General features: G+C 73.0%; 104 protein-coding genes, 1 pseudogene and 1 riboswitch (2 of these 106 cut by a window edge). Of the genes and pseudogenes, 49 read left to right on the forward strand and 56 right to left on the reverse strand.

What is annotated here, in order from left to right:
• Positions 1-583 carry the 3' portion of a spermidine synthase gene (locus ACIP84_RS07680; RefSeq protein WP_401795842.1) on the forward strand. It extends 263 nt beyond the left edge of the window, so the window shows 583 of its 846 coding nt (coding positions 264-846); its start codon lies beyond the left edge, outside the window; the stop codon is at positions 581-583.
• Here ACIP84_RS07680 and ACIP84_RS07685 read toward each other — a convergent pair.
• Entirely contained in the window at positions 545-1,993 is a 1,449-nt protein-coding gene (locus ACIP84_RS07685) for an MFS transporter (protein ID WP_401795845.1), read from the reverse strand. The genes ACIP84_RS07680 and ACIP84_RS07685 overlap by 39 nt on opposite strands.
• Before the next feature lie 216 nt (positions 1,994-2,209).
• Positions 2,210-3,379, reverse strand: a complete 1,170-nt coding sequence (locus ACIP84_RS07690) for a hypothetical protein (RefSeq protein WP_401795848.1) — start codon at positions 3,377-3,379, stop codon at positions 2,210-2,212.
• 106 nt (positions 3,380-3,485) lie between these two features.
• Here ACIP84_RS07690 and ACIP84_RS07695 point away from each other — a divergent pair, with 106 nt between their 5' ends.
• The gene (locus tag ACIP84_RS07695) at positions 3,486-3,938 is read left to right on the forward strand and encodes a DUF4442 domain-containing protein (protein WP_355958273.1); all 453 of its coding nucleotides are present in this window, start codon (positions 3,486-3,488) and stop codon (positions 3,936-3,938) included.
• A gap of 196 nt (positions 3,939-4,134) precedes the next feature.
• The gene (locus ACIP84_RS07700; RefSeq protein ID WP_355958275.1) at positions 4,135-4,788 is read left to right on the forward strand and encodes a DedA family protein; all 654 of its coding nucleotides are present in this window, start codon (positions 4,135-4,137) and stop codon (positions 4,786-4,788) included.
• A gap of 113 nt (positions 4,789-4,901) precedes the next feature.
• Here the strand turns inward: ACIP84_RS07700 and ACIP84_RS07705 are convergent, their stop codons facing one another.
• Entirely contained in the window at positions 4,902-5,429 is a 528-nt protein-coding gene (locus tag ACIP84_RS07705; RefSeq protein WP_355958277.1) for a gamma carbonic anhydrase family protein, read from the reverse strand.
• 131 nt (positions 5,430-5,560) lie between these two features.
• On the opposite strand from ACIP84_RS07705, the gene ACIP84_RS07710 reads away from it, so the two are divergent.
• The gene (locus tag ACIP84_RS07710) at positions 5,561-6,307 is read left to right on the forward strand and encodes an acyltransferase (RefSeq protein ID WP_383583789.1); all 747 of its coding nucleotides are present in this window, start codon (positions 5,561-5,563) and stop codon (positions 6,305-6,307) included.
• 109 nt (positions 6,308-6,416) lie between these two features.
• Here the strand turns inward: ACIP84_RS07710 and ACIP84_RS07715 are convergent, their stop codons facing one another.
• Positions 6,417-7,280, reverse strand: coding sequence for an EamA family transporter (locus ACIP84_RS07715; protein WP_401795854.1), 864 nt, complete (start codon positions 7,278-7,280; stop codon positions 6,417-6,419).
• Positions 7,281-7,384: 104 nt separating this feature from the next.
• Between ACIP84_RS07715 and ACIP84_RS07720 the strand changes: the two genes are divergently transcribed.
• Together ACIP84_RS07720 and ACIP84_RS07725 are read left to right on the forward strand one after the other, a co-directional pair.
• Entirely contained in the window at positions 7,385-7,957 is a 573-nt protein-coding gene (locus ACIP84_RS07720; RefSeq protein WP_401795857.1) for a helix-turn-helix domain-containing protein, read from the forward strand.
• Between the two features lie 44 nt (positions 7,958-8,001).
• The gene (locus ACIP84_RS07725; RefSeq protein WP_355958282.1) at positions 8,002-8,565 is read left to right on the forward strand and encodes a YbaK/EbsC family protein; all 564 of its coding nucleotides are present in this window, start codon (positions 8,002-8,004) and stop codon (positions 8,563-8,565) included.
• Between the two features lie 30 nt (positions 8,566-8,595).
• Here ACIP84_RS07725 and ACIP84_RS07730 read toward each other — a convergent pair whose 3' ends face one another.
• From ACIP84_RS07730 to ACIP84_RS07740, 3 genes are all read right to left on the reverse strand, one after another.
• A complete protein-coding gene (locus tag ACIP84_RS07730) occupies positions 8,596-9,036 on the reverse strand; it encodes a CoA-binding protein (protein ID WP_401795860.1) in 441 nt (146 codons plus the stop codon).
• A 79-nt stretch (positions 9,037-9,115) separates the two neighbouring features.
• Complete coding sequence (locus ACIP84_RS07735; RefSeq protein ID WP_401795863.1) at positions 9,116-10,609, reverse strand: carboxylesterase/lipase family protein; 1,494 nt, start codon at positions 10,607-10,609, stop codon at positions 9,116-9,118.
• 67 nt (positions 10,610-10,676) lie between these two features.
• Complete coding sequence (locus ACIP84_RS07740; protein WP_401795866.1) at positions 10,677-12,164, reverse strand: long-chain fatty acid--CoA ligase; 1,488 nt, start codon at positions 12,162-12,164, stop codon at positions 10,677-10,679.
• Positions 12,165-12,350: 186 nt separating this feature from the next.
• Between ACIP84_RS07740 and ACIP84_RS07745 the strand changes: the two genes are divergently transcribed.
• From ACIP84_RS07745 to ACIP84_RS07760, 4 genes are all read left to right on the forward strand, one after another.
• Positions 12,351-13,787 (forward strand): PucR family transcriptional regulator, encoded by a 1,437-nt coding sequence (locus ACIP84_RS07745; RefSeq protein WP_401795869.1) that lies wholly within the window; start codon positions 12,351-12,353, stop codon positions 13,785-13,787.
• A 113-nt stretch (positions 13,788-13,900) separates the two neighbouring features.
• Entirely contained in the window at positions 13,901-14,527 is a 627-nt protein-coding gene (locus ACIP84_RS07750) for a YigZ family protein (RefSeq protein ID WP_401795872.1), read from the forward strand.
• A gap of 137 nt (positions 14,528-14,664) precedes the next feature.
• Positions 14,665-15,843, forward strand: a complete 1,179-nt coding sequence (locus ACIP84_RS07755) for an exonuclease SbcCD subunit D (protein WP_401795875.1) — start codon at positions 14,665-14,667, stop codon at positions 15,841-15,843.
• Entirely contained in the window at positions 15,840-18,878 is a 3,039-nt protein-coding gene (locus ACIP84_RS07760; protein WP_401795878.1) for an AAA family ATPase, read from the forward strand. The genes ACIP84_RS07755 and ACIP84_RS07760 overlap by 4 nt, the downstream gene beginning before the upstream one ends.
• Here the strand turns inward: ACIP84_RS07760 and ACIP84_RS07765 are convergent.
• From ACIP84_RS07765 to ACIP84_RS07775, 3 genes are all read right to left on the reverse strand, one after another.
• Positions 18,868-19,317, reverse strand: a complete 450-nt coding sequence (locus ACIP84_RS07765; protein ID WP_355958295.1) for an Lrp/AsnC family transcriptional regulator — start codon at positions 19,315-19,317, stop codon at positions 18,868-18,870. The two genes, ACIP84_RS07760 and ACIP84_RS07765, sit on opposite strands and share 11 nt — an antisense overlap.
• Before the next feature lie 67 nt (positions 19,318-19,384).
• The gene (locus ACIP84_RS07770; RefSeq protein ID WP_401795882.1) at positions 19,385-21,088 is read right to left on the reverse strand and encodes a DUF885 domain-containing protein; all 1,704 of its coding nucleotides are present in this window, start codon (positions 21,086-21,088) and stop codon (positions 19,385-19,387) included.
• Positions 21,089-21,137: 49 nt separating this feature from the next.
• Complete coding sequence (locus ACIP84_RS07775; RefSeq protein WP_266975487.1) at positions 21,138-21,635, reverse strand: Lrp/AsnC family transcriptional regulator; 498 nt, start codon at positions 21,633-21,635, stop codon at positions 21,138-21,140.
• 59 nt (positions 21,636-21,694) lie between these two features.
• Here ACIP84_RS07775 and ACIP84_RS07780 point away from each other — a divergent pair, with 59 nt between their 5' ends.
• Positions 21,695-22,936, forward strand: a complete 1,242-nt coding sequence (locus ACIP84_RS07780; protein WP_355958297.1) for an aminotransferase class I/II-fold pyridoxal phosphate-dependent enzyme — start codon at positions 21,695-21,697, stop codon at positions 22,934-22,936.
• On the opposite strand, the gene ACIP84_RS07785 is transcribed toward ACIP84_RS07780, so the two are convergent.
• From ACIP84_RS07785 to ACIP84_RS07810, 6 genes are all read right to left on the reverse strand, one after another.
• Positions 22,833-24,299, reverse strand: coding sequence for a GNAT family N-acetyltransferase (locus ACIP84_RS07785; RefSeq protein ID WP_401795887.1), 1,467 nt, complete (start codon positions 24,297-24,299; stop codon positions 22,833-22,835). The genes ACIP84_RS07780 and ACIP84_RS07785 overlap by 104 nt on opposite strands.
• 88 nt (positions 24,300-24,387) lie before the next feature.
• Positions 24,388-27,132 (reverse strand): DUF6493 family protein, encoded by a 2,745-nt coding sequence (locus ACIP84_RS07790; RefSeq protein WP_401795890.1) that lies wholly within the window; start codon positions 27,130-27,132, stop codon positions 24,388-24,390.
• A 77-nt stretch (positions 27,133-27,209) separates the two neighbouring features.
• Entirely contained in the window at positions 27,210-28,619 is a 1,410-nt protein-coding gene (locus ACIP84_RS07795; protein WP_401795893.1) for an SWIM zinc finger family protein, read from the reverse strand.
• 104 nt (positions 28,620-28,723) lie between these two features.
• Positions 28,724-30,313 (reverse strand): alkaline phosphatase D family protein, encoded by a 1,590-nt coding sequence (locus tag ACIP84_RS07800; protein WP_401795896.1) that lies wholly within the window; start codon positions 30,311-30,313, stop codon positions 28,724-28,726.
• A gap of 144 nt (positions 30,314-30,457) precedes the next feature.
• Positions 30,458-31,951 (reverse strand): PLP-dependent aminotransferase family protein, encoded by a 1,494-nt coding sequence (locus ACIP84_RS07805; protein WP_401795899.1) that lies wholly within the window; start codon positions 31,949-31,951, stop codon positions 30,458-30,460.
• Positions 31,952-32,066: 115 nt separating this feature from the next.
• Positions 32,067-33,098: a saccharopine dehydrogenase family protein gene (locus ACIP84_RS07810; protein ID WP_401795902.1), complete on the reverse strand. Its 1,032-nt coding sequence runs from the start codon at positions 33,096-33,098 to the stop codon at positions 32,067-32,069.
• Positions 33,099-33,190: 92 nt separating this feature from the next.
• On the opposite strand from ACIP84_RS07810, the gene ACIP84_RS07815 reads away from it, so the two are divergent.
• Positions 33,191-34,258 (forward strand): helix-turn-helix domain-containing protein, encoded by a 1,068-nt coding sequence (locus ACIP84_RS07815; protein ID WP_401795904.1) that lies wholly within the window; start codon positions 33,191-33,193, stop codon positions 34,256-34,258.
• 48 nt (positions 34,259-34,306) lie between these two features.
• Positions 34,307-35,143, forward strand: a pseudogene (locus tag ACIP84_RS07820) (EamA family transporter); the annotation flags it as partial.
• Positions 35,144-35,200: 57 nt separating this feature from the next.
• Here ACIP84_RS07820 and ACIP84_RS07825 read toward each other — a convergent pair.
• Positions 35,201-36,034: an alpha/beta fold hydrolase gene (locus tag ACIP84_RS07825; RefSeq protein ID WP_401795906.1), complete on the reverse strand. Its 834-nt coding sequence runs from the start codon at positions 36,032-36,034 to the stop codon at positions 35,201-35,203.
• A 134-nt stretch (positions 36,035-36,168) separates the two neighbouring features.
• Here ACIP84_RS07825 and ACIP84_RS07830 point away from each other — a divergent pair, with 134 nt between their 5' ends.
• Positions 36,169-37,053, forward strand: a complete 885-nt coding sequence (locus ACIP84_RS07830; protein ID WP_401797066.1) for an RNA polymerase sigma-70 factor — start codon at positions 36,169-36,171, stop codon at positions 37,051-37,053.
• A gap of 291 nt (positions 37,054-37,344) precedes the next feature.
• Positions 37,345-38,085, forward strand: coding sequence for a GntR family transcriptional regulator (locus tag ACIP84_RS07835; RefSeq protein ID WP_401795908.1), 741 nt, complete (start codon positions 37,345-37,347; stop codon positions 38,083-38,085).
• A 44-nt stretch (positions 38,086-38,129) separates the two neighbouring features.
• On the opposite strand, the gene ACIP84_RS07840 is transcribed toward ACIP84_RS07835, so the two are convergent.
• Positions 38,130-39,287: an ROK family transcriptional regulator gene (locus tag ACIP84_RS07840; RefSeq protein ID WP_030316649.1), complete on the reverse strand. Its 1,158-nt coding sequence runs from the start codon at positions 39,285-39,287 to the stop codon at positions 38,130-38,132.
• 163 nt (positions 39,288-39,450) lie between these two features.
• On the opposite strand from ACIP84_RS07840, the gene ACIP84_RS07845 reads away from it, so the two are divergent.
• Entirely contained in the window at positions 39,451-39,861 is a 411-nt protein-coding gene (locus ACIP84_RS07845; protein ID WP_355958313.1) for a hypothetical protein, read from the forward strand.
• A 66-nt stretch (positions 39,862-39,927) separates the two neighbouring features.
• Here ACIP84_RS07845 and mug read toward each other — a convergent pair whose 3' ends face one another.
• From mug to bioB, 11 genes are all read right to left on the reverse strand, one after another.
• Entirely contained in the window at positions 39,928-40,425 is a 498-nt protein-coding gene (gene mug / locus ACIP84_RS07850) for a G/U mismatch-specific DNA glycosylase (protein ID WP_355958315.1), read from the reverse strand.
• 62 nt (positions 40,426-40,487) lie between these two features.
• Complete coding sequence (gene purB, locus ACIP84_RS07855) at positions 40,488-41,930, reverse strand: adenylosuccinate lyase (protein ID WP_401795913.1); 1,443 nt, start codon at positions 41,928-41,930, stop codon at positions 40,488-40,490.
• Positions 41,931-42,039: 109 nt separating this feature from the next.
• Complete coding sequence (locus tag ACIP84_RS07860; protein WP_355958316.1) at positions 42,040-42,822, reverse strand: SGNH/GDSL hydrolase family protein; 783 nt, start codon at positions 42,820-42,822, stop codon at positions 42,040-42,042.
• 116 nt (positions 42,823-42,938) lie between these two features.
• Entirely contained in the window at positions 42,939-43,958 is a 1,020-nt protein-coding gene (locus ACIP84_RS07865; protein ID WP_401795916.1) for a hemolysin family protein, read from the reverse strand.
• Entirely contained in the window at positions 43,955-45,298 is a 1,344-nt protein-coding gene (locus ACIP84_RS07870; RefSeq protein WP_355958318.1) for a hemolysin family protein, read from the reverse strand. The genes ACIP84_RS07865 and ACIP84_RS07870 overlap by 4 nt, the downstream gene beginning before the upstream one ends.
• A gap of 222 nt (positions 45,299-45,520) precedes the next feature.
• Positions 45,521-45,946 (reverse strand): GNAT family N-acetyltransferase, encoded by a 426-nt coding sequence (locus ACIP84_RS07875; protein WP_401795919.1) that lies wholly within the window; start codon positions 45,944-45,946, stop codon positions 45,521-45,523.
• Between the two features lie 63 nt (positions 45,947-46,009).
• Positions 46,010-46,675, reverse strand: a complete 666-nt coding sequence (locus ACIP84_RS07880) for a class I SAM-dependent methyltransferase (protein WP_355958321.1) — start codon at positions 46,673-46,675, stop codon at positions 46,010-46,012.
• 10 nt (positions 46,676-46,685) lie between these two features.
• Positions 46,686-47,030, reverse strand: a complete 345-nt coding sequence (locus ACIP84_RS07885; RefSeq protein WP_355958323.1) for a VOC family protein — start codon at positions 47,028-47,030, stop codon at positions 46,686-46,688.
• 186 nt (positions 47,031-47,216) lie between these two features.
• Positions 47,217-47,951: a dethiobiotin synthase gene (bioD, locus tag ACIP84_RS07890; RefSeq protein ID WP_401795923.1), complete on the reverse strand. Its 735-nt coding sequence runs from the start codon at positions 47,949-47,951 to the stop codon at positions 47,217-47,219.
• A gap of 34 nt (positions 47,952-47,985) precedes the next feature.
• Positions 47,986-49,266, reverse strand: a complete 1,281-nt coding sequence (locus tag ACIP84_RS07895) for an adenosylmethionine--8-amino-7-oxononanoate transaminase (protein WP_401795926.1) — start codon at positions 49,264-49,266, stop codon at positions 47,986-47,988.
• Positions 49,259-50,521: a biotin synthase BioB gene (gene bioB / locus ACIP84_RS07900; protein ID WP_401795929.1), complete on the reverse strand. Its 1,263-nt coding sequence runs from the start codon at positions 50,519-50,521 to the stop codon at positions 49,259-49,261. Before bioB ends, ACIP84_RS07895 begins: the two co-directional genes overlap by 8 nt.
• Positions 50,522-50,664: 143 nt before the next feature.
• On the opposite strand from bioB, the gene ACIP84_RS07905 reads away from it, so the two are divergent.
• Both ACIP84_RS07905 and ACIP84_RS07910 read left to right on the forward strand, forming a co-directional pair.
• Complete coding sequence (locus tag ACIP84_RS07905) at positions 50,665-51,846, forward strand: 8-amino-7-oxononanoate synthase (RefSeq protein WP_401795932.1); 1,182 nt, start codon at positions 50,665-50,667, stop codon at positions 51,844-51,846.
• Between the two features lie 157 nt (positions 51,847-52,003).
• Positions 52,004-52,441, forward strand: a complete 438-nt coding sequence (locus ACIP84_RS07910) for an ATP-binding protein (protein WP_355958330.1) — start codon at positions 52,004-52,006, stop codon at positions 52,439-52,441.
• Positions 52,442-52,516: 75 nt separating this feature from the next.
• Here ACIP84_RS07910 and ACIP84_RS07915 read toward each other — a convergent pair whose 3' ends face one another.
• The 3 genes from ACIP84_RS07915 to ACIP84_RS07925 form a co-directional block, all read right to left on the reverse strand.
• Positions 52,517-52,993, reverse strand: a complete 477-nt coding sequence (locus ACIP84_RS07915; protein WP_355958331.1) for a C40 family peptidase — start codon at positions 52,991-52,993, stop codon at positions 52,517-52,519.
• A 3-nt stretch (positions 52,994-52,996) separates the two neighbouring features.
• Positions 52,997-53,203: riboswitch (cyclic di-AMP (ydaO/yuaA leader) on the reverse strand.
• A 314-nt stretch (positions 53,204-53,517) separates the two neighbouring features.
• Positions 53,518-53,823 (reverse strand): hypothetical protein, encoded by a 306-nt coding sequence (locus ACIP84_RS07920; RefSeq protein ID WP_355958333.1) that lies wholly within the window; start codon positions 53,821-53,823, stop codon positions 53,518-53,520.
• A gap of 7 nt (positions 53,824-53,830) precedes the next feature.
• Positions 53,831-54,454 carry a ClpP family protease gene (locus tag ACIP84_RS07925; RefSeq protein WP_401795937.1) on the reverse strand — a complete coding sequence of 208 codons (624 nt, stop codon included), beginning with the start codon at positions 54,452-54,454 and terminating at the stop codon, positions 53,831-53,833.
• A 58-nt stretch (positions 54,455-54,512) separates the two neighbouring features.
• On the opposite strand from ACIP84_RS07925, the gene ACIP84_RS07930 reads away from it, so the two are divergent.
• On the forward strand, positions 54,513-54,791 hold the full coding sequence (locus ACIP84_RS07930) for a type II toxin-antitoxin system Phd/YefM family antitoxin (RefSeq protein ID WP_355958336.1): 279 nt from the start codon (positions 54,513-54,515) through the stop codon (positions 54,789-54,791).
• A gap of 133 nt (positions 54,792-54,924) precedes the next feature.
• On the opposite strand, the gene ACIP84_RS07935 is transcribed toward ACIP84_RS07930, so the two are convergent.
• Positions 54,925-55,932, reverse strand: coding sequence for an ABC transporter permease (locus tag ACIP84_RS07935; protein WP_401795940.1), 1,008 nt, complete (start codon positions 55,930-55,932; stop codon positions 54,925-54,927).
• 105 nt (positions 55,933-56,037) lie between these two features.
• Between ACIP84_RS07935 and ACIP84_RS07940 the strand changes: the two genes are divergently transcribed.
• The 8 genes from ACIP84_RS07940 to ACIP84_RS07975 all read left to right on the forward strand — a co-directional run bounded on the left by ACIP84_RS07940 (position 56,038) and on the right by ACIP84_RS07975 (position 63,101).
• Positions 56,038-56,658 (forward strand): TetR/AcrR family transcriptional regulator, encoded by a 621-nt coding sequence (locus ACIP84_RS07940; protein ID WP_401795943.1) that lies wholly within the window; start codon positions 56,038-56,040, stop codon positions 56,656-56,658.
• A 161-nt stretch (positions 56,659-56,819) separates the two neighbouring features.
• Positions 56,820-57,122, forward strand: coding sequence for an urease subunit gamma (locus ACIP84_RS07945; protein ID WP_030316690.1), 303 nt, complete (start codon positions 56,820-56,822; stop codon positions 57,120-57,122).
• Positions 57,123-57,135: 13 nt separating this feature from the next.
• Complete coding sequence (locus tag ACIP84_RS07950; protein WP_401795946.1) at positions 57,136-57,513, forward strand: urease subunit beta; 378 nt, start codon at positions 57,136-57,138, stop codon at positions 57,511-57,513.
• On the forward strand, positions 57,506-59,227 hold the full coding sequence (locus ACIP84_RS07955) for an urease subunit alpha (RefSeq protein WP_401795949.1): 1,722 nt from the start codon (positions 57,506-57,508) through the stop codon (positions 59,225-59,227). Before ACIP84_RS07950 ends, ACIP84_RS07955 begins: the two co-directional genes overlap by 8 nt.
• The gene (locus tag ACIP84_RS07960; protein ID WP_401795952.1) at positions 59,227-59,892 is read left to right on the forward strand and encodes an urease accessory protein UreF; all 666 of its coding nucleotides are present in this window, start codon (positions 59,227-59,229) and stop codon (positions 59,890-59,892) included. Before ACIP84_RS07955 ends, ACIP84_RS07960 begins: the two co-directional genes overlap by 1 nt.
• 19 nt (positions 59,893-59,911) lie before the next feature.
• A complete protein-coding gene (gene ureG, locus ACIP84_RS07965; protein ID WP_401795954.1) occupies positions 59,912-60,589 on the forward strand; it encodes an urease accessory protein UreG in 678 nt (225 codons plus the stop codon).
• Entirely contained in the window at positions 60,586-61,329 is a 744-nt protein-coding gene (locus ACIP84_RS07970; RefSeq protein WP_401797069.1) for an urease accessory protein UreD, read from the forward strand. Before ureG ends, ACIP84_RS07970 begins: the two co-directional genes overlap by 4 nt.
• 191 nt (positions 61,330-61,520) lie before the next feature.
• Complete coding sequence (locus ACIP84_RS07975) at positions 61,521-63,101, forward strand: alpha/beta hydrolase (protein ID WP_355958349.1); 1,581 nt, start codon at positions 61,521-61,523, stop codon at positions 63,099-63,101.
• A 52-nt stretch (positions 63,102-63,153) separates the two neighbouring features.
• Here ACIP84_RS07975 and ACIP84_RS07980 read toward each other — a convergent pair whose 3' ends face one another.
• Together ACIP84_RS07980 and ACIP84_RS07985 are read right to left on the reverse strand one after the other, a co-directional pair.
• Positions 63,154-64,191, reverse strand: a complete 1,038-nt coding sequence (locus ACIP84_RS07980; protein WP_401795958.1) for an NAD-dependent epimerase/dehydratase family protein — start codon at positions 64,189-64,191, stop codon at positions 63,154-63,156.
• Positions 64,192-64,290: 99 nt separating this feature from the next.
• Positions 64,291-64,974, reverse strand: coding sequence for a lysophospholipid acyltransferase family protein (locus ACIP84_RS07985; RefSeq protein WP_355958482.1), 684 nt, complete (start codon positions 64,972-64,974; stop codon positions 64,291-64,293).
• Between the two features lie 79 nt (positions 64,975-65,053).
• On the opposite strand from ACIP84_RS07985, the gene ACIP84_RS07990 reads away from it, so the two are divergent.
• Entirely contained in the window at positions 65,054-66,079 is a 1,026-nt protein-coding gene (locus ACIP84_RS07990; protein ID WP_401795961.1) for a DUF3048 domain-containing protein, read from the forward strand.
• A gap of 26 nt (positions 66,080-66,105) precedes the next feature.
• On the opposite strand, the gene ACIP84_RS07995 is transcribed toward ACIP84_RS07990, so the two are convergent.
• The 5 genes from ACIP84_RS07995 to ACIP84_RS08015 form a co-directional block, all read right to left on the reverse strand.
• Positions 66,106-66,318 carry a hypothetical protein gene (locus tag ACIP84_RS07995; RefSeq protein ID WP_355958493.1) on the reverse strand — a complete coding sequence of 71 codons (213 nt, stop codon included), beginning with the start codon at positions 66,316-66,318 and terminating at the stop codon, positions 66,106-66,108.
• A 184-nt stretch (positions 66,319-66,502) separates the two neighbouring features.
• Positions 66,503-67,450, reverse strand: coding sequence for a cytochrome c oxidase assembly protein (locus tag ACIP84_RS08000; RefSeq protein WP_355958355.1), 948 nt, complete (start codon positions 67,448-67,450; stop codon positions 66,503-66,505).
• 115 nt (positions 67,451-67,565) lie between these two features.
• Positions 67,566-68,591, reverse strand: a complete 1,026-nt coding sequence (locus ACIP84_RS08005; protein ID WP_073902085.1) for a 6-phosphofructokinase — start codon at positions 68,589-68,591, stop codon at positions 67,566-67,568.
• 190 nt (positions 68,592-68,781) lie between these two features.
• Positions 68,782-69,510, reverse strand: a complete 729-nt coding sequence (locus tag ACIP84_RS08010) for a glutamine amidotransferase (protein WP_355958357.1) — start codon at positions 69,508-69,510, stop codon at positions 68,782-68,784.
• A gap of 19 nt (positions 69,511-69,529) precedes the next feature.
• Positions 69,530-70,777, reverse strand: a complete 1,248-nt coding sequence (locus ACIP84_RS08015) for a MurT ligase domain-containing protein (protein WP_355958359.1) — start codon at positions 70,775-70,777, stop codon at positions 69,530-69,532.
• Positions 70,778-70,903: 126 nt separating this feature from the next.
• Here ACIP84_RS08015 and def point away from each other — a divergent pair, with 126 nt between their 5' ends.
• Entirely contained in the window at positions 70,904-71,464 is a 561-nt protein-coding gene (gene def / locus ACIP84_RS08020) for a peptide deformylase (protein WP_401795966.1), read from the forward strand.
• Between the two features lie 117 nt (positions 71,465-71,581).
• Here def and ACIP84_RS08025 read toward each other — a convergent pair whose 3' ends face one another.
• A complete protein-coding gene (locus ACIP84_RS08025; RefSeq protein ID WP_401795969.1) occupies positions 71,582-72,229 on the reverse strand; it encodes a TetR family transcriptional regulator in 648 nt (215 codons plus the stop codon).
• A 162-nt stretch (positions 72,230-72,391) separates the two neighbouring features.
• Here ACIP84_RS08025 and ACIP84_RS08030 point away from each other — a divergent pair, with 162 nt between their 5' ends.
• Positions 72,392-73,609 carry an acyl-CoA dehydrogenase family protein gene (locus ACIP84_RS08030; protein ID WP_355958364.1) on the forward strand — a complete coding sequence of 406 codons (1,218 nt, stop codon included), beginning with the start codon at positions 72,392-72,394 and terminating at the stop codon, positions 73,607-73,609.
• A gap of 227 nt (positions 73,610-73,836) precedes the next feature.
• A complete protein-coding gene (locus ACIP84_RS08035; protein WP_401795973.1) occupies positions 73,837-74,247 on the forward strand; it encodes a DUF6221 family protein in 411 nt (136 codons plus the stop codon).
• A 58-nt stretch (positions 74,248-74,305) separates the two neighbouring features.
• Here ACIP84_RS08035 and ACIP84_RS08040 read toward each other — a convergent pair whose 3' ends face one another.
• The 3 genes from ACIP84_RS08040 to ACIP84_RS08050 all read right to left on the reverse strand — a co-directional run bounded on the left by ACIP84_RS08040 (position 74,306) and on the right by ACIP84_RS08050 (position 75,836).
• Positions 74,306-74,485 carry a hypothetical protein gene (locus tag ACIP84_RS08040; RefSeq protein ID WP_355958366.1) on the reverse strand — a complete coding sequence of 60 codons (180 nt, stop codon included), beginning with the start codon at positions 74,483-74,485 and terminating at the stop codon, positions 74,306-74,308.
• A 137-nt stretch (positions 74,486-74,622) separates the two neighbouring features.
• The gene (locus tag ACIP84_RS08045) at positions 74,623-75,267 is read right to left on the reverse strand and encodes a DNA alkylation repair protein (RefSeq protein ID WP_401797072.1); all 645 of its coding nucleotides are present in this window, start codon (positions 75,265-75,267) and stop codon (positions 74,623-74,625) included.
• A 101-nt stretch (positions 75,268-75,368) separates the two neighbouring features.
• Positions 75,369-75,836 carry a VOC family protein gene (locus ACIP84_RS08050; protein WP_355958369.1) on the reverse strand — a complete coding sequence of 156 codons (468 nt, stop codon included), beginning with the start codon at positions 75,834-75,836 and terminating at the stop codon, positions 75,369-75,371.
• A 168-nt stretch (positions 75,837-76,004) separates the two neighbouring features.
• On the opposite strand from ACIP84_RS08050, the gene ACIP84_RS08055 reads away from it, so the two are divergent.
• Positions 76,005-77,378 (forward strand): cytochrome P450, encoded by a 1,374-nt coding sequence (locus ACIP84_RS08055; protein WP_401795977.1) that lies wholly within the window; start codon positions 76,005-76,007, stop codon positions 77,376-77,378.
• Between the two features lie 53 nt (positions 77,379-77,431).
• On the opposite strand, the gene ACIP84_RS08060 is transcribed toward ACIP84_RS08055, so the two are convergent.
• The 4 genes from ACIP84_RS08060 to ACIP84_RS08075 form a co-directional block, all read right to left on the reverse strand.
• Positions 77,432-78,640, reverse strand: coding sequence for a helix-turn-helix domain-containing protein (locus ACIP84_RS08060; protein ID WP_355958372.1), 1,209 nt, complete (start codon positions 78,638-78,640; stop codon positions 77,432-77,434).
• 216 nt (positions 78,641-78,856) lie between these two features.
• On the reverse strand, positions 78,857-79,801 hold the full coding sequence (locus ACIP84_RS08065) for a hypothetical protein (RefSeq protein WP_355958373.1): 945 nt from the start codon (positions 79,799-79,801) through the stop codon (positions 78,857-78,859).
• Between the two features lie 126 nt (positions 79,802-79,927).
• A complete protein-coding gene (locus ACIP84_RS08070) occupies positions 79,928-81,568 on the reverse strand; it encodes a DUF6801 domain-containing protein (protein WP_401795981.1) in 1,641 nt (546 codons plus the stop codon).
• A 129-nt stretch (positions 81,569-81,697) separates the two neighbouring features.
• Positions 81,698-82,333 (reverse strand): hypothetical protein, encoded by a 636-nt coding sequence (locus tag ACIP84_RS08075; RefSeq protein WP_355958377.1) that lies wholly within the window; start codon positions 82,331-82,333, stop codon positions 81,698-81,700.
• A 581-nt stretch (positions 82,334-82,914) separates the two neighbouring features.
• Here ACIP84_RS08075 and ACIP84_RS08080 point away from each other — a divergent pair.
• The 13 genes from ACIP84_RS08080 to ACIP84_RS08140 are packed head-to-tail and all read left to right on the forward strand — an operon-like array spanning position 82,915 to position 95,203.
• Positions 82,915-83,928 (forward strand): ABC transporter ATP-binding protein, encoded by a 1,014-nt coding sequence (locus tag ACIP84_RS08080; protein ID WP_401795986.1) that lies wholly within the window; start codon positions 82,915-82,917, stop codon positions 83,926-83,928.
• On the forward strand, positions 83,925-84,689 hold the full coding sequence (locus tag ACIP84_RS08085; protein ID WP_030316734.1) for an ABC transporter permease: 765 nt from the start codon (positions 83,925-83,927) through the stop codon (positions 84,687-84,689). Before ACIP84_RS08080 ends, ACIP84_RS08085 begins: the two co-directional genes overlap by 4 nt.
• 5 nt (positions 84,690-84,694) lie before the next feature.
• Positions 84,695-85,501, forward strand: a complete 807-nt coding sequence (locus ACIP84_RS08090; RefSeq protein ID WP_073902099.1) for an ABC transporter permease — start codon at positions 84,695-84,697, stop codon at positions 85,499-85,501.
• A 1-nt stretch (position 85,502) separates the two neighbouring features.
• Positions 85,503-86,756 carry an MCE family protein gene (locus tag ACIP84_RS08095; protein ID WP_401795990.1) on the forward strand — a complete coding sequence of 418 codons (1,254 nt, stop codon included), beginning with the start codon at positions 85,503-85,505 and terminating at the stop codon, positions 86,754-86,756.
• Positions 86,753-87,808: an MCE family protein gene (locus ACIP84_RS08100; protein ID WP_401795993.1), complete on the forward strand. Its 1,056-nt coding sequence runs from the start codon at positions 86,753-86,755 to the stop codon at positions 87,806-87,808. Before ACIP84_RS08095 ends, ACIP84_RS08100 begins: the two co-directional genes overlap by 4 nt.
• The gene (locus tag ACIP84_RS08105; RefSeq protein WP_401795996.1) at positions 87,805-88,851 is read left to right on the forward strand and encodes an MCE family protein; all 1,047 of its coding nucleotides are present in this window, start codon (positions 87,805-87,807) and stop codon (positions 88,849-88,851) included. The genes ACIP84_RS08100 and ACIP84_RS08105 overlap by 4 nt, the downstream gene beginning before the upstream one ends.
• Positions 88,851-89,948: an MCE family protein gene (locus tag ACIP84_RS08110; protein ID WP_401797075.1), complete on the forward strand. Its 1,098-nt coding sequence runs from the start codon at positions 88,851-88,853 to the stop codon at positions 89,946-89,948. The genes ACIP84_RS08105 and ACIP84_RS08110 overlap by 1 nt, the downstream gene beginning before the upstream one ends.
• Positions 89,945-91,156 (forward strand): MCE family protein, encoded by a 1,212-nt coding sequence (locus tag ACIP84_RS08115; protein WP_401795999.1) that lies wholly within the window; start codon positions 89,945-89,947, stop codon positions 91,154-91,156. Before ACIP84_RS08110 ends, ACIP84_RS08115 begins: the two co-directional genes overlap by 4 nt.
• The gene (locus tag ACIP84_RS08120) at positions 91,153-92,427 is read left to right on the forward strand and encodes an MCE family protein (protein WP_401796002.1); all 1,275 of its coding nucleotides are present in this window, start codon (positions 91,153-91,155) and stop codon (positions 92,425-92,427) included. The genes ACIP84_RS08115 and ACIP84_RS08120 overlap by 4 nt, the downstream gene beginning before the upstream one ends.
• Positions 92,424-92,939, forward strand: a complete 516-nt coding sequence (locus ACIP84_RS08125) for a hypothetical protein (RefSeq protein WP_401796005.1) — start codon at positions 92,424-92,426, stop codon at positions 92,937-92,939. Before ACIP84_RS08120 ends, ACIP84_RS08125 begins: the two co-directional genes overlap by 4 nt.
• Positions 92,936-93,778 (forward strand): hypothetical protein, encoded by an 843-nt coding sequence (locus tag ACIP84_RS08130; protein WP_401796008.1) that lies wholly within the window; start codon positions 92,936-92,938, stop codon positions 93,776-93,778. Before ACIP84_RS08125 ends, ACIP84_RS08130 begins: the two co-directional genes overlap by 4 nt.
• Positions 93,779-93,804: 26 nt before the next feature.
• Complete coding sequence (locus tag ACIP84_RS08135) at positions 93,805-94,347, forward strand: nuclear transport factor 2 family protein (RefSeq protein ID WP_355958392.1); 543 nt, start codon at positions 93,805-93,807, stop codon at positions 94,345-94,347.
• A gap of 46 nt (positions 94,348-94,393) precedes the next feature.
• A complete protein-coding gene (locus ACIP84_RS08140; protein ID WP_401796011.1) occupies positions 94,394-95,203 on the forward strand; it encodes a hypothetical protein in 810 nt (269 codons plus the stop codon).
• A gap of 37 nt (positions 95,204-95,240) precedes the next feature.
• Here ACIP84_RS08140 and ACIP84_RS08145 read toward each other — a convergent pair whose 3' ends face one another.
• Both ACIP84_RS08145 and ACIP84_RS08150 read right to left on the reverse strand, forming a co-directional pair.
• The gene (locus ACIP84_RS08145) at positions 95,241-96,023 is read right to left on the reverse strand and encodes a putative protein N(5)-glutamine methyltransferase (protein WP_355958395.1); all 783 of its coding nucleotides are present in this window, start codon (positions 96,021-96,023) and stop codon (positions 95,241-95,243) included.
• On the reverse strand, positions 96,016-96,498 hold the full coding sequence (locus ACIP84_RS08150) for a glutathione peroxidase (RefSeq protein ID WP_401796014.1): 483 nt from the start codon (positions 96,496-96,498) through the stop codon (positions 96,016-96,018). The genes ACIP84_RS08145 and ACIP84_RS08150 overlap by 8 nt, the downstream gene beginning before the upstream one ends.
• Positions 96,499-96,534: 36 nt before the next feature.
• On the opposite strand from ACIP84_RS08150, the gene ACIP84_RS08155 reads away from it, so the two are divergent.
• Positions 96,535-96,771 carry a DUF6011 domain-containing protein gene (locus ACIP84_RS08155; protein WP_355958399.1) on the forward strand — a complete coding sequence of 79 codons (237 nt, stop codon included), beginning with the start codon at positions 96,535-96,537 and terminating at the stop codon, positions 96,769-96,771.
• 116 nt (positions 96,772-96,887) lie between these two features.
• A complete protein-coding gene (locus tag ACIP84_RS08160; protein WP_401796018.1) occupies positions 96,888-97,958 on the forward strand; it encodes an RNA ligase (ATP) in 1,071 nt (356 codons plus the stop codon).
• Positions 97,959-98,025: 67 nt separating this feature from the next.
• Here the strand turns inward: ACIP84_RS08160 and ACIP84_RS08165 are convergent, their stop codons facing one another.
• Together ACIP84_RS08165 and ACIP84_RS08170 are read right to left on the reverse strand one after the other, a co-directional pair.
• Complete coding sequence (locus ACIP84_RS08165; RefSeq protein ID WP_401796021.1) at positions 98,026-98,889, reverse strand: acyl-CoA thioesterase; 864 nt, start codon at positions 98,887-98,889, stop codon at positions 98,026-98,028.
• A gap of 14 nt (positions 98,890-98,903) precedes the next feature.
• Positions 98,904-101,477: a DEAD/DEAH box helicase gene (locus ACIP84_RS08170; RefSeq protein ID WP_401796024.1), complete on the reverse strand. Its 2,574-nt coding sequence runs from the start codon at positions 101,475-101,477 to the stop codon at positions 98,904-98,906.
• A 70-nt stretch (positions 101,478-101,547) separates the two neighbouring features.
• On the opposite strand from ACIP84_RS08170, the gene ACIP84_RS08175 reads away from it, so the two are divergent.
• Positions 101,548-102,339: a metal-dependent hydrolase gene (locus ACIP84_RS08175; protein ID WP_401796027.1), complete on the forward strand. Its 792-nt coding sequence runs from the start codon at positions 101,548-101,550 to the stop codon at positions 102,337-102,339.
• A 124-nt stretch (positions 102,340-102,463) separates the two neighbouring features.
• Here ACIP84_RS08175 and ACIP84_RS08180 read toward each other — a convergent pair whose 3' ends face one another.
• Both ACIP84_RS08180 and ACIP84_RS08185 read right to left on the reverse strand, forming a co-directional pair.
• Positions 102,464-104,245: an ABC transporter ATP-binding protein gene (locus ACIP84_RS08180; RefSeq protein ID WP_401796030.1), complete on the reverse strand. Its 1,782-nt coding sequence runs from the start codon at positions 104,243-104,245 to the stop codon at positions 102,464-102,466.
• Complete coding sequence (locus tag ACIP84_RS08185; protein WP_401796033.1) at positions 104,242-106,110, reverse strand: ABC transporter transmembrane domain-containing protein; 1,869 nt, start codon at positions 106,108-106,110, stop codon at positions 104,242-104,244. The genes ACIP84_RS08180 and ACIP84_RS08185 overlap by 4 nt, the downstream gene beginning before the upstream one ends.
• 192 nt (positions 106,111-106,302) lie before the next feature.
• Here ACIP84_RS08185 and ACIP84_RS08190 point away from each other — a divergent pair, with 192 nt between their 5' ends.
• Positions 106,303-107,919 carry a peptide-N4-asparagine amidase gene (locus ACIP84_RS08190; RefSeq protein ID WP_401796036.1) on the forward strand — a complete coding sequence of 539 codons (1,617 nt, stop codon included), beginning with the start codon at positions 106,303-106,305 and terminating at the stop codon, positions 107,917-107,919.
• A 61-nt stretch (positions 107,920-107,980) separates the two neighbouring features.
• On the opposite strand, the gene ACIP84_RS08195 is transcribed toward ACIP84_RS08190, so the two are convergent.
• Together ACIP84_RS08195 and ACIP84_RS08200 are read right to left on the reverse strand one after the other, a co-directional pair.
• A complete protein-coding gene (locus tag ACIP84_RS08195; protein WP_401796039.1) occupies positions 107,981-109,399 on the reverse strand; it encodes a Gfo/Idh/MocA family protein in 1,419 nt (472 codons plus the stop codon).
• 225 nt (positions 109,400-109,624) lie between these two features.
• Positions 109,625-111,878, reverse strand: partial view of an FAD-binding and (Fe-S)-binding domain-containing protein gene (locus ACIP84_RS08200; RefSeq protein ID WP_401796042.1) — the 3' portion only. 671 nt of this gene lie beyond the right edge of the window; 2,254 of the gene's 2,925 nt are visible here — the last part of the coding sequence; its start codon lies beyond the right edge, outside the window; the stop codon is at positions 109,625-109,627.

A 111,878-nucleotide genomic window follows, 5' to 3' on the forward strand; every position in this document is an offset into this window, starting at 1 on the left:
CAGCCGGCCCGGCTCGCGCCAGGACGTGGTCGAGGCCGACCGGGGGCTGCTCGCGCTCGTCGCCGAACACCTGCCGCTGCCCGAGGGTTGCGGGATCACGGTGCACGGTGCGGACGCCCGCCGCTGGCTGGAGGAGGCCCCCGCGGCCTCGGCAGACCTCGTCGTCGGCGATGTCTTCGGCGGCTCCCGGGTGCCGGCCCACCTCACGTCCGTGGAGTACGCGCGCGAGGTCCGGCGCGTCCTGCGACCCGGCGGCGTCTACGCGGCCAACCTGGCCGACGGGGCGCCCTTCGCCTTCCTCCGCTCCCAGCTCGCCACCTTCGCGGCCGTCTTCCCCGAGCTCGCGCTGGTGGCCGAACCGTCCGTGCTGCGCGGCCGCCGCTTCGGGAACGCGGTCCTGGTGGCCTCCGGCCGGGAGATCGACATCGCCCACCTCGCCCGCCGGGCCGCGGCCGACGCCTTCCCCGCGCGCGTGGAGCACGGGGACGCGCTCGACCGGTTCACCGGCGCCGCGGCGCCGGTCCTCGACGCAGGCGCCGTCCCGTCACCCGTTCCGCCAGAGGGAGCCTTCGGCATCGGCTGAGGCATCGGCCGAGGCACGGGCCGAGTCACCCGCCGAGGGGCGGGCCGGGACATCGACCGAGACGGCGGCCGAAGCGGGGGCGGCGGCGAGAGGAGTCACGGTCGCGGCCGGTACGGAGTCCGAGGCGGCGGCAGGCGTCTTCGCGCCGACCGGCTCCTTCGTGTGCGGACGCCGGGTCAGGTTCCGTACGTCCGGCACCAGCAGGACGAGCGCGGTGACCAGCACCATCAGTCCGGCCGCGCCCCACAGCGCCGTGCTCCGGCCGAACGAGCTCTCCGCCGGGCCCGCGAGCGCCGTCGTCAGCGGCAGCAGGGCCGTCGAGCCGAACCAGTCGTAGGCCGACACCCGGGACAGCTTCTCCTCCGGGATCTCCTGGTGCATCGTCGTCATCCACGAGACCCCGAAGACCTCGATGGCCACACCGCTGACGAACATCGCCGCCGTGAGCCCCACCGCGTCGAGCGGTACGGCGAGCGCCGCCGACGGCAGCGCGATCGGGAAGACGCAGAGCGTCCCGACGAACAGCAGCCGGCGCGGTTTCCAGCGGGCCATCAGGAAGGCGCCCGCGAGCGTTCCCACCCCGTACGCGGCGAGCGCGATGCCCCAGGGGCGCGCGCCGCCCAGCTCGGCCTTGGCCACCAGCGGCCCGTACACCGACTCGACCGCGCCGATCAGCCCGACCACGACGGAGAACTGGGCGACGATCGACCACAGCCAGGGCCGGCCGATGAACTCGTGCCAGCCCTCCCGCAGATCGGCGAAGAGACCGCCGCCGGGAGCGCGCTCGGGGATGCCGCTCACGTCCAGGAACGCGCGCAGGCCGCCTGCGACCGCGAAGGCGACGGCGTCGATCAGGAGGACCCAGCCGGGTCCGACGAACGCGACGAGGGCGCCGCCGAGCGCCGCGCCGCCGATGGACGCGCCGTGCATGGCCATCCGGTAGACGGCGAAGGCGCGGCTCGCCTGCTCCCCGGTGACGCTGGACATCAGCATGCCCTCGGCGGCCGGGTTGAAGAAGGCCTGGCCGGTGCCGCAGAGCGCGGTGAGCACCATCATCTGCCAGATCTGCGGCGTACCGGCGAGCACGAGGGCGGCGAAGACGGCCTGCGAGACGCAGTTGAGGAGGTTGGCGGCGACCATCACCCGGTGCCGGGGCACCCGGTCGGCGACCGCGCCGCCGATCAGCAGGAAGAGGACGAGCGGCAGGAAGCGCGCCATCGCCACGAGTCCCACGTCGCCGGCGTCGCCGCCGGTCTCGAAAACCGCCCAGGTCGTGGCGATCAGCGCGCCGTGCGTGCCGAGGTTGGTCACGATGGTGGCGGCCGTGAGGAGGACGTAGTTGCGCCCGGCCCACTCGGGGCGGCGCGAGCCGAGAGGGGCGCGGTGGGGGGCGGCGGCGGGACTGTTCACCCCGGGACTATCCCTGGCGGGCCGCCCGTATGCCAACCCGATATCCGGACGGGGCGCCCTGGGGTGCGGACAGCGGTCGGGAGGCGCCGGTCCGGGGCCGGCAAGGAGTTCCGGACGGATCGGCCCCGGCCCGGGTCCGGCACGGAGTTCCGGACGGATCGGCCCCGGCGCGTGGACGGACCACATGCCGGGGCCGGACCTTCGAAGCCCGTCCGGTCAGGACGCCGGAGCGAGCCGGACCGTCGACAGGATCTGCTTGATGGTGGCGTCCGGCAGCTCGTCCTTGACGCCGTCGGCCCCGTAGAGCACCCAGGTCGAGAAGTCGCCCTTGGCGTTCTTGAAGGTGAAGGCGATCGACTTGCCGTCCGTCTCGCACTTGTTGCGCTTCTTGACGCCGGGTGCCGTCGCCATCGCCATATGGCCGGTGAGGCCGGACTTCGTCTTGTACGGCACCGGCTTGGTGATCTTGATGGTGCTCTGCGGCATGTGCTGGGCGTAGCCGCCCCACACCCAGGTGCCGGCTTCGCTGCGCGAGGCGTCCGCGGTGTTCTTGGCGCCCTGCCCGCCCTTGGTGCCGGCGGTGCTCAGGCCCCAGGTCTCCATGCTGCCGTTCTTGTCGGTGTCGTACGTGCACCACTCGCTCTTGAGGCGCGAAGGGGACGACATGGTGACGAGCGGGCTGCCGTCGTTCTTCTTCTCGTCCTCGAAGAAGGTGATCATGCCCGGCTTCAGCACCTCCCATTCCGGCGGTACGTCGAAGAGGGTGCCGTACTTCGGGTTGTAGACGACCTTCCAGCCGGGGATCGTCGGCTGCTGGGCGGCGCCGTCACGCGGGTTGTCGATCCCTGACGGGCTGTCGCTCGGCTCCGTGGAGGGGATCGTCGACGGATCGGCGGACGGGTCCGCGGGCGCGGAGGCCGACGGGTTCGGCTTCTGGTCGTCGGCGGTCGTCTTCTTGTCGTCGTCCTTGCCGAGGACGAGGAAGCCGGTGACACCGGCGGCGACGACCACGGCGGTCGCGGCGACGATCGCGACGAGCGTCGTCTTCTTCTTCCCGCCGTCGGGCCCGCCGGGCTGCACCGGTCCCGGCACCGCGTACTGCTGCGGAACCGTCGGCTGCTGGTACGGGTTCGGCTGGCCGTAACCGGGCTGCTGTCCGTACCCCTGCTGCGGGTAGCCCGGCGGTGCGGGCGGCTGCTGCGGGTAGCCGGGCTGCGTCGGCGGCTGCTGCGGATGGCCGGGCTGTGTCGGCGGCTGCGGATACCCGGGCTGGGTGGGCGGCTGCTGATACGGGTTCGGCTGCTGGTACCCCGACTGCTGATAGGGGTTCTGATTCTGGTCCTGCGGGTTCTGCTCGCCCCCGGGCGGCTGCTGTCCTGGCCACATGGCCAGTAACCATAGAGGTGCGGAGGCGCATCGACCACGCCCGCCCCCGCGCAGCCCGCGTGCGGGGGGATGGCCAAGGCTGCTACTCGTGGGTAACATCACGGCCATGAGCGCAGACCAGATGACCGTCGGCGAGATGCTCGCCGCCACGGTGCCCATGGCCGGAACCCTGAACCTGGAGTTCCTGGAGACCACCGCCGAGCGCGCCGTCGTGCGCCTGCCGGACCAGCCCGCCTACCACAACCACGTCGGCGGCCCGCACGCCGGAGCGATGTTCACACTCGCCGAGTCCGCCAGCGGCGCCATCGTGCTCGCCGCGTTCGGTGACCAGCTGAGCCGCGCCGTACCGCTCGCCGTCAAGGCCGAGATCGGCTACAAGAAGCTCGCGATGGGCGTCGTCACGGCCACCGCCACCCTGGGCCGCCCGGCCGCCGAGGTCGTCGCCGAACTCGACGCCGGGCAGCGGCCGGAGTTCCCGGTGAAGATCGAGATCACCCGCGAGGACGGCGCCGTGACCGGCGAGATGACCGTCGTCTGGACCCTGCGCCCCCACGCCTGAGAAGGGACGCCGTGGACCGCCCCCGTACCCCCTCCCGGGGTGCGGGGGCGGCCGCGTTCCCGGCGGCCGACGGCACGGGCCGTCCACCCCGACCGGGTAGGCTGCCCCGGCGTGCCCGCCGCGGTGCACGCCGGCGCCAAGGGCCCCCGACCAGGGGCCGGGCGCGGCAGGGCAGTCGAAACGGGAGGAAGCCGCGTTGCACGTCCAGGAGTGGCTGGAGACGATCCCCGCGGTCGCGGTCTACGTCCTCGTCGGCGTGGTGATCGGGCTGGAGAGCCTGGGCATCCCGCTGCCCGGCGAGATCGTGCTCGTGAGCTCGGCGCTGCTCGCCTCGCAGCACGGCGACATCGACCCGTACGTCCTCGGCGCCTGCGCCACCGCCGGCGCGATCATCGGCGACTCGATCGGCTACGCGATCGGGCGCAAGGGCGGACGGCCGCTGCTCGCCTGGCTGGGGAAGAAGTTCCCCAAGCACTTCAGCGAGGCCAACATCGGGCTCGCCGAGCGCTCCTTCCAGAAGTGGGGCATGTGGGCCGTCTTCTTCGGCCGCTTCATCGCCCTGCTCCGCATCTTCGCCGGACCGCTCGCGGGCGTCCTGCACATGCCGTACTGGAAGTTCCTGATCGCCAACGTCTTCGGCGGCATCCTGTGGGCCGGCGGCACGACGGCCGTCATCTACTCGGTCGGCATCGTCGCGGAGGCCTGGCTGAAGCGCTTCTCGTGGCTGGGGCTCGTCCTCGCGGTGCTGATCGGTGTCGCCTCGATGCTGATCATCAAGAACCGCGCCAAGAAGGCGGCGGCGGAGCAGGCCGAGGCCCCGGAGCCGGCACCGGTCGCGGTCGCCGACTGAGCCCGGACGCACCAGGACGTACTTGAGGAGGGCGGCACCCGTCGACGGGTGCCGCCCTCCTCAAGTACCGGACGTCGTACGGCGTACGCCCTCACCGCCGGACGCCGTGCGGCTCACGCTCCGAAGGCCTCCGCGTGGCCCTTGGCGAGGTGCAGGTACATCTCGGCGTTCAGCCGGATGCCCGCCTGCTCCTCCTCGGTCAGCGGCCGGCGGACCTTCGCGGGCACGCCCGCGACCAGCGAGCCCGGCGGGATCTCCATGCCCTGCGGGACGAGCGCCTGCGCGGCGATCAGCGAACCGGCCCCGATCCGCGCACCGTTGAGGACGGTCGCGCCCATGCCGACGAGCACGTCGTCCTCGATGACGCAGCCGTGCACGGTCGCGTTGTGGCCGACGGTCACGCGGTCACCGATCGAGACGGGGAAGCCGGGGTCGACGTGGACCGTGCAGTTGTCCTGGATGTTGGAGTCCTCGCCGATCGCGATGGGGCCGCAGTCCGCGCGCAGCACCGCGTGGTACCAGATGCTGGCGCGGGCGCCGAGCGTCACGTCGCCGAGCACCACGGAGGTCGGGGCGGTGAAGGCGGTCGGGTCGATCTGCGGCTCCTTGCCGCCCACACCCTTGATCAACGCCTCTGTCATGGTTCGCTCCTGATCGTCAGCCGTCATGTCGCGCCCGGGGGTGCCCCCGGGCGCAGCCTATGCCGCGCCCATGACGGACATCACAGCGCACTGCGGTGATCAGGTACGACGCCGCCGACTACGGTGTCCGGGTGCCCAGGAACAGAAACACGTTCTCGTCCCTCGCCGCCTGGCGGCGCCGGATGCTCAACCGTGCCGTGCAGGGCGGCTGGCGCTGGGTGCAGGAGACCGGTTCCGTCACGGCCGAGCACCCCGGGAAGCTGCGTTTCCGGCGGCTCGGCGCGGGCACCCGGCTCGCGTTCCCGCAGGGCACGGTCTTCGGTGAGCGGTGGATCGAGATCGGCGAGTGCTGCATCGTCGCCGAACAGGTCACGCTGACGGCCGGGATGCTGCCGGGCCTGGACCTCGGGACGGAGACGGTGCTGACGCTCGGCGACGGCGTCGTCCTCGGCCGGGGCAGCCACGTGATCGCCGACGCGAAGGTGACCATCGGCTCGGACACGTACTGCGGGCCGTACGTCTACATCACCTCGACCAACCACAGTTACGACGACCCGGACGAGCCGGTCGGCCGTCAGTGGCCCCGCTCGGAGCCCGTCGTGATCGGCCCCGGCTGCTGGCTCGGCACGGGCTCCGTGATCCTGCCCGGCGCGCGCCTCGGCCGGAACGTGGTCGTCGCCGCGGGCGCGGTGGTACGCGGCGAGGTGCCCGACCACTCGGTGGTCGCGGGCGCCCCGGCGAAGGTCGTCCGCAGCTGGGACGAGGAGAAGGGCTGGCAGCCCCCCCTGCGGACCCCGGCCCCGGTCCCGATCCCCGACCACGTGACCTCGGAACAGCTCGCGGCGCTCGCGGCGTGGGAGGTCGAGCAGGCGCGGTAGGAGGTGTCCTGTCTGATCGGCGAGACACCCCCGGGCACGCCTGGCCTGTCCGGCCTGTCCGGCCTGTCCGGCCTGTCTGCCCGTCCGGCCCGTCGGGCTGCCCGCCCGCCTAGCCCGTGGCCAGCAGGACCGTGCCCACCAGGGCGAGGCCCGCGCCCGCCGCCTGGATGGCGCGGAGACGTTCCTTCAGTACGCCGTAGGCCGCGAGGGCCGTGACCACCGGGTAGAGGCTGGCGAGGACGGCGGCGACGGTGACCGGGCCCTGCTGGGCGGCGATCGCGTACGTGCCGTTCGCGGCGACGTCGGCGAGGCCGACGAACGCGAGGGCCGGGAGGGCCGCGCGGATCACCTGCGGGCCGCCCTCGGGCAGGGCCCTGCCCCCGCGCTTCACCGAGGCGTAGAGCGCTCCGCCGCCCACCAGGACGTTGGTGACGCGCTGGACGAAGAGGGACAGGAAGAGTCCGGTGACCGTCGTGGAGGCCTCGGCGATCAGCGCCATCACCGAGCCGAAGCCGAAGGCCGCGACCAGGGTGAGCAGGACCGCCTGCCGCTGCACGGGCGCGCCGCGGAGCTCAGGTCCGCCGGCGAGGACCACGCCGAGGATCGCCACGCCGATCCCGGCGAACTGGACGAGCCCCGGCCGGTCGCCGACGAGCAGGCCGACCGAGACGGGGACGACGACACCGAGCGAACCGAGCGGCGAGACCACGCCCATCGGACCGAGCGCGAGCGCCTTGTAGAAGGCGAGCATGGCGGCGGGGCCGACGACGCCCGCCCCGACCGCGTACCAGAGCTGCGGTCCCGCCTCGGTCCACGCGCCGGTCGCGAGGACGACGGTGCCGAGGACGACGACCGCGAGCAGCTGGGAGACCACGACGACCGTGAGGGCGGGGATGCGGCGCGTCAGGAGCCCGCCGCCGAAGTCGGCGAGGCCCCACAGAAGGCTGGTGGCCAGGGCGAACAGGGCGGTCATGGGTCCTCGCAGTCACGGACGGCAGTACAGTGCAGTGAACAATCGGGTGCACCCCACCGTAGTTCAGTGTATTGAACTCTGTCATCCAGAATATTGGACGGAATGTGTCGGACCTCGATCAGCTCACGCAGTCGCTCGCCCGGAACCTGAAGCGCTGGCGCAAGGAGCGGGGACTCACCCTGGACGCCCTCGCCGCACGGGCAGGCGTCAGCCGCGGCATGATCATCCAGATCGAACAGGCCCGGACCAACCCCAGCGTCGGCACCACCGTGAAGCTCGCCGACGCGCTCGGCGTCTCCATCACGACGCTGCTCGACTACGAGCAGGGCCCCCAGGTCCGGATCGTCCCGCCCGACCAGGCCGTCCGCATGTGGTCCACCTCCACCGGGAGCCACACCACCCTGCTCGTCGGCACCGAGGCCCGCGGCCCCCTGGAGCTGTGGTCCTGGACCCTCATGCCGGGCGACGGCAGCGCCTCCGACCCGCACCCCGACGGGACGACCGAACTTCTCAACGTCACCGCGGGCGTCCTCACCCTGGTCGTCGACGGCGAGGAGCACCGCCTGCCGGCCGGCACCTCCGCCGTCTTCGAGGCCAACACGGGGCACGAGTACCGCAACGACGGGGACGAGCCCGCCGAGATGACGATGGCCGTCTCCATCCCGCCCGTACGCTGAGACGAGCGTCCGGGCCCCGGGCCTTCGTTGTTAGCGTGAGGCGTATGCGCGCACCCATCGGAGACTTCGACGACGCCCGGCCCGCCCCGGACTGCCTGGACCTGCTGACCGGCCCCGTCGCCGCCGCCGTCCGGGCCTGGACCGGCCCCGTACCGGCCGATCGGCTGCTGTACGTGGACACCGACCCGGCCATCGCCGACACCGCGGTCTTCGTCGAGCACTACGGGCCCGCGCTGCTCGACGAGTCCGCGAACTGCGTCGTCGTCGCGGGCAGGCGCGGCGAGACGACCACCCTGGCCGCGTGCGTCGTGAAGTCGGCGACACGCGTCGACGTCAACGGGGTCGTACGGAAGCGTCTCGGCGCCCGCAAGGCCTCGTTCGCGCCCATGGACACCGCGACGGGCGAGACCGGCATGGAGTACGGCGGCATCACCCCCATCGGCCTCCCGGCCGACTGGCCCCTCCTGGTGGACGCCGCCGTGGTGGACACCGAGTGGGTCCTGATCGGCAGCGGCCGCAGGCGCGGCAAGCTCATCCTGCCCGGGAAGGCCTTCGCCCAGCTCCCGGGCGCCGTCGTCCTGGAGGGGCTCGGCGTCCCCGTCGCCTGAGCCCCCGACCCCCCGAGTGCCCCGAGTGCCTCAGCTCAGGCGCGGGATCTCGATCGCGGGGCAGCGGTCCATGACCATGTCCAGGCCCGCCGCGCGCGTGCGGGCGAAGGCGGACTCGTCGACGACGTCCAGCTGGAACCAGATCGCCTTCGCGCCGACCGCGACCGCCTCGTCGGCGATCCCGCCCGCCTGCTCGCTGTTGACGAAGACATCGACGACGTCGACCGGGAACGGGATGTCGGCGAGGGACGCGTACCCCTGCTCGCCGTGGACGGTCTCCGCCTTCGGGTGGACCGGGACGATCCGCTTCCCGAAACGCTGGAGGACGGCCGCCACGCCGTACGCGGCCCGCCGCGTGTTCGTGGAGAGGCCGACCACCGCCCAGGTGTCGCCGGTGGACGTCAGGATCCGCCGTACGGTCTCCTCCGCGGAGTAGCCGGTCGGTCCCGCGGTGCTGTGCTCGACGCTCATCGCGCTCGCTGCCTCTCTTCGGTGTGGCCCGTCAGCCTCCACAACGGGCCATCACCTGCCCTGATTCCCGCCATCGGCCTCAGACGTACCAGGCACGCCGTTCGGCGTCGCGCGGGGCCTCGACCAGCGACGGGAGGCCCGGCCCGAAGGTCATCACCGGGCGGGCCGGATCCCACCGGCGCCAGCCCGGGTCGCCCGTCGACGCGAAGGACACCCAGGCCGCGTGCATCGCCGCCGCCAGGTCGCGGGGCGCGTCCGGGCCCGTCAGGGCGCGGGTCTCCGGCACGTCGAGCGTGTCGAAGACGAAGCCGAGTTCCAGCGCGTGACAGGCGCGGAGGTCGAGGACGGGGGTGGGCCAGCCGAACTCGTACATGTACGTCGCGGCGGCCCCGCGGGTGTTCAGCCGGGCGTCCGCGAACATGTTCAGCGGCATCCACAGCAGCTTGTCCATCGCGAGCGCGCCCAGGACCTCGCCCGGCTTCTCCTGCGGCCGCCCCGCGCGGTACACCTTCGCCACATCCGGCGATATGCGCCCCTTCCGGAGCAGGAGCCGCTGCCCCAGGGATCCCACCTTCTCGGTGTGTCCGCCCGGCACGAACCACAGCCGGTACTCGTCCGTGTTCGTGCCCATCAGCAGCTCCACGTCCGCCGAGGCGCCGTCGACGAGCAGGTCCCCCGGGTGGTCCGGCAGGACGTCGCCGTCCACGGCGACGTGGAAGGCGTGGCCGCTGAGCACCGGATTGCCCTTGCCCGTCACCGCGGTCTGCGCCGCGAGCAGCCGCTCCGGGTCCACCCCGGCGAACGCCTCCGCCGTCGCCGGCACCTTGAGCCGGGCGGCCATCGCCTCGGTGGTCCTGCGCGCGGCTTCGAGCGACCGGGCGCTCGGCGCCCCGCTCTGCATCACGGCCCGCCGGAACAGGCCCTTCGCGAGAGGGGAGGCCATCAGGGCGGCGATCGAGACCGCCCCCGCGGACTCGCCGAAGACGGTGACCCGGTCGGGGTCTCCGCCGAAGGCCGCGATGTTCTCCCGTACCCAGGTCAGTGCGGCGATCTGGTCACGCAGGCCGAGGTTGGCCGGCGCGTCGGGGAAGACCCCGAAACCCTCGATGCCGAGCCGGTAGTTGAGGGAGACGAGGACCACGCCGTCGCGGGCGAACGCGGTGCCGTCGTAGACGGGGACCGCCGAGGAGCCGTGTTTCAGCGACCCGCCGTGGATCCAGACCATAACGGGGCGCCCGCCCTCGTCGGGGCCCTCCTGGGAAGCCGGCCACGGCGCCCAGACGTTGAGGTTGAGGCAGTCGTCGCCCGCCACCTCGGGGTCGGGGAGCAGGGCGTCGAGCGGCGGGGCGTACGGGCGCTTGGGCGCCGTCGGCCCGAAGGCGGTGGCCTCCCGTACCCCCTCCCAGGCCTCCACCGGCTCCGGTGCGCGGAACCGCAGCGCCCCGACGGGGGCCTGCGCGTACGGGACTCCGAGGAAGGACGCCACGCCGTCCTTCAGAGCGCCGCGCAGAACGCCGTTCCTCGTGCGGGCCCCGGGGCCGTTCGGGACGTGTTCCGCGATGTACTCCGACATCGATCCACCTTTCCTCCGTCGACGGTGACGCACCGTCCCGATCATGCGGGCAGGGGAGGGCTCGCGGTCAACCCCCCGACGCCAAAGCCCTCTTGAGGACCTTGCCGGTCGGACCGAGCGGCAGCTCCTCGACGAATCGCACGATCCGGGGGTACTTGTGACGGCCGAGCCGCTCCCGCGACCAGTCGACCAGCTCGTCCTCGGAGAGCGGGGCGGCGTCCTCCCGTCGGACCACCACCGCGCAGACCTCCTCGCCCTTCGCGTCGTCGGGGACGCCGATCACCGCGACCTCGGAGACCGCGGGGTGGCGCACGAGCACCTCCTCGACCTCGCGCGGGTAGATGTTGAAGCCGCCGCGGATGACCAGGTCCTTCTTCCGGTCCACGATCCGCAGGAAGCCGTCCTCGTCCCGTACGCCCAGGTCACCCGTGCGGAACCAGCCGTCCACGACCGCCGCCGCGGTCGCCTCCGGGTCGTCGAGGTAGCCGGCGAAGACGTTGTGCCCGCGCACCACGACCTCTCCGATCGCGCCGTCCGCGAGCAGCAGGACCTCGCCGTCCACGGCCGCGTCCGCGATGCCCACCTCGACACCCCAGACCGGGTGCCCGACCGTGCCCGGCCGGCGGCCGATGTGCGGCTGGTTGAAGGTCGCGACCGGCGAGGTCTCCGTCAGGCCGTACCCCTCCAGGACCTGCGTACGGAAGGTCTCCTCGAAGCGCTCCAGGACGGCGACCGGCAGCGCGGCGCCGCCCGACACGGCGGCACGCAGGGCCTCCGGCCGCACCTCGGACCCGGCCGCCGCCTCCACCAGGGCGTGGTACATCGTCGGTACGCCCATGAAGACCGTCACGCCCTCGTCGGCCAGCACCCGCAGGGCGGCCGGGCCGCTGAACCGGGGCATCAGCACCAGCGTCGCGCCCTGCCGGAGCGTCCCGTTCATCGCGCAGGTCTGGCCGTAGCTGTGGAAGAGCGGCAGGCAGCCGAGGACCACGTCGCCGGCGCCGAGCCCGAGCAGGTCCTGCGAGGTCACCGAGGCGTTCATGACGATGTTGAGATGGGTGAGCAGGGCGCCCTTCGGGCGGCCCGTCGTGCCGCTCGTGTAGAGGATCACCGCGGTGTCCGAGGGCTCGGCCGGCTCGGCGGCGGCCAGCGGCCGGGCCGTCGACGGCGCGCCCTGGAAGGCGCGCACCCCGGCCGCGCGCGCCGCCTCGTCGGCGACCGCCCACAGCGGCCCGCCGCTGACGATGCCCACCGCGCCGCTGTGCTCCAGGACGTACCGCACCTCGTCGGCGACGAGCAGCGCGTGCACGGGGACGACCGTCGCGCCGGCGGCGAGCGCCCCGTAGTACACCCGCAGGAACTCGATCGTGTTCGGCAGCAGGACGGCCAGCCGGTCGCCCGGCTTCACCCCGGCCTCGCGCAGCCCGGCGGCGCAGCGCAGCGCCTCCGTCCACAGCTCGCCGTAGGTGAGCCGGACCGCGCCCTCCACGACCGCGATCCGGTCGGGGAAGTGGCGGGCGGACTCGCCGAGGACGCCGGCGACGCTCAGTGACATGGCACGCTCCAGGTACGCGGAGTCAACAGCTCTGTTGACGATCGGTGACACGGCACAGAATCCGCCGCGACCCCACCCGGGCGCCATGTGCAGGTGCCCACCATGCGGCCCGCCGAGCTGGGCAGCGGCCCCGCCGTACCGCCCGACCCGTGGCATTCGCCAAATCCCGGCGCTACGGTGCGAGCCATGACGCACAGCTCGGCCGCACCCGGAGAGCCCCCGGGACCGCGCCCCGGCGGAAGCCCCACCACGTCGGCGCGAGCGGGCAACCCCGGCGCACCCGCGACGGGCTCCGGCGCCCGTCCCGGCGGGTTCCACACGCCGCTGAGCGGCTCCGGTGGTTCCGGCGCGCTGCGGCGCGCGCTCGCCACGGCGATGCTCGCTGACATCGACCGGCTCACCGACCGCGCCGTCGACGACATCCGCGCCCACTCCGGTACGTACGCCTCCGGCGCGCCCGTCACCCGCGAGGACCTGTGGGAGATCTGCCGCGACAACCTGCTGCGCGCCCTGGAGGACTTCGGCGGGTTCGCCGCGACCGGCGGCGACTTCGAGTGGGCGGCCCGCGAGACCGGCCGCCGCCGCGCCGAACAGGGCGTCCCGCTCGACACCGTGCTCCAGGCCTACCGGCGCGGCGGCCGGGTCCTGTGGCAGGTGATGGCCGAGCACCTCCGGATCCGGGCCGGGCGGGACTCCGACAGCCGGGACGTCGAGCTCGACATGGCGAGCGGCGTCTGGGAGACCATCGACCGCTACTCGGTCGCGATGGCCGACGCGTACCGGATCGCCCAGCTGGAACTCCAGAGCCGCCAGGACACCCGGCGCGTCGCCCTCTTCGAGGCGCTGCTCGACGGGCGCGCCGACGACCCGGCCGTCGCCTCCGCCGCCGCGGCCGCGCTTGGGGTCCCCCCGGTCGACCGGTACGTCGTCGTGGTCGCCGCCCAGGACCCGGCCGCCCCGCCGCACCCCTCGCCGGTCCTGGAGGCCCAGGGCATGTGGTCGTACTGGCGGCCCCGCTCCGGCCGGTACGCCGGGATCGTCCGGCTGCCCCGGCGCGACGCGCCCGCCGGGCGGGCCGCTGCGGGCGCCCCGCCCGGCGGCACCGACCCGGCCACGCGCGCGCTGCTCGCGGCCCTGCGCGAGCGGACCGGGGCGACCGCCGGCGTCTCGCCGGAGTTCGACCGCCTCTCCCAGGCGGGGCGGGCCCTGCGACTCGCCGAACAGACCCTCCGTACCCTCCCCGCCGGCAGCGGCGAGGTCGGCGTCTTCGACGACCGGCTCGCCCAGGTGCTGCTCAGCGGGCGCACCGACATCGCCGAGCGGATCGTCACCGTCCACCTCGGCCCGGTGCTCGCCACCGGCGGCGAGCGGGCCGCGCTCCTCACCACCCTGCGCGCCTGGCTCGACCACGGCTGCTCGGCCTCGCGGGCCGCCGACCAGCTCTACTGCCACCGCAACACGGTCCTCAACCGCATCGGCCGCATCTCCGAGCTCACCGGCCGCTCCAGCGAGTCGGGCGAGGCCCGGCTCGGCTGGGCCCTCGCGCTGCGCGCCCTGCCGTACGCGGGCCTCGCGACCCCGCCCGAACCGGCCGCCGGGGAGCGCGAGCCGGAGGCGACCTAGGCCCTGTCGTCACACTCCCGTCGTCGCCCGCAGACGGGAGTTCGACGACAGGGCCTAGCGGGCCGCCGCGACCGCCGGACCGGGGCGACGGCCACGGAACGTAGGCTGGCCGGATGCCGGAGCAGTACGTCACCCTGGCCCGCGAGGGCGTGCACGAGTCCGAGATCAACCGCTCGCGCTTCCTCTGCGCGCTCGCGCCCGTCGCCGACGAGCGGGAGGCGCAGGAGTTCGTTGCGCGCATCCGCAAGGAGCACCCGACCGCCAGCCACAACTGCTTCGCGTACGTCCTCGGCGCCGACGCCTCCGTCCAGAAGGCGAGCGACGACGGCGAACCCGGCGGCACGGCAGGTGTCCCGATGCTGCAGATGCTCCTGCGCCGCGAGATGCGGTACGTCGCCGCCGTCGTCACCCGCTACTACGGCGGCGTGAAGCTCGGCGCGGGTGGGCTCATCCGCGCGTACGGCGGCGTGGTCGGCGAGGCCCTCGACGCGCTGGGCACGGTGACCCGGCAGCGCTTCCGGCTCGCCACCGTCACCGTCGACCACCAGCGCGCGGGCAAGCTGGAGAACGACCTGCGGGCGACCGGGCGCGCCGTCCGTGACGTGCGCTACACCGACGCCGTCACGATCGAGATCGGCCTCCCCGACGCGGACGTCCCCGCCTTCCGCGCCTGGCTCGCGGACGCCACGGCGGGCACGGCCACCTTCGAACCGGGCGGCGAGGCGTACGGGGACGCGTGACGGGGGGGCCCGACGGGCGCCCTGTGACGGCTGAGCCGTACGGCCCCGACCACACCCCCCGGCGGGATAGCGTGGTGGGCGCACACGGACGGGAACCAGCGGCGAGGAGCGGCGCACATGCGGGGTGGGACGGCATCGTGAGGCTCCTGCACACCTCGGACTGGCATCTCGGCCGGTCCTTCCACCGGGTCGGTCTCCTCGACGCCCAGGCTGCCTTCCTCGACCATCTGGTGGCCACCGTCCACGCGTACGACGTCGACGCCGTCCTCGTTGCCGGCGACGTGTACGACCGGGCCGTGCCCCCGCTGCCCGCCGTCGAGCTGTTCGACACCGCGCTGCACCGTCTCGCCGGGGCCGGCGTGCCCACGGTGATGATCTCCGGCAACCACGACTCGGCCCGCCGCCTCGGCGTCGGCGCCGGACTCATGGAGCGCGCCGGTATCCATCTCCGCACCGACCCCGCCGGCATCGGCACCCCCGTCGTCCTCACCGACGCCCACGGCGACGTCGCCCTCTACGGCCTGCCCTACCTCGAACCGGCCCTCGTACGGGAACGGCTCGGCGCCGAGAAGGCCGGGCACGAGGCCGTGCTCGCCGCCGCCATGGACCGGGTCCGCGCCGACCTCGCCGACCGGCCCGCCGGCACGCGTTCCGTCGTCCTCGCCCACGCCTTCGTGGCGGGCGGCGCGCCCAGCGACAGCGAGCGGGACATCACCGTCGGCGGCGTCGCGGCCGTTCCCACCGGGATCTTCGACGGCGTCGACTACGTCGCCCTCGGCCACCTCCACGGCAGCCAGACCGTCACCCCGCGCGTCCGCTACTCCGGCTCCCCCCTCGCGTACTCCTTCTCCGAGGCCGACCACCGCAAGACCATGTGGCTCGTCGACCTGGGCCCGAGCACCCCCGACGGGGCGATCACCGGCGCCGAGCGGCTCGACTGCCCCGTCCCGCGCCCCCTCGCCCGGCTCAGAGGACGGCTCGACGACCTCCTCGCCGACCCCGCGCACACCCGCCACGAGCAGTCCTGGGTCGAGGCCACGCTCACCGACCCGGTGCGCCCCGCCGAGCCGATGGCCCGGCTCACCGCCCGCTTCCCGCACACCCTGAACCTGGTCTTCGACCCCGAGCGGACGGGCGACGACCCCGGCGCCTCCTACGCCCAGCGGCTCAGGGACCGCACCGACCAGCAGATCGCGGAGGACTTCGTGGCCCATGTGCGCGGCGGCTCGGCCCTCGACGGCGCCGAGCGGACGGTCCTCCACGGCGCCTTCGACGACGTACGGGTCGACACGGCCGAGCGCGAGGTGGGCCGGTGAGGCTGCACCGTCTGGAGATCACCGCGTTCGGCCCCTTCGGCGGCACGCAGACCGTCGACTTCGACGCCCTCTCCGCCGCCGGGCTCTTCCTCCTCCACGGACCGACCGGTGCCGGCAAGACCTCCGTCCTCGACGCGGTCTGCTTCGCCCTCTACGGCAGCGTGCCCGGCGTCCGGCAGACCCCCGGGACGACGCTGCGCAGCGACCACGCCCCCGTCGGCACCTCCACCGAGGTGGTCCTCGAACTGACCGTGGGGGAGCGGCGCCTGGAGATCACCCGGCGCCCGGCCCAGCAGCGCCCCAAGAAGCGCGGCGGCGGCTTCACCACCGAGAAGGCCCAGACCTGGCTGCGCGAGTACGACCCCGCCACACGCGCGTGGAACGGTCTCAGCCGCTCCCACCAGGAGATAGGGGAGGAGATCACCCAGCTCGTCGGCATGAGCCGCGAGCAGTTCTGCCAGGTCGTGCTCCTCCCGCAGGGCGACTTCGCCCGCTTCCTGCGCGCCGACGCGGAGGCCCGCGGCAAGCTCCTCGGCCGGCTCTTCGACACCCGCCGCTTCGCCGCCGTGGAGGAGCGCCTCGCCGAACTGCGGCGCGCCGCGCAGCAGCAGGTCGAGGAGGGCGACGAGCGGCTCCTCGCCCTCGCCCACCGGATGGGCCAGGCCGCCGGGGGCCTCGCCGCAGCCCGTACCGCCGTCGAAGGACGGCCCGGCGACCCCGGAGTCGCCGACGCCGTCCTCACCTGGGCCGCCGTCGCCCGTACGGAGGCCCGTGAGGCACTCGACATCGCGCGCGTACGGCTCGACGCGGCCGAGGCACGGCAGGGCGCGGCCCGCGCCGCGCTCGACGCCGAGAACGACCTGGCCGCCCGCCAGGCCCGGCACGCCGACGCGCTGCTCCGCCAGGAGCGGCTCACCGCGCACGCCCCCGAACGGGACCGCCTCCAGGCCGCCCTCGACCGCAGCCTGAAGGCGGACCGGGTGGCCCCCGCGCTCGGCCTGCGCCAGGACGCCGAGCGCGAGCACACCACCGCCCACGCCGCCCGCGCACGCTCCCGCGCCCAGCTGCCCGCCGACCTCGCCGACGCCGGGGCCGAGCACCTCTCCGCCCTCGAACACCGGCTGCGCGAGGAGCTCGGCGGCCTGGAGGCCGCCCGCCGCGCCGAACGCCGCGCCGCCACGCTCGCCGACGAGCGCGCCGCACTCGCGCGCGAGGCACGCGCCGACGACGACATCCTCCGCGACACCGCCGACTGGCTCGCCGGCTGCGAGCCGCGCCGCGCCGCGCTCAGCGAGCACGTCGAGGCCGCCCGCGACGCCGCCGCCCGTGCCGAGCACCTGGCCGGCCGCCTCGAACCCGCCCGCCGTCGCCGCGACGCGGCCCGCCGCCGTGACACGCTCGCCGAGGACACCCGGGCGGCCGAGGCGCGTCTCGCGGACGCCCGGGAGCGCCGGAACACCGCCCACGAGACCTGGCTCGACGTCAAGTCCCGCCGTCTGGAGGGCATCGCGGCCGAACTCGCGGTCACCCTCGCCCCCGGCGATCCCTGCCAGGTCTGCGGATCCACCGTCCACCCGGCCCCCGCCCGCACCACCGCCGACCACGTCGACCGCGCCACCGAGGACGCCGCCTACGCCGCCTACACCGGCGCCGAAGAGACCCGTACGGCCGCCGAGCGCGCGCTCGCCGTCACCCACGAGTCCTGGTCCACGGCCCGCGCGGAGGTCCAGGCGGGCGCCCCGGCCGGGTCGCCCGAGCCCACGGTCGACGAACTCTCCGAGGAAGTCGAGGAGTTGACCGGCCTCCACGCCGAGGCGCACGCGCTCGCCGGACAGTCCCACAGCGCCCGGGAGACGCTCGCGCGGGCCGAGCGCGAGTACGAGGAGCGGGTCGCCGCACAGCGGGAGGCCGAGCGGCGGGTCGCCGCCCGGACCTCGCGGCGCGAGGCCCTGGACCGCGAGCAGCTCGCCCTCGACGAGGAACTCACCCGGGGACGCGGCGCGTTCGCCACCGTGGCCGAACACGCCACGCGCCTGGAGCGGCGGATCGCCCTCCTCGTCGACGCCACCGGCACCGTCCGGGCCGCCGAACTCGCCGCCCAGCGGCTCAAGGAGGCCGACGACCGCCTCGCCGACGCCGCCTACCGCGCGGGCTTCACCACCCCGGCCGAGGCCGCCGCCGCGCTCCTGCGCGAGGGCGAGCGCCGCGACCACCAGCAGCGCGTGGACGCCTGGCAGGCCGAGGCCGCCGCCGTCGCGGACCGGCTCGCCGAGCCCGGCACTGCGGCCGCCGCCGCGCTTCCGCCGGCCGACCCCGCCGCGGCGGCCGCCGCCCACACCACGGCCGAACGCGCGCTCCGCGAGGCCGACTCGGCCCTGGCCGCCGCCCGTGAACGCGCCACCGGCCTGGCCGGTCTCTCCCGGCAGGCCCTCGCCGAGGTCCGCCGCCTCGGGCCGCTCCGCGAGGAGTACGACCGGGTGGCCCGCCTCGCCGCCCTCACCGCAGGCACCTCGGCCGAGAACGAGCGCCGGATGCGCCTGGAGTCGTACGTCCTGGCCGCCCGCCTCGAACAGGTCGCGGCCGCCGCGACCGCCCGGCTCCAGCGGATGTCCTCCGGCCGCTACACCCTGGTCCACTCCGACGCGCGCTCCGGCGGCAAGCGCGCCGGTCTCGGCCTGCACGTCGTCGACGCCTGGACCGGCAACGAGCGCGACACCGCCACGCTCTCCGGCGGCGAGACCTTCTTCGCCTCCCTCGCGCTCGCCCTCGGGCTCGCGGACGTCGTCACGGACGAGGCGGGCGGCGTACGGCTCGACACCCTCTTCATCGACGAGGGCTTCGGCAGCCTCGACGAGCAGACGCTCGACGAGGTCCTCGACGTCCTCGACTCGCTGCGCGAGCGGGACCGCAGCGTCGGCATCGTCAGCCATGTCGGCGATCTGCGCCGCCGGATCCCGGCCCAACTGGAGGTCGTCAAGGCGCGGCACGGATCGGCCGTACGGCTCCGCACCGGCGGGGACGCCCTCAGCGGCTGAGTGAACGCCTCGGCAGCGGCGAGGAGTAGACCACGCTGGTGGTCACCGAGCCCAGCGTCGCGATCTTCCCGGTGATCTCCTCCAGGTGCCGCATGGACCGCGCGGCGACCTTGAGGACGAAGCAGTCGTCGCCGGTGACGTGGTGCGCCTCCAGCACCTCCGGCGTGGTGCCGAGCAGATCGTGGAACGGCTTGTAGTTGCCGTGCGGGTAGCGGAGCCGTACGAACGCCAGGATCGGCAGCCCGAGCCGGTCCTGGTCGACGATCGCCGTGTACCCGGAGATCACCCCGGCCTCCTCCAGGCGCCGCACCCGCTCGGTCACCGCGGACGGCGACATCGACACCGTGCGGGCGAGCTCGGCGAAGCTGGCGCGGCCCTCGGACTGGAGGGCTTCGAGGATGCGCCAGTCGGTGGCATCGGGGGTGTACTCAGAGGTCATGTAGGAGAGATAGCAGGGGATTCCCCGGCCGATCAAGCGATCGGCCGGGGATCTCGGTGCTCGGTCCTCACAACCGCGAGAGCTCGTCGACCAGGTCGTCGAGGCCCAGCGGGCCCTGCGAGAGGGCCGCCATGTGCCAGGCCTTCGCGTCGAACGCGTCGCCGTGCGCCGCCCGGGCGTTGGCGCGGCCGAGCAGCCAGGCGCGTTCTCCCAGCTTGTAGCCGATGGCCTGGCCCGGCATCGACAGGTAGCGGGTCAGCTCGCTCTCCACGAAGGACGGCGGACGGCTGCTGTGCCGCTGGAAGAACTCCTGGGCCAGGTCCGGCGTCCACCGCTCGCCCGGGTGGAACGGCGATTCCGCCGGGATCTCCAGACCCAGGTGCATGCCGATGTCCACGATCACCCGACACGCGCGCATCATCTGCCCGTCGAGGTACCCGAGGCGCCGCTCCGCGTCGGGCAGGAAGCCGAGTTCGTCCATCAGGCGCTCCGCGTAGAGCGCCCAGCCCTCGCAGTTGGCGCTGACCTTGCCGATGGTCGCCTGGTAGCGGGAGAGGCGGTCGGCGACGTGCACCCACTGGGCGAGCTGGAGGTGATGGCCGGGTACGCCCTCGTGGTACCAGGTCGACACCAGGTCGTACACCGGGAAGCGCGTCGTGCCGTCCACCGGGAGCCAGGTGCGGCCGGGCCGGGAGAAGTCCTCGGACGGGCCGGTGTAGTAGGGCGCGGCGGCGCCGCCCGCAGGGGCGATGCGGGACTCCACCCGCCGCACCCGCTCGGCGAGTTCGAAGTGGGTGCCGTCGAGCGCCTCGATCGCCTCGTCCATGAGTTCCTGGAGCCAGACCCGGACCTCTTCGACCCCCTCGACATGGGTGCCGTGCTCGTCGAGGTGGGCGAGCGCCTCCCAGGGGCCGGCGCCCGGCAGGATCCGCTCGGCCTCGGTCCGCATCTCCCCGAGCAGCCGGTGGTACTCGGTCCAGCCGTACGCGTACGCCTGGTCGAGGTCCAGGTCGGTGCCGTTGAAGTAGCGGGTCCAGCGCTGGTAGCGCTCGCGTCCCACCGTGTTCGGGGCGTCGGCGACGGCCGGGGCGTACACGTCCCGCATCCAGTCCCGCAGGGCCGTGACGGCCTCGGTGGCGCCCCGGCCCGCCTTCGCGAGCCCGGCGCGCAGGTCCTCCGGCAGGGTGTCGGGGGCCGCGGCGGCGAACTCCTCGAACCAGCCCGGCTTCCCGCTCTCCGCGCCCGCCCACTCGGTGAGCTGCTCGACGAAGGTGGCGGTGGGCCGCGGCCCGCCGAGGAGCTTGCGCTCCAGGCCGAGCGCGAGCGCGGCACGGTAGCCCTCCAGCGCGGCCGGGACCGCGCGCAGCCGGGCGGCGACCGCGGCCCAGTCCTCCTCGGTCTCGGTCGGCATCACGGTGAAGACGATCCGGACGCTGTGCGCGGGGGAGCGCATGTTGCTGACCGTGCAGAGGCCCTCCTCGGCCTCGAACATGGCGAGTTCCGCCGTGAGGCGCTCCCGCAGCAGACGGGCACACCGCTGCTCGGCCTCGCTGTCCGCACCCGGGACGCGCTCCGCCGCGTCGAGCCGGGCGAGCGTGCGGCGGGCGAGGTCGGCCACGGCCCGCTGGCCGGCCGGCGAGAAGTCGGGCAGCAGTCCGGCGCTCTCCTTGACTCCCAGGTACGTACCGGTGATCGGGTCGAGGGCGATGAGTGCGTCGACGTGTTCGTCGGCGACCTGGCGGGGCAGCGGGCTGCTGGAAGTCTCTGGCATGGGGGTCATCCTGACGTCTCCGGCGGGCCCGCGTCACCCTCGTCGAAGGTCAGTCGGCTGACATGGAGGGGCTCGAAACGGGCGGCAGAAGCGGGCCGCACTCCCACTCCTGGAAGATCAGCCGCGTCTCGACGCGGGCCACCTCGCGGCGTGACGTGAACTCGTCGAGAACGAGTCGTTGCAGGTCGGCGGGGTCCGCTACAGCCACGTGCACCAGGTAGTCGTCGGGTCCCGTCAGATGGAACAGCGCCCGGGACTCCGGCAGGGCCCTGATCCGGTCGACGAACGGACCGATCAGTTCCCGCCGGTGCGGCCGGACCTGGACGAGAAGGAGCGCTTCAAGCCCTCGGCCGAGTTTGGCCGGATCCAGTCGTAGCTGGTGTCCGAGGATCACGCCCGTGCGGCGAAGACGCGCCACCCGGTCCAGGCAGGTGGACGGTGCCACTCCGACCTCGGCGGCGAGTTCGCGGTAGGTGGTCCGGGCGTCGTTCTGCAGCAGGCGAAGAATGTGCAGATCGACCGCGTCCAGTACGACAGAATCGGCCATCTGGCGAACGTAGCACGGCGATTTCCCGCTACTTCCCGGTATCCGTTCACAGTGCCGCCATGGACGCCATGGACTACGGCTCCTCGGACACCCCGAGAGCCCTCGCCACCGAAGCCGTGCACGCCGGCCGCGAAGACCTCGCCTCGCTCGGTCTGCACGCCCCGCCGATCGACCTGTCCACCACCTACCCCTCGTACGACGCCCGGGCCGAGGCCGCCCGGATCGACGAGTTCGCCACCACCGGGGCCCGGCTCGACGGGCCGCCGGTCTACGCCCGGCTCGACAACCCCACGGTCGCCCGCTTCGAGGAGGCCCTCGCCCGCCTGGAGGGCGCCGAGGCAGCCGTCGCGTTCGCCAGCGGCATGGCGGCGCTCACCGCCGTCCTTCTCGCCCGGGCGAGCCAGGGCCTGCGCCATGTCGTCGCGGTCCGTCCGCTGTACGGGTGCAGCGACCACCTCCTCGACGCCGGTCTGCTCGGCACCGAGGTGACCTGGACCGACCCGGCGGGCGTGGCGGACGCGATACGGCCCGACACCGGCCTGGTCATGGTGGAGTCGCCCGCCAACCCGACCCTCGCCGAGGCGGACATCCGCGCCCTCGCCCACTCCTGCGGCTCCGTGCCGCTCCTGGTCGACAACACCTTCGCCACGCCCGTGCTCCAGCGCCCGGTCGAACAGGGCGCCCGCATCGTGCTGCACAGCGCGACCAAGTACCTCGGTGGCCACGGTGACGTCATGGGCGGCGTCGTCGCCTGTGACGAGGAGTTCGCCCGTACCCTCCGCCAGGTCCGCTTCGCCACCGGCGGAGTGCTGCACCCGCTCGCCGGCTACCTGCTGCTGCGCGGTCTCTCCACCCTGCCGGTACGGGTGCGGGCCGCGTCCGGCACGGCGGCCGAGCTCGTACGGCGCCTCGCCACCGACCCCCGGATCGCACAGGTCCACTACCCGCGGATCGGCGGCGCCATGATCGCCTTCGAGGTGTACGGCGACCCGCACGACGTCATCGCCGGCGTCCGGCTCATCACCCCCGCCGTCAGCCTCGGCAGTGTCGACACCCTCATCCAGCACCCGGCCTCCATCAGCCACCGCATCGTGGCCGAGGGCGACCGGCGCTCGGCGGGCGTCAGCGACCGCCTGCTGCGGATGTCGGTCGGTCTCGAGGACGTCGAGGACCTCTGGCGGGATCTGACCTGGGCGCTCAGCGCTCCGCCCGCCGCACCCCTTCGTGCGGCTGCCCCTGCTGGGTCTCACGGTGCTGCGGCCGGGCGGCCGGTCGCGGTGCCGAGGCCAGCCGGGCTGTGATCACCAGGGTGCCCTCCTCGATCTGGTAGTCGAGGGGGAGGTTGAGCGCCCGCATCGCGGCCACCATCCCGGTGTTGGACGACTGCGTCACCGCGTACACGCTCGCGCAGCCGGCCTCCTCGGCCATCGCCACCAGCCTGCCGAGGAGCTCGGAGCCGATGCCGCGCCGCTGCCAGTCGTCCTCCACCATCAGCGCCACCTCGGTCTCGTCGCCGTCCCAGAGCAGATGCCCGAGGGCGACGAGCCGGCCGGAGGCCGTCTGGACGGCGAGGGTACGTCCGAAGCGGGGGCTGAGCAGGTGGTCGAGGTAGCGGTCGGCGTCGCCGACGGGACCGTGGTAGCGCAGTCCGAGGGTCCGTGCCGAGCAGCGGTCGTGCATGGCGCGCGCGGCGGGCAGATCGCGCTGGTCGGCGCGGCGGACGGTGATCTCGTTGCCCTCGGGGAGGGTCAGTACGTCCTGGCTGCGCGGGACGCGGGGGCCGAGCCGGGCGTCGAGCTCCACGAGGGCGCGGGCCCGGGCGAACTCGGTCGGGGTGAAGGGGAGGTAGGGCCGCTCCACGATGAGCGTGCCGCCGTTGGGGTCGCGCAGCCGCATCACGGTCTCCTCCAGGACGCCCTCGACCGGGGCCTGTTCCCCGGTGGGGCGGCCGGTGAGGGAGACGGCGGGCACGGAGTGGAGGGTGCAGCGGCCCAGGAGCTGGCGCAGCGCGAGCGGCAGCTCGGCCGCGTCGAGCGCCGTACGGGTGGCCAGGCCGAGGACCCGGGTCGGGGTGTCCACCAGGTCGTGGGCGTCGGCCCGCTCGGTCCAGGTGTCACGGCCGCCGGCCGCCGCCGTCTCACGGGCGAGGGCGCCGGCGGAGAGGTCGGCCGGGGCCCGCAGCAGGAACTCGTCGACCGTGCCGTCGGCGAGCGGATGCGTCTGGAGGGTGAGGATGTCCACGCCCAGGCGGGCGAGGACGGTGCACAGGGCGGCGAGGCTGCCCGGCGTGTCCGCGACGGTGGTCCGCATCCGCCACAGCGCGGTCTCGACGGGCACCACGGGTCCCGTCTCCTCCCCCTCCTCCTCGGTCCTCACCGGCTCGGCCACGGGCGAGTGCCCGCCGGTGTGCCCGCCGGTGCGTCCGGCGGGCGGGGCATGGCTCGCATGACTGCGCCTCCGCGCCCACCAGGTGTGGAAGGCGGCGGTGGCGACCAGCGCGATCGCCGAGAACACCAGGAGGTAGGCGCCGTCGGGCCCCTTGGCGATGGTCTTGGCGATCGTGTCGGCCACCACCACTGCGGTGAACAGTGCGGCGAGCTCGATCAGGTCGTGCCGCCAGTGGTGCGGACGGCGGGCGCTCTTCGAAGACGTCACATCGGTCATGACCTCACTGTGACCCAGTGGTGTTGCGTGATCACGAACGCTTTGTGACTGACGGGTTAAGCGCCCATCTGGAGGCTTAAAGAACGATTCAGGCCGTTTCTGTCAGAGGCTGATCGGCGCCCCGGCCGAGTGCGCCCGACAGCCGCTTCGCCTGGACGACGAACTGCGAGGCGCTCCGCGCCGAGGCCATCGCGTCCAGCCCGGCCACCTCACCCCGGGCCCCGCACCGCTCCACACAGTCCGCCGCGACCGCGAGCACCTCGCCCAGACCGCGCAGCGGCTTCTCCGCACCGAGCAGTTCCGGCAGCAGCGGCTCCAGGACCGCCCAGACCGTGCCGTACGCGCCCGTGGCGGCCGTCGTCCGGAGCGCGTCCGCCAGCCGGTTCGGCTTCACCGAACCCTCCAGGACCAGCCACGCCAGCTCCGTGCCGAGCCGCCGGGCGTCCAGGTCGCCCCGCGACGCCAGGACGAGCAGCGCGTCCACCGCGCGCAACCGGTCGTCGGCGTCCTGACAGCCGAGACCGAACGCCACGGCGAGATGGACGGACCGGCCCGCCGGGCCGCCCGCCTCGGCGAGCGCGGTGAGCGGTTCCGTCACACCGCGCTGGTCCGTGTCGGCCCCCGAGGCGAGCGAGGACAGGACGCACGCCGCCACGAACTCACGGTCCACCGGCAACGCCGTGGCCCAGTGCGCCCGCGTGTCCAGCCAGTGGTAGCAGCGACGGGGAGTCGCCCGGAGGTCGCCCCCCAGCCACCGGAAGGCCGCCGGGAACTCCTTGCGCACCACGGGACGGTCGTCGATCTCGACGACGACCCGGTCCGTCAGCCACCACTTCTGCGAGGCCCGGTCCTTGCCCCTGTCGAGGAACCGCACCCTCGTTCCCAGGGGTTCCCCCGCCCGCAGCCACGCGGCGAGCCGATCTCCCGCCCGCGTGCCGAGCGCCACGGCCTCCTCGGCCGCCCGCGCGGCCGACGGATCCCGGCGCCCGACCCGGAGCAGCGCCTGGGCGAAGTCGGCCGGGGCCGGCTCGACGCCCGCCTCCCGGTAGCCGCGCAGGCGCTCCACCAGCACCACCGGGTCGATCTCACCGGTGTGCAGGGTCGGCGTGGCGAGCAGGAACGGCAGCGCGTCCGTGCCGATCAGGTCGGCGGCCTCCCACAGACGCGCGTCCAGGATCCCCGACAGCGCCTCGTGGTGGCAGGCCTTCCGGCCGTTGCCCTTCGCCCGCCCGGAGTCGACGCGCCGGCCCGGCAGAAGACCCAGCAGCCCCGCGAGAACCACCTCGGCCCCGTGCGTGTAGTGGGTGAAGTAGTGCTGGTGCTCCCAGTGCTCCGTGGGGAACGCCTCGCGCACCGCCGCCTCAAGACCCGCCCGGTCCCGTCGCGCGAGCCGCACCAGACCGTCGAGCGTCCGCTCGAACGCCGCCGGGTCCTGATGCCGCCCCCGCGTCAGCAGCTCCTCCACCAGCTCTTCGACCGTCGTCGCCGGGGGAGCCACCGGCTCCCGCTCCGGGACCGGCGGCAGGATCTCCTCGTACGGGACCCCGGCCTCCACCTCCAGGTCGTTCCCGAACAGCGCCACGGCCGCCGGACGGTGCACCGGGCTCAGCAGACCGGCCTGCTCGGCCAGCTCACGGCGTACGGAGGTGTCCACCGCCGCCGCATGACGGCCCACCAGCTTCAGGGCCCGCTCCTGGATCGTGGTGTCCTCGTGCCCGAAGGCCTCCGCCACGGCCGGCAGCAGCTCCTCCACCGCGCCGGGCTCCCGCGCCAGCACCTTCCCCACCAGCGTCAGCTGGGCGCGCACCAGCTTCTTCTCGGTACGGAACAGCACCCCGCCCGTCATCTCGGCCAGCGCCCCGGCCGACAGCGCGCCGTCCGCGGCGAGCCCCGCGAGGACCTCCTGCGCGTACCCCGCCACCGGGGACGGCGCGTCGGCCGTCATCCCGATCCAGTCCGGGATCCGCTCCCGACGCTCGTCCGCGCTCGGCTCGACCAGCCGCAGCACCTCCAGGGGGAACCGCAGGTCCCGGGCCCGGCCGCCGCGCAGCAGCCGGGAGACGCACAGGTCCACGACCTGGGCCCGGTCGAGCACGCCCTCCGTGACGAGCGTCGCGAGCGCGGTCGGCCAGTGCGTCGGCGCCTCGGGGCCGACCGACCAGGTCAGCCGGTCGGGCGTCTCGGCCATGGCGAGCGCGTGTGGCACGAGCACCCGGGTGTGCGAGTCCTCCCGGAGCCGCTCCAGCAGGCGCGAGTCGGTGATCTCCCGCGTCCACGCGAGGACATAGCCGTCGGTCGCGGGCACCGCGCACCCGGAGCGCTCCACGAGTCCGCGGATCAGGCCGTAACTGCTCTCCGCCACGGCCGGCCGGGCCGCGAGCCGCTGCGCCACGTCCGCCGTCCACACCGGATCCCGGTCGGCGAGCACCGAGAGCACCAGGGTGCCGTCCTCGGAGCGCCAGCTCAGCAGGTCGCGCCCGCCGAGCCAGGTCGCCGCCGCGGCCGCGCCGGTCTGGCAGCCGGCGCCCGCCACGTACAGCGCGCGCCGCACGGCGGTCGCCTCGTTCCACCGCTTCCAGTCCCAGGCGCGCACCTCGGAGCGCAGGGACTTCAACTGCCCGAGGGCGGCCTTCCGGGCGGCGGCGTCCAGCGGCTCCAGGAGCGCCGGCACCTTGTGGGCGCGCCCCGCGCGGACCACCGCCAGCAGCTGCTCGACCGGGGTGCCCCGCTCCGTACCGTCCTTGCCTTCCACGTCGGCGCTCGTGCTCGCCGCGTCGCCTGCCGTGTCGTTCCCCGCCCCGCGCACCACGGCGCTCCTCACCTTGGTCATCATGCTGTCCATCACCCTGTTCACCAGGCCGTTCCCCACCTCGGTCCCCCCACCGTCCACCCTCGCCCCGGCGCTCCCCGTCATCGCGTCGCTCCGGCGACCGTCGCGCCGTCGCCTCCGGCGCCGGCGGGCTCGGGCCGCGCGCCGCGCCGCACCATCCGGACCGCGAGCGCGTGCTTGCACGGGCCACGCCGGCCCCGGTAGTCGGCCCACCACTGGCAGGTGCAGCTCAGCACCCCGTCCGACTCCCGCACCCGGTAGCGCCGTTCGCCCGAGGCCACCGTCGCCAGCTCGCCCTCGACGGTCACCGCGCCCTCGGCGACCAGCCGTCGGGCGCTCACCAGGCGCGGGTTGTGCCGCTCGGCGCGGTCCGCGTCGTAGGGCAGCTCCCGGTGGAAGTACGCCGCGTCCGCCACGTCGTACCCCACGCGCCCGGCTGTGCCGAGCCGGGTCAGGGCCGCCCGCACCCGCTCGATCGTGAGCCCGGCCTGCGCCGCCAGGTCGGCCGGGTCGATCCGCGGCTCCCAGGCGAGCAGGACCGCGACCAGCTCGGCGTCCTGCGCGGCCTCCTCCGTCGCGAGGGCCTCAAGGACCCCGCCCTCGCCGGAGAAGCCCCGCGCGGAGTCGGGCGACAGCGTCAGCGTGAGCCGCATGCCCGGCAGGGTCACCTCCCAGGCGCTCGCCGTGGCCAGGGTGCCGTCCGGCACAGGCCCGTACACCCGGAGCCCCGTCGCGTGCCGCAGCACCCGCTCCAGGGCGACGAGCCGGTCGGGTCCCGGCAGGCACACCGCGCCCGCGCCGGGCCGGGTCGTCGGCCGCAGCGTGCGGCCGGACTGCGTGATCCACATCGGCCCGCGCCCACGGGCCTGGTTGCGCGGCAGGGACCGGAGGAAGCGGACGGCCTCCGCCCCGCTCAGCTCGGCCCGCAGATCGAACCGGGCCGAGGCCACCTGCGCCTCGGCGAAACCCCGCAGCCAGCGGTCCGGCAGCGGGACCTTCTTCTCCACGACCGCCCTCGCGAGCGTGGTCACCGCCATCTCCTCGGGGCCCACCCGGAGGTGCAGCGGATCGTCACCCGTCATCCGCGACAGCGCCTCACGCAGCGGGTTGTTGACGTCGACGTTGGTCGTCCCGTGCCCCGTCTCCGTACCGCCGAGCCCCTCGTCGAGCACGTCCAGGCGTGCGTACACCCCGCCGCAGCCGGAGAACGACTCGAACCGCAGCCGGTCCCCGTTCCCCGTCACCACCGGGTCGAGCGACCCCGGCCGTATCCGCTGGTGGTAGCGGGCCGCGGCCACGTCGGCGACCGCCAGCAGACCGCGGGCGGCGACCTGCGGCGAGGCCAGGAAGCCGGCGAAGAAACGGGGATGGGCCTCGGCCCCCCGGGGTGTGAGACCCCCCGCCGTCTCCAGGCCGAGCAGCCGGCCGGAGCCCGTGGACTCCAGCGCGGAAGGGCGGACGTAGGCGAGTGCCTGTACGGATCGCGTCATGGAAACGACGTTAGGACCCGGCACTGACAATCACCGGGGAGCCGGGGCCCGTCCGGCCGTCACGACCGGCGGGCACCAGCTGCCGCACACCTGTCCCTCAGGTCTTACTGCCCGACGCGCCCCGGCCGCAGCACCTTGGTGAACAGGACCGAGCCGCCCTCCGCCCGCAGACGGACCGTCAGTTCCCCGCTGTGGCCGTCGATGTCGACCTCCCCGAAGTACTGCTGGCTCTCCATCGGCGACAGGTTGGCCCGCTCGGGTGCCCGGACGAACACCCGCTCCGGGCCGAACGTCGCGTCCAGCGCGTTCGCCGGGAAGCCGCCCGCGGCCAGCGGACCGGACACGAACTCCCAGAACGGTGCGAAGTCCTGGAAGGCCGCCCGCTCCGGCGCGTAGTGCTGCGCCGAGGTGTGGTGCACGTCCGCCGTCAGCCACAGCGTGCCGGTGATCCGCCGGTGCTTGACGAACCGCAGCAGCTCCGCGATCTGCAGCTCGCGGCCGAGCGGCGTGCCCGGGTCGCCCTGCGCGATCGCCTCGATGTTCGTGCCGTCCGGGACGACAAGCCCGAGCGGCATGTCCGCCGCGAGCACCTTCCAGACCGCGGTGGACGCGGCCAGCTCACGCTTGAGCCAGGCGAGCTGCCCGGCACCCAGGATGCCGGTGGTGTCGTCGGCCTGCCGCCCGGGGGAGTTGGCGTTCCGGAACGAGCGCATGTCGAGCACGAATACGTCGAGCAGCGGCCCGTACCGCACCACGCGGTGCATCCGACGCTCGCGACCGCCACCGCGCGCGTGGAGGGTGGACACCGGCGTGTACTCGCCGAACGCGCGCAGGGCGCGCGAGGCGAGGACGTCCACGTCCTTCTCCGTGTAGCGCGCGTCGTCCAGGATCTGGCCCGGGTACCAGTTGTTGCGCACTTCGTGGTCGTCCCACTGCATCACCGTGGGCACCTGCGCGTTGAACGCCCGGACGTTGTGGTCGAGGAGGTTGTAGCGGAAGTTCCCCCGGTACTCGTCGAGGGTCTCCGCGACCTTCGACTTCTCGGGCGTCGTGACGTTCCGCCAGATCCGCCCGTCGGGCAGCGTCACGCTCGGCTGGAGCGGCCCGTCGGCGTAGATCGAGTCACCGCTGCAGAGGAAGAAGTCCGGGTCGAGGCGGCGCATCTCCTCGTAGGCGCGGAAGCCGCCGATGTCCGGGTTGATGCCCCAGCCCTGCCCGGCGACGTCTCCCGACCACAGGAAGCGGACCCCGTCCCGACGCCGGCCGGGGGCGGTACGGAAGGTGCCGGCGATCCGTTCGCCCGTCCGGCGCGGATCGTCCGGGTCGGCGAGCGTGACCCGGTAGTGGATCTGCTCGCCGGCGGGCAGCCCGCGCAGCGCGGTGGTGCCGGTGAAGTCCGTGCCCGCGCCGATCAGCGGCCCGTGGTGGTGGCGCACCCGCCGGAACGACTCGCTCGCCGAGGTCTCGACGAGCATGCGGGCCGGCCGGTCCGAGCGCACCCACACGAGACCCGAGGACGTCGTGACGTCGCCCGTCTGCACACCCCACTCGGCGCGGGGCCGGCCCGACAGCGCGAACGCCGGGGCGGTGAGACCGGCGCCGCCGACGGTGAGCGCGGCCGACGCGGCGAGCGAACCGCGCAGCACGCTGCGCCGGGCGGGGTCGGGAGAACTGCCGGGTAGGGACTGGGACATGGAAGGGCCTCCGAGGGGCGTCCGGGCGGGTCGGTGCGTCGCCCCATGCCTAACGGCCGGGGGCGGCGCCCACGCGAACCCCGCGTGAACACTCACGCGGGGGCCGCCGACGGCCTGCGCGGGCGGCCGGGTGAACGCATCACCTCACTCCCGGCCGACCGCCTCCGCCACCATGCGTATCCCGGCCGTCACGACGGCCGGCGCCAGGTGCGCGTACCCGATCACGAGCCGTACGTCCCCGTCCCCGGGCCGCGCCGTGCCGTACTCCTCCAGGGGCCGCAGCGCCACCCCCGCCTCCGCCGACCGCGCCAGGAACCGTTCCGTTGGCCCGTAACGCCCCGGCACGCGCGCGATGACGTGCAGTCCGGCGGCGATGCCGCTCACGCCGGTGCCCGGCAGGTGCTCCGCGAGCGCCGAGAGGAGGGCGTCCCGCCGTTCCCGGTAGGCGCGTTGGCACCGGCGCAACTGCCGGTCGTACGCGCCCCGCGTCACGAACTCGGCGAGCACCGCCTGGTCGAGCACGGGGTTGCCGAGGTCCATCGTCCGCTTGCGCTCGACGACCTCGGCGAGCAGCGCTTCGGGGACGAGCATCCAGCCGAGCCGCAGACCGGGCGCGAGCGACTTGCTGACCGAGCCGGTGTAGACGACCCGCTCCGGGTCGAGTCCCTGGAGCGCTCCGACGGGAGCCCGGTCGTACCGGAAGTCGCCGTCGTAGTCGTCCTCCAGGACGTAGCCGTCCACCGCCCGCGCCCAGTCGAGCAGCGCGGCACGGCGTTCCGCCGACCAGCTGATCCCGGACGGGAACTGGTGCGAGGGCGTCACCACCACGGCCCGTACCCCGGAGGCGGCGAGCGGCTCCGGCCGCAGCCCCTCCTCGTCGAGCGGCAGCCACACCGTGTCGAGACCGGTCGAGGCGAACAGCCGCCCGTGCTCCGGGCTGCCCGGATCCTCGATGCCGACCGCGTCGAGCCCCCGTGACCGCAGCACGAAACCGAGCAGGCTCGACGCCTGCGCCACCCCCGAGCACACCACGAGCCGCTCCGGATCGGCCACCACGCCCCGGCGCCGGGTCAGCATCCCGGCCAGCGCCTCCCGCAGTTCGGGCAGCCCGCGCGGGTCCGGATACCCGAGGGCGGGGTGGGGGAGTCGCGCGAGCACGGCCCGCTGCGCAGCGGACCAGGCCGCTCTCGGGAACAGTGACAGATCGGGTGTCCCGGGTCGGAAGTCCACGCGGACGGCGGGCGCACCCGCACCACGCGCGGGCGTGGCCGGGCGCGGTCCGAGGGCGTCGAGGGCTTTCCCCGCCCGCGTCTCACCGCCCGGATCCGGGGTCGCTCCGGGCGCGGGCGCGCCGCCGAGCCGGCTCCTCGCCGCGTCGCCCACCCACGTGCCCGCGCCCCGGTCGCTGCGCAGATAGCCCTCGGCGGTGAGCTGTTCGTACGCCTCCGTGACCAGGCCCCGTGAGACGCCCAGGTCGGCCGCGAGCGCACGGGTCGACGGCAGTCGGGTCCCGGCCGCGAGCCGGCCCGAGCGCTCCGCCTCGCGCAGGGCCTCCTGGAGCGCCCGGCCGCGCCGCCGGGCCGGGGCGGCGGCGGCCGGCAGGAGCAGCTCCCAGGCCGCCTGTCCGTGGCTCCTCATGTCCGTGCGGCCCCTCTCCCCGTTCCGCGCGCCGGCGGTCCCGGCCGAGGCCCATGATGCCGCTGATGCCGCGCCCGGATCGGTTCGGGATCGCTCCGGGCCGGCGGCGGGTCCGTCACCGCCGCAGGTCGAAGGAGATGTGCGGGGCCAGCGCGCGGAGGAAGTCCGGAGCGTCGAAGACCTCGCCGGCCGAGGCGACGCCGGTCGTCCTGGTCCGGCCGGTGAGGATCCTCCCGACGGCCTCGACGGCGAGCGGCGCGCTGACGGCGTAGATGTCCTGGCCGACGGCCACGGCCCGGCGTTCCTCGTCGCCCGAGCGGACGACGACGTCCACGAGGAAGGTCTGGTCGGACCGGCCGGCCTCGTCGACCGCGGCCGGTGCCGAGGCGTCGGGCGCCGACAGGTCCTGGGCCGCGTCGACCGCCATGTAGGTGCGCACCTCGGGCACCTTCAGGTGGCTCGGGACGGTGACCACGTCGGCCATCGTGAACTCGGCGATGACGGGACGGGGACCCAGCGGGGCCGGGAAGGGCCACTCCTGGACCGTGAACTCGTCGTCGTGGTACTCCAGTCGCCCCTGGGTGAACCGGACGTGACGGCCGTTCCGCCGTTCCCGGGAGACCTTGCCGGCGGCGAGGGTGCCCGCGGTGGGGTGCCAGCTGCTCAGCCCGTACGCGATGTGGGCCTCGTCGGCCGACGCCCAGTCGCCCATGGCGGCGGTGGCGAGCAGATCGCCGAGGCCGCCGTAGAAGGCCATCGCGGGGACGATCACCGTGCCCGCCGCGCGGGCCCGGTCCGCGAACCGCTCGAACGTGTCGACGTTGGCCTCGATCTCGGCTGCCACGTCCACGTAGGGGATCCCGGCCCGCAGGGCCGCCTCGATCACGGGGGCGCCGGTCACGGCGAAGGGCCCGGCGGTGTTGATCACGGCTGCCGCGCCTTCGAGCGCGCGGTCGAGCGACGCCGGGTCGTCGACCGACGCGGGCCGCACGTCGAGCCCCGGGTGAGACTCCGCGAGAGCCCGCAGCTTCTCGGCGTCACGGCCGACGGCCACGGGGACGAACCCGCGGGCGACCAGCTCCGCCACCACGAACCGCCCGGTGTGTCCGTAGGCGCCGAACACCGCGACCGTGAGCCCCGTTTCCATGACTTCTCCCTGCTCTCGTACGACTCGAACCGTTCTCGTGGGGCCAATCCTGGCCCCGGCGGCCCTCGCGCACGAGTGTCCGGAACGACATCATGCGTACAATTACGGACGTGGACACCGACCTGAGGACGGACCCGAGCACGGTCGCGCTGGCCGTCACCGAGGGAATGCGCCAGTTCGAACTCTCCGTGGCCTACGAGGTCTTCGGCCCGCCCCCGTCCGCGGTGACCGGCCCCTGGTACGAGGTCTCCCTCTGCGGTCCGTCCACCGTCCGGATGGGCCGGTTCCGACTGGACCCCGACGGCGGCTTCGACCGGCTGGCGCGCGCCGGCACGGTGATCGTTCCCGCCCTCGCCGAGACCGACGAGGACCCGCCCGCCGAACTGGTCGACGCGGTGCGCGCGGCGCACGAGGCGGGCGCGCGGGTGGCCTCCCTCTGCACGGGCGCGTTCGTCCTGGCCGCCGCCGGCCTGCTCGACGGACGGCGCGCGACCACCCACTGGGCCCACACCGAGGAACTCGCCGCCCGCCACCCCCGGGTGCAGGTCGACCCGGACGTGCTCTACGTGGACGACGGCCGTGTCCTCACCTCCGCGGGCAAGGCCGCCGCGATGGACCTCTGCCTGCACCTGGTCCGCCTCGACCACGGCTCGGCCGTCGCCAACACGGTCGCCCGCAGCCTGGTCGTACCCCCGCACCGCGCGGGCGGCCAGGCCCAGTTCGTCACCACTCCCGTGCCCGCGCGCGACGACCACCCGCTCGGCGATCTGCTGCCCTGGGCGATGGAGCGGCTCGACCAGCCGCTGACCGTGGACGACCTGGCCCGCAGGGCGCGGATGAGCTCCCGCAATCTGGGGCGCCACTTCCGGTCGGTGACCGGTACGACTCCGCTGCAGTGGCTGCTGACCCAGCGGATCCGCCACGCCCAGGAGTTGCTGGAGTCCACCGACGAGAGCGTCGAGGGCATCGCGACCGCCACCGGCATGGGTACCGCCACGACCCTGCGCCGGCACTTCAACCGCACCGTCGGCGTGCCCCCGGACGCCTACCGCCGCACGTTCCGCGCCCGCACCCGCCCCGGCCCGGACGGAGGCACCGCCCCGTACGAGGGCGGCGCTCCGGACGGCGGCACCGCCCCGAAGTGGTCCCCGATGGCGTGACGGAAGTGGACCTTCACCCGGGCCGCCCCCCTTCCTAGCGTCGGAGGCATGAACGCGAACGCCCTCCGCGGGGTCCTTCTCGTGACCCTCGCCTACGCCCTCGTCGGCGCCTCCTTCACCGCGAACAGCCTCCTCGGCGACTACCCGTACGTCGGCGGCCAGGCCCTGCGCTACGGCGCCGCCTGCCTGCTCCTGCTGCCCCTGCTCGGCCGCGGCGGGCTCGCCCCGCTGCGGATCCTGACCGCCCGTCACTGGCTGCGACTCGCCACCCTCGCGGGGGTCGGCATGGTCGGCTTCAACCTGGCGGTCCTCGCCGCCGAGCGGACCGCCGAGCCGGCCGTGCCGGGCGTCCTCGTCGGCTGCGCCCCGGTCGTCGTCGCCGTCCTCGTCCCGCTGACCGAGGGCCGCAGGCCCGCCCCCACCGTGCTGTACGGGGCACTGCTCGTCGCCGCCGGCGCCTTCACCGTGCAGGGCTGGGGGCGTACGGACCTGGCCGGAATCGGCTGGTCGGTGGCCGCGCTCGCGGGCGAGGTCGGCTTCACGGTGCTGGCCGTCCCCGTCCTCCGGCTGCTCGGGCCGAAGCTGCTCACGGCCGTCGTGTGCGGGGTCGGAGCGGCCGAGGCGGCGCTCGTGGGACTGGTCGTGGACGGGGCCGGTCTCGTCCGGATGCCGACGGCGGTGGAGGCGGGCGCCCTGGTCTGGCAGGCGGCGCTCGCCACCGTGGTCGGGTTCGTCCTGTTCTACATGGGTGTCCAGCGGGTCGGCATGGAGCGGGCCACCCTCTTCACCGGCGCGATCCCGGTCGCCGCCGCCCTGAGCGCCGCCGTGGTCGCGGGCGCAGCCTTCGGCCTCCCGCAGGCGGTCGGCAGCCTGCTGGTGGGGGCCGGCGCCGCCGTGGGCACCGGCCTCTTCGCGCGAAGGACCGGCAGCGTCCGGGCGGCCTCAGGCGCCGCTGCCGTCCAGGATCACGCGTGCGACGAGAGCCGGGTCGTCGTGCATGGGCACATGGCCGCAGCCGGGCAGCCGGACGAGCCGCGCGCCGGGGATGGTGTGCTTGGCGCGGACGCCCTGCCGGGGAAGGAGCAGGCGGTCGCGAGCACCCCAGGCCACCGTGACGGGCACGTCGGCGACGTCGTCGCGGAAGCGCACGCTCCCGCCGGCGGCGAGGGTCTGCCGGAACCCGGTGGCCCCGCGCAGCGCGAGCGTTTCGGCGTAGGCCGCCGCGGGTGAACGGCGCCCCGGGCGCGCGTAGATCGTGCTGGTGAGCACGGTGCGTCCGGCGGACGTCCGGGAGAGGCGGTCGATCACCGGCACGGGCAGCGACCGCGCGGCGCCCCGCATCGCCCGCAGCGTCACGAAGGCGTACCGCCGCTCGCCCTCCGACCAGAAGCCGGCGGGGGAGAGGGCGGTGACCGAGCGCACCAGCTTCTCCCGGCCCAGCGCGAGGGCGAGCAGTCCGCCGAGCGAGTTCCCCGCCACATGGGGGCGCTCGACACCGACGGCCTCGCAGAAGGCGCCGAGCACGCTCCCGACCGTGGACAGGTCGTACGGGCAGCCCTCGGGCAGCTCGTCCGAGTCGCCGAAACCGGGCAGGTCGACGGCGATCACGTCCCGCTCCGCGGCCAGGATGTCCAGCACGGGCTCCCAGGCCTGCCAGTGGTGCCCGATGCCGTGCAGGAGCAGCAGCGGTTCCCCCGCGCCCCGGCGTTCGTACGTGAGGGACGCCGTGCGGGGGCCCGCCGGGGTCTCGATCGTGAACGCGATCCGTTCGGGCATGCGGACTCCCCTGTCCTGAAGCTTTCAGACGTCCCGTCAGTGAGAATTACCGATCAGTAGCCTGAAGTTCAAGACCCCGTCCGAAACTGGACACCGCGACCGAGGTGGGCTGGGATGGACGGGTGCCCACCGACATTCCGACCGACACCCTGACCGACCGCTTCGAGGAGCACCGCCCGATGCTCCTCGGCGTCGCCTACCGGATGCTCGGCCGCGCCGCCGACGCCGAGGACGTCGTCCAGGAGGCGTGGCTGCGCTGGACCGCGGAGGACCGGGCCGAGGTCCGCGAGCCCCGCGCCTTCCTCGTACGGATCACGACGCGGCTCGCCGTCGACCGGCTCCGGCAGGCCCAGGCGCGCCGCGAGTCCTACGTCGGCCCGTGGCTGCCCGAGCCCGTCGTCACCGACTTCGGGCCGACCGCGCCCGACACCGCCGAGCGCGCCCTGCTCGCCGACTCCGTCTCGCTCGCCGTGCTCGTCGTCCTCGAATCCCTCTCCCCGCTGGAGCGGGCCGTCTTCGTGCTGCGCGAGGCCTTCGGCTTCCCGTACGCGGAGATCGCCACCGCCCTCGACCGCTCCGAGGCGGCCGTGCGCCAGCTCGCCGGGCGCGCCCGGCGCCACGTCGACGAGGGGAAGCCGCGCTACGACGTCGACCCGAGCGAGCGCAGGGACCTCACCGAGCGGTTCCTCGCCGCGGCGGCGGGCGGCGACCTCGGCGATCTCCTCGCCCTGCTCGCCCCCGACGTACGGCTCGTGGGCGACAGCGGCGGCAAGTCCAAGGCCCCGCTGCGGATCATCGAGAGCGCCGACAAGGTCGGCCGCTTCCTGCACGCCACCGCCCAGGGCGTGGCCGAGACCTTCGAGTTCCGCTTCCTCGAACTCAACGGCGCCCCCGCCCTGCTCGCCCTCGTCGACGGCAAGCCGGACTCGTTCTTCCAGATCGAGGTGCTCGACGGGCGCGTCCAGTGCGTCTACATCATCCGCAACCCCGACAAGCTCCAGGCCCTCGCCGGTCTCTGACGCGCCCGGGACGCGCTCCGCGGGACGAAACCGCGCGATCACGCCGATCGGCCGGAACCTCACCCCGTCTCCCACCCGGGAGGCGGGGTGTTTTGCTGCGCGGGGCACACGGGGGCGCGAACGTCCTGTGAACGGTCTAGGTCAGAGGGTCACATTCGGGGGCGTTCGACAGAGGATTGGTCTTGACCAAGGGGTGGGCTCGCCTTATGGTCGCAGAGTTAGTGCAGGAACCTTTAATAAACAAGGGCGCGGAAAAACGCCGCGGGACACGGCGAATTGCGGAGGATCAGGGTGGGGACCACGCAGCTGGCATCGGTACCGGAACCGAAGTACCAGCACCTCAAGACAGTCATCGGCGAAGCACTCGACTCGGACTTCGCGGTCGGGGAGATCCTCCCCAACGAGCGCGACCTCGCGGCACGCTTCGGCGTCGCCCGTGCCACGCTCCGCCAGGCCCTGGAGCAGCTGGAGCTCGAAGGCAGACTGCAGCGCCGTCGCGGCGTCGGCACCACCGTCGCCCCGCCGCGCGTGGGCGTCGACGTCTCCACCACCCAGCACACCTGGCCGGGCGTCGGTGACGAGGCCTGGCAGTCCCTCGACTCCGCCGCCGACGTGGCCCCGGCCGCCGTCGCGCGCGTCCTGGAGAGCGGCTCCGACGAGCGGGTGCACATCGTCCGCCGTATCCGCGTCAGCCAGGGCCAGCCCGTCGCCGCCGAGCTGCTCTACGTGCCCGTCGGCTCCGTGCCGGGCCTCAGCGCCATCGACGCGCCCGCCGGACCCGCCCGCGCCCGCGCGGTGCTCCGCGAACTCCAGCACCTCGCCCTCGACGGCCAGGACCGCTCCGTGGAGCTCGGCTCCGCCCGCGCCGACGACGCCAAGGAGCTCGACCGGCTGCCGGGCGCGCCGGTGCTCGTCGTGACGACCCGCTACCTCTCCGGAGGGCGCACCGCGGCCGTCTCCGTGGCCACCTACCGCGCCGACACCTGCCGCCTCACCTTCGGCGACTCGGTCGACCTGGTCATGGCCTCGTAAAGCGCGCTTCCCACGAACACCGGCCGACGGCCCGTCGCGAGGATCTAGCGGCGGGCCGTCACCGTGCCGTCGACCGCGAAGAGCTGCTCCTCGACGTGGTCGAGGGCGAGCCGCAGCGCACCCGTCCCGACCGCGGCCTCGCCGAGCAGCGACAGCACCACCCGGGGCGGCCGCAGGCAGAACCGGGCCAGCTCCTCCCGGAGCGGCTGGAGTACGCCGTCCAGGCCTGCCGCCCAGCCGCCGACGACCACCAGCTCGGGGTCGATCGCCAGGACCAGGGCCGCGACATCGTGCACGAGCCGCTGGATGAACCGCTCCACCGCCGCCTCCGCGCGCGCGTCGCCCTTGCGGGCCAGCGCGAAGACCTCGGCGACCGCCTGCTCGTCCAGCGGGTGCAGCGGCTCGTCCGTCGTCGACAGCAGGTGCTCGGGGGTGACGCCCCGGCCGAGCAGGTGCAGGGCGCCGATCTCCCCGGCCGCCCCGCCGAAACCACGGTGCAGCCGGCCGCCGATCAGCGAACCGGCGCCCGGGCTCAGCCCGGCGAGGACGAAGACGATGTCGTCGGAGTCGGTCGCGGCACCCTTCCAGTGCTCGGCGACGGCCGCCGCGTTCGCGTCGTTCTCCACGATGACCGGGCACTTGAAGGAGCGCCGCAGCCGCTCGCCGAGCGCGAGGCCCGTCCAGCCCGGCAGGGCCGTGCCGAGGCGGACCGTGCCGTCGGCCTCCACGATGCCGGGGGTGCCGACACCGACCGCCCGCAGATTGGACCGGGCGACCCCGGCCCTGCGGAGCACGTCGGCCACGACCGTACGGACCCGGTCGAGGCGTTCGTCCTCGGGGGCCGTCTCCGAGACCTCGCGCGAACCGGCGCCGATGATCCGCCCGTCAAGACCGGAGAGCAGCGCGGCCACCCGGTGCGGGCCGATCTCGATGCCGAGCAGATGACCGGCCTCCGCACGGAAGCGGAACCTCCGCGCGGGACGCCCCTGGCGCCGGGCCTCGCCCTCCTCGGGCGCCGCCTCGACGACGAGGCCGCCCTCCATGAGTCCCTCGACGACCCCTTCGACCGTGGGCCGCGAAAGGCCCGTGATCCGGGTCAGATCGGTGAGCGTCGGCGCTTCGGCGCCGCGCAGCGCATGGAGTACCACCGCGGAGTTGATCCGCCGCAGCAGAGACGGATCCCCGCCGGTCAGCCGCCCCACAGTGTGTCCTCCCAGCTCGTGCACCTCTTCGGCGGATGGTACTCAATGGGCCCGGTCGCGGCGAGTGCCGCCCCCATGACGCTTCGGATCCGCCCCCGGGCCGCCGGTCCCCTCGGCTTCTGACGCGGCGCCAACTGTCAGTGGTGGAGGCTTTACTGGAGCCATGACCACGGCAGACCACCTGGCGGCGATCGACTTACTCAGGGCCCGGGGATTCGACGGCGGCCCGGACCACCACCTGGCGGAGCTCGCGACCAGCGAGGACTTCTGGGAGGACGACGGCACGCGCCGCCCGATCGTCGAGGACCAGTACGAAGCGGAACGGGACGGGCTCGGCACCCTGCTCACCGCGCGCTGGGGCGAGCCGCGGGTGCTCGACCTCGGGCCGGTCCTGGAGCGGAGCATGGAGGGCGAGTCGATACCCGAGCCCTGGTCCACCCTCAGCTGCCACACCCCGAACGTGCGCCTGTGGCGGGCCGACGGGCTGTGGATCGGACTCGGCGTCTCCCAGTGGGACAAGGAACTGCCGTTCCAGCTGCTCGCCGTCCTCACCCCGGTCGACCCGCCGGCGTGACGGCCCGCCCGCCGCCCCGGCATCCGGCCGGAGCGCCGGTGGTCCCCCACGCGGCGCACGGCCTGCTCACACCCGGGGGTTCTCGGCGGCCTCCCGGAGGCGGGCGTACTCCGCGGCCATCGTCGCCGCCGTCCAGTGCGCGTTGAGCCCGCTCGGGTTGGGCAGCGCCCAGATCCGGGTGGATCCGATCACGCGCTCCTGCGGCCCGATGGCGGCCTTCGGCTCGCCGAAGGCCGTGCGGTACGCGGTGACACCGACGACCGCGAGCCAGCGGGGCGCGAGCAGCTCCACCTTCGCGGCCAGGATCCGGCCGCCCGCGACGTACTCCTCCCGGCTCAGCTCGTCGGCCCGGGCGGTCGGCCGCGCCGCCACGTTCGTGATCCCGAGGCCGTACGTCAGGAGCTCCTCCTGCTCGTCCGGCCGCAGCTGCCTCGGCGTGAACCCGGACAGGTGGAGCACCGGCCAGAAGCGGTTGCCGGGGCGGGCGAAGTGGTGGCCCGTCGCCGCCGACATGAGACCCGGGTTGATCCCGCAGAACAACACCGAGAGGCCGCCCGCCACCACGTCGGGAACGACGCGGTCACGGGCGGCCTCCAGCTGCTCCTGGGTGAACCGGGGGCTCCCGGTCAGAGGATCGCCCCGGGGGCGTAGGCGGCGGCCTCCGGGTGCTGCTTGAGGATCTCCTCGATACGGGAGACCACCGAGGCGACCTGGTCGGCGGCGGCGCCGGTGAAGGACAGCTTGTCCGCCATCAGCTCGTCGAGCTGCGCCCGGTCCAGCGGGATGCGCTCGTCGGCGGCCAGCTTGTCGAGGAGCTCGTTCTGCACGGTGCCCTGCTCGCGCATGGCGAGGGCGGAGGCGACGGCGTTCTCCTTGATCGCCTCGTGGGCGACCTCGCGGCCGACACCGGCGCGCACGGCGCCCATGAGCACCTTGGTGGTCGCCAGGAAGGGCAGGTAGCGGTCGAGCTCCCGGGCGACGACGGCCGGGAAGGCGCCGAACTCGTCGAGCACGGTGAGGAAGGTCTCCAGGAGACCGTCGAGCGCGAAGAACGCGTCGGGCAGCGCGACCCGGCGGACCACGGAGCAGGAGACGTCGCCCTCGTTCCACTGGTCGCCCGCGAGCTCGCCGGTCATCGAGGCGTATCCGCGCAGGATGACCATGAGGCCGTTGACGCGCTCGCAGGAGCGGGTGTTCATCTTGTGCGGCATCGCCGAGGAGCCGACCTGGCCGGGCTTGAAGCCCTCGGTGACCAGCTCGTGGCCGGCCATCAGGCGGATCGTCTTGGCGATCGACGACGGGGCGGCGGCCAGCTGCACCAGCGAGGTGACCACGTCGTAGTCGAGCGAGCGCGGGTAGACCTGGCCGACCGAGGTGAAGGCGTGGGCGAAGCCGAGGTGACCGGCGATCCGCTGCTCCAGGTCGGCCAGCTTGCCGGCGTCGCCGCCGAGCAGGTCCAGCATGTCCTGGGCGGTGCCGACCGGGCCCTTGATGCCGCGCAGCGGGTAGCGGCCGAGCAGCTCCTCCAGGCGGGCGTACGCCACGAGCAGCTCGTCCGCGGCCGTCGCGAACCGCTTGCCGAGGGTGGTCGCCTGGGCGGCCACGTTGTGCGAGCGGCCGGCCATGACCAGCTCCGCGTACTCGGCGGAGAGCTTGCCGAGACGGCCGAGGACGGCGACCGTACGGTCCCGCATCAGCTCCAGGGAGAGCCGGATCTGCAGCTGCTCGACGTTCTCGGTGAGGTCGCGCGAGGTCATGCCCTTGTGGACGTGCTCGTGGCCGGCGAGGGCGTTGAACTCCTCGATCCGGGCCTTCACGTCGTGCCGGGTGACCTTCTCGCGCTCGGCGATGGAAGCGAGGTCGACCTGGTCGAGCACGCGCTCGTAGTCGGCGAGGGCGGCGTCCGGAACCTCGATCCCGAGGTCCTTCTGCGCTCGAAGCACGGCGAGCCAGAGCTGACGCTCCAGCTTCACCTTCTGCTCGGGGGACCAGAGGACGGCGAGCTCCGCGGAGGCGTAGCGGCCGGCCAGAACGTTGGGGATGCGGGGCTTCGCAGTCACAGCAGTCACGTGGACAGAGTTTACTGGCGATTTCTGCAGGCCAGCGCCAGGGTCCAATGTGGAGCTTGCTACGAGACGCAGCTCACGGCCGCCGCTCCCGCACCGCGTCCCCGGCGCTCTACGGCTCCGTCGACGGCTCGTACGGCAGCAGCTCGGGGCGCTTGGGCGCGCGGCCGTCGCCCGACGAGCGGCCGGTGAGGCGCCGCCCTATCCACGGGCCCAGGTGCTCCCTGGCGAAGCGGGCGTCGGCCGCCCGGCGGCTCGCCCAGCCCGGCAGCGGGGTCGGGGGCGGCGGCGTCCGCCAGTCCGCCTCGGGTGCCAGACCGAGTGTCTGCCACACGGCCTCGGCGACCCGCCGGTGCCCGTCGGCGGTGAGGTGGAGCCGGTCCACGTCCCACAGCCGGGGGTCGGCGAGCGAGGGGGCGCTGTACAGGTCGACGACCAGGGCCCCGTGCCGGGCGGCGAGGTCGTCGACGTGCGCGAACAGCTCCTCCATCCGGGGGCGGAAGCGCTCCAGGACCGGCCCGTTCCGGCCGGGGCTGCGCATCAGGACCAGCTGACCGCAGGACGGGGCGAGCGTCTCGACCGCCTCGGTGAGCAGTCCGCGGACCCGCCCCATGTCGACCTTGGGCCGCAGGGTGTCGTTCAGCCCGCCGACGAGCGTCACGACGTCTGCCTTCATCGCGGCGGCCGTCTCGACCTGCTCCTCGACGATCTGGCCGATGAGCTTGCCGCGTACGGCGAGGTTGGCGTACCGGAAGCCGGGGGCGCGGGCGGCCAGCCGGTCGGCGAGGACGTCGGCCCAGCCCCGGTAGGAGCCGTCGGGCTTCAGGTCCGACATTCCCTCGGTGAAGCTGTCGCCGAGGGCGACGAAACTGTTGTACGTGGCATTGATCTCCATGGCGGGGAGATCATACCGCGCGGTATGCGCGGCCCTCCGCCGGAGCCCTTCCCCCCTCGACGGGGAGGGCCCCGGGAACGCGCGTTCCCGGGGCCCTCCTCTACCGGTGTCCGGTGCTACGGCGCCGCCGGGCGGCCCACCAGCTCCCGCAGCACGTCCTCCATCGCCACGAGGCCGGCCGGCTTGCCGTCCTCGTCGAGCACCGCCGCCAGATGCGTCCGGCTGCGGCGCATCGCCGTCAGCACGTCGTCCAGCGGCGTGGCCGCGCGGACCCGGGCGATCGGCCGCAGCGCGGACACCGGGAACGGCTCGTCGCGCGGCGAGGCGTCCAGGGCGTCCTTGACGTGCAGATAGCCCAGGATCCTGCCCTCCTCGTCCACCACGGGGAAGCGCGAGTAGCCCGTCCGGGCCGACAGCGCCTCCAGCTCGCCCGGACTCGTACCGACCCGCGCGTACACGACCTTCTCCGCCGGCATCACGACATCCCGTACGGGACGGCGGCCCAGCTCCAGGGCGTCGTGCAGCCGCTCGGCGGCCCGGTCGTCGAGCAGACCCGCGTCCCCGGCGTCGGTGACCATCCGGGCCAGCTCGTCGTCCGAGAACGTCGCCGCGACCTCGTCCTTGACGTCCACCCGCAACAGCTTGAGCAGCACGTTGGCGAAGGCGTTGATCGCGAAGATCACCGGCCGCAGTGCCCGCGCCAGCGTCACCAGCGGCGGGCCGAGCAGCAGCGCCGTACGCGTCGGCTCCGCCAGCGCGATGTTCTTCGGCACCATCTCGCCCAGCAGCATGTGCAGATACGTGGCCACGCTCAGCGCGATCACGAACGAGATCGGGTGGACCAGGCCGTGCGGCACGCCCACCGCGTCGAAGACCGGTTCGAGCAGGTGCGCGATGGCCGGCTCGGCGACGATGCCGAGCACCAGGGTGCAGAGCGTGATGCCGAGCTGGGCCGCGGCGAGCAGCGCGGAGACGTGCTCGAGGCCCCAGATGACGCTGCGCGCCCGCCGGTTCCCCTCCTCGGCCAGCGGCTCGATCTGGCTGCGGCGCACCGAGATCAGGGCGAACTCGGCGCCGACGAAGAAGGCGTTGACGACCAGGGTCAGCAGACCGATCAACAGCTGGATCACGATCATCGGCCGGCCTCCCCGGTCTCGTCCTGGTGCTCCTGGGACGCGGGCGCGTGCAGCAGCACGCGCGCGGCGCGACGGCCCGAGGCGTCCACGACGTCGAGCCGCCAGCCGTCCAGCTCCACGCTGTCCCCGACGGCGGGGATACGGCCCAGCTCGTGGGCGACGAATCCCGCGAGCGTCTCGTACGGACCGTCCGGCACCCGGAGGCCGATCACCTCCACCTGGTCGGTGCGGGCGGCTCCGTCGGCGGACCAGAGCTCACGCCCGTCCGCGTCCTCGCCGGCCCGCGCCAGGTCCGGCGTCTCGTGCGGGTCGTGCTCGTCGCGCACCTCGCCGACGACCTCCTCGACGATGTCCTCCAGGGTGGCGACCCCGGCGGTACCGCCGTACTCGTCGATGACGACGGCCATCGTCTGCTTCCCGGACAGCCGGTCGAGGAGCCGGTCCACGGTCAGCGTCTCGGGGACGAGCAGCGGCTCGCGCAGCAGCTCGCCGATCCGGCGGTGGCGCCGCTCCTCGGCGGGTATGGCCAGGACGTCCTTGATGTGCGCGATACCGACGACCGCGTCGAGGCTGCCCCGGTAGACGGGGAAGCGGGAGAGGCCGGTGGCCCGGGTCGCGTTGGCGACGTCCTCTGCGGTGGCCTGCACGTCGAGTGCGGTGACCTGCACGCGGGGCGTCATCACGTTCTCCGCGGTGAGCTCCGCCAGGTTGAGGGTACGGACGAACAGCTCGGCCGTGTCCGCCTCCAGGGCGCCCTCCTTCGCGGAGTGGCGGGCGAGCGCCACCAGCTCCTGCGGGGAGCGCGCCGAGGCCAGTTCCTCGGTCGGCTCCATGCCGAGCCGGCGCAGGATCCGGTTCGCGGTGTTGTTGAGGTGGCTGATCAGCGGCTTGAAGGCGGCGGTGAACACCCGCTGCGGGGGGGCGACCACCTTCGCGACCGCGAGCGGCGAGGAGATCGCCCAGTTCTTGGGGACCAGTTCGCCGACCACCATCAGGACGACGGTCGACAGGGCGGTGCCCAGGACCAGCGCCACCGACGAGGCGACCGAGGCGGAGAGGCCGAGGTCCTCGAGGGGACCCCGGATCAACTTGGCGATCGACGGCTCGGACAGCATGCCGACGACCAGGTTGGTGACGGTGATGCCCAGCTGGGCGCCGGAGAGCTGGAAGGTCAGTGACCTGACGGCCTTGAGCGCTCCCGCCGCACCTCGCTCACCACGCTCGGCGGCGTCCTCCAGCTCGCGGCGCTCGACCGTCGTCAGCGAGAACTCGGCCGCCACGAACGCACCGCACGCGACGGAGAGGAGGAGCGCCAGGAGGAGCAGAAGCACTTCGGTCATCGGTTCACCTCCGTCCCATGATCAGTCAGGGGGAGGGGGAATGCTCGATGTCGGCTGTCGTGGCCGGTGCTTTCGGGAGCAGTACGGAGATCAGTACTACTGGGAGGCTCGCCCATGGGCGGACGCTCACACCTTTCGGTCGTCGGGTCGTCTGAATGAGAGACCATGGTAAAGGATCGGCAAAACAGCGGGGTGACCGGCCCCGGGGCCGGTCGGTGCCACTCAGTCCGTGAGCGGCTTCACCCAGCGGCGCCAGTGGTCCTGGCGACCGTACCCGGCCGCCCTCCACAGCCGCTGCCCCGTCTCGTTCGCCTCCAGGACCATGGCGTCCGCACGCCGTCCGCCGAGCGCGAGGAACCGTTCCTCGGCCGCGCGGAGCAGCGCGGTGGAGATGCCCCGGCGACGGTACGAGGGCAGGACCGCAAGGCGGTAGAGGGAGGCGCGCCAGCCGTCCCAGCCGGCGATGACGGAACCCACGATCCGGTCGTCGGCGACCGCGAGGAGGAGCGCCTCGGGGTCGCGTTCGACGAGCCGGGTCACCCCGTGCAGGTCGTCCGAGACGGAGGTCCCCTCGGCGGACTCCTTCCAGAAGGCCAGCACGGCCTCGGCGTCGTCGGGGGTGGCGGCACGTATCTTCGGAGCGATCATGGCCGGATCCCATCACGCGGGGCCGGACCGTCGCCAGGATCTCCACTCTGCGGGACGGCGCGGCTACCGCCGGGCCGAGCCCAGGACACACGGCGAGGAGGGCAGCCGCGGCCCCTTCTCCGGCACGTCGAACGAGCGGTACGGGCCCAGGGTGAAGCCGGCCGCCTCGATCGCCGCGAGCGGGGCGCGGGACGTGTGGCAGCCGCCGAAGAGCAGCGGCCAGACCGTCTTGTCGAGACCTCGCTGCACCCGCGCGAGGCCGGGCGTGTCGGCCAGGCCGTGCTCGAAGAACCGCAGCTCGGCGCCGGGGCGCAGCACCCGGTGCAGCTCGGCCAGGGCCTGCGGGAGGTTCCGTACCGTGCACAGCACGAGGGAGGCCACCCCCGCGTCGAAGGAGGCGTCCTCCAGGGGCAGCGCCTCGGCCGTGTCCGGAAGCACGGTCACCGGGACCGGGGACCGGAGCGCGGCCTCCTGGGCCAGCCGCCGGAGCCGGGCCTCGGGTTCGAGGGCCACCACCTCGGTGACACCGGCCGGGTAGTGCGCGAAGTTCAGCCCGTTGCCCGCCCCGATCTCGATCACCCGGCCGGACAGCCCGGCGAGCAGCTCGGCCCGCAGTGCGCCGAGCCCGCCCTTGGTGTCGGCGGACACGCTGAACCGGGCGTAGAAGCGGGCGAACAGCGGATGGTGGACGCCGGGCGAGGCGGGTGACGGAGTGTTCGGCGGTGTCATCGGAGCCTCCTCAGCCCGTCACGAAGCAGAACTCGTTGCCCTCCGGGTCCTGCATGACCTGGAAGGAGCCCTGCTCGTCGGTGACGAGGCCGCCGACCCGGGACGCGCCCGCGCGCTGTGCCTCGTCGGCGGCCGGGACCGGGTCCTCGACCTCCAGGTCGAGATGGACGCGGTTCTTCACGGCCTTGCCCTCCGGCACCCGCTGGAAGGCGAGCCGGACGAAGTCCGGCGGGTCCACGTACGACCAGGCGTCGCTCCGGTCGACCGGAGCACCGCCGAGGAGCCCTGCCCAGAACCGGACCAGAGCGGCCGGATCGGCACAGTCGAAGACGATCTCCTGAACGTGAGCGCGCATGCCTCCAGCCTACGGACCGGAGGCACGCGCGTCCCTCGATACGGGGCCCCACCGCCACGAAGCCAGCGGGCTCAGCGCCGCCGTCCAGCCGCCACGGAGCCCCCGCGTCCAGCCGCCCTCCAGCCGCCACCCGGAGCCCCCGCGTCCAGCCGCCGTCCAGCCGCCACGGAGCCCCCGCTTCCCGCGCTACGAGGCTCCCGCGTACGGCTCCGCGAACCGCTCCCGGAACGCCTCCGCCTCCCACGTGCCGCCGAGCGCCGGCCCCAGCCAGCCGCCCGCCGCCGCCCGGAACTCCGCCGGGCCGAGCGACCCCGACCCCTCCGGTACGGCCCCGAGGAGCGGCGCGTCCGCCTCCCGCGGCAGGTCCGCCAGGTTGCAGCGCATCGCCAGGTCCGGCGCGTCCGGCCAGCTGCCGATCACCACGCCCAGCTGCTCGATCCCGCGCGCCCGCAGCGCCTCCGCCGTCAGGGTCGAGGAGTTGAGCGTCCCCAGACCGGCGGGGACGACCACCAGAACGGGCGCGCCGAGCAGCGCCGCCGCGTCCGCGAGGGTCCCGCCCTCCTCGTCGAAGCGGACGAGCAGCCCGCCCGCCCCCTCCACGAGCACCAGGTCGTACGCGGCGGCCAGCCGCCGCGCGGCCTCGGCGACCTCCGCGGGCCCGACCGGGGCGAGTCCCGCCCGCCGGGCCGCCGTCCCCGGGGCCAGCGGCTCGGGGAAACGGCCCAGTTCGGCGGAGCCCGCGGCGCCCGAGAGCCGTACGACCTCGTCCGCGTCACCGCGCTCGTCCGGCCCGACGCCGGTCTGCGCGGGCTTGAGGACGGCGACCGTGCGGCCGGCGGCGGTGGCGACGGCGGCGACGGCGGCGGTCACGACGGTCTTGCCGATCTCCGTGCCCGTACCGCTGACGACGATGATTCCCACAGTTCTCCCCGTTCTCCCGTTTCCCGTTCTCCGGTCAGCCCGCGACCGCCGCCGCGCGCACCGCGGCGCAGATGCGGGCCAGGTCCTCGTCGCCCGTCACGTACGGCGGCATCGTGTAGATCAGGTCGCGGAACGGGCGCAGCCACACGCCCGCCCGGACCGCCGCCTCCGTGGCCGCGGCCATGTCGACGTCGTGGTCGAGCTGGACGACGCCGATGGCACCGAGCACCCGCACCTCGCGCACACCGGGGAGTTCCGCGGCGGGGGCGAGCCCCTCGCGGAGTCCCGTCTCGATCCGCTTGACCTCCAGCGCCCAGTCCTGGGACATCAGCAGGTCGATCGAGGCGCAGGCCACCGCGGCGGCCAGCGGATTGCCCATGAAGGTCGGCCCGTGCGCCAGGACGGGAACCTCGCCGCGCGAGATGCCCTCGGCGATCTCCGTCGTGCAGAGCGTGGCCGCCATCGACAGGTATCCGCCCGTCAGCGCCTTGCCCACGCACATCACATCGGGCGAGACGCCGGCCTGGTCGGCGCCGAACAGCGTGCCCGTACGGCCGAAGCCGGTCGCGATCTCGTCGAAGATCAGGAGGACCCCGTGCTCGTCGCAGGCCTCACGGAGGACACGCAGGTACTCGGGCGGGTGGAACCGCATCCCGCCCGCGTTCTGCACCACCGGCTCCACGATCACCGCCGCGACCTCGTCCGCGTGGAGGGCGATCTGCTCCCGCAGCATCCGGGCGTACGACTCCTCGTACGTGACCGGCGGCGCGTCGACGAAGACCTGGCGCTGGAGCACGCCCGACCACAGCTCGTGCATCCCGCCCTCGGGGTCGCACAGCGACATCGGCTGCCAGGTGTCCCCGTGGTAGCCGCCGCGCCAGGTCATCAGGAGCTGCTTGCCCGGCCGGCCCACCGAGCGCCAGTACTGCAGACACATCTTGGCCGCGACCTCGACGGACACCGAGCCGGAGTCGCTGAGGAAGACGTGCTGGAGGGGCTCCGGGGTGATCTCGACCAGGCGGGTGGCGAGCCGCACGGCCGGCTCGTGGGTGAGCCCGCCGAACATGACGTGGCTCATCCGGTCCAGCTGGCCGTGCGCCGCCTCGTTGAGGACGGGGTGGTTGTAGCCGTGCAGCGCCGACCACCACGAGGACATGCCGTCGATCAACTCGCCCTGGCCGTGCACCGGTTCAGCCAGCCGGAGCCGGACACCCGACGCGGACTCGACGACCAGCGGATCGACGCGGCCCGGCATGGGCCCGTACGGATGCCAGACGTGCGCCCGATCCAGGGCGAGCAGTTCGTCGTTACGCATTCGGGGCGAGCTCCGTCCCGGCACCACGACGGCGCACGGCCACGAGGTCGGGACGGGCGCCCGGCACCTCGCTCGCGGGCTCGGCGGCGGGCTCGGCCGAGGGGGCCGCCTGCGCGTGACCGCCGCAGGGACCGCAGCCGCCACCGGCCTCGGCGTGCGAGCCGCAGCCGGCGCCCTCCGCCGCGTCGTGCGAGCCGCAGCCCGCCGACGCCTGGGAACCGCAGCCGCCGCCCGCCGCGGCGAGCGCGTCCGCGCGGTGCTTCGGGAGCGTCGTCGTGCCGGCGCCCTCCACCTCGAAGCCCGCGTCCGCGATCATGTCCAGGTCGGCCTGGCCGGCCTGGCCCTCGCTCGTCAGGTAGTCGCCGAGGAAGATCGAGTTCGCGATGTTCAGCGCGAGCGGCTGCATCGACCGCAGGTGCACCTCACGGCCGCCCGCGATCCGCACCTCGACGTCGGGGCAGACGAACCGCACCATCGCCAGGATCCGCAGACAGCGCTGCGGGGTGAGGTTCCACTCCTTGGCGAGCGGCGTCCCCTCGAAGGGGATGAGGAAGTTGACCGGCACCGAGTCGGAGTCGAGCTCGCGCAGCGCGTACACGACGTCGACGAGGTCCTCGTCGGTCTCGCCCATGCCCGCGATCAGACCCGAGCAGGCCGACAGACCGGCGGCGTGCGCCTTCTGCACGGTGTCCACCCGGTCCGCGTACGTGTGGGTCTTGGTGATCCCGGCGTACGTCGCCTCGGACGTGTTCAGGTTGTGGTTGTACGCGTCGGCGCCGGCCTCCTTCAGCCGCTCCGCCTGGCCGTCCGAGAGCAGCCCCAGACAGGCGCACACCTCGACGCCCTCGTTCTGCTCCTTGATGGCCTCGATGGTCCTGCCGACCCGCTCGACGTCCCGGTCCGTCGGACCGCGGCCGCTCGCGACCAGGCAGACCCGCTTGGCCCCGCCCGCGACACCCGCGGCGGCGGCCTGCGAGGCCTCGTCCGACTTCAGCCAGGTGTACTTGAGGATCTCGGCCTTGGAGCCGAGCCGCTGCGAGCAGTACGAGCAGTCCTCGGGGCACAGGCCCGACTTCAGGTTCACCAGGTAGTTGAGCTTCACCCGCCGCCCGAACCACTGACGGCGCACCTTGCCGGCCGCCGCCACCACATCGAGCAGTTCGTCGTCGGAGGTCGCCAGGACGGCGAGCGCTTCTTCACGGGTCGGCAGCTCGCGCCGCAGCCCCTTCTCCACCAGCGTGTTCAGCAGGTCCATAAGCGCTGATCCTTGCCTACCGCCCACCCCCGGGCCAAGGAGGATCCGAACAAACGCCCCGGATAGAGGTGTGTGGATGACCACATCCCGACCTCGGCATCCTCCGGTTAGGGTCTGTGCGCTGCCTACAAAAGGATCGCCGAATGCCACAGGCCGACGACGTACGGGCCGTGGGCCCCCGCCGTACCGCGTTCGACTGGACCGACGCCGAGGCGCGCCGCCGGGCGGACGCCGGTCTCGTCCGTACGCTGCGGCCACGGGCCGCCGAGTCGGACCTGCTCGACCTGGCGGGCAACGACTACCTGGGCCTCACCCGCCGCCCGGAGGTCACCGAGGCGGCGGCCGACGCGGCGAGGCGCTGGGGCGCCGGCTCCACCGGCTCGCGGCTGGTCACCGGCACCACCCGGCTGCACACCCGGCTCGAGCGCGAGCTCGCCGAGTTCTGCGGATTCGAGGCGGCCCTCGTCTTCTCCTCCGGCTACACCGCCAACCTGGCCGCGCTCACCGCCCTCGGCGGCCGGGACTCCCTGATCGTCTCCGACGCCTCCAACCACGCCTCGATCGTGGACGGCTGCCGGCTGGCCCGCGCCGAGACGGCCGTCGTGCCGCACACCGAACCCGAGGCCGTACGCAAGACCCTCGGCGCGCACCCGGGGCGGCGGGCCCTGGTCGTCAGCGACTCCGTCTTCTCCGTCGACGGCGACAAGGCCCCGCTGCCGGAGCTCGCGGAAGCCTGCCGCGCGCACGGCGCCGGACTCGTGGTGGACGACGCCCACGGCTTCGGCGTCCTCGGCGAAGGCGGTCGGGGCGCCCTGCACGAGGCCGGACTCGCGGGCGACGAGGACGTCGTCGCCACCCTGACCCTCTCCAAGTCCCTCGGCAGCCAGGGCGGTGCCGTCCTCGGCCCGGCCCGGGTGATCGAGCACCTGGTGAACGCGGCCCGCACGTTCATCTTCGACACCGGTCTCGCCCCGGCCGCCGCGGGCGGCGCCCTCGCGAGCCTGCGTCTGATCCGGGCCGAACCGGGCCTCGCCGGGCGGGCCCGTACGGTCGCCGGCACGCTGTACCGGCTGCTCACCGAGGCCGGTCTCACGGCGGCCCGGCCCGACGCGGCCGTCGTCTCGGTGCGCGCCCCCTCGCCCGAGGCGGCCCTGCGCTGGGCGGCGGACTGCCGCGAGCAGGGTCTGGCGGTCGGCTGCTTCCGGCCCCCGTCCGTCCCCGACGGCATCTCGCGGCTGCGGCTCACGGCCCGCGCCGATCTGACCGACGCGCAGATCGAGCACGCGGTACGGACGATCCTGCGCACCGCGCCCGAAGCCGAGTAGAACCCAAGAGCGGGCCCGCGCAGCAGAGTTCACCGCTTCGGGCGACAGATGGGGACATATCTTGGTGGAACGCCGCGCGGCGCGGCACGATCGGTGGCACTCTGACGCGAAGCGCAATCCGGGGCGGTGGCCCCGGTGGGAAAGGGACAGCGTCGCCATGGCAGATCACCAGGAAGCATCCGTCACGCTGCCGAGCGAACCCGCCTCGGTCCCCACGGCCCGGCGTTACGTCGCGGACGTCCTCATGGGCTGGGGTCTGGACGACGCCGCGGACCTCTCGGACTCGATCCGGCTCATCGTCTCCGAGCTGACCACCAACGCCGTCCTGCACACCCTCGGCCAGTCGCCCACCTTCACGGTGGACGTCCGCCTGGAGCGCGAGGAGCGGCTCCACATCGGCGTCACCGACAGCCATCCGCGCCGGCCGCGCCGCCTCCCGGCGGCCGTCCAGCAGGACAACGGGCGCGGCATGGTCATCATCCGCGTCCTCGCCGCCGAAGCCGGCGGCCGTCTGTCGGTCACGCCGACCGAGGACGGCGGCAAGACGGTCTGGATCACTCTCCCGTGGACCGTGGCGCCCGTGGCGAGCTGTTAGGTCCCGTTCCGTCGGCCAGGGGTACGGCGGCGCCACCGCACCCCCCCCCACGGACGAACCGCTACCGCCGCCTGATCAGCGGACGCGGCCGTAGTAGACCTTCGACGACCAGATCTTGTCGAGCTTCACCCAGGAACCCGTCTTGGGCGAGTGCCAGATCCTGCCGCTGCCGGCGTAGATGCCCACGTGGTAGACCCTCCCGCCGGAGTGGAAGAAGACCAGGTCCCCCTTCTGCCTCGTGGAGGCGGAGATGTGCCGGGTCTTGTTGTACTGCTGCTGCGCGGTGCGGGGCAGCGACTTGCCCGCCTTCTTGTACGCGTAGAGCGTCAGACCGGAGCAGTCGAACCTCGAGGGCCCGGTGCTCCCGTACCGGTACGGAGCTCCCTTCTTGGACGCGGCGACGCTCAGTGCCTTGTTCGCGTGCGTGGTGGCTGCCTGGGCCTCCGTTGCCGCACCGGGTGCGAACAGCGTGCCGCCGACGGCGGCGAGGGTGAGAGCCGAGACGGCTCCGGCCCGGGACAGCAGGGACGGGACGTGCATCTGCGCAGTCATGCGCAACCCTTCGTCAGCCGCCTGCGAAGGATGACCTGTCGGGTTCGGGCTGGCGAAGATGCCCGGCCGCTGACGCGGCTTCACCCCAAGGGACGGCCTCGCTGCCGGAACAGCGCGTACGCCCCGTAAAAATCGGGTCCTCCACTCCTGCCGATCCAATCCTGTCGACCAGACGTCCGGGACAGCGGCAGGACTCGGCGTCCGCCCGGACCGCCCCGCCGCGGCGGCGGGGGCTTGTCGTCGACAGGGATCTTGACCCACACCCGGGTCGAAATCCGAGCTGAAACGGCGATATGTGAGGCTCCTCACGACTGATCCATACGGGTGGACAGGGAGCCTTTGTGATCTTCGGAGGTTTGCCCTACGAGCCCCGCACCAGGGGTGGAACGTCCCATTCCGCCAAATGCGTACACCTGTTGTGCAAGTCACCCGGCACATATGTCGACTCGTCGACTACGCCGAACGGAGGAGTGATTCTGCGGTGCGCGTCGGCCGTCCGGCCCTCGACACGACACGCGGATATGTCAACTCGCGGGGGTGCGCCGGACGGTGACGCGGTCCGCTCGGCGCTCACCGTCCAACACCCTGAGCGCACGCGCCAGCGTGTCCGCGTGTACCTCGCTCTCGCCCCGCATATGCATCAGCGTCAGGGCCTGGAGCAGCGCCTCGGTCCGCCCCACCAGGGCTTGTGCCGCGCGCAGTGCGCCATAGGTATGCGAACCCCTGGATGGATTGATCTTCCCGAGGAGGTCCACCACTTCGAGGTAGGCGTCGACGAGTTCACCTTCGGCGCGGGTCAGCGCGGGCAGCGGAGGCAGCTCGGGAACCACGGCCGGCTCATCCCGCCGTACCGCCGGCGCCCGCGCGCCGGTTCGTGATCACGTGGTCCACCAGGCCGTACGCGACCGCCGCCGGCGCGTCCAGGACCGTGAGGCGGTCGAGGTCGGCGTCGACGCGCTCCCGGTCCCGCCCCGTGTGCTCGGTGAGCATCCCCGCCATCAGCGCGCGGAGGCGGAGCAGTTCACGGGCGTGGAGGTCGAGGTCGCTCGGCTGACCCTGGAGCGGCTCGTCCATGGCGGGCTGACGCAGTGTGATCCGGGCGCCCGGGAGCATCATGCGCTTGCCCGGGGTGCCGGCGGAGAGCAGTACGGCGGCGGTGGAGACGGCCTGGCCCAGGCAGGTGGTCTCCACGTCGCAGTGGAGCGAGCGCATCGTGTCGTAGATCGCGGTCATGGCGCTGATCGAGCCGCCGGGGGAGTTGATGTAGAGCGAGATGTCCTGTTCGGGGCCCGCGTGGTCCAGATACAGGAACTGGGCGATGACGTCGTTGGCCGACGTCTCGTCGATCGGCGTCCCGAGGAAGACGATCCGGTTCGAGAGGAGCTTCGAGTAGGGGTCGAGGGTCCGGGTCCCGTAGCTGGTGCGCTCCGTGAACTCGGGCAGGACGTGGCGAGCATCCATGGCGGGTACCTCCATCTGTAAAAAATGTACAGGACGTACAACCCGTAAGATGGGGAGCATGACCTACGAGATCCCGGTGACGCAAGCGCGAGCCGAGCTCGCCGACCTGATCAACCGCGTCGTCTACGGTGGCGAGCGCGTCGTCGTCACCCGCCACGGGAAGCCGCTGGTCGCCCTGGTCTCCGCCGCTGACCTGGAGGAACTCGAGGCGGCCGAGAAGCCCGTCGACGAGCAGGTGGTCAGCTCGGTCTCCGGCCTCCACTCCCTGGACTCCGCTACCGGCGAACAGCGCCGCTTCGGCATCGCCGCCCACCACCGCGAGCCCGGCGTCTCCTGAACCCTCTCCGGCGGACCGCGCCGCCCGCCGCCCCTCGCCCCTCCCGCGCACACCGAAAAGCCGCGTGCCCCCGTCCGCTACAGCGGGGGCACGCGGCCGTCTTCGTTCGCGCGCAGGCCTCGGTGGGCCGGGATCAGCCCGCGCGTGCGGGGACCGGGGCCGCCGTCACGGACGCCGGCTCCACGGGTGCGGTGCGCCTCCGGGCGCCGATCAAGGTCGCCGTGAGGCCCGCCGCCGCCCAGAGGGCAAGGACCAGGACCGGTCCGCCCGCCGCCGCGCCCTCGAAGGAGGAGACGGACCGGAGGGCCGAGCCCGCGGCGCCCGGCGGCAGCCACTGACCGAGGGTGCCCACGGCGGTCGGCAGGAGTTCCGGCGCGCTCGACAGGCCCGAGAACGGGTTGCCGAGCAGGATCATCAGCAGCGCCCCGATCCCGAGGCCCGGCTTTCCCACGAGGGCCGCGAGCCCGGCGAACGTCGAACCGATCGCCAGGACGGTGAGGCCCAGGATCCCGGCCTCGGCCCACCAGTTCCCGCCCAGCGCGCCGAGCCAGCTGTGGGCGAGCGCCGCGCCGACGACGCCCGCGAGCGCCGCGGCGCCGGTGAGGGCGGCGGCCGCCCGCCCGCCGCGCAGGCCGAGGAGGGTCGTCACGACCCCTGCCGCCGCTCCGGCCAGGGCGAGCGGCAGCAGACTGGAGGCGAGCACGGCCCCGCGCGGGTCGCCCGCCGGGGCGGCGACCACATCCGTGACCTGGAGCTTCGTGCCCTCCGGGGCCTGTGCGGTCATGGCCTCGCGCAGGAGCCCGGCCACCACGGGGCTCGCCGCCGAGGCGGTCAGGAGTTCCGTGCCGCCGGGGGTCACGACCACCGCTCCGTATACATCGCGGTCCTCTATCGCGGCGCGGGCCGCGGCCTCGTCCGCGTAGCGGTGGACCTCGAAGGCCCCCTCGTGCCGGGCGATGCCCTGTTCCAGGGCGGTGACCACCGTGGCGGGTCCCGCGACGCCGATCGGCAGGTCGCGGGGGGCCGTCCGGGCCGCGGGCCACGCGAATGCCCAGAGGGTCAGGGCGACGACGACGGGGATCAGGACCATCACCGCGATGGTCCTGCGCCCCGCGCCGAGGGCGGTGGCGTTGGCGGACATGGGGTCCTCGATTCAAAGAGAAGGATCGTTCGTTTTTATATGTCCCTCACTGTCCTGCGGGGGCCGGAAGTTGTCAAGAATGAATATTCGTTTTAGGTTCGGGGCATGGCTCGTGTCTCCCAGGAACACCTCGACGCCCGGCGGCGCCAGATCCTCGACGGCGCGGCGCGCTGCTTCGCCCGCAACGGCTTCCACGCCACCTCGATGCAGGACGTGCTCGGTGAGGTCGGTCTGTCGGCCGGCGCCGTCTACCGGTACTTCCGCGGCAAGGACGAGATCATCGCGGCCATCGCGACCGAGGCCTTCGCCGGGATCAGGAGCGCCTTCGAGGAGGCGTCCAAGGCCACGCCGCCGCCCACCCCCGACGTACTGATCGGCGCGGTGCTCCGGCTCTTCCTCGAAGAGCGGATCGAGGGCGCCGACCGGCAGGCCTTCGCACGTCTGATCATCCAGGTGTGGACCGAGACCCTCCGCAACGACCAGCTCGCGCGGACCCTCGCGGAGGGCTACAACGGCATGCGGGTCGTCTGGGCGGACCTGGTCGCCCTCTACAAGAAGAGCGGCATCCTGTCCGCCGACGTTCCCGCCGACCATGTGGCCCGCACCCTGATCGCCGTCGTCCAGGGCTTCATCGCCCAGCAGGCCCTCTTCGGCGACGTCGCCGTCGACGTACTGGAGGACGGGCTCCGCGGTCTGATGTCCATGTCGGTCGACCCGATCCGATGATCATGAAAGAGCAAAGCCGCAGTTAACGAGCCGGAAAAACTTCCGCCCTAACGTGCAATGTCTGGCCGCGCGCCGCATCTCCGCAGTTCAACAAGGTGTTGACGGTCGGTAGGGTCCGCAGCTGTCCGGGTGTCCCCGGTCGACGACTGTGAGGTGGAAGAGTGCAACTGAGCCCGCACGAACAGGAACGCCTGCTCATCCATGTGGCCGCGGACGTGGCCGCCAAGCGCCTGGCCCGGGGTGTGCGCCTCAACCACCCCGAGGCCGTCGCCCTCCTCACCTCCCACATCCTCGAAGGCGCCCGGGACGGTCGCACCGTCGCCGAGCTCATGGCCTCGGGACGCAAGGTGCTCACCCGCGACGAGGTCATGGACGGCATCCCCGAGATGATCCACGACGTCCAGGTCGAGGCCACCTTCCCCGACGGCACCAAGCTCGTCACCGTCCACGACCCCATCGTCTGAACGGGCCGCGCCGATGATCCCCGGAGAGATCCTGTACGCGGACGGCCCCGTCGCCCTCAACGAGGGGCGCCCCGTCACGCGTCTGACCGTGCTCAACGCCGCCGACCGGCCCGTCCAGGTCGGCTCCCACTACCACTTCGCCGAGGTCAACCCCGGCCTGGACTTCGACCGCGCCGCCGCGCACGGGCAGCGGCTGCACATCGCCGCCGGTACCGCCGTCCGCTTCGAGCCGGGCATCCCCGTGGAGGTCGAACTCGTCCCGCTCGCCGGCCGCCGGATCGTGCCCGGCCTGCGCGGCGGCACGGCGGGCCCGCTCGACCCGACCGACCGCGCCGGCGAACCCACCGGGGCCGGCGAACCCACCGAGGCCGAGGGGGCCGACCGTGCCTGACCTGCACCGCGCCGTCTACGCCGACCTGTTCGGCCCCACCACCGGCGACCGCATCCGGCTCGCCGACACCGATCTCCTCGTCGAGATCGAGGAGGACCGCAGCGGTGGCCCCGGCCGCGCCGGCGACGAGGCCGTCTTCGGCGGCGGCAAGGTCATCCGCGAGTCCATGGGCCAGGCGCGCACCACCCGCGCCGAGGGCGCCCCCGACACCGTGATCACCGGCGCCGTGGTCATCGACCACTGGGGCGTCGTCAAGGCCGACATCGGCATCCGGGACGGCCGGATCACCGCCCTCGGCAAGGCCGGCAACCCCGACACCATGGACGGGATCCATCCCGACCTCGTGATCGGCCCCGAGACCGAGATCATCGTCGGCAACGGCCGGATCGTCACCGCCGGTGCCGTCGACGCCCACGTCCACTTCATCTCGCCGACCGTCGTCGAGCAGGCCCTCGCCACCGGCGTCACCACCCTTGTCGGCGGCGGTACGGGACCGGCGGAGGGCACCAAGGCGACCACGGTCACGCCCGGCCCCTGGCACACGGCCAGGATGTTCGAGGCCCTCGACACCTTCCCGGTCAACATCGGTCTGCTCGGCAAGGGCAACACCATGTCCCGGGAGGCCATGCACTCCCAACTGCGCGGCGGAGCACTGGGATTCAAGATCCACGAGGACTGGGGGGCCACCCCCGCCGTCATCGACGCCTGCCTGGGCGTGTGCGAGGAGACGGGCGCCCAGCTCGCCATCCACACCGACACCCTGAACGAGGCCGGCTTCGTCGGCGACACCCTCGCCGCCATCGCCGGGCGCACCGTCCACGCGTACCACACGGAGGGCGCGGGCGGCGGCCACGCCCCCGACATCATCACGGTGGTCTCGGAGCCGTACATCCTGCCCAGCTCCACCAACCCGACCCGGCCGCACACCGTCAACACCATCGAGGAACACCTCGACATGCTGATGGTCTGCCACCACCTCAACCCGGCCGTTCCCGAGGACCTCGCCTTCGCCGAGTCCCGGATCCGGCCCTCCACCATCGCCGCCGAGGACGTCCTCCACGACCTGGGCGCCATCTCGATCATCTCCTCCGACTCCCAGGCCATGGGCCGTATCGGCGAGGTGGTCATGCGCACCTGGCAGACCGCCCACGTCATGAAGAAGCGACGCGGCGCCCTGCCCGGGGACGGCCGCGCGGACAACCACCGTGCGCGCCGCTACGTCGCCAAGTACACGATCAACCCGGCGGTCGCCCAGGGCATGGACCACCTCATCGGCTCCGTCGAACCCGGCAAGCTTGCCGACCTGGTGCTGTGGGAGCCCGCCTTCTTCGGGGTGAAGCCGCTCACCGTCCTCAAGGGCGGCCAGATCGCCTACGCGCAGATGGGTGACGCCAACGCCTCCATCCCCACGCCCCAACCCGTGCTGCCCCGGCCGATGTTCGGGGCGCTCGGCAAGGCGGCGGCGGCCGGCTCGGTCAACTTCGTCGCACAGGCGGCGATCGAGGACGACATCGCGCAACGGCTCGGCGTGCACAAGGAGTTCGCCGCGATCGGCAGCACCCGCCGGGTGTCCAAGGCCGACATGCGGGAGAACGACGCGATGCCCCGGGTCGAGGTCGACGCCGACACCTTCACGGTCACGATCGACGGCGAAGCGGTCGAACCCGCCCCCGCCGCCGAACTGCCCATGGCCCAGCGCTACTTCCTCTTCTGATGACGAGCCGCTCCGCACTCCTGGTGCTCGCCGACGGGCGGTTCCCCGCCGGCGGGCACGCCCACTCCGGCGGCGCCGAGGCCGCCGTCAGAGCCGGCCGCGTCCGGGACGCGGCCGGGCTCGAAGCCTTCTGCCGGGGCCGGCTGCACACCACCGGGCTCACCGCCGCCGGGCTCGCCGCCGGGGCCGCGCACGGACTCGACCCGGGCGAGCTCGACGCGGCCGCCGACGCCCGCACCCCCTCGCCCGCCCTGCGTGCCGCCGCCCGCAAGCTCGGCCGGCAGATGATGCGGGCGGCGCGCGCCGCCTGGCCGTGTGCCGAACTCGACGCGCTCGCCGGAGCATTCCCGCGCGGCGCCCATCAGCCCGTCGTCCTCGGCGTCGCAGCCCGCGCCGCCGGGCTCGGCCCCGAGGACGCCGCGCACTGCGTCGCGTACGAGACCGTCAGCGGTCCCGCCACCGCCGTGGTCCGGCTGCTGAGCCTGGACCCCTTCCAGGCCACCGCCGTCCTCGCCCGCCTCACCCCCGCCATGGACCTGGTCGCCGAGGAGGCCGCGCGGGCCGCCCGGCAGGGCGTCGACGCCCTGCCCGCGGCCTCCGCGCCCCTCCTCGACATCACCGCCGAACAGCACGCGTCCTGGCCCGTCCGCCTCTTCGCATCCTGAGAACCACTGGAGCCGCCCCATGCACCTCGACCACGGTCACACCCACCACGGCGCCGTCTCCGCCGACGCCCACCGCCCCGACGGCACCCGACGCGCCCTGCGCATCGGGCTCGGCGGGCCGGTCGGCTCGGGCAAGACCGCCACCGTCGCCGCCCTCTGCCGGGTCCTGCGCGACACCCTCTCCCTCGCGGTCGTCACCAACGACATCTACACCCGCGAGGACGCCGAGTTCCTTCTCCGCAACGCCGTCCTGCCGCCCGAGCGGATCCAGGCGGTGGAGACCGGCGCCTGCCCGCACACCGCGATCCGCGACGACATCTCCGCCAACCTCGAAGCCGTCGAGGAGCTGGAGGACACCGTGGGTCCGCTCGACCTCATCCTGGTCGAGTCCGGCGGCGACAACCTCACCGCCACCTTCTCCAAGGGACTCGTCGACGCCCAGATCTTCGTCATCGACGTGGCCGGCGGCGACGACATCCCGCGCAAGGGCGGCCCCGGCGTCACCACCGCCGACCTCCTCGTCGTCAACAAGACCGACCTCGCCCCGTACGTGGGCTCCGACCTGGAGCGGATGGCGCGCGATGCCAAGGAGCAGCGCGGCGACCTGCCCGTCGCCTTCACCTCGCTGCGCGCCGAGCACGGCGTCGCCCCGGTCGCCGACTGGGTCCGGGCCCAGCTCGGGGCATGGACCGCGTGAGCCTGCGCGCCACCGCCCGGATCGCCGCCGACGCCGACGGGGGCCTGCCGCTGCTCGTGAGCGACGGGCCCCTCGCCCTGCGCCGGACCAGGGCGTCCGGACCGTACACCCGGGTCACCGTCGTCGGGGCGATGAGCGCGCCGCTCGGCGGTGACCGGCTCGCCGTCGAGACCGAGGTACGGGACGGGGCCAGGCTTCTGGTCGACTCGGCCGCCGCCACCCTCGCCCTGCCGGGCCGGAGCGCCGAGCCGGCCGCGTACGACGTCCGGATCACCGTGGGCGAGGGCGGGGTGCTCCGCTGGCTGCCCGAGCAGGTGGTCTCCGTGCACGGCTCCCACCTGCGGATGCGGACCGTCGTCGAACTCGCGGCCACGGCCCGGCTGGTGCTCCGCGAGGAGCAGATCCTCGGCCGGCACGGCGAACCGCCCGGCACCCTCGTCACCCGCCTCACCGTCCGGCGCGCCGGGCGTCCCCTCCTCGACCAGGAGCTGGCCTTCGGCCCCGGGTCCCCCGGTGGCTGGGACGGCGGCGCGGTCCTGGGCGGCCATCGGGCCACCGGGCAGCTCCTCGTCGTCGATCCGGCGTTCGCGGAGAAGCCGGTGGGGCCGAGGCTGCTCGGCGAGCACGCCGCCGTCACCCCGCTCGCCGGACCCGCGGCCCTCGCCACCGTCGTCGCCCCGGACGCCCTCGCGGTCCGGCGGCTGCTCGACTCCGCTCTGTCCGAACTCGCCCCGTTCTGACGAGTTCTGACCGTATCTGCGGGTACCGCCGAGAGGTCACCGCTCAGCGGTACACCGTTCACCGGTTATTGGTTCGGCAAAGAAACACGTGTTCGCCCTTTCATCGGGTGCCCCCGGGACGAAAGGATCCCCCGGACAGCCAACACACAGCGCCGCCACGGGGGGTGGTGCTCATCTTGGGGGAGTACACGTTGAGACGTACGGCAGTGCTCGGCTCGGCCGGCACCCTGATAGCGGGCACGCTCGTCGCGGGCGCGCTCGCGGCCCCGGCGGCGAACGCCGACAGCAACCGCCACCTGCGTGACGCCGAGTCGATCGGCGTCGCCGTCGCGGCGGCGCGGGCCGCCCAGGCGGGCATCGACTGGCAGGACTGTCCGGCCGACTGGGGCCTCGAGAAGCCGATCCAGTGCGGCTGGGTCACCGTCCCCGTCGACTACGCCAAGCCCAACGGCAAGAAGATCAAGATCGCGGTCGACCGGATCAACGCCACCGGCACCCCCGCCGAGCGCCAGGGCGCGCTCCTCTACAACCCGGGCGGCCCCGGCGGCTCCGGCCTGCGCTTCCCGCGCCGGGTCACCACCAAGAACGCGATCTGGGCGGGCGCCGCCAAGGCCTACGACTTCGTGGGCTTCGACCCGCGCGGCGTCGGCAAGTCGGCCCCCATCTCCTGCGTCGACCCGAGCGAGTTCGTCAAGGGCCCCAAGCTCGACCCGGTCCCCGACAGCGAGGCCGACAAGCGCGCGCAGCGCAAGCTCGCCGCCGAGTACGCCAAGGGCTGCGCCGAGAAGAGCGGCGACATGCTGCCCTTCATGAACACGCCCAACACCGCGCGTGACCTCGACGTCATCCGCGCCGCCCTCGGCGAGCGGAAGCTCAACTTCGTCGGTGTCTCCTACGGCACCTACCTCGGCGCGGTCTACGGCACCCTCTTCCCGACCCACGTCCGCCGCATGGTCCTCGACAGCGTCGTGAACCCGTCGACGCGCAAGGTCTGGTACGAGGTCAACCTCGACCAGGACATCGCCTTCGAGGGCCGGCTCAAGGACTGGATGACCTGGGTCGCCCAGAACGACGCCACCTACCACCTCGGCGACACCCTGGCGGAGGTCCAGCAGCAGTGGGTGACCCTGCGCGCCGCCGCCAAGAAGGCGCCCCTCGGCGGCAAGGTCGGCCCGGCCGAGCTCATCGGCTTCTTCCAGAACGCCCCGTACTACGACTCCATGTGGGCCCCGGTGGCCGAGGCCTGGAGCGCGTACGCCGCGGGTGACCCGCAGCCGCTCATCGACAACGCGGCCTCGGACCCGACGGACACCGCCGGCAACGCCGCCTCGGAGAACGGCAACGCCGTCTACACCGCGGTCGAGTGCGCCGACGCCCCCTGGCCGACCAGCTGGAAGAAGTGGGACCGGGACAACAGCCGGCTCCACCAGCAGTACCCCTTCATGACCTGGGCCAACGCGTGGATGAACCTGCCGTGCGCCACCTGGTCCGCGCCGCGCCAGCGCCCGACCGAGGTGAAGACCGGCAAGGGCCTGCCGCCGGTGCTCATCGCCCAGTCCGAGCGCGACGCCGCCACCCCGTACGAAGGCGCCGTCGAGCTGCACAAGCGGTTCAAGGGCTCGCGCCTCATCACGGAGAAGGACGCCGGCTCGCACGGCATCACCGGCCTGGTCAACCCGTGCCTCAACACCAAGGTCGAGGCCTACCTCCTGACCGGCAAGCTGGACGCCAGGGACCAGACCTGCGCCCCGCACGCCACCCCGAAGCCGTAACACGCTGACGGCCCGGTGAGGGGAGGGACACCCGTCCCTCCCCTCACCCGTGTCACCCCCGCGACGCCAGCCAGGCGTCCTCCGCCGCGTAGTCGAAGAAGTCCACCCCGTACTTCGCGAGACCCGGGAAGGCCTCCCGCCAGTCGCGGCCCTCCACCCGCTCGGTCAGCCACGCGACCGTCTCCGGCAGCGAGTCGGCGTACGACACCACCGGCCGGTACCCCAACTCCCGCTCCGCCGCGCCCATGTCGTAGACCACGGAACGCGGCGCCGTCCACGGGGTGGACCCCACCATGTCCCGCGGCGGTGCGCCCTCGATCAGCACCGTCTCGCTGCTGACGCCCATGACCGCGTCGACCGCCGCCCCGATCTCCGCCACCGTCGGTGCCTCCGGGTCGCCGCCGTTCAGCACCCGGCTGCCCGGGTTCGCCGCCGCGAGCCGGACCAGCTCCGCCAGGTTGTCCACGTGCACCGGGTGGAACCGCGAGGCCCCGCCGTACGCGAGTATCCGCACCGGCCGCCCGTCGAGCGCCCGCTTGACGAACCACAGCTCCCGCGGACCAGGGGAGTGCGGCCCGTGGATCGCGCCCGCCCGCAGCACCGTCGTCGGCAGGGCGTCGCCCGCCGCCAGCAACTCCCGCTCCAGCGCCACCTTCCGCGTGCCGTACGACGTGTCGCCGGGCGCCACCGTCCGCCAGTCCTCCGGGATCGGCAGCGGGTAGTCGGGGAAGCCGTCCGGCCGGTCCTGCGTGTCGAAGCCGCGTCCCTGCTCGTCCTCGTAGACGGCGCCGCTGGACACCACCACCGCCGAACCGATCCGGTCCGCGAGCCCCGTCAGCTGCCGGCCGTGCCCGGCGTCGTACGCCACGATGTCCACCAGCACATCGCACCCGTCGCCCAGACCGGCCGCCAGCGCGCCCTCCTCGGTCCGGTCGAGCGCCACCGACCGGACCTCGGCCGGCCACCTCTCGTCCCTGCCGCCGCCCCGCGAGGCGGCCGTCACCTCCCAGCCGTCCGCGGCGAGCGCCCGCACGGCCGCCCGCCCCACCTGTCCCGATCCACCCAGCACGAACGCGGTTCCCTTGGTCATGATCGAGACGCTACGACCGTCAGGCGCGGCGGCCCAGGGCATTGCGCCGAGCGCGGATCCGCTCACAGCGTTCCCGCCCGGGGAACTCGCGGCCGGGCCTCAGCCGTCGGCCTCCGCCGCCTTCACCACCGCCGCGTAGTCGTCCACGTACTCCTGCCCGGACAGCCGGAGGATCTCGTACATGATCTCGTCGGTCACCGCGCGGACCACCGCCCTCTCGCCCGCCGACCCGGCGAACCGGGAGAAGTCCAGCGGCGCCCCGAACCGGATGGTGACCCGGCGGATCCTCGGCACGACCTTCCCCGGCGGCTGGATCTCGAAGGTCCCCACCATCGCGCAGGGCACCACCGGCACCCCGGCCGTCAGCGCCATCACCGCCACGCCCACCTTCCCCTTGTAGAGCCGCCCGTCGTGCGAGCGCGTGCCCTCCGGGTAGATGCCGAGCAGCTCACCCTTCCCGAGCACCCCGAGGCCCTCCCGGATCGCCGCCTTGCCGGCCTCCTTGCCCGAGCGGTCGACCGGGATCTGCCCGGCCGCCCGGAAGAAGGCGGCCGTGAGCCGGCCCTTGATCCCCGGCCCCGTGAAGTACTCCTGCTTCGCCAGGAAGGTGATCCGCCGGTCGAGCACCACCGGCATCAGGAAGTGGTCCGAGAAGGAGAGGTGATTGCCCGCGACGATCGCCGCACCCTCCTCCGGGATGTGCTCGAGACCCTCGATGCGCGGCCGGAACAGCAGCTTCAGGAGCGGTCCCAGCAGTACGTACTTCATCAGGTGGTAGAACACCCGCGACCCCCGTTCGTCGTCCGTCAAGCCCGTTGTATCCGTGCGCGGCCCCGTGGTCCACTGGTGGGGGAGCGTCACCATGACACGCGAGCGCGGAGCCAGGCGCCCCGGCCGCGTCCTCACCGCCCTGCTGTGCGCGGTGGCGGCGGCCGGGCTGTACGGCTGCTCCGACCCGGGCTCCCCGGAACCGGCCCCCACGCCGACACCCGCGCCCACCACGCCCGCGCCCGCCACCACGGCCCCCGCCCAGACCGGCCGCTCGCCCTTCACCGGGCTCCCGGCGCGGTCCGGCCCCGTCCTCGCCGTCAAGATCGACAACGTGGCCGCGGCCCGCCCCCACACCGGGCTCGGCGCCGCCGACCTCGTCTACGTCGAACAGGTCGAGGGCGGTACGACCCGGCTCCTCGCCGTGTACTCCTCCCGCCTCCCCGAGCGCGTCGGCCCCGTCCGCAGCGCCCGGGAGTCCGACATGGAGCTGCTCGGCGCCTTCGGCCGGCCCGTCCTCGCCTACTCCGGGGCGCAGTCCGCCCTGAACCCGCTGCTGTACGCCGCGCCGCTCCACCCCGTGACCGAGACCACCCGCCCCGGCGCCTTCCTGCGCTCCCCGGACCGGGCCGCCCCGCACAACCTCTACCTGCGCCCCGCGCGGGCCCTCGCCACCGTCCCGGAGCCCCAGGACGCCCGGGACATCGGCTTCCGCTTCGGCCCCGCCCCGGCGGGCGGCACCGCGGCCGGCTCCGAGACCGTCCGCTACCCGGCGGCCCGCTACACCTTCACCTGGTCCGCCTCCGACCGGACCTGGCGGGTGGCGATGGACGGCCGCGCGGCACGCGCCACGGACACGGGGCCCCTCGCCCCGTCGACCGTGGTCGTCCAGCGCGTCGCCGTCCGGCCCTCCCGGTTCCACGACGTCACCGGCGCGGTGTCCCCGTACACCGAGACCGTCGGCAGCGGCACCGCGCTCGTCCTGCGCGACGGGCGCGCGTACGAGGCCCGCTGGTCCCGTACGGCGGCGACGTCGGGCACCACGTTCACGACCCCGGGCGGTGAGCCGCTGGCCTTCGCACCGGGGCAGGTCTGGGTGGTCCTCGCACCGCGGAACTGAGGGCGCGGCCGGACGACCGGGCCCGCTCAGGGGCTCGCCGCGCCCGGGCCGGCAGGCGGTCGGCGGCGCGGGCCCGCCGGGGTCGCGCTGTCCGACGCGGCCATGCCTATCGTCGCCACGGCGAGCACCACCGAGCCGAACCAGAGCCAGCCGCTGCTGCCGAGCGCCACCGTGTAGGCCGTCGTGAGCACCACCGCGGCGCAGGTCAGCACCGCCATCGTCTTCGTGCCACCGGACATCAGTCCGCCCTCCTCCCGACCGAGGTCGTGGAAGCCGTCCAGCCCATCGTGACCCCCTGAGAGGGGCGCGCGCTACTCCCAGGACGCTCCGGCGTGCGCCGGAGAAGGAGCCGGGCCCGGCACCGGACCCCGTCAGAGGTCCCGCGCCGGGCCCGAAGAGGGACCGCTCACCGCACGCCGGTCGTCACCGCTTGGCCTGGAGCGAGGCGAGATACGCGTTGTACGCCTCCAGCTCCTTGTCCCCGTCCCGGTCGGCGGCCCGGTCCTGGCGGACCGCCTGCCGCTGCTCGGAGTGGTACCACTGGTAGACCAGCGCGATCAGCACCAGCACCGACGGGATCTCGCTGAACGCCCACGCGATGCCGCCCGCCGCGTTCTGGTCGGTGAGCGCGTTGATCCCCAGCGAGGCCGGCGGGTTCTCGTACGCCTTGACCATCGGCTCCGAGGCCATCATCAGCGCGATGCCGAAGAAGGCGTGGAACGGCATGCCCGCGAACAGCTCCAGCATCCGCATCACGTAACCCGGCCGGTGCGGGCCGGGGTCGACGCCCATGATCGGCCAGAAGAAGACCACGCCCACCATCAGGAAGTGGACCATCATCCCGATGTGGCCCGGCTTGGAGCCCATCAGGAAGTCGAAGAGCGGCGTGAAGTACAGCCCGTACAGGCTCGCGATGAACATCGGGATCGTGAAGCCGGGGTGCGTGATCACCTTCATGTAGCGGCTGTGCAGCAGCTTCAGAAGCAGCTCGCGCGGCCCCGTCGAGCCCCGCCCCGCCACCGGCAGCGCCCGCAGGGCCAGCGTCACCGGCGCGCCGAGCAGCAGCAGGATCGGCGACAGCATGGAGATCACCATGTGCTGCACCATGTGCACGCTGAACATGACCATGCCGTAGTCGTTGAGCCTGGTGCACATGACGAGCGCGACGGTCAGCACGCCGACCGTGAAGAACACCGTCCGGCTCACCGGCCAGGCGTCCCCGCGCCGCCGCAGCCGCGCCACGCCCCAGCCGTACAGACCGAGCGCCGCGAGGCAGCCGATCAGGAAGAACAGGTCGGGAGAGAACTCCAGGCCCCGTCCCAGCGTGAACGGCGGCAGATCCGTGGTCATGCCGTGCCCGCTGTGATCCATCGTGAGTACTCCTGGAGCCCGATTCGCGCTTGATGTCCGCACCAGACTAGAACCGCCCCCGGCCGCGACTGCGACCGGGGGCGGTGTCACGCGAACGCGTCCGTACCGACGTGCGTCAGATCACGCACTCGGCCTCGGCGTAGCGGTCGGCGGGGACCGTCTTGAGGCTCTCCACGGCCTGGGCCAGCGGGACCATCGTGATGTCCGTGCCGCGCAGGGCCGTCAGCATGCCGAACTCGCCGCGGTGCGCGGCCTCGACCGCGTGCCAGCCGAAGCGGGTCGCGAGGACGCGGTCGTACGCGGTGGGGGTGCCGCCGCGCTGGACGTGACCCAGGATCACCGGGCGGGCCTCCTTGCCGAGGCGCCGCTCCAGCTCCACGGAGAGCTGGTTGGCGATCCCGGTGAAGCGCTCGTGGCCGTAGATGTCGGTACCCGCGGTCTTGAAGTCCATCGAGCCCTCACGCGGCTTCGCGCCCTCGGCGACGACCACGATCGCGAACCGCTTGCCGGCCTCGAAGCGCTCGCCGACCCGGGTGGTCAGCTCGTCGATGTCGAAGGGGCGCTCGGGGACGACCACGGCGTGCGCGCCGGCGGCCATGCCGGAGTGCAGCGCTATCCAGCCGGTGTGACGGCCCATGACCTCGACGACGAGGACGCGCTGGTGCGACTCGGCGGTGGTCTTCAGCCGGTCGAGGGCCTCGGTGGCGACGGTGACGGCCGTGTCGAAGCCGAAGGTGACGTCGGTGGAGGCGATGTCGTTGTCGATCGTCTTCGGGACGCCGACGATCGGGAGACCCGCCTCGGAGAGCAGGTTCGCCGCCTTGAGGGTGCCCTCGCCGCCGATCGGGATGATCGCGTCGAGCCCGAGGTCGGCCACATGGCCGCGGGCGCGCTCGACGCCGTCGACCAGGTGCGCGGGCTGGACCCGCGAGGAGCCGAGGATGGTGCCGCCGCGGGCCAGGATGCCGCCCACCGCCTCGAGATCGAGCTTGCGGTAGTCGCACTCCAGGAGGCCCTTCCACCCGTCGTGGAAGCCGATGACCTCGTCGCCGTGGTCGACGACGGCGCGGTGCACGACGGAACGGATGACAGCGTTCAGACCGGGGCAGTCTCCGCCGGAGGTGAGCACGCCAATGCGCATAGCCCAAAAACCTTTGCAACGTGGGCCGACTCCCGGACCACGTCGTCCGGCTGGATCCCCGCCACCCTATCGCCGCAGGGTGGCGGGGCCGAACCGGATGTCCGCACAGTGGACAACGTACGTTCGTACGAGGGACCAACAACGGCGCGCGTGTTGCCCCCGGAGCCGTCCCGGACGGGCCGTACGACCGCTACGCGGGCTGCGTGGCGGTCGCGATGCGCTCGGCGCGCAGCGCCTCGTACCAGCGGTCGTCCGTCGGCGGCAGCGCGTTCACGTCGAGGGCCAGCTTCAGGAGCAGGTCAGCGATCTGCGGGTTGCGGGCCATGACGGGGCCGTGCATGTACGTACCGAAGACGGTGTCGTTGTACGCGCCCTCGGTGCCGTCACCGGTTCCGTTGCCCTTGCCGAGGACGGTCCGGGCGAACGGCCGGGCCGTCGGGCCGAGATGGGTGATGCCCTGGTGGTTCTCGAAGCCCGTCAGCTGGGGCAGGCCGAGCCGCGGGTCGATGTCCGCGAGGACGTCGCCGACGCACCGCTCGCCCTCGCCGCGGGTCGTGGTGACGTCGAGGAGGCCGAGGCCCGGCTGCCGCTCGCCGACGTCGTTGACGAACTCGTGCCCCAGGATCTGGTAGCCGGCGCAGACCGAGAAGATGATCGCGCCGTTCGAGGCGGCCCGGGACAGGCCGCCGTCGCGGAGCAGGCGCTCGGCCGCGAGCCGCTGCGGACGGTCCTCGCCGCCGCCGATCAGATAGATGTCGCCCGAGGTCGGCACCGGCTGGTCGCTGCGGACGTCGACGCGCTCGACGTTGAGCCGGCGCTGGAGGGCGCGGCGCTCGACGACGAGGACGTTGCCCTGGTCGCCGTAGGTGCTGAGCAGGTCCGGGTAGACCCAGACCAGGCGCAGGCTGCTGTCACTCATGCTGCAAGTCCTCTACGGGTCAGTTGCCGACGCGGCGGCGGACGTCCTGGAAGGCGGTGTAGTTGGCGATCAGCTCGATCTGTCCGGGCGGGGCCATCGCGACGGCCTCGTCCAGCGTCTCGCAGACGCGGAAGTCCACACCCGCGACCTCCAGGCGGACGGCGAGGTCCAGCCGGCGGTCGCCGATCACCATGATCGGGTGTCCGGCGAGCCGGCCGTAGTCCACGTCCCACAGCCAGGAGGTGTCCGTGCCGTCGGCGCCGCGCGCGTTGACGGAGAGGATCACCGGGGCGGGCGGCCCGTCGATGAGGGAGAACGTCTCGAGCCAGCCCGCCGGGTTCTTCGCGAGCAGCAGACGCAGCTCACGGCCCTGGAAGGACACCACGTCGTAGCGTCCGGCGACGGCCTGCACCTGGTACATGCGCTCCAGGGCCACCTGCGGCGGAACTCCGAAGACGGCGGCGACGGCGGCCGAGGTCGCGGCGTTCGCCTTGTTGGCGCGGCCGGGCAGCTGGAGCCGGATCGGCCAGGCCGAGCCGTGCGGGTCGAGCACGTGGTCGCCGCTGAGCGCCCAGCTCGGTGCGGGACGGCGGAAGCCGCACTCGCCGCAGAACCAGTCGTCGCCCGGACGCTGCATCACACCGCCGCAGGAGGGGCACGACCAGGCGTCGTCCTTCCACTCCTGGCCGGCGGCGACCCACACCACGTTCGGCGAGGAGGAGGCGGCCCACACGATGAGCGGGTCGTCGGCGTTCGCGACGACGACGGCCTTCGTGCCGTTGAGGCCCTCGCGCCACTTCTCGGCGAGCATCCGGGTCTCGGCGGCGCGGTCGAGCTGGTCGCGGGAGAGGTTGAGCAGCGCGATCACCTTGGGCGTGGTGTCGCGGGCGACGCCGGCCAGGTACTTCTCGTCGACCTCGATGACGCCGTACTTGGAGTCGGAGCCACCGGCCAGAGCCGAGGTGATGCCGGCGGGCATGTTGGCGCCGAGAGCGTTCGAGACGACGGGGCCGGCGGCGCGCAGGGCCTCCGCGATCAGCCGGGTCGTCGTCGTCTTGCCGTTGGTCGCCGACACCAGGACGACGTCCAGATGCTGCGCGAGCCGGCCGAGGAGATCGGGGTCGAGCTTCAGCGCCACCTTGCCGCCGATCACCGATCCGCTGCCGCGCCCCGCCGCACGCGACACCGCGGCCGCGGCCCTGCCCGCCGTCACGGCCAGCTTGGCGCGCGGCGACAGCGGCTCTGGATTACCGGGGTGTCCTGACATCGTTCTTGTTCCTCCTTGCGTCGGTCCGGGCTCAGCCTATCGAGATCCGGCCAGCAGCCCGAACAGCGGCACCGCCGAGCGGCCGTGCGAAACAGCCAGGTCACGGCGGACCGTACCCTTACCGCCATGCGAAACCGCCCCATCCCCGGCAGTTCCGGCCACGTCCGAGCGATGACTCTGCTCGGCGACCCCGTGCTGCACACGCCCTGCGCGCCCGTCACCGACTTCGGGCCCGAACTCGCCCGCCTGGTCGAGGACATGTTCGCCACGATGTACGCGGCGAACGGCGTCGGCCTGGCGGCGAACCAGGTGGGCGTGGGCCTGCGGGTGTTCGTGTACGACTGCCCCGACGACGAGGAGACCCGCCACCTGGGACATGTCGTCAACCCGCGCCTGGTGGAGGCGGACGGCGACGTGTTCCGAGGCCCCGAGGGATGCCTCTCGCTGCCGGGCCTGGAGGCTCCGACGCCCCGTTACGACCGCGCGGTGGTCGAGGGCGTACGGCTGGACGGGACGCCGGTGCGGGTGGAGGGCACGGGGTTCTTCGCCCGCTGCCTCCAGCACGAGGCCGACCACCTGGACGGCGGGGTCTACGCGGACCACGTCACTGGGTGGCGCAAGTCACGTCTGATCCGCGCGATCCGCAAGCAGCCGTGGGGGAGCGGGGCCGGGATGCTGCAGGGCTGACGAGGCCCGGGGTCGCCGGGTCGCCGGAGGCTTGCGGTCGCCGGGGCCCGGAGGTCCCCAGGGTGCCGGGCCCCGGAGGTCCCCGGGGTGCCGGGGCCCGACGGCCCCGGCGAGAAGCTAGAACCCCGGTCCGCCGGGAAGGTCCGGTGCCTGCGCGAGGCGGCCCCACAGGAGGTCGGCAAGGCTGCGGACGAGGTCCTCGCGGGAGCAGGGGCGCTCGCCGAGCCACCAGTCGCCCGCCGCGTGCATCATGCCGACGATGCCGTGACCCCAGATCCGGGCCTGGGCCTCGGCGCCGGGGCCGAGGTCGACCCGCTCGGCGATGACCTGGCCGAGCTCCTCGCCCATCCGCCGGAGCAGGGGCGCGGAGTGGCGGCCGACGTCGAAGCCCTGCTCGGTCTGGTGCGACTCCTCCGCCGGATGCATGAGGAAGCGGTAGACCTGCGGCAGCGCCTCGATCGAGGCGAGGTAGGTGTCGAGGGTGGATTCGACGCGGCGGCGGCGGTCGGACGGCGCGTCGAGCGCGGCCCGCAGGGCGGCGAGGAGGGCGTCCGTGTGCCGGGTGGCGAGGGCGCGGTAGAGGCCGCCCTTGTCGCCGAAGTGGCGGTAGAGGATCGGCTTGGTGATGCCTGCCTCCGCCGCGATCGCGTTCATGGACGCCTTGGGGCCGTCCCGGAGCACCACCCGGTCCGCCGCCTCCAGCAGCTCGCGCCGCCGCTGTTCGGCGGGCGTCTGCTGGTCGGTGGTCCGGTGTGCGATGTCCATAAGTGTGTCTCCCCGCCCGTGCGATTCGTGAGGCTGTCGCAACGTAACACCCGGCCGGTGTCCGCTGCCGGTCGGGCCGAACCGCTCCACCGCAGGTTGACAGCCCATACCCGCCGGTAACAGACTGGTGTTACCGCAAGTAACGTACAGCTGGGAGGGACGATGGGCGAGTTCACGCTCGATCTCGACGATGACCAGAAGCAGGTGCGCGACTGGCTCCACGGCTTCGCCGCCGATGTGATGCGCCCCGCGGCCGCCGAATGGGACGAGCGTGAGGAGACTCCCTGGCCGATCATCCAGGAAGCGGCCAAGATTGGCATCTACTCGCTCGACTTCTATGCCCAGCAGTTCTTCGACCCGACCGGTCTCGGCATCCCCATGGCGATGGAGGAGCTCTTCTGGGGCGACGCCGGCATCGCGCTCTCCATCGTCGGCACGGGCCTCGCCGCCGTCGGCGTCCTCGCCAACGGCACCGAGGAGCAGATCGGCACCTGGGTCCCCCAGATGTACGGCGACGCGAACGACGTCAAGGTCGCCGCGTTCTGCTCCTCCGAGCCCGACGCCGGCTCGGACGTCGCCTCCATGCGCACCCGCGCCGTCTACGACGAGGCCACCGACGAGTGGGTGCTCAACGGCACCAAGACCTGGGCGACCAACGGCGGCATCGCCAACGTCCACGTCGTCGTCGCGGTCGTCGACCCCGAGCTCGGCTCGAAGGGCCACGCCTCCTTCATCGTGCCGCCGAACACCCCCGGTCTCTCCCAGGGCCAGAAGTTCCAGAAGCACGGCATCCGCGCCTCGCACACCGCCGAGGTCGTCCTCGAGGACGTCCGCGTCCCCGGCCACTGCCTGCTCGGCGGCAAGGAGAAGCTCGACGAGCGGCTGGCCCGAGCCCGGGAGAAGGCCAGGGCCGGTGGTGGCGAGCGCGTGAAGAACGCCGCCATGGCCACCTTCGAGGCCTCCCGCCCCGCGGTCGGCGCCATGGCCGTCGGCACCGCCCGCGCCGCGTACGAGGTCGCCCTCGACTACGCCAAGACCCGCGTCCAGTTCGGCCGCCCGATCATCGAGAACCAGGGCGTCGCCTTCCAGCTCGCCGACATGGCCACCCAGATCGACGCGGCCCGCCTCCTGGTCTGGCGCGCCTCCTGGATGGCGACGGCCGGCAAGCCCTTCACGGCGGCCGAGGGCTCCATGTCCAAGCTGTACGCGAGCGAGGTCGCCAAGAAGGTCACGGCCCAGGCCATCCAGATCCTCGGCGGCAACGGCTACACCCGCGAGTACCCGGTGGAGCGCATGCACCGCGACGCGGCCATCTACACCATCTTCGAAGGCACCAGCGAGATCCAGCGCATGGTGATCAGCCGGGCCATCGCGAAGTAGGCGGGTGCGCGGCCGGAACTCCCGGCGGGACCCGCACGCAGGAGCGCCGAGGAAGAAGGCCCGCACCGTGCGGGTGCGGGCCTTCTTCGCCGTGCCTCGTGGAACGCCCCCGAACCGTCGGCCGCTGCTCGTACAGTGCGGCCATCCATCCGCCCCCGCCGGCTGGTGCGGCACTCGGACCCGCCCCGTCGTGACGCACCGGGGCGGAACACCTTCCGGAGAGCCCCGTGGACGACCTGATCGCCTTCCTCAAGGCCCGTTACGACGAGGAGGCAGCAACCGCGGCCCGGCCCGGTGAGACCGGCGAAAGCCTCCGCCCGTGGGAGATCGCCGGCGATCCGTACCTCCGGATCGCCAGGGCGCGGGTGGTGACCGAGGTCATGTCGAAGCGGCAGCTGCTCGAAGCCTCCGCTGTCACCTGCCCGCCCGTGTGCGGCGTCGGCGGCGAGCATGCGTTCACCGGCTCGTGCGCCCTCCGCTGGATGGGGCCGGTCACGGAAGCCGACGGTGAGCGCTGGGTCCACGACGACACCGGCGCCCGGTTCACGGCTCCGCCCGTGACGCCGGAGTGGACGATCCGGGTCCTGGCCCTGCCCTACGCCGGTCACCCCGAGTACCGCACCGAGTGGCGGCCCTAGCCGGGGGTGTCTGGTCGATCAGGCCGGAGCCCGGCCCGATCGACCAGACCCCCCCGGCTCAGGCTGCGAGGCCCTGCTCGGGCTGCGTCGCCTCGGCCCACGCTGCCACGAGCACCTGGTAGATCCGCTGCTCGTCGGCCGTCAGGGAGCGCTGCTGCTCGCCGGCGCGCACCCACAACGTACGAATGGCGTCGTTCAGGGCGTCGGGGCCAGGGGTCTCTCTGTGGTGATCGGACATGCGTCCAAGGCTAGGGCCCGCGTCCGACGAAACGGGCACTGTCCGGGCGTGCGTTGCGCCACGCTCTCGGGTCCGAAGGCCGTGAGACCGGCCACCTGCCCCTCCGCCCGCCATGGGATCGGCCGGACGCGCCCCCGCTACGCCGCCTCCCTGCGGCGCACCATCTCGTTGATCCACACGGGCGCGAACGGAGACGTGCAGCCCGGGGACGTCGGGTAGTCCTTGAGGACCTCCAGCCGCTCACCGACGGCCAGCGCCCGGGCGCGCCGCTCCGGGTGCTCGATCCCGATCTGGGCCAGACAGTGGTTCATCGCCCACTGCAGGCGGTCCGGGGCGTCCTTCATCTCCGCCTCGACGACGTCGAGCAGTCCGTCGAGGTCGAGGCCGTCGGGCCTCTTCGCGACCCGCTCGGTGGTCAGGGCCCAGCCGGCGCTCGCGACCACCGGATCCGGGTCGGCCGTCCACGCCACGCGCAGCTCCTCGGCGTGGGGGCTCTTCTTCACCACGTAGTTCACGAGCCAGTCGTGCACCTTCGGCGCGCGCGCCCCGCGGAGCATGGCGTCCAGCTCGTCCCGGCCGAAGGCCTTCGGCCGGCAGATCAGCAGCGCGAGGAGCCGGGCCGCGCTGTCGTCCGTCTCCCAGAGCCGCTCCGCGAGGTCCTGCTGCGTCTTGAGCCGCTTCGCGAGCGCGCGCAGCTTCCCGAGGTTCACACCGTGGTCGTCACCGTGCCTCTCGTTCACCGCGCGCGCCTTGGGGTCCTCCAGCGCGGCCAGCTCGGCCATCACCTCGGCCACCGTCGTCTCGGCCACCTCGGTCTCCTGTTCCTCGTCGTCCGCGCGATGCGGTCTGCCACCGGCCCCGCCCCGCCCTGCCGGGCGGGACGTCACACGAGACAGAACTCGTTGCCCTCGGGGTCCTGGAGGACCACCGCGTAGTAGTCCATGCCGTTCGGCTCGTCCATCGTGTACAGAATCGTCGCGCCGAGGGCCGTGAGCCGCGTCACCTCGCCGTCCACCCGCTCGCGGCGCAGGGCGAGCGGCACCCCGCGGCCGCCGCCGACCTTCAGGTCCAGGTGGACGCGGTTCTTGACCGTCTTCGGCTCCGGGACGCGCTGGAACCAGACCCGGGGACCCCCGCCCTTCGGGTCCACGATGGACTCCGGGAGCTCCCCGGCGTCCTCCCCCAGCTCGTCCTCGGGGACGCCGATCGCCTCCCAGTAGTCCCGCCAGGTGGCGTGGCCCTCGGGCGGCGGATCGGGGACGTAGCGCAAGGCCTCGAGCCAGAACGGCACCAGCCGCTGCGGGTCCGCGCAGTCGATGGTCAGCTGCAGGGTCATCTCGGGTCGCTCCATGCGGCGAGCCTCTCAGACACCACTGACAGCCGCCCGGACCGAGCACGGCCGACAGCCGCCCGGATCGAGCCAACAGGCCAGATCCGGTCCGCTGTTCGGGCATCCCTACCCGTGAGTCACCCGCTGCGGGACAATCACCCGTCAGGCGACGATCGAGGGGAACCGTTCATGGCCATCACCACCGGTGCCGAAGCGCCGCAACTCGCGGGACGTGCGCTGCTCGGCTCCATGCTCGACCTCAAGAACGACTCCCTCGGCACCTTCCTCCGCGCCCGCCGCGACCACGGCGACGTCGTACGGATCACCGCGGGCCCGCCCGGAATCCGCGCCACCGTCTACGGCGTCTTCTCCGCCGAGGGCGCCCAGCAGGTCCTCGCCGGGGAATCGGCCAACTTCCGCAAGGACAACGCCTTCTACCAGGAGGTCCGCGAGTCCTTCGGCAACGGGCTCCTCACCAGCCAGGACGAGGACTACCTCCGCCAGCGCCGGCTCGTCCAGCCCCTCTTCACCCGCCGCCGGGTCGACGGCTACGCCGCCGCGGTCGCCGCCGAGGTCACCACCCTCACCGAGGAGTGGCGGGAGGCCGGCGCCGCCTCCGTCGACGTCCTCCAGGACATGGCCCGCCTGGCCCTGCGCGCCGTCGCCCGCATCCTCTTCGGCACCGACGTGGACGCGGCCGTCGAGATCGTCGAGAACAGCTTCCCCGACCTCGGCGCCTACGTCCTGCGCCGCGGCTACTCCCCGCTCAACGTCCCCCGCGACTGGCCCACCCCCGGCAACCGCCGCGCCGCCACCGTCCACCGGGCGCTGTACGAGGTCTGCGACCGCATCATCGCCGAGCGCCGCGACTCCGGCCGCGCCCCCGGCGACGGCCAGGACCTGCTGACCCTCCTCGTCGAGGCCGAGAGCGCCGAGGACGGCAGCTTCGACGCGATGGAGCTGCGCGAGCAGGTCCTCGTCTTCCTGCTCGCGGGCCACGAGACCACCGCCACCTCCCTCGGCTTCGCCCTCCACCTCCTCGGGATGCACCCGGAGGAGCGGAAGCGGGCCCACGAGGAGGTCGACCGGGTCCTCGCGGGCCGTACCCCCGGCGCCGCGGACCTCGACGCCCTGCCGTACGTCACCCGGGTCCTCAAGGAGGCCATGCGGCTCTTCCCCGCCGCCCCGGTCATCGGGCGCCGCGCGGTCGCCGCCACCTCGATCGGCGGCGTCGCCATCCCGGCGGGCGCGGACGTCATCGTCGCCCCCTGGGTCACCCACCGGCACCCGGACTACTGGGAGGACGCGGAGCGCTTCGACCCCGACCGCTTCACCCCCGAGGCGGAGGCCGCCCGCCCCCGTTACGCCTGGTTCCCCTTCGGCGGCGGCCCGCGCGCGTGCATCGGCCAGCACTTCTCGATGCTGGAGTCGGTGATCGCGCTGGCGATGATCCTCCAGCGGTACGACTTCGAGGCCGTCGACACGGTGGTGCCCGTGGCGCCCGCGATCACCCTGCGGGCGGCGGGCCCGGCCCGCTGCCGCCTCACGCCCAGGACGGCGTAGGCGGGCGTCCGTACGACCGGGGCCGCGACGCGCAAGCGCGTACGCGGCCCGGCTCAGTCCGTCCGCCTCCCGCCGAGGTGGAGTGCGCGCAGGGCCGCTTCGAGGGCGAACCGGTGGTCGGGGTCGAGGAGCCGGTCGCCGAAGTGGCTGTCCAGGTTCCGCAGCCGGTAGCGGACCGTCTGGGCGTGTACGCCGAGCATCTCGCCGACCTGCTCGGCGGGTGCCCGGGTGGAGATGTGGACCCGCAGGGTCTCGATCAGCCGGTCGCGCCGGGTGCCGGACAGCTCGTCGAGCGGCGCGAGTTCGCGCTGGGCGAGCTGGGCCACCAGGGCGGGGTCGGACAGCAGCCACAACGTTGTCAGGTGGTCCTCGCAGTGCACGAGCGGGGCGTCGGCGACGACGCCGTCGTCGATGAGCTGGAGGACGCGCCGGGCCCACCGGATGGAGTGGGCGGCCTGGGCCGGCGGCACGGTCAGACCGACGACGGCGGGGGTGCCGGCCAGGGCGGAGCCGAGCATCGCGAGGCGGTCGGCGGTCAGCGGGCCGGGGATGAGCAGATACGGCTGGGGAAGGGTGAGGTCGGCGAGGACGTCCCGGTCGAGCCCCGCCTGGACGAGCTCGGCGAGCGGCGGGCGGAGGGCGACCAGGGTGCACTCGGCGGGGAGCTGCCAGGAGGCGTCCCGGCACAGCTCGGCGATGGTCGCCCGGGGCAGCGGCGGCCCGGCGACGACCAGGTGGAGTAACTGTCTTCGCAGCGCGGCCACATCGGACACCGCGCGGGTCTGAACCATGACGTAGCCCTCGCGGGACAGGGCCTCCAGCTCGTCGACGTAGGCGAAGAGGGCGTCCGCGAAGGCGAGGATCAGGGTGGGGGAGAGGTTGTACGTACGTCCGATGATCTTGGCCCGGCGCAGTGCGACGCGCGCGCCCAGGCGGTAGGCGCCCAGCAGCGTGTCGAGGTCGCGCCCCTCGTAGGCCTCCACGCGGCCGAACTTGCGGAGCAGTTCGTCCCGGAGGGCCGAGTTCGTCCCGGGGTCGGCGACCCGCTCCACGAAGGCGGCGAGCGCCTGCTCCACGCCTTGGCGGATCGCGTCCGAGTGCGGCCCGTTGAAGAGATGGGCGTACACGGGATAGGTCCGCTGGACCTCCATGCCGATCTCCTTGATGAGGCCGGGGATCTCCGGCCTCATCAGGGCGGCGAACTCCCTGGGGAGAGGTTCGAGCGGTTCACCGATGTCCGGCGACTGGGCGATTGCGGGCATGAACCGATCCCTTGCTCTCCTACGCGACCGGTGGGGGAGCGACGGTGCGGAGCCCAGCCTGGCGTGGTGGGCGCCGCCGTGGTCGTCAGGTGCGTACCTACGTGGACTGCTGAAGCTAAGTGAACTGCTGTGTGCTGTACACACGTTGAGCAAGAGTTGGCGTGCCGGAGGGGTACGCGCTTACCTACTAGGCCGGGAATCGACCCTGAGTGGCCGTTACCGAACTGCCGAGTGCCAGTTCCGGGACAGGACCTTGCCCGCGTCGGGGGCGGCGAGACCGGGGGCGAAGAGGCCCGTCAGGTGGGTCTGGGTGTTGTTGAGCGTGAGGCTGTTCTTGCCGGCGGCGGAGGGCAGCCCCGTCTTGAGGTTGACCGCGGCGTCGATCAGGCCGAACCAGCCGAGGCCGCAGCCGCTGGCGCCGGGGACGGCGAAGGTCTTGTCGCTCTGGGTGGAGCCGAGGATGTTGAGGCGGCTCATGTCGCCCTCCTCGTTCGGGGAGCCGTCGCCGTTGAAGCGCTCGACGCCGAAGTCGGGCGACGTGAGGTTGCTCGGGCGCAGGATGATGGGGTTGGCCTTCGTCCCGATGTAGCAGTTGCTGCCCAGGAACGGGTTCTCGAGCCGGATGCGGACCGGGATGGACACGATCGGCTTGTCGGTGAGCACGCCCGCGATCTGGTCGAAGTCCGACGGGGTGCCGACCGACTCCATGGTGGCGGTGATCTTGTTGAGCTTGGCGTCGGTCAGCTGCCGGCAGATGTCGGAGATGAACGGGATGTCGCTGGGACACATCAGACCGAGGAGGCCGCCGGGGACGGTGGCCGGGGCGGCGATGAGCGCGCCGCCGGCCGGGGCGGTGACGGTGCTGGTGCCGTCGGGGTTCTGGACGACGCCGATCTGGAGGTTGGTGCTGCCGGTCGTCACGGTGGTGTTGCCCAGCTTGATGGAGCCGCTCGCGGAGGAGGAGACGACGCACTGGGGCGATGTGTCGAGACCGTCCGAGGCGAGCATGGCCCCGGCGTCGACGGGGCAGCGGGTCGACGGCCCCCAACTGCCGTTCAGCTGCGGGTTGCCGGCCGTCGCCGTCCCCATGGAGGCGAAGGCGCCGAGCGCCGTCAGGGCGGAGAGCGTGGCGAGGCGGGTGCGGGAGGAGACGAGGGGCATGACGATGCCTTTCGTTGACGGGGCGGGGCGGGGCGGGGGCGAGGGGGTGCGGGGCGAGCGGTGGACCGGTGGAGCGCGGGAGGGCGAGGGACCGGAGGCGGGCCGGGGCAGGCCGGGTGCGCAGGCTCAGCGCTCGGGCTTGGGGACCACGTACGGCTGGCGGTCCGCGGTGCACTGGCCCTCGGTGGGCACCTCCACGCCCACCGCGCAGGTCTGGCCCTGGATCTGCCTGATGTGGTTGCCGGGGCCGGAGATGGAAGCGGTGAGGAGGCGGTCGAGGTTCTCGCCGCCGGTGCCGCAGCCCTTGAACGCGGGGATCGTCACCTCGCCGGTGAGCGGGCCGCCACTGGTGAGGACGTAGCCGGTGGCGTCGGTGCCGTTGAGAAGCTGTCCCTTGCCGAGCAGCACCAGGTGGTCACCGGGGTACTTGGCGGGCTGAGGCTCGGGGGAACTGAGCGGTGTGACCGTGCGGCAGTCGGGGCCGACGTCCAGCGGGGTGCCGTTGACCTCCACGTCGAGAACGCGCAGGACGAGAGGGACCCGGATGTAGGTCTCCGCGATGTTGTCGGGGAAGACGAGGAGGACGTCCGACTCGACGACCAGGGGCCCCGCCTGCTCCAGTACCAGGGTCGCCTTGGTGGGCGCGAAGCCGAAGGTCAGAAAGGTGGACGTGAAGGGCGGGGACTGCTTGCGCCCCTGGTACCGGAGGGAGCCCTCCGACTTCTGGAGCAGGTGCAGGGTGCCGTCCGGACGGAAGTCGATCACCGGCTCACCCTGTTCGAGCTGGACGCAGGACACCGGGATGAGCGAGGCCCCGTCGAGCTTGTGCACGTTGGAGTAGCCGGTGATGTACGCGGAGAGCGAGGTGGAGGTCGGCTTCTCGGTGACGCAGGGCGGTGCCTTCGGGCGGCCGGCGGTGGCGGGCGCGTTCTCGGGGGCCACTCGCGGGCCCTTGCCGGCCTCCGTGGCGGCCGCCGGGCCAGGCGGTGCTCCGGTCGTTCCGCCCGTGGGCTCCCGGCCGGCCGGGGTCGACGGCCGACCGGAGGGGGTGGCCGAGGACGAGGGCGCGGAGGAGGGCGGGGACGAGGAGGGGGCGGTCGGGGGAGTGGACGGCGTGCCGGGACTCGGGGTGGCGGCGGAGCCCGGCGTGACGGGGATCGCGGCGAGCACCGTCCGGTTCTCCGCGTCCGGCCCGGGGACGCAGCTGACGGAGAGGGACGCCGGACTGGTGGGCGTACCGTCGGCCTTGCTCGGGGCGAGGCCGACAGCGAGGTTTCCGGCGGTGAGGGTCAGGTCGCCGGCGGTGCCCGTCGTGAGAGCGGGGACGTCGCCGGTTCCGGTGAGGGTGAGCGGGCCCACCGCGGGGACGGGGGCGGGCTGGGCCGTGCCGAGCCAGGTGACGTCCGTGCTCGCGCCGTTCTGGCCCACGCCGACCGTGAGCGTCGTCTCCGCCCGTACCGTGGCGGCGTCGAGGGCGGTGAGCTCGGCCGCCACCGCTGCCGGGAGTTCCAGTGTCGTGCTGACGTCGGCCGCCTCGATCGTCTCGCCGACGGTCGCCCGGTCGGGGACGGTCGCCCTGATCCGTACCGTCGCGGCCTGCGGGCCCGAAGGCAGGGTGCAGAGGTAGGGGAGCCGGGTGTCGACCTCGTGCGAGCCCAGGGCCACGGCAGCCGCGGGGAGAAGGGGGGCGAGTGCCACGAGTGCGGCGATCGCCGCACCGCGCGTCTGGGCGCGGGAGGGCCGCAGGGCGGCTCGCTGGCCTCTCATCTGGTACTCCGCTCGGATCGTGCGCGCGAGCGTCGTGTGCGCGGGCGCGAGGGGAAGGCCGTCGGGGCGCGGACGGCCCGCGTCCGCCCGGCCGGGGTCGCCGGCCGGGCGGACGCGGGTTCGCGCGCCCTACGGGTTGGAGCCGACGATCGTCGGGATGGTGCTCGTGCCGGTCACCTTGACCAGGTAGTCGCCCTTGAAGAGCGGCTTGGCGCCGACCGGGACGGCGGAGCCGCAGTTGGTCGAGGAGACGACGGTGAGCTCGCCGGTGACGCTGTTGACCGCCAGCTTGCCCGTCGAGTTGGTGTACGTGCCGGAGGCCTTGCCCGTCACGCGGAAGACGCAGGCGCCGACCGTCACCTTGGCGTCGACGTTGCCGACGTAGCCCTTGGTGACCCCGGTCGCGGCGGTGTAGTCCTGCGCCACCACGGTCCACGGGGTGGTCGCGACGGTGGTCACGTTGCCCAGGACGCTGGTGCAGGGCGCGCCGGTGGCGCCGAAGGCGATGGCGCTGATGGAGGCGACGGTCGCCGGGTTGCCGGTGGCGCTCGCCATGGTGCCCGAGGCCTTCGAGTTCGTACACGTCATGGCGATGCCGTTGACGCTCAGGACGACGTTGCCGCTGTTGGTCGCGTTGAAGCTGGCGGGCGTCGGGTTGACGGTCCAGACCGTCGAGGGCACGGCCGAGGCGGGGCCGGCGGCGAGGGCGAACGCGGCGGTGGCCGCCCCGGCGACGACGGCGAAGTTTCTGATCTGCTTCTTCATGGGTCCCGGACTCTCCTTGAGGATTGACCAGCTGAGGGTGCGACCGCGGTGGGGGGAGCGGTCGGCGGCCCGGTATTTCTCGGCCGCGAAACCTGACGTTACTTGCGAGAAACTTAGCTGAACAATGCCGCTGTCCATGATTCTTTGAAGAAGCCTAATTGCCTGTCAAGCGGGTGAGCGGTGGCCGGAATCTCCTTGGTTCCGCGGTGCGCAATGTCGACAATTATGATCGATCAGGGATGGCTGGATTCAGCATTGCTCTCCCTGGTGACAAGCTGCGAAATGGAATTGTCTCCCTGCTGATAAGGGCCCGGCCGTCCTCCCCCTGTCGCCGAAAACTCCGGATCCGGTATTGCCCGGGGAGGTTACTCGGCCGTAACGTTCCCGTGGCGACGACAGGAGTCGCAGGTCGGCCCATCCGTGTGTCTCCGCGCAGACAAAGTCGAACCCGGTCTTTGTCTCCGTGGTGACAAATACAGGAGCGGATCAAGGATTTTGCGCCACGCCTCTTGTCCCAGTGATCCGCACCGACTTAACGTGCGCCCGCGGCGCACCCCCGACGCACGCTTGCTGGAGGTGGGATGGGAATCGAAGTAGTCGTTGAGGGTCTGACCATGTCCTTCGGCAAGCAGAATATCTGGCAGGACGTGTCCCTGACCTTGCCGGCCGGAGAGGTGAGCGTGATGCTCGGCCCTTCCGGTACCGGGAAGACGGTCTTCCTGAAATCGCTCATCGGGCTGCTCAAGCCCCAAAAGGGCCGCGTTCTCATCAATGGCGTCGACATGGTGAGCAGCCCGGAACGAGACATCTACGAGACCAGGAAACTCTTCGGCCTCATGTTCCAGGACGGCGCCCTCTTCGGCTCCATGACCCTCTTCGACAACATCGCCTTCCCGCTGCGCGAGCACACCCGGAAGCGGGAGTCCGAGATCCGGCGCATCGTGATGGAGCGGATCGACCTCGTCGGCCTGCTGGGCGCGGAGGGGAAGCTGCCGGGCGAGATCAGCGGCGGCATGCGCAAACGAGCCGGCCTGGCCCGCGCCCTGGTCCTCGACCCGCAGATCGTCCTCTGCGACGAACCGGACTCCGGGCTCGACCCCGTCCGCACCGCCTATCTGTCGCAGCTGCTCATCGACCTCAACGCGCGCATCGACGCGACGATGCTGATCGTCACCCACAACCTCGACATCGCCGCCACGGTCCCCGACAACATGGGGATGTTCTTCCGGCGCAACCTCGTCACCTTCGGCCCGCGCGAGGTCCTCCTCACCAGCGACGAACCGGTCGTCACCCAGTTCCTCGCCGGCCGCCGCGAAGGCCCCATCGGCATGTCCGAGGAGAAGGACGCCGCCCTGCTCGCCGCCGAGCTGGACAACCCCGCCGACCGCCCGACCGCGCCCCGGGCCATCGTCCCGCAGCTGGAACCCTCGCCAGGCCTCCCGCCGCGCGCGGCGGTCGCACGCCGCCGCGAGCGCGTCCTCGGCATGCTCGACCGGCTGCCGCGCGCCGCCCAGGCCGCCATCCGCGACACCTACGCCAGGGACGCGGCGTACACCCTGCCCCAGCGGCAGCGGATCACCGGGAGCGGCTCGTGATCACCGGCGCGCTGCGGCAGACCGGCCGACTCTTCGCCCTCGCCGCCGAAGTGACCCGGGCCGTCTTCCGACGCCCCTTCCAGTTCCGGGAGTTCGTCGAGCAGTTCTGGTTCGTCGCCAGCGTCACCATCCTGCCGGCCGCGCTCGTCTCCATCCCGTTCGGCGCCGTGATCGCCCTCCAGGTCGGCTCGCTCACCCAGCAGTTGGGAGCCCAGTCGTTCACCGGCGGCGCCAGTGTGCTCGCCGTCATCCAGCAGGCCAGCCCCCTCATCGTCGCCCTCCTGATCGCCGGCGCCGGCGGCTCCGCCATCTGCGCCGACCTCGGCTCCCGCAAGATCCGCGAGGAGCTCGACGCGATGGAGGTCATGGGCGTCTCGCCCGTGCAGCGGCTGGTCGTCCCGCGCGTCCTCGCCACCATGGCGGTCGCCGTCCTGCTCAACGGGATGGTCTCCGTCGTCGGCACGCTCGGCGGCTACTTCTTCAACATCATCCTCCAGGGCGGCACCCCTGGTGCCTATCTCTCCAGCTTCTCCGCCCTCGCCCAGCTGCCCGACCTCTACATCAGCGAACTCAAGGCCCTGATCTTCGGGTTCATCGCCGGCATCGTCGCCGCCTACCGGGGACTCAACCCCCGGGGCGGCCCCAAGGGGGTCGGCGACGCCGTCAACCAGTCCGTCGTCATCACCTTCATGCTGCTGTTCTTCGTGAACATGGTGCTGACGGGCATCTACCTGCAGATCGTCCCGCCGAAGGGAGGCTGAGACCGATGGCCTCCCCGTTCGTCTGGCTCGACCGGTCCGGTGACCAGCTCCTCTTCTACGTCAAGGCCCTGCTCTGGGTGCCGCGGACCCTGCGCCGCTACCTCAAGGAGGTGCAGCGGCTGCTCGCCGAGGTCGCCTTCGGCTCCGGCGGTCTCGGCGTCATCGGCGGCACCATCGGCGTCATGATCGCGATGACGCTCTTCACCGGAACCGTCGTCGGCCTCCAGGGCTACGCCGCCCTGGAGCAGATCGGCACCGCGGCGTTCACCGGCTTCGTCTCCGCCTACTTCAACACCCGCGAGATCGCCCCGCTCGTCGCCGGGCTCGCCCTCTCCGCGACCGTCGGCGCCGGATTCACCGCCCAGCTCGGCGCCATGCGCATCAACGAGGAGGTCGACGCCCTCGAAGGCATGGGCATCCGCTCCATGCCGTACCTCGTCACCACCCGGATCATCGCCGGCGTCGTCGCCATCGTCCCGCTGTACGCGATCGGCCTGCTCTCCTCCTACCTGGCCTCGCGCTATGTGACCGTCCTCTTCAACGGCCAGTCCCAGGGCACGTACGACCACTACTTCAACCTCTTCCTGTCACCGACGGACGTCCTGCTCTCGGTGCTGAAAGTGCTGATCTTCAGCGTGATGGTGATCGTCGCCCACTGCTACTACGGCTTCCGCGCCTCCGGCGGCCCCGCCGGCGTCGGCATCGCGGTCGGCCGCTCCGTACGCAACGCGATCGTGCTGATCAGCGTCACCGACTTCTTCCTGTCGCTGGCCCTCTGGGGCGCGACCACGACCGTGAAGGTGGCGGGGTGAGATGAGCGACTCACGTGCCGAGACCCTGCGCCGCCGCTTCGCCGGCGTGGTCTTCCTCCTGGTGCCCGCCCTGCTCGCCTGGCTCGCGGTCGCCGTCTACGACAAGAAGTTCACCGACTCCGACCCGATCGTCGTCGAGACCGGCACCGTCGGCAACGAGATGCACCTCGGCGCCGAGGTGAAACTCCGCGGCGTCGTCATCGGCGAGGTCCGCGCCATCGACGCCACCGACGGCGGCGCCCGCCTCACCCTCGCCATGCGGCCCGGAACCCTCCGCCACGTGCCGTCCGACGTCCGCGCCCAGATGCTGCCCACGACCCTCTTCGGCGAACGGTTCGTCGCCCTCGTACCGCCCGGCGGCTCCACGGCCGACCCGCTGCACCCCGGCGCCGTCATCCCGGAGGACCGATCGAGCAACGCCGTCGAACTCCAGCAGGTCCTCGACAACGTCCTGCCCCTGCTCACCGCCGTCCAGCCGCAGAAGCTCTCGGCCACCCTGTCGGCCGTCTCCCAGGCCCTTGAGGGGCGCGGCGACAAGCTCGGCGACACCCTCACCCGGCTCGACGCCCACCTCCGGGAGTTCAACCCCCAACTGCCCGCCCTCACCCGCGACCTGAAAGAACTCGTGAAGGTCAGCCACCTCTACGCCGACGCCGCCCCCGACATCGTCACGGCGCTCACCGACTTCACCACCACCAGCGGCACCCTCGCCGAGAAGGAGGCCGACCTCGCCGGCACCCTCGGCTCCACCACCAGGACGGCCCAGGACCTGACCGCCTTCCTGCGCCAGAACAAGAACAACATCATCCGGCTCAGCGCCACCAGCCGTCCCACCGTGGAGCTGCTCGCCGAGTACGCGCCCTCCTTCCCCTGCACCCTGCGCACCCTCGCCCAGTTCGTACCGGCCATGGACAAGGCCCTCGGCAAGGGAACGAACCAGCCGGGACTGCACGTCGACGTCACCACCGTGCCCGCGCGCGGCGCGTACGTCCCCGGCCGCGACACACCGTCCTACGGCTCCGGCGGCGGCCCGCGCTGCTACCCCGTGCCCTACCTCGGCATCCCGGTCGCACCCGCCGCACGGGCCTCCGCCGCGGCCGCCCAGAACCTCGGCCCCGCCAACTCCGCGCAGGAGAACGACCTCCTCAACGAACTCCTCGCTACCGGGGCGAAGCAGCGGCCCGGCGACCTCCCGGACTGGAGCAGCACGCTCGTCGGACCGGCGTTCCGCGGCGCGGAGGTGACCCTCCGATGACGAAGCAGCCCGCCCACACCCGCCGGCGCGGACTGACCGGCACGCTCCTGAAATCCCTCGCGTTCGTGCTGGTCACGGCACTGGCCACCACCGTCCTCGGCCTCAGCATCGCCAACACCGGGGTCGGTTCCGCCACCCGCTCCTACAAGGCGCTGTTCACCGACGTCACCGGGCTCGTCAAGGGCGACTCCGTGCGCATCGCCGGGGTGAAGGTCGGCGAGGTGACCGACGTACGCGTCGTCGAACGGCGCACCGCCCAGGTCACCTTCTCGGTCCGCGAGGACCGCTCCGTGCCCCGCTCGGCGACCGCCGCCGTGAAGTACCTCAACATGGTCGGGCAGCGCTACGTCTCCCTCGGGCGGGGCAGCGGCGACCTGACCGGCACCCTGGACGACGGGGACACCATCCCGCTCGCCCGCACCACGCCCGCCCTCGACCTGACCCTGCTCTTCAACGGCTTCAAGCCGCTCTTCGAGGGCCTCTCGCCCGCCGACGTCAACGACCTCGCCGGATCACTCGTCCAGGTCCTCCAGGGCGAGAGCGGCACCGTCGACAGCCTGCTGCGCCACATCGGATCCCTCACCAGGACGGTCGCCGCCAAGGACAAGGTCATCGGCCAGGTCGTCACCCACCTCAACACCGTCCTCACCACCCTCAACAACCGCGAGGCGGCCTTCGACGACCTCGTCGTCACCCTCCAGAAACTCGTCACCGGCTTCAACACCGACCGCAAGCCCCTCGGCGAGGCGGTCCAGGCCATCGGCGACCTCACCACGACGACCGCCGGCCTCTTCCAGGAGGCGCGGGCCCCCCTCAAGAAGGACATCCGCGAACTCGGCCGCCTCTCCGGCACGCTCGGCGATCACACCCCCGCCATCGAGGCCTTCCTCGCCCGCACCCCCGCCAAGATGACCGCCCTGGCCCGGCTGTCCTCGTACGGATCCTGGTTCAACCTCTACCTCTGCGAGGCGCGCGTGACCGGCGTGGGAACCTCCGACGGCTCGAAGCCGCCGACCGGGATCGCCGTGACCGAACCGAGGTGCCGCGGATGAGCCCCCGCCCCCGGCTCACGCCGGTCAAGGAGCGCAACCCGGTCGCCGTCGCCGTCGCCGGACTGCTCCTCCTCGCCCTGGTCGCCGCCCTGGCGTTCAACGTGGAACGACTGCCCCTCGTGGGCGACGACACCACCTACAGCGCCGACTTCTCCGAGGCCGCCGGACTCGACGCCGGCGACGAGGTGCGCATCGCCGGCGTCAAGGTCGGCAAGGTCACCGACGTCGCCCTCGACGGACCCAAGGTCAAGGTGACATTCGAGGTCGGCGACGCCTGGGTCGGAGACCGCTCCACCGCCGCCATCGCCATCAAGACCCTCCTCGGCGAGAAGTACCTGGCGCTCGACCCACTGGGCTCCGACCGGCAGGACCCGGGAACCCGCATCCCGCAGTCGCGCACCACCTCCCCGTACGACGTCACCCAGGCGTTCCAGGACCTCAGCGGAACCGTCGACGCCATCGACACCAAGCAACTCGCCGAGAGCTTCGAGACGATCTCCGACACCTTCAAGAACTCACCGCCGCACGTCCGCAACGCCGCCACCGGCCTCTCCGAACTGTCGAAGTCCGTCTCCAAGCGCGACACCGAACTCGCCCGGCTCCTGGCGAACAGCAGCACCTTCACCAAGACCCTGGAGAGCAAGAAATCCAGCTTCGAGACCCTCATCGAGGACGGCGGCTCCCTGCTCGGAGAACTCCAGAAGCGCCGCGACGCCATCCGCGCCCTCCTCAAGGGCAGCAGGGCGCTCGGCACCGAACTCGGCGGCCTCGTCAGCGACAACGACCGGCAGCTCGGCCCCACCCTCAAGGCCCTCAGCCGCGTCACCGGAGTCCTGGAGAAGAACAGCGGCCGGCTCGACAGGACACTCGCGCTGATCGGCCCGTACTACCGGCTCGTCGGCAACACCCTCGGCAGCGGCCGCTGGTTCGACAGCTACCTGTGCGGCGTCGTGCCCCGTACCTACCTGCCCGAGACCTCGCAGCCCACGACCGGATGCCTGCCGCCGAAACAGAAGGCGACGGCCAAGGGGAGCGGTGAATGATGACCAGACCCGGAAAACCCCTCGTCGCCGGGCTCGCCCTCGTGCTGCTCGCCGCCTGCGGTCTCGTCGCCGTCCGCGTCCTCGACGACGACGGCACCCGGATCACCGCCTGGTTCGACCGGACGGTCGGCATCTACGCGGGCTCCGACCTTCGCGTCCTCGGCGTACGCGTCGGCGAGGTCGAGTCCGTGGAACCGCAGGGCACCCGGGTACGCGTCCGGCTCCTCCTCGACGAGGGCGTCCGCGTCCCCGCCGATGCCCGGGCCCTCGTCGTCGCCCCGAGCATCGTCGCCGACCGGTACGTGCAGCTCACCCCCGCGTACAGCACCGGCCCCACCCTCGCCGACGGCGCGGAACTGCCCGCCGCCCGCAACCGCACCCCCGTCGAGATCGACCAGCTCTACGACTCGATCACCGAACTGAGCCGGGCCCTCGGACCGAACGGCGCCAACTCCACCGGCGCCCTGTCCGAACTCCTCGACACCGGCGCGAAGAACCTCAAAGGCAACGGCACGTCCATCGGCACCTCCATCAAGGAGTTCGGCAAGGCCGCCAAGACCCTCGACGGCAGCAGCGAGGACCTCTTCACCACCCTCGGCCGGCTCCAGACCTTCACCACCATGCTCAAGGAGAAGGACGGCGACGTCCGCACCGCCCAGGAACGCCTCGACGAGGTCGTCGGCTACTTCGCGGAGAACAAGGACGACCTCGCCGGCGCCCTCAAGGAACTCGGCAGGGCCCTCGTCCAGGTCAAGGCGTTCATCAAGGACAACCGCGGCGAACTGAAGAAGAACGTCGACCGGCTCGTCCCCCTCACCCAGACCCTCGTCGACCAGCGCGCCTCCCTCGCCGAAGCCCTCGACGTCGCCCCGCTCGCCGCCTCCAACGTCGTCAACGCGTACAACAAGGACACCCGCACCCTCGACGGCCGCGCCAACCTCAACGAGATCAGCATGGGCGGACCGCTGCTCCCGCTGCCGGTGACCGGCGGATCCGCCTCGACCGGCGGATCCGCGGGAGCCGGCGGCGCGGTGGGACCCGGCGGCTCCTCACCGGCCGGTGCCCCCTCGGCGACCACCGGAGAGGGGGACCGATGAGACGCCCCACCCTGCCCACCGGGCGAGTGGCCGGAGTCGGAGCCGCCGGAGTGATCGCGCTCGGCGTCGGACTCGCCGTCGTCCTCGGCGTGACCCCGGGGAACCCCTTCCGCTTCGACGGCATCGAGGACCTGCCCCTGCCCGGCGGCGCCGACCTCGGCCCCCACCCCTACACCGTCACCGCCGAACTCGACGACGTGCTCAGCCTCGTGCCGCAGTCCGCGGTGAAGGTCAACGACGTCGCCGTCGGCCGCGTCACCGCCATCGAGCTCGGGACGACCGACACCTGGTCCGCCCGCGTCACCCTGAAGATCAACGGCGACGTCCGGCTGCCCGCCGGCGCGGGCGCCCGACTGGAACAGTCGAGCCTCCTGGGCGAGAAGTACATCCAGCTCGTCGCCCCGCCGAAGGACGACGGCGGACTGCTCACCGACGGCAGCGTCATCCCGCTCACCCGCACCAGCCGCAACACCGAGGTCGAGGAGGTGTTCGGCGCCCTGTCCCTGCTCCTCAACGGCGGCGGCGTCAACCAGCTCAAGACCATCACCCGCGAACTCAACGCGGCGCTCGACGGACGCGAACCCGAGGTCCGCTCGATGCTCCGGAGGGTCAACACCCTCGTGACGACCCTGGACGCCCACCGCGGCGACATCACCCGCGCCCTCGACGGCCTCAACCGGCTCTCCGCCACCCTCGCCGGCCGCAAGAAGGACGTCGACACGGTCCTCACCGGACTCTCGCCCGGCCTCAAGACCCTGGAGAACCAGCGGGGTTCCCTGCTGACCATGCTGCGCGCCCTGGACACCCTGTCCGGGGTCGCCGTCACCACCATCGACGCGAGCAAGAAGGACATGGTCGCCGACCTCAAGGCCCTCGCGCCCACCCTCACGGCACTCGCGGACGCCGGTGCCGACCTGCCCGAATCGCTCCAGGTGCTGCTCACGTACCCCTTCACCGACGAGGTGCTGCGGGGCGTCAAGGGCGACTACCTCAACACCTACCTGCACCTCGCCGCCGCCCCGGGCACCGAGGTGATCCCGCCGCTGATCCCCAAGGCCGAGCCCACCCCCACGCCCACCCCGACCGACCCGGGCCCCGCCGCCCGCCGGGGAACCGGGGCCGACACCGGAACCGGCATCCCGAGCCCGAACCCGCCCCTGCCGCTGCCCCCGGCCGCCCCGCCGAAGGACGGAGGCGAGACCCGGTGATCACCCGCACCGTACGGCTGAAGAACCTCGCCTTCCTCGTCATCGCCGTCCTCGTCCTCGGCTTCGTCGGCGTCCGCTACGCCGACCTCGGCCGCTACGCCGGCGTCGCCGACCACTACACCGTGCGGGTCCATCTCGCCCGCACCGGCGGCCTGTTCACCCACTCCGACGTCACCTACCGGGGCGTCTCCGTGGGACGCGTCGGCGACATCGGCCTGACCGCCGAAGGCGTCGTGGCCGAGCTGCGCATCAAGAAGTCCGCCCCCAGGATCCCCGCCGACGCGCGGGCCGTGGTCGCCGGACTCTCCGCCGTCGGCGAGCAGTACATCGACCTGCGCCCCGAGAGCGACGACGGCCCCTTCCTCGCCGACGGCGCCCGCATCGAACAGTCCGACACCCAGGTGCCGGCGCCGGTCACCGACGTCCTCGCGAGCATGAACGACCTCACCGACTCCGTGCCCCTGGAGTCCCTGCGCACGGTCGTCGACGAACTCGGCAAGGCCTTCCAGGGACACGGCGACGACCTCCAGGTCCTCCTCGACAGCGGCAGCCGCTTCGTCCAGGCCGCCGACACCTCGCTGCCGGCCACCACCCGGCTCATCAACGACGGCGAGGTCGTCCTGCGCACCCAGGCGGAGGAGAGCCGGGCCATCCGGGACTTCGCCACCGGCGCGCGCACCCTGGCCACCACCCTCAAGGGCTCCGACGGCGACCTGCGCCGACTCCTGGCCGTCACCCCCGACGCGACCGGCCAGGTCAGCGGTCTCCTGCGCGACCTCGACCCGAGCCTGAGCGTCGTCCTCGCCAACCTCCTGACCACCTCGGAGATAGCCGTCACCCGGCAGCGCGGCATGGAGGAGCTGTTCGTGAAGTACCCGGCGGCCGTCTCGGCCGGAGCCACCGCCGTCGAAGGAGGCCGCATGAACTTCGGCATGGCCGTCACCTTCTTCAAGCCCCTGCCCTGCACCTCGGGATACGGCGCCACGCGCTACCGCAACGGCCTCGACCTGGGCACCGCGCCCGCCCTCAACACCGGCGCCTCCTGCACGGGCTCCGCCGCGGCCGGGGTCAACGTGCGCGGCTCGGCCCACGCGCCGAAGGGCGGCCCCGTGCCCGTACCGGCCCGGCCCGGTTCCCTGCCCTCCGGCAGCGCCCGCGCCACGGCCGACACCCGGCAGCCCCTGCCCGGCGCGCTCGCGCTGCCCGGCCAGAACGGCGGGCCGACGGACATGGCCGGCCTCCTCGGCCTGAACACCGGGGGCACCCGATGAGGCGGGGCCGGATCCTCGGCGCCGGCGCCCTCGTCGTCGCCCTCGGCTTCTGTGGCACCGGCGTCTGGACCTACGCGCAGGCCCGCGCCGACGAGGGCCTCGCCTTCGGCCGCGAGCGGGACACGGCGCTCGCCGAGGGCCGGGCCCGCCTCACCGTCCTCAACTCCCTCGACGCCTCGACCCGCGAGCACGCCGAGGAGGGCATCCGGGCCTGGCGCGAAGCGTCGACCGGACCGCTCCGCACCGAACTGGGGCGCACCGCACCCGCGGTGGGCGCCTCGGCGCGCGCCACGGTCACCGAGGCCGCCCTCACCGCGCTCGACGCGAGGGCCGGTACGGCGAAACTCATCGCGACCGTCCGCGTCGACGTCACCCCGCGCGGGGGCGGTGCCGCTTCCACCGACCGCAAGCGCCTGGAGGCGGTCCTGACGCGCACCGGCGAGGACACCTGGAGGGTCGCGGCGCTGAGCGCGGTGCCCGTCGCCGGGGCCGAGGAGGGCGAGGACGAATGACGCGACTCGTGCGCGGGAGGACGAGCGCCCGGTCGGCCGAGCCCGTGACCGACGGGGGAGAGGCGCCGGAGCGACCGGAGGAGGCGACCGAGACCGCGGCGGACGCCACGGCCGAGACCGCGGCAGACACCACGGCCGAGACCGCGGCAGACACCACGGCCGAGACCGCGGCAGACACCACGACGGAACCCACGGCCGAGACCACGGCGGACGCCACGGCAGAGACCGCGGCCGAGGGCGAGCCGGCGGCCGCGGACGGGGACGGAGAGGTCCCCGAGGCTCCCGCGGACGACACTGCCCGCCGCTTCCCCACGACCTGGCGGAAGGCCGCCCTGGCCGCGGCCGTCGCCGTCCTCCTCCTCGCCGGGAGCGCCTTCTTCTACGGCGCCCACCAGCTCAGGTCCACCCCCTCGGCGCGCAACCACGCGCTCACGGACGCCGGGGCCACCGCCCGCGTCGGCGGTGACGTCGGCGAGGGCCTCGCCCGGATCTTCTCCTACACGCCCGCGAGCGACGACGCCGTCGAGCGCTCCGCCGGGACCGTCCTCGCCGGACGTGCCGCCCGCCAGTACGCGGACCTGTTCGCCCAGGTCCGCGCGAAGCTCGTCGAGCAGCGCATCACCCTCAGCACCCAGACGGTGCGCACCGGTGTGATCGAACTCGACGGGGACAGCGCGCGCCTCCTCGTGTTCCTCGACCAGACCTCGCGCCGGGGCACCGCGGGTCAGGACAAGGCCCGTCAGGACAAGGCGACCGCCACGTCCGCCGCGGCCCAGCTCACCGTCACCGCGACGTTCCAGGGCGACCGGTGGCTGATCGTCGACATCAAGGCCCGCTGAGCATGAGCGGGAGACGGGAGCACCCCATGACACGCCCGGTCCGCACCCCGGCGGGCATCCGCCCGGCCCTGGCCGTGGCCCTCGTGCTGACCCTCGCCGCGGGTGCCTCCGCGGCCTGGGCCGGCCGTGACTGGTACGGCGCCGCCCACGACGACTCCGCCGCGTACGCCGTGCAGCGCGACGAGGCGCTCGCGGCCGGGGAGCAGGCCGTGCAGAACCTCAACACCCTGGACCACCAGCGGGTGGAGCAGGGGCTCGACCTCTGGGAGTCCTCCACGACCGGTGAACTGCACAAGCAACTGGTCGAGGGGCGCGAGGAGTTCACCGGCCAGGTGAGGGCCGCGAGGACGGTGACGACCGCCCGGGTGCTGTCCGGGGCCGTCACGGAACTGGACGACCGGGCGGGGCGGGCCCGGTTGCTCGTGGCCCTGCGCATCACCGTCACGACGCCCGACAGCAAGAGCACGGACAAGGACAGCCGCATGCTCGGCGAACTCACCCGCACCGACGGCCACTGGAAGCTCAGTGCGCTGGGGCAGGCCCCGGTGGGCGGCACGGCGGTCGGCTGACCGGGCCGTACCGCCACAGCCGCCCGCACCCGAAAGGACACGCACGATGCCGACGCCCCGCCACCACCTCAACCGCCAGCGCCGCCGCCGGGCCGCCCTCGCCGACCAGCAGGCGCCCGCACCCGGCGGCAGGTCCCGTACGCCCGCGGGGGTGCTCACGGAACCCGCCCCGGGAACCGGGGAGCGACCGGCGGCGCAGTCCGTACGGGAGACGGCCGCGGAGCCGGAGGGAGGGACGAGGGCCCGCGAGACGACCGGCGGCCGGAAGCCCGGCAGCAGGCGCACCCGCCCTGAGAAGACGAGCGGCGACAGGTCCGGCCGCGTCCCCCTCGTCGTCCTGTGCGTCCTGACGCTCCTGCTGGGAGGCTTCGCCGGATGGGCGTACAGCAGGGCGGGCGAGCTCCGTGACGACCCCGCGCGCGGCAACACCGCGCTCACGGATCTCGCCCGCACCAGCGAGATCAAGGGCCAGACGGGCGCCGCCGTCGCCGCGCTCTTCTCGTACGACCACGCCGACACCGCCGCCTTCGAGCGGGCCGGCAGGACGCTCCTCACGGGCAAGGCCGTCGCCCAGCACCGGACGCTGCTGGGCGGGGTGCTCGCCAAGGCGGCCCAGCAGAAGACGGTGATCACCACGACCGTCACCGACAGCGCGGTGGAGCGGATCGACGGCGACCGCGCCCGTGTCCTGGTCTACGCCGACCAGAGCAGCGTGAGCACGGCCGGCCGGCCGTCGAAGGGCAAGGCGGCCGAGGCCAAGGACCAGGGTGTCTACGCGGGAGCGATGTTCGCCGTGGACGTCGTGCTCCGCGACGGCCGCTGGCTCGTCGAGAACATCGACACCTTCGGCCGCTGACCGCGGCTCTGGCCACTGACGTCGGGCGGGGCCCCGGTCAGCCGGCCCGGGTCGCGACGAGTACGGTCGCGTACCGCTCCTCGCAGTTCAGGACGTGTGCCTCCAGACCGCATGCGGTGACCGCGGCCACCGCCCGCTCCGCCTGACGCTCGCTCGTCTCGACCAGCAGTCGCCCGTCGGGCGCCAGCCACCGCGGTGCCTCGGCGGCGACCCGCCGCAGCACGTCGAGACCGTCCGGGCCGCCGTCGAGGGTGACGAGCGGCTCGTGGTCGCGGGCTTCCGGGGGCAGCAGCCCGATGTCCCCGGTGGGGACGTACGGCACGTTGGCGACCAGGATCTCGACGCGGCCCCGCAGGTCCGGGGGCAGCGGGGCGAAGAGGTCGCCCTCGTAGACCCGGCCGCCGCGCGGTTCGACGTTCCGGCGGGCGCAGCGCACCGCCGCCGGCTCGATGTCCGAGGCGTGCACCTCCGCGGCCTCGACCCGGTCGAGCAGGACCGCGGCCGCCGCGCCGGAGCCGCAGCACAGGTCGACGCAGACGGCGCCCGGCCGGGCCGAACCCACCGCGTGTTCGATCAGGAACTCCGTACGGCGCCGGGGGACGAACACCCCGCCGTCCACCTCGACGCGCAGCCCGGCGAACTCGGCCCAGCCCACGACGTGCTCCAGAGGCAGGCCGGAGGCCCGCCGCTCGACCAGCAGGTCGAGTTCGGCGGGCCCGGCCGCCGCCGCGAGCAGCATCTCCGCCTCCTCCTCGGCGAAGACACAGCCCGCGGCCCGCAGCCGCTCGACGACCCCCGTGCCGTCCACGACGTCAGACAAGCTGCGCCTCGATCGCCGAGACGATCTCGGCGGCCCCCGGCTCGGTACGCGGACGGAAGCGCGTGACCTGGCCGTCGCGGCCGATCAGGAACTTCTCGAAGTTCCACTGGACGTCTCCGGCCTCGCCCTCGGCGTCGGCGACCTTGACCAGCTCCGCGTAGAGCGGGTGGCGGGCGTCGCCGTTGACGTCGGCCTTCTCCAGGAGCGGGAAGGAGACGCCGTACGTCGTCGAGCAGAAGGTCTGGATCTCCTCGGCGCTGCCGGGCTCCTGGCCGGCGAACTGGTTGCAGGGCACACCGAGCACGGTGAAGCCGCGGTCGCCGTACTCCTTCTGCAGCTGCTCCAGGCCCTCGTACTGCGGGGTCAGGCCGCACTTGGAGGCGACGTTCACGACCAGGACCGCGCGGTCCCGGTAGTCGGCAAGGGAGACCGGCTCGCCGGTCAGGGTCTTCAGCGGGATGTCGTACAGGCTCATGGACTGCTCCTCGTCGGAATAGGGTTTGATCTCAGCATGGGAGACGAACCACTGGCAATCTCGATCGATTCCGCACCGGAGGCAGAACCGGGGCCCCGCCCGCGCCGGATCCCGTGCCGCCTCTGCGGCCGCCCCCTCACCGGCGCCGACTCCCGCCGCTCGGGGCTCGGCCCCACCTGCGACGCCAAACTCCATCCGCCGGCCGCCGACATCCGCACCCGGCGGCACGAGGTGGACCAGGACACCCTCCCGGGCATCGACCAGGCCCTGTAGGCCCCTTGGGCCGGAATCCGGCGACGCTACCAGCCCGAAAAGAGATCGCCCAGCCGTTTCCCCGTCGGCACAGTGGGCCCCGATGAGACCGAAACCCGAGCACCCGGAGTCCTGAGATGTCGACCCTGCGCGTCACCGCCGAAGTCCTGACCGTCCATCCCCATCCGAACGCCGACGCCCTGGAGCTGGCGCAGGTCGGCCTGTACCGGGCCGTCGTCGCCAAGGGCGCGTACCGGACCGGGGACGCCGCCGTCTACATCCCGGAGCAGGCCGTGCTGCCCGCCGCGCTCGTCGAGGAGCTCGGGCTCACCGGGCGGCTGGCCGGCGGGAACTCGGACCGGGTCAAGGCCGTGCGGCTGCGCGGGGAGCTGTCGCAGGGCATCGTGTGCCGGCCCGGTGCGCTCGCCGGGGCCGACCTGGTCATGGCCGCGGCCGAGGGGACCGACTTCGCGGAGACGCTGGGGATCACCAAGTGGGTACCGCCGATACCGCCGACCATGAGCGGTGACGTGGAGGTCGCCCCGGACCTGCTGCCCTGGGTCGACATCGAGAACCTCCAGCGCTACCCGGACATCTTCGAGCCCGGCGAGCCGGTCGTCCTGACGGAGAAGCTCCACGGCTCGGCCTGCCTGATGACCTTCCTCGCCGAGGAGGGACGCGTCCAGGTCTCGTCCAAGGGCTTCGGGTCGAAGGGTCTGGCCCTCCAGGAGAACCCGCGCAACCTGTACTGGCGCGCCGTCCACGGCCATGGCCTGCCCGCCGTCGCCGAGCGGCTGGCGAAACGTCTCGGCGCCCGCCGGGTCGGCTTCTTCGGCGAGGTCTACGGTTCCGGGGTGCAGGACCTGGCCTACGGCGCCGACGCCCGCTCCGAGACCGTCGGCTACGCGCTGTTCGACGTGTCGGCCGAGATCGACGGCCGGGTGGAGTGGCTGGACCCGGCCGAGGTGCTGGAGACCGGCGAGGTCCCGCTCGTACCGCGGCTGTACTCCGGCCCGTACGACCTGGACACGGTCCTCGCCCACGCGAGCGGCCGCGAGACCGTCTCGGGGCGCGAGGCGCACATGCGGGAGGGCGTCGTGATCCGGCCCGCGACCGAGCGCTACAGCCCGGTCCTCGGCGGCCGGGCCATCGCCAAGGCGGTCAGCCCGGCCTACCTGACGCGGAAGGGCGGCACCGAGTACGAGTGACCGGCGCGCGGCGGGGGCGGCGCCGGACCCTGTCCGATCCCGCCCCGAGCCCCGCCCGGCGCCCGGCTCACAGCTTTCTGAACAGGCCCTCCTGGACCACCGACACCAGGAGCCGCCCCTCGCGGTCGTAGATCCGGCCCCGCGCGAGTCCCCGGCCGCCGGTGGCGATCGGGGACTCCTGGTCGTACAGGAACCACTCGTCCGCGCGGAACGGCCGGTGGAACCACATCGCGTGGTCCAACGACGCCATGTCGAAGCCCCGCGGGCCCCAGAGCGGCTCGATCGGGATGCGCACCGCGTCGAGGAGCGTCATGTCCGAGGCGTACGTCAGCGCGCAGGTGTGGATCAGCGGGTCGTCGCCAAGCGGCCCCACGGCCCGCATCCACACCGCGCTGCGCGGATCCGCGCCCTTGACCTCGTCCTGGGTCCAGCGCAGCCGGTCCACGTACCGGATGTCGAAGGGCTGCCGACGGGCCATTCGCTCCAGGGCCTCCGGCAGCGCCCCCAGGTGCTCGCGGATCTCGTCCGCGAGGTTCGGCAGGCTCTCCGGGTCCGTCAGGTGCCTCGGCGGCAGCTGGTGCTCGAAGGCGCCCTCCTCCGGCTTGTGGAACGAGGCCGTCAGATTGAAGATCGTCCGGCCCTCCTGGATCGCCGTGACCCGGCGGGTGGTGAACGACCGCCCGTCCCGCACCCGCTCCACCTGGTAGACGATCGGCACCCCGGGCCGCCCCGGCCGCAGGAAGTAGGCGTGCAGCGAGTGCACCGGCCGGTCGCCTTCGGTGGTGCGGCCGGCCGCGACGAGGGCCTGCCCGGCGACCTGCCCGCCGAAGACCCGCTGCAGCGACTCCTGCGGGCTCCGCCCGCGGAAGATGTTGACCTCGATCTGCTCCAGGTCGAGTAGATCGACGAGCCTCTCGGCGGGATTGGTCACGTCAGGTCTCTCCTCTACAGCTGTCCGACGGACGTCACGCGGACGACCGCGCGGCCCTCCTCGTCGGAGGCCGCGAGATCCACCTCCGCGCTGATGCCCCAGTCATGGTCGTTGTTCGGGTCGGCGAAGGTCTGCCGGACGCGCCACAGGCCGTGGGCCGCGTCCTCCTCGATGGCGAGCAGCTTCGGGCCGCGCGCGTCGGGGCCCGTACCGAGGTCGTCGTACTCGTCCCAGTACGCGTCCATCGCCTCGCCCCACGCGTCCGCGTCCCAGCCCGCCTCGGCGTCCATCTCGGCGAGCGCGTCCACGTTGTCCAGGGCCGCCAGCTCCACCCGGCGGAACATCGCGTTGCGCACCAGGACCCGGAAGGCGCGGGCGTTGGCCGTGACCGGCTTGACCTGGTCGGCCTTCTCCTGGGCCTCCTCGGCCGTCTGGACCTCCGGGTTGGCGAGCTGCTCCCACTCGTCGAGCAGTGAGGAGTCCACCTGGCGCACCATCTCGCCCAGCCAGGCGATCAGGTCCTCCAGGTCCTCGGTCTTCAGGTCGTCCGGGATGGTGTGGTCGAGCGCCTTGTACGCGCTCGCGAGGTACCGCAGGACGATGCCCTCGGTCCGTGCCAGCTCGTACCAGGAGGTGAACTCCGTGAAGGTCAGGGCTCGTTCGTACATGTCGCGGATGACCGACTTCGGCGACACCGGGTGGTCGCCGACCCACGGGTGCGACGTCCGGTAGACGTTGTACGCGTGCCAGAGCAGCTCTTCGAGCGGCTTCGGGTACGAGATGTCCTGGAGCCGCTCCATCCGCTCCTCGTACTCGACACCGTCGGCCTTCATCTGCCCGACGGCCTCGCCGCGCGCCTTGTTCTGCATGGCGGCGAGGATCTGGCGCGGGTCGTCGAGCGTCGACTCGACGACGGAGACCATGTCCAGGGCGTACGAGGGGGACTCCGGGTCGAGCAGGTCGAAGGCGGCGAGCGCGAACGTCGACAGCGGCTGGTTCAGCGCGAAGTCCTGCTGGAGGTCGACCGTCAGACGGATCGTGCGGCCCTCGGCGTCGGGGGTGTCCAGCTGCTCGACGACACCGCCGTCGAGCAGGGAGCGGTAGATCGCGATGGCCCGGCGGATGTGCCGCAGCTGCGCCTTGCGCGGCTCGTGGTTGTCCTCCAGGAGCTTGCGCATCGCCTCGAAGGCGTTGCCCGGGCGGGCGATCACCGAGAGCAGCATGATGTTGGTGACCTTGAAGCGCGAGGTCAGCGGCTCGGGCTCGGCGTCGATGAGCCGGTCGAAGGTGGTGTCGCTCCAGGCGACGAAGCCCTCCGGAGCCTTCTTGCGGACAACCTTGCGACGCTTCTTCGGGTCGTCGCCGGCCTTGGCGAGCGCCTTCTCGTTCTCGATGACGTGCTCGGGCGCCTGGGCGACGACCAGACCGGCGGTGTCGAAGCCGGCCCGGCCCGCGCGGCCCGCGATCTGGTGGAACTCACGGGCGCGCAGGGTCCGCACCCGGTTGCCGTCGTACTTCGTGAGGGCGGTGAAGAGCACCGTTCGGATGGGAACGTTCACGCCCACGCCCAGCGTGTCCGTCCCGCAGATCACCTTCAGGAGACCGGCCTGCGCCAGCTTCTCGACGAGCCGCCGGTACTTCGGCAGCATGCCCGCGTGGTGCACGCCGATGCCGTGCCGGACGTAACGCGAGAGGTTCTGGCCGAACTTGGTGGTGAAGCGGAAGTTGCCGATCAGCTCGGCGATCTTGTCCTTCTCCTCGCGCGTGCACATGTTGATGCTCATCAGCGACTGCGCGCGCTCGACGGCCTGCGCCTGTGTGAAGTGCACGATGTAGACGGGCGCCTGCCTGGTCTCCAGGAGCTCCGTCAGGGTGTCCGTGATCGGGGTCAGCCGGTACTCGTACGAGAGCGGCACCGGCCGGGTCGCCGAGCGGACCACCGAGGTCGGCCTGCCCGTGCGCCGGGTCAGGTCCTCCTCGAACATCGACACGTCACCGAGCGTCGCCGACATGAGGACGAACTGCGCCTGGGGGAGTTCCAGGATCGGGATCTGCCAGGCCCAGCCGCGGTCCTGCTCGGCGTAGAAATGGAACTCGTCCATGACGACCTGGTTGATGTCCGCGTACTTGCCGTCCCGCAGCGCGATCGACGCCAGCACCTCGGCCGTACAGCAGATCACCGGCGCGTCCGCGTTCACGGAGGCGTCGCCGGTCAGCATGCCGACGTTCTCGGTGCCGAAGATCTTGCACAGGTCGAAGAACTTCTCCGACACCAGCGCCTTGATCGGCGCGGTGTAGAAGGTCACCTGGTCGTTCGCGAGCGCGGTGAAGTGGGCAGCCGCCGCGACCAGCGACTTTCCCGATCCGGTGGGCGTGGAAAGGATCACGTTGGCCCCGGAGACGACCTCGATCAGCGCCTCTTCCTGGGCCGGGTAGAGCGTGATGCCCCGGTCCTCGGCCCAGGAGGAGAAGGCCTCGAAGAGGGCGTCGGGGTCGGCGGTCGGCGGCAGCTGATCGATAAGGGTCACGCCCCCATCTTGCCTGGATTCCGCTCGAAGGAGGGAACCGGCCACCGGTTCGAAGATCACGGACGATAGGCTCGTCCGTCGACCGGTCGTCAACTGAGCGCCGGCAGGGGAGAAACGGGGCGGGCCAATCATGATGGGACCGGCGCACTCGCTGTCCGGAGCGGCGGCCTGGCTGGGTGTCGGAGCGGCCGTGGCGGCCTTCGACCGCCCGATGCCGTGGCCGGTTCTCGTCGTCGGCGCGCTCATCTGCGCGGGCGCGGCGCTCGCCCCCGACCTCGACCACAAGTCGGCGACCATCTCACGCGCCTTCGGACCGGTCTCCAAAGGCCTGTGCGAGATCGTCGACAAGCTGTCGTACGCCGTCTACAAGGCGACCCGCTCCACCGCCGACCCCCGCAGGTCGGGCGGTCACCGGACCCTCACCCACACCTGGCTCTGGGCCGTCCTGACCGGCGCCGGCGCGTCCGTCGCGGCGGTCACCGGCGGCCGGTGGGCGGTGCTCGCGATCCTCTTCGTGCACCTGGTGCTCGCCGTGGAGGGCCTGCTGTGGCGGGCCGCCCGGATGTCCAGCGACGTCCTGGTCTGGCTGCTCGGCGCGACCAGCGCGTGGATCCTGGCGGGCGTCCTCGACAAGCCGGGCAACGGCGCGGACTGGTTCTTCACCGGCCCCGGCCAGGAGTACCTGTGGCTCGGGCTGCCGATCGTGCTCGGCGCCCTCGTCCACGACATCGGCGACGCGCTCACCGTCTCCGGCTGCCCGATCCTGTGGCCCATCCCGGTCGGGCGGAAGCGCTGGTACCCGATCGGCCCGCCGAAGGGCATGCGCTTCCGGGCCGGCAGCTGGGTCGAGCTGAAGGTCCTGATGCCCGCGTTCATGGTGCTCGGCGGGGTGGGCGGCGCCTCGGCGCTCGGCTTCCTCTAGCCGGTGGCCGGCCGCCGGCCCTCGGCACCCCGAGGACCGTCACCGGCCGGATCGGCTCCGACGAGAGCGGGCCGGGGCGGGGCGTCGCACGACGTCCCGCCCCGGCCCGCCTCTTCCTCGGATGTCAGGTGTGCCACGACCTCCACAGCGCCGCGTACGCCCCGTCCGCCGCGACCAGCTCCGTATGGCTGCCGAGCTCGCTGATCCGGCCCGACTCGACCACCGCGATCAGATCGGCGTCGTGCGCGGTGTGCAGCCGGTGCGCGATGGCCACGACCGTCCGACCGTCCAGGACCCGGCCGAGGGACCGCTCCAGATGCCGGGCCGCCCGCGGGTCGAGCAGCGAGGTCGCCTCGTCCAGGACCAGGGTGTGCGGGTCGGCGAGGACGAGCCGGGCCAGGGCGATCTGCTGGGCCTGCGCCGGGGTCAGCGAACGGCCGCCCGAGCCGACCTCGGTGTCCAGACCGTCGTCGAGCCCCCGTGCCCAGACCTCCGCGTCCACCGCCGTGAGCGCCGCCCACAGCTCGGTGTCCTCGGCCCCCGCCCTGGCCAGGAGCAGATTGTCGCGGAGCGAGCCCACGAAGACGTGGTGCTCCTGGTTGACCAGGGCCACGTGCTCACGGACCCGCTCGGCGGGCATCCGCGCCAGCTCGGCCGCGCCGAGGGTGACCGAGCCGGTCCTCGGGGCGTAGACGCCCGCGAGGAGGCGGCCGAGGGTCGACTTGCCGGCGCCGGACGGGCCGACCAGGGCGAGCCGGGTGCCGGGGGCCACCTTCAAGGACACCTCGTGCAGCACGTCGGCCCCCTCGCGGTAGCCGAACCGGACGTCGTCCGCCCGGACGGCCCGGCCCTCGGGCCGTACCTCCGGGTCGCCCTCGTCCGGCTCGATGTCCCGGACGCCGACGAGCCGGGCCAGGGACACCTGCGCGACCTGGAGCTCGTCGTACCAGCGGAGCACGATGCCGATCGGGTCGACCAGCATCTGGGAGAGCAGCGCGCCCGTCGTCAGCTGTCCGACGTCGATCCAGCCCTGGAGGACGAACACCCCGCCCAGCAGGAGCACGGCCAGCAGCACGGTCGTATGGGTGAGGTTGACGGCGGGGAAGAGCACCGAGCGCAGGAAGAGCGTGTACCTCTCCCAGGCCACCCACTCCGAGATCCGCCGGTTCGACAGTGCGATCCGGCGGGCGCCGAGCCGGTGCGACTCGACCGTGCGGCCCGCGTCGACCGTCTCGGCGAGGGCGGCGGCCACCGCCGCGTACCCCGCGGACTCCGAGCGGTACGCGGCCGGCGCCCGCCGGAAGTACCACCGCGAGACCACGACGAGCAGCGGCGCGGCGAGCAGCGCGGCGAGCGCGAGCGGCGGCGCCGTGACCGCGAGGCCGCCGAGCAGCAGTCCGGCCCACACGACGCCGATGGCGAGCTGGGGCACGGCCTCGCGCATCGCGTTGGAGAGCCGGTCGACGTCCGTGGTGATCCGGGAGAGCAGGTCGCCCGTACCGGCCCGTTCCAGGACGCCCGGCGGCAGGCCGACCGCGCGGACGAGGAAGTCCTCCCGCAGGTCGGCGAGCATCTCCTCGCCGAGCATGGCCCCGCGCAGCCGGACGAGCCGGACGAAGAGGGTCTGGACGAGCAGGGCCGCCGCGAACAGGGCGATCGTCCGCTCCAGATGGAGTTCGCGCGCGCCCGTGGCCAGCCTCTCCACCACGGACCCGAGCAGGTACGGGCCGGCCATCGAGGCGACCACGGCGACCGCGTTCACCCCGACGAGCAGTGCGAACGCCCGGCGGTGGCGGCGCAGCAGCTCGCGCACATAGCCGCGGACGGTCCCGTCGGCGGCGACGGGCAGTGTCGTCGCCGTCGTCGGGGCCGCCGGGTCGTACTCCGGTGGCGCCAGGCCGATCATGCCGATTCCCCTTCCAGTGCTTCGAGTGCGCCGGTCGCGTCGCGTGCGCCGACCGGTGCGACGTCGGCGGCCCCGTCGAGCGGGCCGCCGGGCGGTGCCGTCGTGGCGAGTTCCTCGTCGGTCTCTCGGGTGACGACCGCGCGGTAGCGTGGTTCACGGGCGAGCAGTTCCCGGTGGGTGCCGACGGCGACGGCCTGGCCCTCGTCGACCAGGACGACCCGGTCGGCGCGGTCCAGGAGCAGCGGCGAGGAGGCCAGGACCACGGTGGTCCTGCCCGCGCGCAGGTCGCCGATGCCGGTGGCGACCCGCGCCTCGGTGTGCGCGTCGACCGCCGAGGTGGGCTCGTCGAGGACGAGCACCTCCGGGTCGGTCACCAGGGACCGGGCGAGAGCCAGCCGCTGGCGCTGGCCGCCGGAGAGCGACCGGCCCCGCTCGGTGATCCGGGTGCGCATCGGATCGCCGTCGGTGTCCACGGACGCCTGGGCGAGCGCGTCGAGGACGTCGTCGCACCGGGCGGCGGCGAGGGCCCGGTCGGGGAGCACCTCGCCGGAGCGTGGCACGTCCAGCAGCTCGTGGAGGGTGCCCGAGAGCAGGACCGGGTCCTTGTCCTGGACGAGGACGGCCGTACGGGCGGTGTCCAGCGGCAGTTCGTCGAGGGGGACCCCGCCGAGCAGCACCGAGGTGTGGTCGTCGCCCGGATCGGCCGGGTGGCCGCCGAGCCGGTCCGCGAGCCGTCCGGCCACGTCCGGGTCGCCGCAGACGACCGCGGTGAAGCGGCCGGCCGGTGCGAGCAGCCCGGTCAGCGGGTCGTACAGGTCTCCGGTCGCCTCGCGGTCCTCGTCCCCGTCCGCTCCGGTGGTGGTGCTGGTCGTGCGGGCCAGCGCCAGGACCCGGGCGGCCCGCTTCGCGGACGGCCGGGAGAAGGAGAAGGCCATGGCGATCTCCTCGAAGTTGCGCAGTGGGTGGTACGTCAGGGCCACCGCGCTGTAGACGGTGACCAGTTCGCCGAGCGTGATCCGCCCGTCGAGCGCGAGCCGCGCGCCGTACGCCACCACGACGATGAGCAGGATGCCGGGCAGCACGACCTGCATCGCGGAGATCAGCGCCCACATGCGGGCACTGCGCACGGCGGCCGCGCGGACCTCCTGGGAGGCGGCGCGGTAGCGGCCGAGGAACAGCTCCTCGCCGCCGATGCCGCGCAGCACACGGAGCCCGGCGACGGTGTCGGAGGCGAGCTCGGTGGCCTTGCCCGCCTTCTCGCGCTGGATGTCCGCCCGGCGTGTGGCGCGGGGGAGCAGCGGCAGCACGGCGAGGGCGAGGATCGGGACACCGACGGCCACGACGACGCCCAGGGCGGGCTGGTAGACGAGGAGGCCGACGCAGATGACGACGAGCACGACGGCGCCCGCGGCGAACCGCGACAGGGCCTCGACGAACCAGCCGATCTTCTCGACGTCGCCGGTGGACACGGCCACGACCTCGCCCGCCGCGACCCGCCGGGTCAGGACGGAGCCCAGTTCGGCGGTCTTGCGGGAGAGGAGCTGCTGGACGCGGGCGGCGGCCGTGATCCAGTTGGTGACGGCGGTGCGGTGCAGCATCACGTCACCGACCGAGATCGCGGCGCCCAGCACCGCGAGCAGCACTCCGGCGAGCCCGAGGCGCCCGCCGTCGCGGTCCACGACCGACTGCACGGCGATGCCGATGCCGAGGGGGAGGCCGGCGATGCCCAGGTGGTGCAGAAGTCCCCACAGCATGGACTTCACCTGCCCGCCGAGCTGCTGACGGCCGAGCCAGACGAGGAACCGGGTGCCCGAGCGGACATCGGGGACCCCTGGGTCGGCGAAGGGTAGATCTCGAATCTGCATGGCGTCCCAGGGTCTCCGGGTCTCGTCTGGGGGAACGCACGCCGGGGGTGTGCGACGGCGGGGAAAGCCGTGCAAGGTTCGCGTTTTCCCCCAGGTGCGGCAATCGATTTTCCACACGGGGGAACAGATCGCGCCATGTCCGCTCATCGTCCTCTGGACCGCACGGCGCCGAGCACGCTTCACTCCAGCCCCATGAGATCACTCAAGATCATGAGCATGCTCAGCGGCCTGGTCCTCGCCGCGGGCGCGCTCCTCACCGCCCACCCGGCCGCCGCCGACGGCCCGAACGGCCCGACGCCCCCGCCCGAGTTCACCTCCGACTGGCACGACCCGGTCACCGCCGCCGCGCCCGTCGAGACACCCGGCACCCGCAGCTGCGAGGTCACCCTCGCCGCCGCCCGGTTCCGCGACTTCACGCCCTACCAGGGCGGTTACACCCCGCCGAAGGAGTGCGGCACCCGCTGGAACAAGGTCGTCCTGCGCCTCGAAGGACATGTGAAGGGCCGCCAGTACGACCGCCTCGGATACCTCACCGTCGGAGGGGTGGAGATCCTCCGCACCTCCACGCCACAGCCCTCGCCCGACGGCATCACCTGGTCGGTGGAGAAGGACGTCACCCGCTACCGCGACACCCTCAGCCGCCCCGGCGCCGTCGAGATGCTCATCGGCAATGTCGTGAACGAGACCTACACCGGCGTCCTCGACGTCCGCGTCACCCTCACCTTCCACACCGCCCAGGGCCGCGTGAAACCCGCCGCCGGTACGCCCGACCGGGTGATCCCCCTCACCGGTCCCACCCTCACCACCCCGCGCAACACCGAGCGCGTCCTCGCCGAGGTGTACGCCACCGGCTCCGGCGGCGGCTGCGAGGAGTACTGGTACCTCTCCGTCCCCGACGCCGCCCCCTACTCCTGCCGGGCCACCGACGGACCGCACCGGGAGGTCCGCGTCTCCGTCGACGGGCGCCTCGCCGGCATCGCCGCGCCCTTCCCCACCGTCTGGACCGGCGGCTGGTCGAACCCCTTCCTCTGGTACGTCACCCCCGGGCCGCGCGCCTTCGACGTCCAGCCGATCCTCTACGACCTGACCCCCTTCGCCGCCGTCCTCAACGACGGCCGCGCCCACCGCGTGGAGGTCGCCGTCGCCGGGGTCCCGGCCGGTCAGTCGGGCTGGTCCACCCCCACCAACGTGCTCCTCTGGCAGGACGAGGGCAGCCGGGTCGTCACCGGCGGCCTCGACCGCCACGAGGAGACCACCCCGCGCAACTCCTCCGTCTACACGGCGGGCACCGCGGACTCCCCGCACCGGCTCGACACGGACGCCGGCCACCGGCTCACCGTCGCCGGACACCTGAACACCTCGCACGGCCGGGTCGCCACCACCGTCGACCGGACCGTCGCCCACACCTCCGCGCACCGCTGGGGCGAGGGCGAGAACCCGGACGCGTTCACCGCGCGCTGGACCGACCGTGAGACCGTGACCAGCGGCCGGACCGTCACCCGCGCCGACCGGACGTACACCATGGACGGCGAGACCACGATCGGCGCGGGCGACCGGCTGAGGACCGTCCTCACCCTCGGGGACCGCGCCGACACCGTCGTCCTGCGCGACGGACGGCGCCTGTCCTGGTCGCGGCTGGACGACACGTACACCGGCGACGCCACGTACACCACCGGCGTCCCGCGTGACCAGCGGCACGCGGTCGGCACCACGAACGAGCGCTACCGGCTCCACGGCTCCGACGGCTGCTACGACCGCAGCCTGACGACCGCTCAGGGCACGGTCACCCAGGACCTGCGCCGCTGCTGAACAGAGCGATGCCCGGCCCCCGTACGCGGAGGCCGGGCGCCGTACGTCAAGAGCCCCGCCGTCAGGCCGGCTTCACCGAGTCCATGCCCGAGCGGGCCTTGCGCCACTCGCCGCGCGTGAAGTCGGGGATCTCCTGCGGCGCGCCCTGCGCCTTGATGGAGGCGTGGCTCAGCGGCACCGGCGCCGTCCAGGTGGCGGCGTCGTAGACGTCGAAGTCGGGCGGCAGCCCGAGCCGCATGCACTGCATGAGGCGGAAGACCATGAGGTAGTCCATGCCGCCGTGTCCGCCCGGCGGGTTGGCGTGGTCCTTCCAGAGCCAGTGGTCGAACTCGCCCGCGTACGCCGAGAAGTCGGCCCACGCGTCGTCCTTGTGGTCCGGCTCCAGATAGATCCTGGCCGGGTAGTCCTCGAAGACGCCCCGGGTGCCGCCCAGGCTGTTGACCCTGCTGTACGGGTGCGGGGTGGAGACGTCGTGCTCCAGGCGGATGACCCGGCCCTGGGCCGTCTGGACCAGGCTGATCGTCCGGTCGCTCCCGATGTACGTCTCCTTCCAGCTGGGGTCGCCGGGCGGGATGTGCTCCTCGCGGTACTCGGCGAGACCCAGCGCCGGTGTGCCGAGGCTGCTGATGCTCACCGCCCGGTCGCCCCGGTTGACGTCCATGTAGTTGGCGACGGGGCCGAAGCCGTGGTTGGGGTAGAGGTCGCCCGTCAACTGCGTGTGCCAGCGTCGCCGCCAGGGGCCCTCGTAGTACGTCGGGGAGAACAGCAGACCGCGCAGGTCGTGGTTGTACGCCCCCGCTCCGTGCAGGAGCCGGCCGAACTTTCCGGCGTGCGCCATCCGCAGCACGCGCAGCTCGTTCCGGCCGTAGCAGCAGTTCTCCAGCTGCATGCAGTGGCGGCGGGTCTGCTCCGACAGGTCGACGAGGTCCCACAGTTCGTCGAGTCGCATCGCGACCGGACACTCCACGCCGACGTGCTTGCCGTTGAGCATCGCCGCCCGGGCGATCGGGAAGTGGGTCTCCCAGGGGGTGGCCACGTACACGAGGTCGATGTCGGCGCGGGCGCAGAGGTTCTCGTAGTCGTTCTCGCCGTTCGCGTAGACGGCGGGGGCGGGCTGTCCGGCGGCGACGACCGCAGCGGCGGCCCGCTCGGCCTTGTCGCGCACGGGGTCGCAGACGGCGTTCACCCGGACCCCGGGGAGTGAGAGGAAGTGGCCGATCATGCCGGCGCCCCGGTTGCCGTAGCCGACGATGCCGACCCGGACGGTGGAGCGGCCCTCGAACGGGACCCCGGCCATGGTGGGCCCGAGGCGCTTCCGCCCGGCCGCGACGGGTGACGCGGCGGCGGGAGCGGCCGCCGGGGTCGCCGCCTCCGCGGCGGGGACGCCGAGGGCGCCGATGCCGAGTCCCGTCCCGGCCGCGGCGGCGGTGGTCCTGAGGACCTGGCGGCGGCTCGGCTCGTGCGGTGACTGCTCGTTCATGGAACCTCCCGGAGCTGTGGGCACGGCTGTTTCATGAATCCCGCTCCGGCCCCTGGCCCCGGTGACCGACGGTGCGCAAGGGCGCCGAGAGGACTCTTGCGACGGGTAGTCGGACTGTACTGTTCCGGATCTCGGACCGAGCCGTACCGGGCACCCACCCTCACCCGAACGTACGAAAGGCCCCTCACCGCAGAGGGTGAGGGGCCGTCAGGAACCGGGGAGGCGTCAGGGCCGTGTCGCGTGCTCCAGGGCGAGGAGCACCGATCCGTACCTGCGGCCCGTCGCCCTGTCCATCCCGATCTCGCACATCCGGTTGGCCGAGAGATGCGCGTCAAAGGGCCGTGCCGTCACCTCGGCCGCCTCCCGGGCCGTCGCCGAGGCCGTCAGCTCCGGGTGCAGCATGCCCCGGTCGCCCGCGAAGGCGCAGCAGCCCGCGTCGGCGGGGACGACGACCTCCTCGGCGCAGGCCCGGGCCAGCTCCGTCAGCCTGTCCTCGTCGCCCAGGTGCCGCATCGAACAGGTCGGGTGGACGACGGCGGAGCCGACCCGACGCCGTACGTCGAGCCGGGGGAGCAGTTCGTCCGCCGCCCACACCAGCGAGTCCACCACCGTCAGCTCGGCGTGCAGCGCCCGGTTGTCCTCCGTCAGATACGGCACGACCTCGTGCGCGATGCCCAGCGTGCACGAGGAGGCGTCCACCACCAGCGGCAGCGTCCCGCCCGCGGTCCACCCCCAGGCCGCCTCGACGATCCGGTTCGCCATCACCTCGTTGCCCCGCTCGTACCCCTTGGAGTGCCAGATCGTCGCGCAGCACGTTCCGGCCACGTCGTCGGGGATCCACACCGGCTTCCCCGCGCGCGCCGACACCGCGACCACGGCCTCCGGGAGGGAAGGGCCCCGCCCGCCGTCCGGATTGCCGAAGATCCGGTTCACACAGGCCGGGTAGTAGACGGCGACCGCCGCGGGACGGTGGGTGCGGGGCAGCCGCCGCGCCGCCGCGCCCGGGATCTCCGGCAGCCACTCCGGTACGAGGTCGGTGCTGACCGCCCGGCGCGCCAGGCCCGTCACCGACTCCAGGACCCGGTCGCCGATCCGGTCGGCCGCGGCGACCGCGAGCCGCGCGGAGGCCTCCGCCGCGCGGAAGTTCTTCGCGGCCAGGGCGGCGATCCGCTCCTTGCGCGAGGTGTGCCGCTCGTGCCGGAACTCCTTCATCAGCGCGCCCGTGTCGATCCCGACCGGACAGGCCAGCTTGCAGGTGGAGTCGCCCGCGCAGGTGTCGACGGCGTCGTACCCGTACGACTCCAGGAGGCGGGTCTCGACCGGGGAGCCGTCCCGCTGCCGCATCGTCTCCCGGCGCAGCACGATCCGCTGGCGCGGAGTGGTCGTCAGATCGTGGCTGGGGCAGGTCGGTTCGCAGAAGCCGCACTCGATGCAGGGATCGGCGATCCGCTCCACGGTGGGGATCGTCTTGAGCCCCCGCAGGTGGGCGTGCGGGTCGCGGTCCAGGACGATCCGGGGGGCGAGCACCCCGTCGGGGTCGATGGCCTCCTTGACCCGCCACATCAGGTCGGTCGCCCGCGTCCCCCACTCCAGCTCCAGGAACGGCGCGATGTTGCGGCCGGTGGCGTGCTCCGCCTTCAGGGAGCCGTCGAAGCGCTCCACGGTCAGCTTGCAGAACTCGTCCATGAAGGCCGCGTACCGCTCGACGTCGGTGGGGTCGCCCGCGTCGAACGCGAGCAGGAAGTGGAGGTTGCCGTGCGCGGCGTGACCGGCCACGGCGGCGTCGAAGCCGTGCCGGGACTGGAGGTCGAGCAGCGCCTCGCAGGCCTCCGCGAGCCGGGCCGGGGGCACCGCGAAGTCCTCGGTGATCAGGGTCGTACCGGAGGGGCGCGAGCCGCCGACCGCCGTCACGAAGGCCTTGCGGGCCTTCCAGTAGCCGGCGATCCGCTTCGGGTCCGTGGTGAACGCGTTCTCCACGGAGGGCACCGGCGCCACCAGGCCGAGCCCGTCGACGACCTCCGCCGCCGCCCGCTCGTAGGCCTCCCTGGCGGTCGCGTCCGGCGCCCGGAACTCGACCAGGAGCGCCGCCGTCTCCCTGGGCAGCTCCGCCCAGTCCGCGGGGACGCCCGCCACGCTCACCGAGGCCCGCAGGGTGTTGCCGTCCATCAGCTCGACGGCCAGCGCTCCCGCCGCGTTGAAGAGGGGGACGGCCTCGGCCGCCGCCGGCAGCGAGGGGAAGAAGAGCAGGGCCGAGGAGACCTCGCGGTCCAGCGGCAGGGTGTCGAAGACGACCTCGGAGATGAAACCGAAGGTGCCCTCGGAGCCCACCATGAGACCCCGCAGGATGCGCACCGGGGTGTCGCCGTCGAGGAAGGCGTCGAGCCGGTAGCCGTTGGTGTTCTTGAGGGCGTACTTGGCGCGGATCCGGTCGGTGAGGGCGGTGTCCGCCTCGATCTCCGCCTTGATCTCCATCAGCTCC

The sequence above is a fragment of the Streptomyces sp. NPDC088707 genome (assembly GCF_044752725.1).
GTDB lineage: Bacteria > Actinomycetota > Actinomycetes > Streptomycetales > Streptomycetaceae > Streptomyces.

What these genes read in the sequence shown, in the direction of transcription:
- ACIP84_RS07690 (WP_401795848.1), bottom strand. Translation starts at nt 3,379, where the DNA reads ATGTGGCCAGGACAGCAGCCGCCCGGGGGCGAGCAGAACCCGCAGGAC.
- ACIP84_RS07695 (WP_355958273.1), top strand. Translation starts at nt 3,486, where the DNA reads ATGAGCGCAGACCAGATGACCGTCGGCGAGATGCTCGCCGCCACGGTG.
- ACIP84_RS07705 (WP_355958277.1), bottom strand. Translation starts at nt 5,429, where the DNA reads ATGACAGAGGCGTTGATCAAGGGTGTGGGCGGCAAGGAGCCGCAGATC.
- ACIP84_RS07715 (WP_401795854.1), bottom strand. Translation starts at nt 7,280, where the DNA reads ATGACCGCCCTGTTCGCCCTGGCCACCAGCCTTCTGTGGGGCCTCGCC.
- ACIP84_RS07725 (WP_355958282.1), top strand. Translation starts at nt 8,002, where the DNA reads ATGCGCGCACCCATCGGAGACTTCGACGACGCCCGGCCCGCCCCGGAC.
- ACIP84_RS07730 (WP_401795860.1), bottom strand. Translation starts at nt 9,036, where the DNA reads ATGAGCGTCGAGCACAGCACCGCGGGACCGACCGGCTACTCCGCGGAG.
- ACIP84_RS07735 (WP_401795863.1), bottom strand. Translation starts at nt 10,609, where the DNA reads ATGTCGGAGTACATCGCGGAACACGTCCCGAACGGCCCCGGGGCCCGC.
- ACIP84_RS07740 (WP_401795866.1), bottom strand. Translation starts at nt 12,164, where the DNA reads ATGTCACTGAGCGTCGCCGGCGTCCTCGGCGAGTCCGCCCGCCACTTC.
- ACIP84_RS07745 (WP_401795869.1), top strand. Translation starts at nt 12,351, where the DNA reads ATGACGCACAGCTCGGCCGCACCCGGAGAGCCCCCGGGACCGCGCCCC.
- ACIP84_RS07750 (WP_401795872.1), top strand. Translation starts at nt 13,901, where the DNA reads ATGCCGGAGCAGTACGTCACCCTGGCCCGCGAGGGCGTGCACGAGTCC.
- ACIP84_RS07765 (WP_355958295.1), bottom strand. Translation starts at nt 19,317, where the DNA reads ATGACCTCTGAGTACACCCCCGATGCCACCGACTGGCGCATCCTCGAA.
- ACIP84_RS07770 (WP_401795882.1), bottom strand. Translation starts at nt 21,088, where the DNA reads ATGCCAGAGACTTCCAGCAGCCCGCTGCCCCGCCAGGTCGCCGACGAA.
- ACIP84_RS07775 (WP_266975487.1), bottom strand. Translation starts at nt 21,635, where the DNA reads ATGGCCGATTCTGTCGTACTGGACGCGGTCGATCTGCACATTCTTCGC.
- ACIP84_RS07780 (WP_355958297.1), top strand. Translation starts at nt 21,695, where the DNA reads ATGGACGCCATGGACTACGGCTCCTCGGACACCCCGAGAGCCCTCGCC.
- ACIP84_RS07785 (WP_401795887.1), bottom strand. Translation starts at nt 24,299, where the DNA reads ATGACCGATGTGACGTCTTCGAAGAGCGCCCGCCGTCCGCACCACTGG.
- ACIP84_RS07790 (WP_401795890.1), bottom strand. Translation starts at nt 27,132, where the DNA reads ATGATGACCAAGGTGAGGAGCGCCGTGGTGCGCGGGGCGGGGAACGAC.
- ACIP84_RS07795 (WP_401795893.1), bottom strand. Translation starts at nt 28,619, where the DNA reads ATGACGCGATCCGTACAGGCACTCGCCTACGTCCGCCCTTCCGCGCTG.
- ACIP84_RS07800 (WP_401795896.1), bottom strand. Translation starts at nt 30,313, where the DNA reads ATGTCCCAGTCCCTACCCGGCAGTTCTCCCGACCCCGCCCGGCGCAGC.
- ACIP84_RS07805 (WP_401795899.1), bottom strand. Translation starts at nt 31,951, where the DNA reads ATGAGGAGCCACGGACAGGCGGCCTGGGAGCTGCTCCTGCCGGCCGCC.
- ACIP84_RS07810 (WP_401795902.1), bottom strand. Translation starts at nt 33,098, where the DNA reads ATGGAAACGGGGCTCACGGTCGCGGTGTTCGGCGCCTACGGACACACC.
- ACIP84_RS07815 (WP_401795904.1), top strand. Translation starts at nt 33,191, where the DNA reads ATGCGTACAATTACGGACGTGGACACCGACCTGAGGACGGACCCGAGC.
- ACIP84_RS07825 (WP_401795906.1), bottom strand. Translation starts at nt 36,034, where the DNA reads ATGCCCGAACGGATCGCGTTCACGATCGAGACCCCGGCGGGCCCCCGC.
- ACIP84_RS07845 (WP_355958313.1), top strand. Translation starts at nt 39,451, where the DNA reads ATGACCACGGCAGACCACCTGGCGGCGATCGACTTACTCAGGGCCCGG.
- ACIP84_RS07860 (WP_355958316.1), bottom strand. Translation starts at nt 42,822, where the DNA reads ATGGAGATCAATGCCACGTACAACAGTTTCGTCGCCCTCGGCGACAGC.
- ACIP84_RS07865 (WP_401795916.1), bottom strand. Translation starts at nt 43,958, where the DNA reads ATGATCGTGATCCAGCTGTTGATCGGTCTGCTGACCCTGGTCGTCAAC.
- ACIP84_RS07870 (WP_355958318.1), bottom strand. Translation starts at nt 45,298, where the DNA reads ATGACCGAAGTGCTTCTGCTCCTCCTGGCGCTCCTCCTCTCCGTCGCG.
- ACIP84_RS07875 (WP_401795919.1), bottom strand. Translation starts at nt 45,946, where the DNA reads ATGATCGCTCCGAAGATACGTGCCGCCACCCCCGACGACGCCGAGGCC.
- ACIP84_RS07880 (WP_355958321.1), bottom strand. Translation starts at nt 46,675, where the DNA reads ATGACACCGCCGAACACTCCGTCACCCGCCTCGCCCGGCGTCCACCAT.
- ACIP84_RS07885 (WP_355958323.1), bottom strand. Translation starts at nt 47,030, where the DNA reads ATGCGCGCTCACGTTCAGGAGATCGTCTTCGACTGTGCCGATCCGGCC.
- ACIP84_RS07895 (WP_401795926.1), bottom strand. Translation starts at nt 49,266, where the DNA reads ATGCGTAACGACGAACTGCTCGCCCTGGATCGGGCGCACGTCTGGCAT.
- bioB (WP_401795929.1), bottom strand. Translation starts at nt 50,521, where the DNA reads ATGGACCTGCTGAACACGCTGGTGGAGAAGGGGCTGCGGCGCGAGCTG.
- ACIP84_RS07905 (WP_401795932.1), top strand. Translation starts at nt 50,665, where the DNA reads ATGCCACAGGCCGACGACGTACGGGCCGTGGGCCCCCGCCGTACCGCG.
- ACIP84_RS07910 (WP_355958330.1), top strand. Translation starts at nt 52,004, where the DNA reads ATGGCAGATCACCAGGAAGCATCCGTCACGCTGCCGAGCGAACCCGCC.
- ACIP84_RS07915 (WP_355958331.1), bottom strand. Translation starts at nt 52,993, where the DNA reads ATGACTGCGCAGATGCACGTCCCGTCCCTGCTGTCCCGGGCCGGAGCC.
- ACIP84_RS07925 (WP_401795937.1), bottom strand. Translation starts at nt 54,454, where the DNA reads ATGGATGCTCGCCACGTCCTGCCCGAGTTCACGGAGCGCACCAGCTAC.
- ACIP84_RS07930 (WP_355958336.1), top strand. Translation starts at nt 54,513, where the DNA reads ATGACCTACGAGATCCCGGTGACGCAAGCGCGAGCCGAGCTCGCCGAC.
- ACIP84_RS07935 (WP_401795940.1), bottom strand. Translation starts at nt 55,932, where the DNA reads ATGTCCGCCAACGCCACCGCCCTCGGCGCGGGGCGCAGGACCATCGCG.
- ACIP84_RS07940 (WP_401795943.1), top strand. Translation starts at nt 56,038, where the DNA reads ATGGCTCGTGTCTCCCAGGAACACCTCGACGCCCGGCGGCGCCAGATC.
- ACIP84_RS07950 (WP_401795946.1), top strand. Translation starts at nt 57,136, where the DNA reads ATGATCCCCGGAGAGATCCTGTACGCGGACGGCCCCGTCGCCCTCAAC.
- ACIP84_RS07960 (WP_401795952.1), top strand. Translation starts at nt 59,227, where the DNA reads ATGACGAGCCGCTCCGCACTCCTGGTGCTCGCCGACGGGCGGTTCCCC.
- ureG (WP_401795954.1), top strand. Translation starts at nt 59,912, where the DNA reads ATGCACCTCGACCACGGTCACACCCACCACGGCGCCGTCTCCGCCGAC.
- ACIP84_RS07980 (WP_401795958.1), bottom strand. Translation starts at nt 64,191, where the DNA reads ATGACCAAGGGAACCGCGTTCGTGCTGGGTGGATCGGGACAGGTGGGG.
- ACIP84_RS07990 (WP_401795961.1), top strand. Translation starts at nt 65,054, where the DNA reads ATGACACGCGAGCGCGGAGCCAGGCGCCCCGGCCGCGTCCTCACCGCC.
- ACIP84_RS07995 (WP_355958493.1), bottom strand. Translation starts at nt 66,318, where the DNA reads ATGTCCGGTGGCACGAAGACGATGGCGGTGCTGACCTGCGCCGCGGTG.
- ACIP84_RS08000 (WP_355958355.1), bottom strand. Translation starts at nt 67,450, where the DNA reads ATGGATCACAGCGGGCACGGCATGACCACGGATCTGCCGCCGTTCACG.
- ACIP84_RS08005 (WP_073902085.1), bottom strand. Translation starts at nt 68,591, where the DNA reads ATGCGCATTGGCGTGCTCACCTCCGGCGGAGACTGCCCCGGTCTGAAC.
- ACIP84_RS08010 (WP_355958357.1), bottom strand. Translation starts at nt 69,510, where the DNA reads ATGAGTGACAGCAGCCTGCGCCTGGTCTGGGTCTACCCGGACCTGCTC.
- ACIP84_RS08015 (WP_355958359.1), bottom strand. Translation starts at nt 70,777, where the DNA reads ATGTCAGGACACCCCGGTAATCCAGAGCCGCTGTCGCCGCGCGCCAAG.
- def (WP_401795966.1), top strand. Translation starts at nt 70,904, where the DNA reads ATGCGAAACCGCCCCATCCCCGGCAGTTCCGGCCACGTCCGAGCGATG.
- ACIP84_RS08025 (WP_401795969.1), bottom strand. Translation starts at nt 72,229, where the DNA reads ATGGACATCGCACACCGGACCACCGACCAGCAGACGCCCGCCGAACAG.
- ACIP84_RS08030 (WP_355958364.1), top strand. Translation starts at nt 72,392, where the DNA reads ATGGGCGAGTTCACGCTCGATCTCGACGATGACCAGAAGCAGGTGCGC.
- ACIP84_RS08040 (WP_355958366.1), bottom strand. Translation starts at nt 74,485, where the DNA reads ATGTCCGATCACCACAGAGAGACCCCTGGCCCCGACGCCCTGAACGAC.
- ACIP84_RS08045 (WP_401797072.1), bottom strand. Translation starts at nt 75,267, where the DNA reads ATGGCCGAGCTGGCCGCGCTGGAGGACCCCAAGGCGCGCGCGGTGAAC.
- ACIP84_RS08050 (WP_355958369.1), bottom strand. Translation starts at nt 75,836, where the DNA reads ATGGAGCGACCCGAGATGACCCTGCAGCTGACCATCGACTGCGCGGAC.
- ACIP84_RS08055 (WP_401795977.1), top strand. Translation starts at nt 76,005, where the DNA reads ATGGCCATCACCACCGGTGCCGAAGCGCCGCAACTCGCGGGACGTGCG.
- ACIP84_RS08060 (WP_355958372.1), bottom strand. Translation starts at nt 78,640, where the DNA reads ATGCCCGCAATCGCCCAGTCGCCGGACATCGGTGAACCGCTCGAACCT.
- ACIP84_RS08065 (WP_355958373.1), bottom strand. Translation starts at nt 79,801, where the DNA reads ATGCCCCTCGTCTCCTCCCGCACCCGCCTCGCCACGCTCTCCGCCCTG.
- ACIP84_RS08070 (WP_401795981.1), bottom strand. Translation starts at nt 81,568, where the DNA reads ATGAGAGGCCAGCGAGCCGCCCTGCGGCCCTCCCGCGCCCAGACGCGC.
- ACIP84_RS08075 (WP_355958377.1), bottom strand. Translation starts at nt 82,333, where the DNA reads ATGAAGAAGCAGATCAGAAACTTCGCCGTCGTCGCCGGGGCGGCCACC.
- ACIP84_RS08080 (WP_401795986.1), top strand. Translation starts at nt 82,915, where the DNA reads ATGGGAATCGAAGTAGTCGTTGAGGGTCTGACCATGTCCTTCGGCAAG.
- ACIP84_RS08090 (WP_073902099.1), top strand. Translation starts at nt 84,695, where the DNA reads ATGGCCTCCCCGTTCGTCTGGCTCGACCGGTCCGGTGACCAGCTCCTC.
- ACIP84_RS08095 (WP_401795990.1), top strand. Translation starts at nt 85,503, where the DNA reads ATGAGCGACTCACGTGCCGAGACCCTGCGCCGCCGCTTCGCCGGCGTG.
- ACIP84_RS08100 (WP_401795993.1), top strand. Translation starts at nt 86,753, where the DNA reads ATGACGAAGCAGCCCGCCCACACCCGCCGGCGCGGACTGACCGGCACG.
- ACIP84_RS08105 (WP_401795996.1), top strand. Translation starts at nt 87,805, where the DNA reads ATGAGCCCCCGCCCCCGGCTCACGCCGGTCAAGGAGCGCAACCCGGTC.
- ACIP84_RS08110 (WP_401797075.1), top strand. Translation starts at nt 88,851, where the DNA reads ATGACCAGACCCGGAAAACCCCTCGTCGCCGGGCTCGCCCTCGTGCTG.
- ACIP84_RS08115 (WP_401795999.1), top strand. Translation starts at nt 89,945, where the DNA reads ATGAGACGCCCCACCCTGCCCACCGGGCGAGTGGCCGGAGTCGGAGCC.
- ACIP84_RS08125 (WP_401796005.1), top strand. Translation starts at nt 92,424, where the DNA reads ATGAGGCGGGGCCGGATCCTCGGCGCCGGCGCCCTCGTCGTCGCCCTC.
- ACIP84_RS08130 (WP_401796008.1), top strand. Translation starts at nt 92,936, where the DNA reads ATGACGCGACTCGTGCGCGGGAGGACGAGCGCCCGGTCGGCCGAGCCC.
- ACIP84_RS08135 (WP_355958392.1), top strand. Translation starts at nt 93,805, where the DNA reads ATGACACGCCCGGTCCGCACCCCGGCGGGCATCCGCCCGGCCCTGGCC.
- ACIP84_RS08140 (WP_401796011.1), top strand. Translation starts at nt 94,394, where the DNA reads ATGCCGACGCCCCGCCACCACCTCAACCGCCAGCGCCGCCGCCGGGCC.
- ACIP84_RS08150 (WP_401796014.1), bottom strand. Translation starts at nt 96,498, where the DNA reads ATGAGCCTGTACGACATCCCGCTGAAGACCCTGACCGGCGAGCCGGTC.
- ACIP84_RS08155 (WP_355958399.1), top strand. Translation starts at nt 96,535, where the DNA reads ATGGGAGACGAACCACTGGCAATCTCGATCGATTCCGCACCGGAGGCA.
- ACIP84_RS08160 (WP_401796018.1), top strand. Translation starts at nt 96,888, where the DNA reads ATGTCGACCCTGCGCGTCACCGCCGAAGTCCTGACCGTCCATCCCCAT.
- ACIP84_RS08175 (WP_401796027.1), top strand. Translation starts at nt 101,548, where the DNA reads ATGATGGGACCGGCGCACTCGCTGTCCGGAGCGGCGGCCTGGCTGGGT.
- ACIP84_RS08180 (WP_401796030.1), bottom strand. Translation starts at nt 104,245, where the DNA reads ATGATCGGCCTGGCGCCACCGGAGTACGACCCGGCGGCCCCGACGACG.
- ACIP84_RS08185 (WP_401796033.1), bottom strand. Translation starts at nt 106,110, where the DNA reads ATGCAGATTCGAGATCTACCCTTCGCCGACCCAGGGGTCCCCGATGTC.
- ACIP84_RS08190 (WP_401796036.1), top strand. Translation starts at nt 106,303, where the DNA reads ATGAGATCACTCAAGATCATGAGCATGCTCAGCGGCCTGGTCCTCGCC.
- ACIP84_RS08195 (WP_401796039.1), bottom strand. Translation starts at nt 109,399, where the DNA reads ATGAACGAGCAGTCACCGCACGAGCCGAGCCGCCGCCAGGTCCTCAGG.